Origin of the sequence: Salinigranum rubrum (assembly GCF_002906575.1) — an archaeon.
In the GTDB taxonomy this organism is placed as follows: domain Archaea; phylum Halobacteriota; class Halobacteria; order Halobacteriales; family Haloferacaceae; genus Salinigranum; species Salinigranum rubrum.
In genome coordinates this window covers 3288540-3403882 of the sequence record NZ_CP026309.1, presented here as the reverse complement: position 1 = coordinate 3403882, position 115343 = coordinate 3288540, and the positions used below count along the sequence as shown (strand labels likewise).

101 protein-coding genes, 1 tRNA gene and 5 pseudogenes (1 of these 107 only partly in view) are annotated in these 115343 nt (G+C 68.2%); 50 read left to right on the top strand and 57 right to left on the bottom strand.

All coding sequences use genetic code 11. The features are described from left to right. Positions 1-248 carry the 3' end of a helix-turn-helix domain-containing protein gene (locus tag C2R22_RS16600; protein WP_103426751.1) on the top strand. It extends 469 nt beyond the left edge of the window, so the window shows 248 of its 717 coding nt (coding positions 470-717); the start codon falls outside the window, past its left edge; it ends in the stop codon at positions 246-248. Between the two features lie 651 nt (positions 249-899). On the opposite strand, the gene C2R22_RS16595 is transcribed toward C2R22_RS16600, so the two are convergent. Then, a complete protein-coding gene (locus tag C2R22_RS16595) occupies positions 900-1703 on the bottom strand; it encodes a TrmB family transcriptional regulator (RefSeq protein WP_103426750.1) in 804 nt (267 codons plus the stop codon). Between the two features lie 97 nt (positions 1704-1800). Continuing rightward, entirely contained in the window at positions 1801-3423 is a 1623-nt protein-coding gene (locus C2R22_RS16590; RefSeq protein WP_103426749.1) for a DUF255 domain-containing protein, read from the bottom strand. A gap of 183 nt (positions 3424-3606) precedes the next feature. Here C2R22_RS16590 and C2R22_RS16585 point away from each other — a divergent pair, with 183 nt between their 5' ends. The 9 genes and pseudogenes from C2R22_RS16585 (at position 3607) to C2R22_RS16550 (ending at position 14391) form a co-directional block, all read left to right on the top strand. Next, complete coding sequence (locus C2R22_RS16585) at positions 3607-4467, top strand: SDR family NAD(P)-dependent oxidoreductase (protein ID WP_103426748.1); 861 nt, start codon at positions 3607-3609, stop codon at positions 4465-4467. Positions 4468-4527: 60 nt separating this feature from the next. Beyond that, a complete protein-coding gene (locus tag C2R22_RS16580; RefSeq protein ID WP_103426747.1) occupies positions 4528-5058 on the top strand; it encodes an FxsA family protein in 531 nt (176 codons plus the stop codon). A 63-nt stretch (positions 5059-5121) separates the two neighbouring features. Continuing rightward, a tRNA-Ile gene (locus C2R22_RS16575) sits at positions 5122-5195 on the top strand. A gap of 320 nt (positions 5196-5515) precedes the next feature. After that, positions 5516-7219, top strand: a complete 1704-nt coding sequence (locus C2R22_RS16570; RefSeq protein ID WP_103426746.1) for a PGF-CTERM-anchored ABC transporter substrate-binding protein — start codon at positions 5516-5518, stop codon at positions 7217-7219. Between the two features lie 112 nt (positions 7220-7331). Next, complete coding sequence (locus C2R22_RS16565; protein ID WP_162562544.1) at positions 7332-8312, top strand: hypothetical protein; 981 nt, start codon at positions 7332-7334, stop codon at positions 8310-8312. Positions 8313-8569: 257 nt separating this feature from the next. After that, positions 8570-8659, top strand: a pseudogene (locus C2R22_RS27535) (surface glycoprotein); the annotation flags it as partial. Between the two features lie 234 nt (positions 8660-8893). Next, positions 8894-11374 (top strand): PGF-CTERM sorting domain-containing protein, encoded by a 2481-nt coding sequence (locus C2R22_RS16560; protein WP_162562311.1) that lies wholly within the window; start codon positions 8894-8896, stop codon positions 11372-11374. 276 nt (positions 11375-11650) lie between these two features. After that, the gene (locus C2R22_RS16555) at positions 11651-12673 is read left to right on the top strand and encodes a hypothetical protein (protein ID WP_162562543.1); all 1023 of its coding nucleotides are present in this window, start codon (positions 11651-11653) and stop codon (positions 12671-12673) included. Further along, positions 12670-14391, top strand: a complete 1722-nt coding sequence (locus tag C2R22_RS16550) for a hypothetical protein (RefSeq protein ID WP_103426742.1) — start codon at positions 12670-12672, stop codon at positions 14389-14391. The genes C2R22_RS16555 and C2R22_RS16550 overlap by 4 nt, the downstream gene beginning before the upstream one ends. Positions 14392-14406: 15 nt before the next feature. On the opposite strand, the gene C2R22_RS16545 is transcribed toward C2R22_RS16550, so the two are convergent. Then, on the bottom strand, positions 14407-15645 hold the full coding sequence (locus C2R22_RS16545) for a DUF7096 domain-containing protein (RefSeq protein ID WP_103426741.1): 1239 nt from the start codon (positions 15643-15645) through the stop codon (positions 14407-14409). Between the two features lie 177 nt (positions 15646-15822). Between C2R22_RS16545 and C2R22_RS16540 the strand changes: the two genes are divergently transcribed. The 4 genes and pseudogenes from C2R22_RS16540 (at position 15823) to C2R22_RS16530 (ending at position 19896) form a co-directional block, all read left to right on the top strand. Beyond that, on the top strand, positions 15823-17394 hold the full coding sequence (locus C2R22_RS16540) for a DUF7827 domain-containing protein (RefSeq protein ID WP_103426740.1): 1572 nt from the start codon (positions 15823-15825) through the stop codon (positions 17392-17394). Between the two features lie 91 nt (positions 17395-17485). Further along, the gene (locus tag C2R22_RS27030; protein ID WP_281259244.1) at positions 17486-17614 is read left to right on the top strand and encodes a hypothetical protein; all 129 of its coding nucleotides are present in this window, start codon (positions 17486-17488) and stop codon (positions 17612-17614) included. Between the two features lie 165 nt (positions 17615-17779). Next, a pseudogene (locus C2R22_RS16535) lies at positions 17780-18105 on the top strand (translation initiation factor). Positions 18106-18231: 126 nt separating this feature from the next. Then, a complete protein-coding gene (locus tag C2R22_RS16530) occupies positions 18232-19896 on the top strand; it encodes a DUF3604 domain-containing protein (RefSeq protein WP_103426739.1) in 1665 nt (554 codons plus the stop codon). A gap of 41 nt (positions 19897-19937) precedes the next feature. Here C2R22_RS16530 and C2R22_RS16525 read toward each other — a convergent pair whose 3' ends face one another. Continuing rightward, entirely contained in the window at positions 19938-20954 is a 1017-nt protein-coding gene (locus C2R22_RS16525) for a sodium:calcium antiporter (protein WP_103426738.1), read from the bottom strand. Positions 20955-21151: 197 nt separating this feature from the next. After that, positions 21152-22468 carry a GNAT family N-acetyltransferase gene (locus tag C2R22_RS16520; protein ID WP_103426737.1) on the bottom strand — a complete coding sequence of 439 codons (1317 nt, stop codon included), beginning with the start codon at positions 22466-22468 and terminating at the stop codon, positions 21152-21154. An 83-nt stretch (positions 22469-22551) separates the two neighbouring features. Here C2R22_RS16520 and C2R22_RS16515 point away from each other — a divergent pair, with 83 nt between their 5' ends. The 5 genes from C2R22_RS16515 to carB all read left to right on the top strand — a co-directional run bounded on the left by C2R22_RS16515 (position 22552) and on the right by carB (position 27543). Next, the gene (locus C2R22_RS16515; RefSeq protein ID WP_103426736.1) at positions 22552-22791 is read left to right on the top strand and encodes a hypothetical protein; all 240 of its coding nucleotides are present in this window, start codon (positions 22552-22554) and stop codon (positions 22789-22791) included. Positions 22792-22842: 51 nt separating this feature from the next. Continuing rightward, positions 22843-23094 carry a hypothetical protein gene (locus C2R22_RS16510; RefSeq protein WP_103426735.1) on the top strand — a complete coding sequence of 84 codons (252 nt, stop codon included), beginning with the start codon at positions 22843-22845 and terminating at the stop codon, positions 23092-23094. A 120-nt stretch (positions 23095-23214) separates the two neighbouring features. Next, positions 23215-23748 carry a DUF5815 family protein gene (locus C2R22_RS16505; RefSeq protein ID WP_103426734.1) on the top strand — a complete coding sequence of 178 codons (534 nt, stop codon included), beginning with the start codon at positions 23215-23217 and terminating at the stop codon, positions 23746-23748. A gap of 63 nt (positions 23749-23811) precedes the next feature. After that, complete coding sequence (locus C2R22_RS16500; protein WP_103426733.1) at positions 23812-24057, top strand: hypothetical protein; 246 nt, start codon at positions 23812-23814, stop codon at positions 24055-24057. 252 nt (positions 24058-24309) lie between these two features. Continuing rightward, entirely contained in the window at positions 24310-27543 is a 3234-nt protein-coding gene (carB, locus tag C2R22_RS16495; RefSeq protein ID WP_103426732.1) for a carbamoyl-phosphate synthase large subunit, read from the top strand. Positions 27544-27760: 217 nt separating this feature from the next. On the opposite strand, the gene C2R22_RS16490 is transcribed toward carB, so the two are convergent. Continuing rightward, positions 27761-28588, bottom strand: coding sequence for an NAD(+)/NADH kinase (locus C2R22_RS16490; protein ID WP_103427717.1), 828 nt, complete (start codon positions 28586-28588; stop codon positions 27761-27763). A gap of 154 nt (positions 28589-28742) precedes the next feature. On the opposite strand from C2R22_RS16490, the gene C2R22_RS16485 reads away from it, so the two are divergent. Beyond that, positions 28743-29819 (top strand): KaiC domain-containing protein, encoded by a 1077-nt coding sequence (locus C2R22_RS16485; protein WP_245902796.1) that lies wholly within the window; start codon positions 28743-28745, stop codon positions 29817-29819. A gap of 12 nt (positions 29820-29831) precedes the next feature. Here the strand turns inward: C2R22_RS16485 and C2R22_RS16480 are convergent, their stop codons facing one another. Both C2R22_RS16480 and C2R22_RS16475 read right to left on the bottom strand, forming a co-directional pair. After that, on the bottom strand, positions 29832-30242 hold the full coding sequence (locus tag C2R22_RS16480) for a universal stress protein (protein ID WP_103426730.1): 411 nt from the start codon (positions 30240-30242) through the stop codon (positions 29832-29834). A gap of 577 nt (positions 30243-30819) precedes the next feature. Continuing rightward, positions 30820-32679, bottom strand: coding sequence for an ATP-binding protein (locus C2R22_RS16475; protein ID WP_103426729.1), 1860 nt, complete (start codon positions 32677-32679; stop codon positions 30820-30822). 87 nt (positions 32680-32766) lie between these two features. Here C2R22_RS16475 and C2R22_RS16470 point away from each other — a divergent pair, with 87 nt between their 5' ends. Beyond that, on the top strand, positions 32767-33099 hold the full coding sequence (locus C2R22_RS16470) for a DUF7113 family protein (protein ID WP_103426728.1): 333 nt from the start codon (positions 32767-32769) through the stop codon (positions 33097-33099). 30 nt (positions 33100-33129) lie between these two features. Here C2R22_RS16470 and C2R22_RS16465 read toward each other — a convergent pair whose 3' ends face one another. Beyond that, positions 33130-34371 (bottom strand): DNA double-strand break repair nuclease NurA, encoded by a 1242-nt coding sequence (locus tag C2R22_RS16465; RefSeq protein WP_103426727.1) that lies wholly within the window; start codon positions 34369-34371, stop codon positions 33130-33132. 66 nt (positions 34372-34437) lie between these two features. Continuing rightward, positions 34438-34887 (bottom strand): DUF488 family protein, N3 subclade, encoded by a 450-nt coding sequence (locus C2R22_RS16460; RefSeq protein WP_103426726.1) that lies wholly within the window; start codon positions 34885-34887, stop codon positions 34438-34440. A gap of 172 nt (positions 34888-35059) precedes the next feature. Here C2R22_RS16460 and C2R22_RS16455 point away from each other — a divergent pair. Next, positions 35060-35718: pseudogene (locus C2R22_RS16455) on the top strand (HAD family hydrolase). A 28-nt stretch (positions 35719-35746) separates the two neighbouring features. Here C2R22_RS16455 and C2R22_RS16450 read toward each other — a convergent pair. Together C2R22_RS16450 and C2R22_RS16445 are read right to left on the bottom strand one after the other, a co-directional pair. Continuing rightward, positions 35747-36166: a hypothetical protein gene (locus tag C2R22_RS16450; protein WP_103426725.1), complete on the bottom strand. Its 420-nt coding sequence runs from the start codon at positions 36164-36166 to the stop codon at positions 35747-35749. 1 nt (position 36167) lies between these two features. Then, the gene (locus C2R22_RS16445) at positions 36168-36617 is read right to left on the bottom strand and encodes a DUF2240 family protein (RefSeq protein ID WP_103426724.1); all 450 of its coding nucleotides are present in this window, start codon (positions 36615-36617) and stop codon (positions 36168-36170) included. A gap of 757 nt (positions 36618-37374) precedes the next feature. Between C2R22_RS16445 and C2R22_RS16440 the strand changes: the two genes are divergently transcribed. Next, entirely contained in the window at positions 37375-37755 is a 381-nt protein-coding gene (locus tag C2R22_RS16440; protein ID WP_103426723.1) for a 30S ribosomal protein S8e, read from the top strand. Positions 37756-37918: 163 nt separating this feature from the next. Here the strand turns inward: C2R22_RS16440 and C2R22_RS16435 are convergent, their stop codons facing one another. Next, the gene (locus C2R22_RS16435) at positions 37919-38920 is read right to left on the bottom strand and encodes a phosphate signaling complex PhoU family protein (protein WP_103426722.1); all 1002 of its coding nucleotides are present in this window, start codon (positions 38918-38920) and stop codon (positions 37919-37921) included. Positions 38921-39214: 294 nt separating this feature from the next. Here C2R22_RS16435 and C2R22_RS16430 point away from each other — a divergent pair, with 294 nt between their 5' ends. From C2R22_RS16430 to C2R22_RS16400, 8 genes are all read left to right on the top strand, one after another. Next, the gene (locus C2R22_RS16430; RefSeq protein WP_103427716.1) at positions 39215-40258 is read left to right on the top strand and encodes a PstS family phosphate ABC transporter substrate-binding protein; all 1044 of its coding nucleotides are present in this window, start codon (positions 39215-39217) and stop codon (positions 40256-40258) included. Positions 40259-40359: 101 nt separating this feature from the next. Beyond that, a complete protein-coding gene (pstC, locus tag C2R22_RS16425; RefSeq protein WP_103426721.1) occupies positions 40360-41319 on the top strand; it encodes a phosphate ABC transporter permease subunit PstC in 960 nt (319 codons plus the stop codon). 1 nt (position 41320) lies between these two features. Continuing rightward, positions 41321-42973, top strand: coding sequence for a phosphate ABC transporter permease PstA (gene pstA, locus C2R22_RS16420; protein ID WP_103426720.1), 1653 nt, complete (start codon positions 41321-41323; stop codon positions 42971-42973). Positions 42974-42982: 9 nt separating this feature from the next. Continuing rightward, entirely contained in the window at positions 42983-43861 is an 879-nt protein-coding gene (pstB, locus tag C2R22_RS16415) for a phosphate ABC transporter ATP-binding protein PstB (protein ID WP_103426719.1), read from the top strand. A 157-nt stretch (positions 43862-44018) separates the two neighbouring features. Then, positions 44019-44693: a phosphate signaling complex protein PhoU gene (gene phoU / locus C2R22_RS16410; RefSeq protein WP_103426718.1), complete on the top strand. Its 675-nt coding sequence runs from the start codon at positions 44019-44021 to the stop codon at positions 44691-44693. Between the two features lie 134 nt (positions 44694-44827). After that, on the top strand, positions 44828-45496 hold the full coding sequence (gene phoU, locus C2R22_RS16405) for a phosphate signaling complex protein PhoU (protein ID WP_103426717.1): 669 nt from the start codon (positions 44828-44830) through the stop codon (positions 45494-45496). Between the two features lie 77 nt (positions 45497-45573). Next, a complete protein-coding gene (locus C2R22_RS25245) occupies positions 45574-45726 on the top strand; it encodes a hypothetical protein (RefSeq protein WP_162562542.1) in 153 nt (50 codons plus the stop codon). Beyond that, positions 45723-46568 carry a halo transducer protein gene (locus C2R22_RS16400; RefSeq protein WP_103426716.1) on the top strand — a complete coding sequence of 282 codons (846 nt, stop codon included), beginning with the start codon at positions 45723-45725 and terminating at the stop codon, positions 46566-46568. The genes C2R22_RS25245 and C2R22_RS16400 overlap by 4 nt, the downstream gene beginning before the upstream one ends. Before the next feature lie 53 nt (positions 46569-46621). On the opposite strand, the gene C2R22_RS16395 is transcribed toward C2R22_RS16400, so the two are convergent. From C2R22_RS16395 to C2R22_RS16370, 6 genes are all read right to left on the bottom strand, one after another. Further along, positions 46622-47647, bottom strand: coding sequence for an AbrB/MazE/SpoVT family DNA-binding domain-containing protein (locus tag C2R22_RS16395; protein ID WP_103426715.1), 1026 nt, complete (start codon positions 47645-47647; stop codon positions 46622-46624). 76 nt (positions 47648-47723) lie between these two features. Then, positions 47724-48635 carry a phosphate ABC transporter ATP-binding protein PstB gene (gene pstB / locus C2R22_RS16390; RefSeq protein WP_103426714.1) on the bottom strand — a complete coding sequence of 304 codons (912 nt, stop codon included), beginning with the start codon at positions 48633-48635 and terminating at the stop codon, positions 47724-47726. Positions 48636-48637: 2 nt separating this feature from the next. Beyond that, complete coding sequence (gene pstA, locus C2R22_RS16385) at positions 48638-50260, bottom strand: phosphate ABC transporter permease PstA (RefSeq protein WP_103426713.1); 1623 nt, start codon at positions 50258-50260, stop codon at positions 48638-48640. Further along, positions 50260-51393, bottom strand: coding sequence for a phosphate ABC transporter permease subunit PstC (gene pstC, locus C2R22_RS16380; protein ID WP_103426712.1), 1134 nt, complete (start codon positions 51391-51393; stop codon positions 50260-50262). Before pstC (C2R22_RS16380) ends, pstA (C2R22_RS16385) begins: the two co-directional genes overlap by 1 nt. A 90-nt stretch (positions 51394-51483) precedes the next feature. Further along, positions 51484-52725 carry a PstS family phosphate ABC transporter substrate-binding protein gene (locus C2R22_RS16375; RefSeq protein WP_103426711.1) on the bottom strand — a complete coding sequence of 414 codons (1242 nt, stop codon included), beginning with the start codon at positions 52723-52725 and terminating at the stop codon, positions 51484-51486. Between the two features lie 303 nt (positions 52726-53028). Further along, positions 53029-55254 carry a CDC48 family AAA ATPase gene (locus tag C2R22_RS16370; protein ID WP_103426710.1) on the bottom strand — a complete coding sequence of 742 codons (2226 nt, stop codon included), beginning with the start codon at positions 55252-55254 and terminating at the stop codon, positions 53029-53031. Between the two features lie 250 nt (positions 55255-55504). Here C2R22_RS16370 and larC point away from each other — a divergent pair, with 250 nt between their 5' ends. After that, positions 55505-56827, top strand: a complete 1323-nt coding sequence (gene larC / locus C2R22_RS16365) for a nickel pincer cofactor biosynthesis protein LarC (RefSeq protein ID WP_103426709.1) — start codon at positions 55505-55507, stop codon at positions 56825-56827. Here the strand turns inward: larC and C2R22_RS16360 are convergent. Both C2R22_RS16360 and C2R22_RS16355 read right to left on the bottom strand, forming a co-directional pair. Then, entirely contained in the window at positions 56824-57570 is a 747-nt protein-coding gene (locus C2R22_RS16360) for a hypothetical protein (RefSeq protein ID WP_103426708.1), read from the bottom strand. The genes larC and C2R22_RS16360 overlap by 4 nt on opposite strands. A 118-nt stretch (positions 57571-57688) precedes the next feature. Beyond that, entirely contained in the window at positions 57689-58186 is a 498-nt protein-coding gene (locus C2R22_RS16355) for a universal stress protein (RefSeq protein ID WP_103426707.1), read from the bottom strand. 763 nt (positions 58187-58949) lie between these two features. Between C2R22_RS16355 and radB the strand changes: the two genes are divergently transcribed. Next, positions 58950-59630 (top strand): DNA repair and recombination protein RadB, encoded by a 681-nt coding sequence (gene radB / locus C2R22_RS16350; protein ID WP_103426706.1) that lies wholly within the window; start codon positions 58950-58952, stop codon positions 59628-59630. Positions 59631-59643: 13 nt separating this feature from the next. On the opposite strand, the gene C2R22_RS16345 is transcribed toward radB, so the two are convergent. The 7 genes from C2R22_RS16345 to C2R22_RS16315 all read right to left on the bottom strand — a co-directional run bounded on the left by C2R22_RS16345 (position 59644) and on the right by C2R22_RS16315 (position 68193). Next, on the bottom strand, positions 59644-61521 hold the full coding sequence (locus tag C2R22_RS16345; protein WP_103426705.1) for a DUF4013 domain-containing protein: 1878 nt from the start codon (positions 61519-61521) through the stop codon (positions 59644-59646). A 92-nt stretch (positions 61522-61613) separates the two neighbouring features. Continuing rightward, the gene (locus C2R22_RS16340) at positions 61614-62756 is read right to left on the bottom strand and encodes a CBS domain-containing protein (protein WP_103426704.1); all 1143 of its coding nucleotides are present in this window, start codon (positions 62754-62756) and stop codon (positions 61614-61616) included. A 566-nt stretch (positions 62757-63322) separates the two neighbouring features. Further along, complete coding sequence (locus C2R22_RS16335; protein WP_162562541.1) at positions 63323-63571, bottom strand: hypothetical protein; 249 nt, start codon at positions 63569-63571, stop codon at positions 63323-63325. Positions 63572-63698: 127 nt separating this feature from the next. Then, on the bottom strand, positions 63699-64340 hold the full coding sequence (locus C2R22_RS16330) for a helix-turn-helix domain-containing protein (RefSeq protein ID WP_103426702.1): 642 nt from the start codon (positions 64338-64340) through the stop codon (positions 63699-63701). Between the two features lie 130 nt (positions 64341-64470). Further along, positions 64471-66228 (bottom strand): dihydroxy-acid dehydratase, encoded by a 1758-nt coding sequence (gene ilvD, locus C2R22_RS16325; protein ID WP_103426701.1) that lies wholly within the window; start codon positions 66226-66228, stop codon positions 64471-64473. Between the two features lie 117 nt (positions 66229-66345). Beyond that, positions 66346-67416: a glycerophosphodiester phosphodiesterase gene (locus tag C2R22_RS26475; protein WP_245902795.1), complete on the bottom strand. Its 1071-nt coding sequence runs from the start codon at positions 67414-67416 to the stop codon at positions 66346-66348. A gap of 147 nt (positions 67417-67563) precedes the next feature. Next, on the bottom strand, positions 67564-68193 hold the full coding sequence (locus tag C2R22_RS16315; protein ID WP_103426700.1) for a MogA/MoaB family molybdenum cofactor biosynthesis protein: 630 nt from the start codon (positions 68191-68193) through the stop codon (positions 67564-67566). 124 nt (positions 68194-68317) lie between these two features. Here C2R22_RS16315 and C2R22_RS16310 point away from each other — a divergent pair, with 124 nt between their 5' ends. Further along, on the top strand, positions 68318-69358 hold the full coding sequence (locus tag C2R22_RS16310; RefSeq protein WP_103426699.1) for a zinc-binding dehydrogenase: 1041 nt from the start codon (positions 68318-68320) through the stop codon (positions 69356-69358). Next, positions 69348-69710: a hypothetical protein gene (locus tag C2R22_RS16305; RefSeq protein ID WP_103426698.1), complete on the top strand. Its 363-nt coding sequence runs from the start codon at positions 69348-69350 to the stop codon at positions 69708-69710. Before C2R22_RS16310 ends, C2R22_RS16305 begins: the two co-directional genes overlap by 11 nt. A 336-nt stretch (positions 69711-70046) precedes the next feature. Here C2R22_RS16305 and C2R22_RS16300 read toward each other — a convergent pair whose 3' ends face one another. Then, entirely contained in the window at positions 70047-70799 is a 753-nt protein-coding gene (locus C2R22_RS16300; protein ID WP_245902794.1) for a hypothetical protein, read from the bottom strand. Between the two features lie 201 nt (positions 70800-71000). On the opposite strand from C2R22_RS16300, the gene C2R22_RS16295 reads away from it, so the two are divergent. From C2R22_RS16295 to C2R22_RS16275, 5 genes and pseudogenes are all read left to right on the top strand, one after another. Continuing rightward, entirely contained in the window at positions 71001-72497 is a 1497-nt protein-coding gene (locus tag C2R22_RS16295) for a TrkH family potassium uptake protein (RefSeq protein WP_103426697.1), read from the top strand. A gap of 197 nt (positions 72498-72694) precedes the next feature. Beyond that, positions 72695-73042 (top strand): DUF5802 family protein, encoded by a 348-nt coding sequence (locus C2R22_RS16290; RefSeq protein WP_103426696.1) that lies wholly within the window; start codon positions 72695-72697, stop codon positions 73040-73042. Positions 73043-73132: 90 nt separating this feature from the next. Continuing rightward, positions 73133-74037 (top strand): annotated as a pseudogene (locus C2R22_RS16285) (Vms1/Ankzf1 family peptidyl-tRNA hydrolase). A 698-nt stretch (positions 74038-74735) separates the two neighbouring features. Beyond that, positions 74736-75794, top strand: a complete 1059-nt coding sequence (locus C2R22_RS16280) for a DUF1611 domain-containing protein (RefSeq protein WP_103426695.1) — start codon at positions 74736-74738, stop codon at positions 75792-75794. Next, entirely contained in the window at positions 75791-76825 is a 1035-nt protein-coding gene (locus C2R22_RS16275; RefSeq protein WP_103426694.1) for a dipeptide epimerase, read from the top strand. Before C2R22_RS16280 ends, C2R22_RS16275 begins: the two co-directional genes overlap by 4 nt. 22 nt (positions 76826-76847) lie before the next feature. Here C2R22_RS16275 and C2R22_RS16270 read toward each other — a convergent pair whose 3' ends face one another. From C2R22_RS16270 to C2R22_RS16255, 4 genes are all read right to left on the bottom strand, one after another. Beyond that, positions 76848-77891, bottom strand: a complete 1044-nt coding sequence (locus C2R22_RS16270; protein WP_103426693.1) for a hypothetical protein — start codon at positions 77889-77891, stop codon at positions 76848-76850. A gap of 78 nt (positions 77892-77969) precedes the next feature. After that, positions 77970-79013, bottom strand: coding sequence for a TIGR04024 family LLM class F420-dependent oxidoreductase (locus tag C2R22_RS16265; RefSeq protein ID WP_103426692.1), 1044 nt, complete (start codon positions 79011-79013; stop codon positions 77970-77972). Continuing rightward, the gene (locus C2R22_RS16260; protein WP_216824749.1) at positions 79010-80191 is read right to left on the bottom strand and encodes a hypothetical protein; all 1182 of its coding nucleotides are present in this window, start codon (positions 80189-80191) and stop codon (positions 79010-79012) included. The genes C2R22_RS16265 and C2R22_RS16260 overlap by 4 nt, the downstream gene beginning before the upstream one ends. 467 nt (positions 80192-80658) lie before the next feature. Beyond that, a complete protein-coding gene (locus C2R22_RS16255) occupies positions 80659-81510 on the bottom strand; it encodes a PspA/IM30 family protein (RefSeq protein WP_103426691.1) in 852 nt (283 codons plus the stop codon). A gap of 127 nt (positions 81511-81637) precedes the next feature. Between C2R22_RS16255 and C2R22_RS16250 the strand changes: the two genes are divergently transcribed. The 3 genes from C2R22_RS16250 to C2R22_RS16240 all read left to right on the top strand — a co-directional run bounded on the left by C2R22_RS16250 (position 81638) and on the right by C2R22_RS16240 (position 84000). Next, positions 81638-82225, top strand: a complete 588-nt coding sequence (locus tag C2R22_RS16250; protein ID WP_103426690.1) for a dienelactone hydrolase family protein — start codon at positions 81638-81640, stop codon at positions 82223-82225. Positions 82226-82299: 74 nt separating this feature from the next. Then, positions 82300-83313: a hypothetical protein gene (locus tag C2R22_RS16245; protein WP_103426689.1), complete on the top strand. Its 1014-nt coding sequence runs from the start codon at positions 82300-82302 to the stop codon at positions 83311-83313. Between the two features lie 147 nt (positions 83314-83460). After that, positions 83461-84000 carry a hypothetical protein gene (locus C2R22_RS16240; protein ID WP_103426688.1) on the top strand — a complete coding sequence of 180 codons (540 nt, stop codon included), beginning with the start codon at positions 83461-83463 and terminating at the stop codon, positions 83998-84000. Between the two features lie 28 nt (positions 84001-84028). Here C2R22_RS16240 and C2R22_RS16235 read toward each other — a convergent pair whose 3' ends face one another. The 12 genes from C2R22_RS16235 to pyrG all read right to left on the bottom strand — a co-directional run bounded on the left by C2R22_RS16235 (position 84029) and on the right by pyrG (position 93056). Beyond that, the gene (locus tag C2R22_RS16235; protein WP_103426687.1) at positions 84029-84460 is read right to left on the bottom strand and encodes a universal stress protein; all 432 of its coding nucleotides are present in this window, start codon (positions 84458-84460) and stop codon (positions 84029-84031) included. A gap of 88 nt (positions 84461-84548) precedes the next feature. Further along, positions 84549-84878 carry a transcription factor S gene (locus tag C2R22_RS16230; RefSeq protein WP_103426686.1) on the bottom strand — a complete coding sequence of 110 codons (330 nt, stop codon included), beginning with the start codon at positions 84876-84878 and terminating at the stop codon, positions 84549-84551. Between the two features lie 26 nt (positions 84879-84904). After that, entirely contained in the window at positions 84905-85528 is a 624-nt protein-coding gene (locus tag C2R22_RS16225) for a hypothetical protein (RefSeq protein WP_103426685.1), read from the bottom strand. Beyond that, positions 85521-86414 carry a CopG family transcriptional regulator gene (locus C2R22_RS16220; RefSeq protein ID WP_103426684.1) on the bottom strand — a complete coding sequence of 298 codons (894 nt, stop codon included), beginning with the start codon at positions 86412-86414 and terminating at the stop codon, positions 85521-85523. Before C2R22_RS16220 ends, C2R22_RS16225 begins: the two co-directional genes overlap by 8 nt. Positions 86415-86460: 46 nt before the next feature. Continuing rightward, the gene (locus C2R22_RS16215) at positions 86461-87297 is read right to left on the bottom strand and encodes an RAD55 family ATPase (RefSeq protein ID WP_103426683.1); all 837 of its coding nucleotides are present in this window, start codon (positions 87295-87297) and stop codon (positions 86461-86463) included. A 46-nt stretch (positions 87298-87343) separates the two neighbouring features. Further along, on the bottom strand, positions 87344-88327 hold the full coding sequence (locus C2R22_RS16210; RefSeq protein WP_103426682.1) for a beta-ribofuranosylaminobenzene 5'-phosphate synthase family protein: 984 nt from the start codon (positions 88325-88327) through the stop codon (positions 87344-87346). Positions 88328-88383: 56 nt separating this feature from the next. After that, the gene (locus tag C2R22_RS16205; RefSeq protein ID WP_103427713.1) at positions 88384-88713 is read right to left on the bottom strand and encodes a cupin domain-containing protein; all 330 of its coding nucleotides are present in this window, start codon (positions 88711-88713) and stop codon (positions 88384-88386) included. 274 nt (positions 88714-88987) lie between these two features. After that, positions 88988-89452: a hypothetical protein gene (locus C2R22_RS16200; protein ID WP_103426681.1), complete on the bottom strand. Its 465-nt coding sequence runs from the start codon at positions 89450-89452 to the stop codon at positions 88988-88990. Between the two features lie 184 nt (positions 89453-89636). After that, positions 89637-90086 carry a universal stress protein gene (locus C2R22_RS16195; RefSeq protein WP_103426680.1) on the bottom strand — a complete coding sequence of 150 codons (450 nt, stop codon included), beginning with the start codon at positions 90084-90086 and terminating at the stop codon, positions 89637-89639. A gap of 68 nt (positions 90087-90154) precedes the next feature. Continuing rightward, positions 90155-90484 carry a DUF7126 family protein gene (locus C2R22_RS16190; RefSeq protein ID WP_103426679.1) on the bottom strand — a complete coding sequence of 110 codons (330 nt, stop codon included), beginning with the start codon at positions 90482-90484 and terminating at the stop codon, positions 90155-90157. Further along, the gene (guaA, locus tag C2R22_RS16185) at positions 90481-91398 is read right to left on the bottom strand and encodes a glutamine-hydrolyzing GMP synthase (protein ID WP_103426678.1); all 918 of its coding nucleotides are present in this window, start codon (positions 91396-91398) and stop codon (positions 90481-90483) included. The genes C2R22_RS16190 and guaA overlap by 4 nt, the downstream gene beginning before the upstream one ends. Then, on the bottom strand, positions 91398-93056 hold the full coding sequence (pyrG, locus tag C2R22_RS16180; protein ID WP_103426677.1) for a glutamine hydrolyzing CTP synthase: 1659 nt from the start codon (positions 93054-93056) through the stop codon (positions 91398-91400). Before pyrG ends, guaA begins: the two co-directional genes overlap by 1 nt. Before the next feature lie 172 nt (positions 93057-93228). On the opposite strand from pyrG, the gene C2R22_RS16175 reads away from it, so the two are divergent. Then, entirely contained in the window at positions 93229-93996 is a 768-nt protein-coding gene (locus tag C2R22_RS16175; RefSeq protein ID WP_103427712.1) for a PHP domain-containing protein, read from the top strand. A 92-nt stretch (positions 93997-94088) separates the two neighbouring features. Next, positions 94089-94910 (top strand): aldo/keto reductase, encoded by an 822-nt coding sequence (locus C2R22_RS16170; RefSeq protein WP_103426676.1) that lies wholly within the window; start codon positions 94089-94091, stop codon positions 94908-94910. A 94-nt stretch (positions 94911-95004) separates the two neighbouring features. Here C2R22_RS16170 and C2R22_RS16165 read toward each other — a convergent pair whose 3' ends face one another. Next, a complete protein-coding gene (locus C2R22_RS16165) occupies positions 95005-95928 on the bottom strand; it encodes a DMT family transporter (protein WP_103427711.1) in 924 nt (307 codons plus the stop codon). 599 nt (positions 95929-96527) lie between these two features. Continuing rightward, complete coding sequence (ppc, locus tag C2R22_RS16160) at positions 96528-99218, bottom strand: phosphoenolpyruvate carboxylase (protein WP_103426675.1); 2691 nt, start codon at positions 99216-99218, stop codon at positions 96528-96530. Between the two features lie 235 nt (positions 99219-99453). Here ppc and C2R22_RS16155 point away from each other — a divergent pair, with 235 nt between their 5' ends. Beyond that, complete coding sequence (locus C2R22_RS16155; protein ID WP_103426674.1) at positions 99454-100305, top strand: cytochrome B; 852 nt, start codon at positions 99454-99456, stop codon at positions 100303-100305. Positions 100306-100323: 18 nt separating this feature from the next. Here the strand turns inward: C2R22_RS16155 and C2R22_RS16150 are convergent, their stop codons facing one another. The 5 genes and pseudogenes from C2R22_RS16150 to C2R22_RS16130 form a co-directional block, all read right to left on the bottom strand. After that, positions 100324-100608, bottom strand: coding sequence for a ubiquitin-like small modifier protein 1 (locus C2R22_RS16150; RefSeq protein WP_103426673.1), 285 nt, complete (start codon positions 100606-100608; stop codon positions 100324-100326). 53 nt (positions 100609-100661) lie between these two features. Next, entirely contained in the window at positions 100662-101339 is a 678-nt protein-coding gene (locus tag C2R22_RS16145; RefSeq protein ID WP_103426672.1) for a hypothetical protein, read from the bottom strand. 143 nt (positions 101340-101482) lie between these two features. Continuing rightward, positions 101483-102772, bottom strand: a complete 1290-nt coding sequence (locus C2R22_RS16140; protein WP_103426671.1) for a cation:proton antiporter regulatory subunit — start codon at positions 102770-102772, stop codon at positions 101483-101485. After that, a pseudogene (locus C2R22_RS16135) lies at positions 102769-103982 on the bottom strand (potassium channel family protein). Before C2R22_RS16135 ends, C2R22_RS16140 begins: the two are co-directional and overlap by 4 nt. A gap of 119 nt (positions 103983-104101) precedes the next feature. Then, on the bottom strand, positions 104102-105313 hold the full coding sequence (locus tag C2R22_RS16130; RefSeq protein ID WP_103426670.1) for a potassium channel family protein: 1212 nt from the start codon (positions 105311-105313) through the stop codon (positions 104102-104104). Between the two features lie 493 nt (positions 105314-105806). Between C2R22_RS16130 and C2R22_RS16120 the strand changes: the two genes are divergently transcribed. Both C2R22_RS16120 and C2R22_RS16115 read left to right on the top strand, forming a co-directional pair. Next, entirely contained in the window at positions 105807-107045 is a 1239-nt protein-coding gene (locus C2R22_RS16120; RefSeq protein WP_103426668.1) for an NAD-binding protein, read from the top strand. A 99-nt stretch (positions 107046-107144) separates the two neighbouring features. Further along, positions 107145-108485, top strand: a complete 1341-nt coding sequence (locus tag C2R22_RS16115; protein WP_103426667.1) for a TIGR00341 family protein — start codon at positions 107145-107147, stop codon at positions 108483-108485. A gap of 9 nt (positions 108486-108494) precedes the next feature. Here C2R22_RS16115 and C2R22_RS16110 read toward each other — a convergent pair whose 3' ends face one another. After that, positions 108495-109877 (bottom strand): HPP family protein, encoded by a 1383-nt coding sequence (locus tag C2R22_RS16110; protein WP_103426666.1) that lies wholly within the window; start codon positions 109875-109877, stop codon positions 108495-108497. A gap of 7 nt (positions 109878-109884) precedes the next feature. After that, positions 109885-110610, bottom strand: coding sequence for a nucleoside phosphorylase (locus C2R22_RS16105; protein WP_103426665.1), 726 nt, complete (start codon positions 110608-110610; stop codon positions 109885-109887). 168 nt (positions 110611-110778) lie between these two features. On the opposite strand from C2R22_RS16105, the gene C2R22_RS16100 reads away from it, so the two are divergent. Further along, positions 110779-110958, top strand: coding sequence for a hypothetical protein (locus C2R22_RS16100; RefSeq protein WP_103426664.1), 180 nt, complete (start codon positions 110779-110781; stop codon positions 110956-110958). Between the two features lie 9 nt (positions 110959-110967). On the opposite strand, the gene C2R22_RS16095 is transcribed toward C2R22_RS16100, so the two are convergent. Continuing rightward, entirely contained in the window at positions 110968-111915 is a 948-nt protein-coding gene (locus tag C2R22_RS16095; RefSeq protein WP_103426663.1) for a carbohydrate kinase family protein, read from the bottom strand. 315 nt (positions 111916-112230) lie between these two features. After that, positions 112231-113052, bottom strand: a complete 822-nt coding sequence (locus C2R22_RS16090) for a DUF63 family protein (RefSeq protein ID WP_103427710.1) — start codon at positions 113050-113052, stop codon at positions 112231-112233. A 96-nt stretch (positions 113053-113148) separates the two neighbouring features. On the opposite strand from C2R22_RS16090, the gene deoC reads away from it, so the two are divergent. Further along, on the top strand, positions 113149-113829 hold the full coding sequence (gene deoC / locus C2R22_RS16085) for a deoxyribose-phosphate aldolase (protein ID WP_103426662.1): 681 nt from the start codon (positions 113149-113151) through the stop codon (positions 113827-113829). A 100-nt stretch (positions 113830-113929) separates the two neighbouring features. Here deoC and C2R22_RS16080 read toward each other — a convergent pair whose 3' ends face one another. Next, a complete protein-coding gene (locus C2R22_RS16080; RefSeq protein WP_103426661.1) occupies positions 113930-115123 on the bottom strand; it encodes a PQQ-like beta-propeller repeat protein in 1194 nt (397 codons plus the stop codon). Positions 115124-115343: the final 220 nt, after the last annotated feature.

The following is a 115343-nucleotide window of genomic DNA, read 5'->3' as shown; positions in this document are numbered from 1 at the left end:
CGAACGTCGGCGCCGAGATCACCGTACTCGGGTTCGGGGAGGCGTCGTGGGGGACGGGACTGGGAGGACTGCCGCTCCACCGACTCACCCGACGGCAACACGAGGTGTTCCGACTCGCTCGTCAGAACGGGTACTACGCGGTCCCCCGACGGATCTCCGCGGAGGAGCTAGCAGCCGAACTCGGCATCACGGCGTCGACGCTACACGAACACCTCCACAAGGTGGAGGCGACGCTCCTCGGTGGCTGACGTCGAGACACGTCGATTCGTCGCTCCGCCGCTCCTTCGCTTTTGCCCGCTCTCCCGGGCGTTTCGCGGAGAGCGTCGGTGAGCAGAGCACGACTCGGTCACGAGTGAGGCTGCCGTGACGGGCCGCGGTAGCAAGTAGTTTAATCGATGGACTGAGCGGCGAGTGGGGATTTGTCGGTGCAGATGTGACGAGTGGGAATTCGTCGGTGCAGATGTGGTGAGATGCGAGACGACCGGTCGTACACGGGCGCGGTGAACCGCAGCCTCGGACCTCCCCACCCGGTCGCTCGCGCCCGGAGGCGCGAGCAGGCCCTCGCGCGCTCACTCACTCACATCCGTTCGCTCGCTCGTCGCGCGCCGACCGCCACGACGTGGGGCGGTGTCGCGTGACGGCTGTGGCTCCGCCCGCGACCAAAACGCGCGAGGTCTTCACAAGCCGGGCGGAACCGGCGGTTCCGCTGGGAGCCGGCGCACAGCGGCGACGAAGTCGCTCCGGTGGTGTGGCTCCCCCGCGCCCGTTGTCTCAAGTCTCGTCTATCAGCATCTCCTCCTCCCGTGCCCGTTTCGATACCTCGGCTACGTTCGGCGACCACTCCTGCTACCGTGCGAGGGTTTCATGGGGCTCTCACCGCGACGAGGGTTCCGCGCAGTTCACAGCGACAACGGCTCGGCGTCGACCCACTGTTCGTCGAACGTCCGCTTCAGGTTCGAGGCGAACTCCGGGTCCGTGAGCGCGATGAGCGCGAACGCCTGCGTCGGATCGAGCGGGTTTGGCACGTCGATACAGACCTCGACGTCGTCGATGAGGTGAAACGACCCCGAGATGGCGTCGTCGACCCGCGCCTCGAAGGCCTCGCTCGTCACCAGCCGGTCGTGGTAATCGTCCCAGACCGTCTCCGGGACGTAGTCCACGAGGTCCGGGGAGAGGAGCAACGACACCTCGACGCCGCGGGCGAGCGCCCGGTCGAGTCGGTCGACGACCTGCTGACTCACCCGTCCGATGTCGAACTGCGGCGAGGGCGTCCCGATGACCATGACGAGCCGCTGATCGGCGGCCGCCAGCCGCTCGACGAGGAGTTCCGCGCTGTCCTCGGGTCCGACCGCCGCGGTCCAGAACTGCTCGTCGGTCGGCCGGTGTGCGTCGAGTTCGGTCGACAGTTCGGAGACGATGGACTCGTACTGCCGCGCCTTCCGGTCCAGTTCGGCCTTCTTGTCGTCGAGGAGTCGTTCGAGCCCCGTCTCCGGCTCGACGCCGACGTACTTTTTCGGTCGGCTCGACGCCTGACTCCGGACGAGCCCGAGTTGTTCGAGGCCGTTGAGGACGTCGTACACCCGCCCCATCGGGACGTCGCTCGCCCGCGAGAGCTCTTTGGCCGTCGCCGGACCGAGACGAAGCAGGGCTCTGTACGACCGGGCCTCGTACTCGGACAGCCCGAGGTCGCGCAGCGTCGCCATGTTCGCACACGCGCTTCGTCGGATAAAAACGCGTCGACGGTTCATGACGCTTCGCTCGGAAATCACCGAGACATGGGCGAAAAACCCGTCTATCCGGTCACTGAAGCTCCGAAACCGCCGACATCAACTCGTCCGGCGTTGTCGCCGTCCGCCGTTCGTCGCCGACGCGAACGGTCGCGTGGCCGTCCGCACAGGGGACGACCACCTTCTCGTGGTCGGCGACCCGGAGCGCCGCCCGGTGGAGGTCACTCTCCGGTGGGGCCTCGACGACGAGGTCGGGCCGGCAGAGTCGCGCCGCGACCGACCCGTAGCCGGCGACCTGGATGCCGATGCGCTCTCGCGCCCCGGCGAACGCCGCGACGGTGTCGTGGGCCACCTCCCGGTACCGCTCTTCGCCCGTGAGCGCCGCGAGGTCCAGACAGACCGCCGCGAGTTCGACGTTGTCGTCGATGGGGCGGAGCGGGCGGTCGACGAGGCCGGCACCCCTCGCGGGGCCGTCGCGGAACGAACCTTCGTCGTGCAGGGTGTCGATGGCGTGGTCGACGACGGCCCGTGCGGTTTCGACGCCCTCCCCCAGCACCTGTTCGGCCCGGCAGAAGGCGGCCGCGACCCGCGCCTGGTCGGAGAGGAGGCCGCGCTCGCCCGTCTCGTCGCCGTCGCGGTAGCGTGTCACGATGCCGTCCTCGACGAGGGTCGTTCGGAGGTGGTCGAGGACCCGTTCGGCGGACGCGCGCACCGTCTCGTCGTCCGTGTACGCGGCGAGCGTGAGGAACGCCTCCGCCGCGAGGCCGTTCTCACCGGCGTAGACGGTCAGGTCGCGCCGTGGCGGAGCCGCGGTGGCTCGTTCCCCCGCGGGGAGGTCGTAGTAGTCCGATTCCTCGGCCGGACCGAGGCTGCCGCCGACGGCCTGGCCCGTCCAGAGGTCGTCGGTCAGGAAGTCGACGGTCGACCGCGCCGTCTCACGGTAGGAGTCGTCGCCGGTGTAGAGGTAGCCGTTCGCGTACGCGCGGACCAGCGCCGCGTTCGTCGCCAGTAGCTTCTCCCGCTCGACGTCGCTCCAGTCCCTCGACGTCGCGTAGCGGAAGAAGCCGCCGTCGACCTCGTCGAACAGGTTGCGCTCGAGGACGTCGAGCGTCGACAGCGCCTGGTGTCGCTCGCGCTTGAGCGCGAACTCGATTGTGTGGGGGAGGGGGAACTTCGCCTCCCGACCCCACCCGCCGAAGTCGTGGTCGTACTGGACCTCCAGTTGGCCGGCGAGGTGCTCCTCGATGGCCGTCGTCACCTCCCCCGCCGGCGTGGGGTCGCCGGCCAGCGCACGCGGGACGCTCCCGGCGTCCGCGCCCCGTTCGTCCCAGGTCTCGCGCATCCGGTCCAGCACCTGCTTCATCCCGTCCGGTCCGAGATACGTCGTTCCCGTGAGCACCCGTCCGTCGGGGGTGCAGAACACCGTCGACGGGAAGCCGCCCATGTTGTACCGCTCGCGCACGCGGGGATGCCGGTCGACGTCGACGCGAACCGGCACGTAGCTGTCCCTGATGACCGCGGCGACGCGCGGTTCCGCGTACGTCTCGCGGTCCATCTCGTGGCAGGCGCTGCACCACGTGGCGGTCAGCGAGAGGAGCACGGGGAGGTCGCGCTCGCGCGCCTCCGCGAAGCTCTCCTCACCCCACTCGCGCCAGTCGACGCCGACCCGTGGCGTCTCCGTGCCCTCGTCGTTCATGCTCGCGGCTGGGTGACGGAGCGGTAAAGCCCCTCGGGATTCGCCGTGGCTCGGGGTCGCTCGGTCACCCGCACTCGCGCCCGGGTCGCGCGACACCGCGTGCCACCGTCCCGTCGACCGCAACGACGACTGTACCGGGTGTGACCCACAACACTCTCACCCTCTGCGAGTGATTCACCCCTCATGCCCTCGCTCTCGAACACGACCGCGCTCGTCACCGGTGCCTCCCGCGGCGTCGGCCGCGGCATCGCCCTCGCGCTCGGCGACGCGGGCGCGACGGTGTACGTCACCGGTCGCAGCGTCGACGCCGACCGCACCGACGACCTGCCCGGGACCGTCGACGAGACAGCCGAGGCGATCACGGAACGCGGCGGCCGCGGTATCGCCGTCCAGTGCGACCACACCGACGACCAGCAGGTCGAAGCCCTGTTCGACCGCATCGACCGGGACCGCGACCGCGGGGAGGTTGGCGCGCTGGACCTGCTCGTCAACAACGTCTGGGGCGGCTACGAGGGCTACGGCGAGTCGTTCGACGACCCGTTCTGGGAGCAGTCGGTCGAGACGTGGGACCGCATGTTCGACGCCGGCGTCCGCGCGCACTTCACCGCCTCGCGGCTCGCCGTCCCCCGACTACTCGATGCGGTCGAGTCGAACGGTGGGCTCGTCGTCACTGTCTCCTCGGGCCACGGCGGTCGCTACCGGGGGAACGTCCCGTACGACGTCTCCAAGACCGCGACCGAACGACTCACGAGGGCGATGGCGTACGACCTCCGCGACGCCCCTGTCTCCACCGTCGCCGTCCAGCCGGGATTCACGCGGACCGAACGCGTCCTCGACGCTATCGGCGACGACCCCGAGGCGCTGGCCGAGACCGAGTCGCCGCTGTACACGGGACGGGCCGTGGTCGCACTCGCGGCCGACTCCAGGGTGGCGGAGAAATCCGGCGGCGTCTTCCGCGTCGGCGAACTCGCCCGCGAGTACGGCTTCACCGACGTCGACGGTTCTCAGCCCGCGCCGTTCGACCTCCCGGGCGACCCGCTTTGATCTCTCCGACGCCGAGCGCAGTGCAGAAAGGCTATGCGTCCCCACCAGCAAACTCGGGGCATGCCGCGTACGCGCTGGCTCATCGCGTCCCTCCTGCTCATTCCGCTGTCAGACGCGCTGTTGCTCGTGGTCGTCTCGGACTTCATCGGGTGGAAAGCCACCGTCGCGCTCGTCGTGTTGACGGGTCTCGTCGGGATGCTCTTGGTCCGCGCCGAGGGTCGACACACTCTCCGAACGCTCCAGCGGAAGGTCCAGACCGGCGACCTCCCGACGAACGAACTGATGGACGGCGCGCTGCTCATCGCGGCCGGCGCGTTCTTGCTCACGCCGGGGCTCGTCACCGACACCATCGGCTTCCTCCTCGCCGTGCCGGTGACGCGCTACCCCATCAGAGAGGTACTCAAACGGTTCGTCGTCAAGCCGTACCTCGACAAGCGGATGGAGGGATTCGTCTCCGGGAACGTCTGGACGGCCGGCTTCCCACAGGAGGAGTTCGGCGGGCCCGGTGGTCCGGGCGGGTCGTCCGGTTCGGGTCAATCTGGAGACTTCGTCGACGTCGACGGCGGCACCGTGAACGACGACAACCGGTGACAGCGCGGTGTTGAAAGGAAACCCTTAAACAAACCAGCGCGCAACGACAGAATGCGCTCACCTGGGCCAATAGCTCAGTCAGGTTGAGCGCTCGGCTGATAACCGGGAGGTCCGCGGTTCAAATCCGCGTTGGCCCACCTCCAAAACGGACGGTCTCTGGCCGTCCCGGATGGGTGGGGAACAACTCCCCAGCCACCTAATCTCGGTGCTTCTACGCTTCTGAGGCACCCCTCTGCGATGGTACGTCGAACAGAGTTTTCGACGGTGGTCCACGCCGTCCAGCGATCGGTTTAGCCGAAACTGCGGACTCGTTGGCGCCGTCTCCATCTCGCCGTCGTTCCCCTCGACCGTTGCGATGAGCGACCTCTCCCCGACCCATGCACGACGCGCGACTCCCGCGTCGTAAACTCCACTTGTATTAGGTAAATTCTTATTGTGTTCGTTCGTGGCCTCCCACATGTCCACGCGACTCTCTGTCTTCGCTATCGTGGTACTCGTCGTCTCGGTGGCCGCCCCCGTCGGCGTCGGGACGGTCGCCGCGGAGACCGGCGGTTGTACGTTCCCGGTTTCGGCGACCGACGACACCGGGACGACCGTCTCGCTCTCGGAGGCCCCCGACCGCATCGTCACGCTGAACCCGAGCGCCGCACAGACCGTCTACGAGATATCGGCGTCCGACGACCCCGCCTGGGACCGCGTCGTCGGTATCTCACAGTTCGGCACGTACCTCCCCGGGGCGTCGGGGAAGACGGTCGTCGGGAACGGCCGTTCCGACGCCACCGTCGAGCAGACCATCGCGCTCGACCCGGACCTCGTCCTCGCGCCGAACACGATCACCGACGCGACCGTCCAGCAACTCCGCAGCGCGGGGCTGACCGTCTACAAGTTCCGCGACGCGGCGTCGATCGACGGGACCGCTCCGTCGGGGAGCACGACCGTCGTCGAGAAGACGCGGCTGACCGGGCGGCTCGTCGGCGAGTGCAACGGCGCGACCGACACCGCGGACACGATGGAGCGCGAACTCGACATCGTCCGCGACGCCCTCCGCGACGAGGAGCGGCCGAAGGCGCTGTACTATTTCTTCGGCTACACCGCCGGATCTGACACGTTCATCGACGAGATTCTGACCATCGGCGGCGTCGAAAACGTCGCCGCCGGCGTCGACAGCGGCTTCTTCGTCATCAACTCGGAGACGGTCATCGCCGAGAACCCCGAGTGGATCGTGCTCAACGGCGACGAGTACAGCGAGGCGCGCGTCCCCGCGGGACCGAACGGCGCGTTCGCCGAGACGACGGCAGCCGAGGAGGGCAACGCCGTCGTCCTCGACGCGAACGAGATCTCACAGCCCGCGCCCCGCGTGATGAACGCCATCCTCGACGTCGTCAAGGCCGTCCATCCCGACGCTTACAACGAAGAGATCCGTGACCGACTCGACCGTTCCGAGGAACTCGGCGGCGCGAAGCAGGTCCGAAGTACGACGCTCTCCGACGGGAACGTCCGACTCGAAGCGCGGAACCTCGGTCGCGACCGGCAGGTGAGCTTCGCCGTTCCCGCCCGAGAGAACGCCACGGCGCGACTGCACCGGCTGAACGTCTCGCTCTCGGCGCTGAACCCCTCGTTCACCGTCGACCTCCGGTATCCCGACCCGGCGGAGGGCCCGCCCGGACTGAACGGGACGTACGCGTTCTCGCGGTTCTCGCTGGAGACGAACGGGCTTCCCGAGGAGGACGTCGACAGGCTCCGCTTCCGGTTCAGCGTGAACGGCTCGGCGCTGGCCGACCGGAGCGCGGCCGCCGAAGACGTCACGCTGTACCGACACAACGGCACCGCCTGGAGCGCCCTCGACACCCGCGTCGTGAACGAGACGAACGACACCGTCGTCTTCGAGGCGACGTCGCCCGGCGCGTCGACGTTCGTCGTCGGCGTCCCCGAGACCGACGCGGCGCAGGCCGTCACCGCGACACCGTCACCCGAGCAGACGACGGCCGTGTCGGTGTCCGAACCGACGACGACGCCGGAGCAGACCACGACGCCGACGACACCCTCGACGGCGACGTCGATGGCGACGACGGACACGAGCGCGCCCGGATTCGGTATCGTCGCTGCTGTCGTCGCCGTCGCACTGACGATATTCGTCCGGCGCACACGCACACGGGAATGATATGACTGTGTTGATGAGATTGCGATGGCGGGCCTAGCATCGGCCCGAGAGATGCCGACGCGACGCCGGTCCGTGGACGACTCGGCACCGACGGTTGGGGAACGGTTTTACCATGGGCGGTCGCCCATCCGAACGGATGCGTCGTCGCCGGTTCCTCATCGCGTCGTTCTCGGCACTCGCTGGCTGTACGGCGACGGGCTACCGTGCGACCGGCCCGCGCACCCCGCCGCTCGCACCCGAAACCGAGATTTCGCCGTCCGCTTCCGTCGATCCCGTCGAGGCACGCGCACAGGCGGTCATCCGCCCGCTCAACGAGGTGTACCGGCTCGTCCGCGGCCCCCTCGGGGGCTTCGACGTCGGGGACGTCGCCCCTGAAACACTCGACGACACCGAGGAGTCGCTGGCACGCGCTCGCGAGGCACTCGGTGCGTTCTCGGGGGAGGTCGCGAACCCGCCCACCCGGTATCAGTCGCTCCCGGCGCTCGTGACCGCCCACGAGCACTTGGTCGAGGGGTTGACCGGAGCGGTCGAGTGCTGGTCCGCCCTGTCGCGGCTCGACGAGAGCGTCGACTCCCCAGCGGCGCTGCTCGACACCGCCCGTTCGGCGCGGGAGGCGTTCGTCGCCGCGGGGACAGCGCTCCGCGAGGTGGCCGATGGGAACCCGACCGTCCCTGCTGCGGTGTTCCTCACCGTCGAGCGCATGCGCGCGTTCGCGTCGACGCTCGAAACGCAGTCGACGGTCGCCGAACGGCTGGTCGACGCGAGCGGGGAGGCTCTGGAGGGGTGGACGGACTGGCGAACCGCGATGGACGCGTTCGAGCGCGACGCGTTCGAGGCGGCCCGCACGACGTTCGACGACGCCCGGGTCCACTACCGCGCCGGCGTCGATGCGCTCGACGGCGTCGAGAACACCGAGAACGTCGACGGCTCGTTCGTCGACCTCGTCGAGACGTGGGCGTGTGTCGCTCGGGCGGGCGTCGACGCGACGGCAGTTGGATTCGACGCCGTCGACGCGGCCACGGCTGGCGATGTCGCGCGCGCCGAGCGCCTCCTCGAACGGGCCGAAACCACCCGGACGCGCTGCGAATCGTGACCGAACTCGCTCCTCGACCTGTTCGGAGGGCAAAACGATGTCTGGCACAAGAGCTATACCCGATGAGCGAAACCGAAAGACAGCGATACATCTGACACCCGATATCACGCCGCGACAATCACACAAAACTTATTACAGAACCGAACTGCCGTATTCCTTGTACCCCTACCCATGGTGGCAACACCGAGTATCGTCGCTCTCCCACACGGGAGTCGGTGAGAAAGTTGCTGTCGCCGATTGCAAATTCAAACCAAACCATGACAGACAACAATAACAAAGTCCGCGCTGTTGTACTCGCAGCGCTGATGGTCCTCTCCGTCTTCGCGGGGACCGTCGCGTTCGCGGGTACAGCAAGTGCTACTCTCGTTCCTGCTAACAGTAGCATCTCACCGGCTACTGTTGAAGGTGGAACGACGAATACACACACATTTACAGTAGAAGTCAACGCAGACACGAGTGACACCACTCCTGCGGTCGTCAACATCTCGATGCCCAGCGGCGTCGACCTCTCGTCTCCCGGTGTTACGGGTGCGAGTGTTGATAACGGTGCTTCTGCCACGTTCACCAACAGTGATGTTTCGGTGAACGACGCGCAGGATTACATCAACCTCACCATCAACGACAATGGTGGTGCTGGCTCCGAGGCAGTTCGTGTTAGCTTCGACGCTGACGTCGGCGCGCCCGACGCGACGGGAAGCTTCGCCGTAAGGGCCGATGTCGACAATAACAACGACGGCACTCTCGAGAGTGACGGCGTGCAGTTCGAGACGCTCACGCTCACTACCGAGCGTTCCATCTCCTCTGGTGGTACGGTCTACCTCGGTGAGGAAGACGTCGACCTGACGTCTTTCTCGGGCGTCTCCGCCGGTAGCTCGTCTACCTTCACGGGCGTCAGCGGCGACGCCGACGGTTCGACGGCATCCGTCAACGACGGTGCCTTCGCCGACATCACGGCCGCGAACAACTTCGAGACCGGCGGCTACAACGTCTCGGGTAACTCCGACGGCCGCGCCGACTTCTTCGTCGTCGAGCCGCAGGTCACTGACCTGACGATCTACTCCGGCGCCGGTACGGGTGGCGCGGACGTCACGGACGGTTCGATCGTCACCGACACGGACACCATCACCGTCGAGGCCGACTGGAACTTCGACGAGGCCGAGAACGTCTCGATCACCATCGAGGACGAGGACGGCCTCGAGGTCCAGTCGCAGCTCACCTCGAACACCGGTCTCCTCGAGATCGGTGAGTCCGGTGGCAACGTCGAACTCTCGGACGTCGATGATCTCGACACGGGCGAGTACACCGTCACGGTCGAGGGTGAGGACGACCTCGACAGCGCGTCGCGCAGCGCGACGTTCACCATCCGCGACGAATCGCAGAGCATCTCGCTGAGCGAATCGACCGCCACGCAGGGCGACAACGTCGTCGCCACGGTCACCGGCACGCCCGGAACGTACGGTCTCCTCCGCATCGAGCAGGGTGACACCGACGACCTCGAGGCTGGCAACGCGAACGCGAGCCAGGTCTTCGCCAACACCGGCGACGTCCAGGGCCGCTTCGGCACTGACGACCTCGCTGGCGACCAGGACGAGGACTACGTCGGCGTTGTCGTCGACATGGACGACGAGGGTGAAGCGCAGGTCCGTATCCTGACGTCCGACCTCGACACGACGACGCTCGACGTCGAGTTCGTCGAGATGGACAGCGCGGACACCAACACCGGCACGCTCCAGACAGCGTTCAACGCGAGCGCTGACGACTCCGCGGAGCTGACGGTCCAGGAGCGGTCGATCAACATCTCGTCCGCCCCGAGCGTCGTCCGCATCGGTGAGGAGTTCACCGTCGAGGGAACTGCTCCCGAGTCGGACACGGTCAAGGCGTACGCGCGCATCGACCAGAACTACGTCCCGCTCGTTGACGAGGACGGCGACTTCTCCGAGGACGACGTCGACTCGAACGGCGAGTTCTCGCTCGACATCGACTCGGGTAGCAACATCAGCCTGCCCGACTCGTACCGCATCGCGGTCGTCGCCGACCCCGTCGACGACGACGGCACGGACTACCTGGCCGCCGGTAACCAGGGCGACGAGATAGACACGGACACCTACAGCGAGTTCGACACGAAGGAGACCGTCACGATCCGCACCGTCGAGGGCGACCTCACGGCGCAGGTCTCCTCGAACACGATCGCCGCGAACGTCGGTGACGAGGTCACGCTGTCGGGCACCGCGCTCGGCCAGGGTGACTCGGTCCGCGTCTACCTGATCGGTCCGCGCGGGAACTTCCTCGACGCTGCCGGCAACTCCCAGGACGCTGAGGAGATCGACATCGACGAGGAAGAGTTCGAAGAGGACTACGACGCGTTCAGCAACCGCGGTCAGTACACGTTCATCGTCGTCGGCCAGGGCCGCGACGGTGACTACGCGTCTGACTACGGCTTCGGTGGCGACGCCCTGCAGTCGGACCTCACGCCGCAGCAGGCAGTCGCGATCGTCAACGACGAGTACACGGGTGCTGGCGTTGACGACCAGATCGTCGAGCTGACGATCTCCGCGGAGAACCCGCAGCTCTCGATCGACGACTTCACCACGAACGGGCAGGTTGCCCAGGGTGAGGTCACCGTCTCGGGTACCTCGAACCGCGAGGACGGCACGACCGTCTTCGTCGAGGTCCTCGGCCAGAACGAGAACGTGATCGCCTCGGACGAGGCTGAGGTCAACGGTTCGACCGGCGAATGGTCGACCACGATCGACATGTCGGACGTCGAGACGGGCACGTACACGCTGCGTGCTGACGACGACGAGGCTTCGGCCTCGCTCGAGTTCGAGCTCGTCGAGTCGGTGAGCACGCCGACCGAGGAGCCGACGCCGACCGAAGAGCCGACCGAGGAGCCGACTGACGAGCCGACCGCGACCGAGGAGCCCACGGCGACTGAGGAGCCGGCGACCGAGGAGCCGGCGACCGAGGAGCCGGCGACGGAAACGTCGACGCCCGGCTTCGGTGTCATCGTCGCGCTCATCGCGCTCATCGCCGCGGCACTGCTCGCAGTCCGCCGCGACTAACTAACCACGACTGACCGGCGAAACCGGTCACACGGTGCGGTTTCATTTCTTCGCGACGCCACCCACCGCGAGTGGCGACGCTCCGACTGAGGACGCTGGTGTCGTCGAACGGGCCGACGTCGCTGACTCCGAGCGACCGCCCGCCCGGTTCCGCACCACTTATACAACTGTAGTTGTCCTATAGCAACCAATGTTGTATCTCCGTTCAGGTCGCTCGACACGACGCATCGCCCGCCGTTCGCCGCTCGCCACGCAAACGTGGGCTCGGACACGACGATGACGGCGCGACGGGTAGCCACCACCGTGTTCGTCCTCCTCGTCGCGGCCGCTGTCGGGGGCTTCGGCGTCACACCGGCGAGCGGCGCGGCGACCGGCGTCACCGGGGCGGCGGTCACGCCGTCGACGGTGACGACCGGCGATACGACGACGGTGTCGGTTTCGCTGACCGTCGAGGGCGTGGACGCGAGCGACGGCACGACGGGCGGGTCGGTCACGCTATCGGTCCCCGACGCCGTCGACCTCACGGACGCACGGGCGACGAACGTCGCCGTCGGACCGAACGCTTCGGGCGACTCGGGCACGGTCGACGCCGACGCCGGGACGGTCACCGTCACCTGGGACGACGACGCGGGTACGGCCGATGAGCGCCTCTCCGTCGCCGTCGACGTCGAAGACGCTGTCGTCACTCGGACGGGTGACTCCTCTGTCACCGCCGCGGTCGACGCCGACGCCACCGGCGGTGCGGAGGTGACCACTACCGTCGGCACCGTTACCGCAGTCGCCTCGGGGAGCGACCGGAGCGTCACCGGGACGCCCGCGACGCTGTATCTCGGCGAACGCGGCGTCGACCTGACGGGACTCGACGGCGTGAACCCTGCCGGAGAGTCACAGCGGCTCTACGGCGTCAGCGGCGACGCTGAAGGCAGTCCCGCTCGGGTCGCCTACACGCTCGCGGCCGACGTGACCGCCGCGAACGGGTTCGTGACCGGCGGCTACGCCGCCACGGCGTCCGGCGACACGGTGGTGAGCGTCGTCCGTCCGCGGGTGACCGAGGTCACACTGTCCCCGGGTTCGACCCCGTCGAGCGTCGACGTGGCGAACGGCTCTGTCCCCCAGAGCGTCTCACAGCTGACCGTCACCGCCGAACGCAACTTCGCGGACGCGGAGAACGCCACCGTTACCGTCGAGGACGCGGACGGCTTGGACGTCACCGCCCAGGTCACCGACTCGCCGACCATCGCGACCGGCGAAAGCGTCACGCTCGACGTCTCGGACCTCGACGCGGGGGATACGACGTGACCGTCGAGGGTGCGGACGACCTCGACAACGCCTCCCGGACGGTCTCGGTTCGGATTCGTGACGCCGAGAAGGTCGTCTCGCTCTCGCGGACGCGCGTCACTCGTGGCGAGAGCAGCGTCGTCTCGGTCGCGGGCGCGCCGGGCGAGGTCAGGTACGTCCGCGTCGCCGCCGATGCATTGGGCGAGGGGGCGGCGGTCAACACCCCGACGGCGCGTGCGGTCTTCGACGACACGGCGGCGGTCCAGACCGTCGGAGCCGACGCGGACGCGGGCGTCGTGTACGCCGTCGTCTCCCTCGACGACGACGGCCTCGCGGACCTGCGGCTCCAGACGGAACGATTCGGGACGGGGTCGGTCGACGTCGAACTCGCCGCGTCCCTCGACGGCGCGGTCGAGGACGACGCCACCCTCGACGTCCGAGAGCGCACCGTGACCGTCAGCGGGGCTCGAACGACGGTCGTCGGCGAATCCGTCACCCTCTCGGGCACGGCCGTCGAGAGCGAGCAGGTCAAACTGTACGCGGCCGTCGGCGAGTCGTACGTCCCGCTGTACGCGGAGAGCGGCCTCGCCGAGACCGACGTCGGGGGCGACGGGACGTGGGAGGTCGACGTCGACACCGCACGCGTGGTCGACATCCCGGGGACGTACCGGATTGTCGCTGTCGCCGATCCGGCGGAACAACTCGGGTCGTCGGCCGACATCGACAGCGAGACGCTCCGGATGTTCGACGTCCGTGACTCGGCCTCGCTGACGACGGTCGAGGGCGCGCTCTCGCTCTCGGCGTCGCGGACGACCATCGCCGCCACCGGCGGGGACGAGTTCACCCTCTCCGGTTCGGCGGTCGGGCAGTCCGACGAACTCCGCCTCTACCACGTCGGACCGCGAGGCGACGCGGACCTGACGCTCGTCGACGAGCGCGACGGCGCGTTCGAGCAGGAGATAGACGGCGTCGACATTCGGGGAACGCACACGTATCTGCTCGTCGGGGCCGGTCGTGACGGGGAGTACGCCCACGCCGAGGCCGAGCGTCCCGCGGTCGGGACGTTGCTCTCCGGAGACGAGACGTCGGCGGCCGCCATCGCGAAGCTCCGCGACGCCTACACCGGGGCGGGGTCGGACGATACAGTCGCCGCCGTCGAGGTCGAAGCCGTCGACGAGACGCTCTCGATTTCGACGCCCGCGGCCCAGGTCGCAGCCGAGACGGTGTCGGTCGCCGGGCGGTCGACGAACGAGGACGGGACGACGGTGTTCGTCGAACTCCGCCGGGGGGAAGAGACCGTGAGCACCGCCGAGGCGTCGGTGACGAACGGGACCTGGAACGCGACGCTCGACCTCACCGGGGTCGAACCGGGGACGTACCGACTGTCGGCAGGGACGGCCACGACCCGCGCCTCACAGGAGGTGACCGTCCGTTCGCCGGCATCGGCGTCGGGGACGGCTACGTCGAACGGGGAGCAGTCGAGCGACGGTACGACGCCTTCCTCGAACGAGGCACAGTCGCGCGCGACTGCGACGACCACCGCGACTGACACGTCGTCGAGCGAACCGGCGGGGACCAGTCCGGGGTCCGCGGCGACCGACGACGGGTCGACGACGGCCACGCGGTTCCCCGGCCTCGGTGCCGTCCCCGTCGTGGGGGCGCTCGCGCTCGTCGTCCTCGGACTCGTCGGCCGGGGTCGGCGCACGGGCGCGAAAGGGACGGAGAACGAGACCGAGTGACCGCGCCGCCGACGGTTACGATTGCGGTTGTGGTTGCGGTTGCGAGACGGGCTGGGCCGTCACGGTGACGTTGCCCGCGTCGGTTTCGAGCGTCACCTCGTACTGGCTCGTGGGGCCGACCAGCCAGAGTCGGCCGCCGCTCGTCTGACCGACGCGCTCGTCGTCGACGTAGACGGTGCCGTCGACGGGCTGGTCGGTCGACGTCGCCCTCGCGGTGACCTGCACCGGACCGCCTCCGAAGCTCTGGTTCACCCGTAGGGTCGTCCCGTTCGCCTCGGCCGAGGTGGGCTGGCCGGTTGGCATGCGGCTCAGTGACTTGTACTGGACCTCGCTGAAGACGCTCTGGGTGCTGCCGTCGAGGTAGCTCGTCAGCCGACCGTGGGTGTGGTCGACGTTGATCCGGTAGAAGCCGTTCTCGAAGTTGGTGTACGTCCGAACCGAGGAGGTGTCGCTCGTCCACGCCCACGGGTACAGCGTCCCGATGCGGTCGATGACCTCGCTCTCCGAACTGAACCCGTCGGAAGCGGTCACGTCGATGTTCGCGGGGACGTTCGCCTCCCTGATGTAGGTGTTTCCGCGGATGGCCGCGAGTGCGACCCCCTCGTCGGCGACCGAGACGTGGATGCGTGTCGAGGCGGCTTCGCCGCGGAAGACCGCTCGCGCGTGTTCCCGGACGGGGCCGTGGAGCATCGCCAGTCTGACCTGTAGCGACTGCAGGCGGTCCTCGGTCGAGGAGAGGAACTGTACCTGTGAGACCTCGTCCTGGAGGAGCGAGACGAGCTGGTCGGCCTGTCGAGCCTCGGCGTCGACCGCGGCGAGCGTCCGGAGGAGCTCTTCGGCCGAACTCTCGCCGCGCTCGTACCGGGCGAGCGCCTGTCGTTCCGTCCGTTCGAGCGCCTCGACGTCCACGGCGAGTCGCTCGGTCTCCTGTCTGAGCACCTGGCGACGACGGTCGACCGTCGAGGCGTCCTGGAGTCGCTCGCGGACGATGCGTTCACGAAGCTGGATACCCACAGCTCCGCGGGTCGCCGTCACCGCCGGCGCGAGGTCCATCGACGACTGGGCGTACCCCGACGTGGTCTCGCCGGTGAGCAGGAGGACGCTCGTGGAGTTCTGTCCGGGGATGGGCTGGACCTGTGCCGCCGGACGCCTGTCCACCCCGTCGGCGTCAGCGGCACCGACCAGGGGTGTCGACATCGGGAGGGCGGCGACGACGACGAGGAGGGCACAGAGGGTGCTGAGGGACCGTCGCATATGTTCCCTACGACCCCGTTCGGGCGTAAATCTAGTGGTTATCACGCGATAGGATGCACGCCGACACTCGACGGCGCGAACGTGCCTCTCGGGGGCTCGTTTCGGGACGTCGCTCCCGAGAATCACGCGCGAAAATCCGCCCACAAAGGACTTAGCTCCCGCTCGACTGAACGTCACATGCACCCCTCCCGCGCGCTCGTGGCCGCCGTGTGCGCCACGGTTCTCGTGAGCGTCCTGTCCCTCGCGGCGGTCCCGCCCGTCTCGGCCGCGCCCGGAAGCGGGTTCGGCGCCGAGAGCTACGAACAGCAGGCGGGCGACGTCGTCGCTGTCGACCTCTCGGTCCCGAGCGGGTCGACGGTGTCGCTCGTCGTCGGTGGCCCCGGGTACCACGCCCGAGCGACGGTCGTCGACGTGAACGACGACGGGTTCGTCGTCGTCCGCGTGAACACGTTCGCCGCCGGGTGGCAGGCGACGGAACGCGTCGCGTACGACGCCGTCGGCGCCGACCGTGTCGCCCACGTCGTCCGCGAGTCTCCGAGGCGGTCCGCGCCGCTGGCGACGGGGCCGTACGCGCTCGCACTCCAGGGGCCCGTCGAGGACCGCGCGCGCCTCGACCTCACGGCGGCCACGTTCGACGCGGCAGTACCGTCCGTCGCTCCGCGCGACGCCCATCCGGCAGGACCGACAGACGTCGCGAGCCTCCCGTCGAACGGGACGGCCGCCGCCGGCGACTGGGCGGTCGTGACGTTCCACGCGAGCGGCATCGGCGGCGTCGCGCGCCTCGACGACGCGCCTGCAGCGAACCTCGTCTACGCGACGGAGAGCGCCCCGAACGCGGAGTCGACGCACGTCGTCCGCCACACCCTCGCGACGAACGACACCCCCGCGACCCTGACGGTCGACTACGACGCCGGCGACGGCGGCGTGCCGAGCGACCTCGCGGGCGTCTCCCGCGAGACGCTCGCAGTGGGCTACGACCGCGACGGGGACGGCGATATCGACGTCGACCTCGTGCCCGCAGTCTCACACGTGACCCTCCCCCGCGAGGGTCGGGTCACCGTCTCGTTCGCCGAGGCGCCGCCCGCGACCGCCGGCGACGTCCTCGTGGTTCGACTCCCCGTGACGAACCCGGACCGTAGCGGCGCGGACGCCGTCGCGGTCACCGTCGACGACCGACGCACCGTGGGGACGGTCGAGTACGGCCTCGTCGGGAGCGGCGCGCTCGGGAACGGTCTCGACCTCCGCCTCGCGCCGGTCGACGCGAACGGAAGCGTCGGTGACGCTCGCCCGGTCTCGCCGGCGGTCCACGAGGTGTTCGCCGACAGCGACCGGGACACGCTCTCGGTGGTGTTCGACACCACGCTGCTCGACCGCGGCACGTACGCGGCGACGCTGTCCCTGACGCCGGCGAACCCCCGGGTGAGCACGGCGCGCACGCTCACGACCACGTTCACCGTGGTCGAACGACGGGTCACGCTCGTCCGTCCGGCGTCGACGTTTGCCGTCGACGCGCCGACCGTCCCCGTCGAGGTGACCACGACGCTCGCGCCCGGTTCCGAACTCACCCTCCACGTCTCCTCGGAGTCGGCCCCGAACGTCCTGCAGGTGTACGTGTTGACGGTCGAAGCCGACCGGACCGCGTCCGTCGACGTCACGCTGACCGAGCGACTCGCGGGCTCGGAGGTCCGGTTCGTCGTCCGCGAGAACGGTCGCCCCGTCGCCGGGCCCCACGTCGGGCGCCCCGCGTAACTCTCCACCGCGCGACTGTCTCACTGTCCGTCAATTAACTCAATTCCGTATAACAGTAGTATTATATGGAGCGGAGACATACGGTGTGGTGATGCCCGAAATCACCGTCTCAGACAGTCTCTACAGACAACTCGTCGACGCGGCTGCCGGTGAAGACCTCGACAACACGATGTGGCGGATGGTACACAAGTACCAGCGCGGCAACAGCCCGGGCGAGTAGGGCTGTCCCCTCTGCGGTTCCCGCTCTTGATCGTACCCGCCGAGTGACGACGCCGTCCGTCGACACTGTCGACCCACCGCCGTCCTCGACTGGCGGGCCTCGGACGACCGCCTTGCTTCTCGGACGACCGTCTGCCTATTTAGCGTCCGCTGTCGTTCCCTCGCCGTGGCAAAGAAGGCAAAGAAAGCGAAGGACACCACGGACCTCGGGTCGATTTCGGGACTCCCCGCTGACCTCGGTATCGACGCCGACTTCGGCCGCGCCCAGCAGCGACTCGTCGTCACCCACGACACCCGCCGATACGGGAAGCCCGTCACCGTCGTCGACGGGTTCGACCTCGACGCCACCGAACTCAAGGCGACGGCGTCCGCGCTGAAGCGTCGACTCGCCGTCGGTGGGGCGTCGACGAGGGGCGCATCGAACTGCAGGGACGGCACGACGAGCGTCTCCGGGCGGCGCTCTCGGACCTCGGATTCGTCGTCGAGCCCTGACCGGGGCTGGTAGTCCGTCCGCCATCGACCGCACACTGCCGGGCGGTCGGAGCGGTACACAGTGACAGCGGTTTCTGTGATCTGTCGGGCGAGACGTTCATCCCGTCCGGTGTGCTACCCTCAGGCATGAGTCGCCTCGACACCGGGCCGCTCCACAAGGCGCTTGAGACGGCAGCCGTGTTCAGCGAGCGCCGTCCGTCGCTGCGCGAACTCTGGGACAGCCGGAGCGGTCGGTTCGACCGCCTCCACGCCGTCCTCCCGTCGACCGCCGTCGTCGGTAGAGAGGTGACGCTCACGCTCCAGGCGTGGGACGAGTACGAACGGCTCTTCCCCGGCGTCGACGGTCCCGTTCGACTCGACACGACCGACGATGCGGCCTCTGTTCCCGGGGCGGTGCGGTTCCCCGACGGCCACGACGGCGTCGCCCGGACGTCGGTCTCGTTCGGCACGCCCGGCGTGCAGTATCTCGTGTTCCACTACGAGGGGCAGCGGTTCGTCTCCAACCCGGTTCGGGTCCACGCCTCGCCCCCCGAAGAGCGGATCTACTGGGGCGACCTGCACCTGCACTCGCGGCTCTCCGACGGGACGGGAGACATCGAGACGGGGATGCGCTTCGGCCGCGACGTCATGGCGCTCGACGTCGTCGCCTACACCGACCACGACACGATGGGCTTTTTCATCCCGCCGCAGTTGCAGCGGCGGCGGATGCACCGCCGGTACTTCGACCGGATGAAGGCGACCACGGAGCGCTTCTACACGCCCGGTGAGTTCGTCACCCTCTTCGGGTACGAGTGGACGAAACAGCCGAACGTCGCCGGACACGTCAACGTCTACTTCGACGGCGTCGACGAGGCGGAACTGTTCGACTCGCTCGCGCGCGAGACGAACACGTACGAGGCGCTGTGGTCGCGGCTTCGGGAGTGGCGGGCCGAACACGCGGGTGACGTCGTCACCGTTCCGCACCACCCGGCGGAGGCGATGTACCCGTTCGACTTCTCCGCCGTCGACTACGACGACGAACTCGCGCCGCTCGTGGAGGTGTACTCACAGTGGGGCTCAAGCGAACGCCCGGGAGTCGAGGGGAACCGGTTCCCGCTGGCGATGGGGCAGGGCGAGGTCGGAAGGGCGGGTCACTACGCGCGGGACGCCCTCCGCCTCGGCTACCGCGTCGGGTTCGTCGCGTCGGCGGACTACCACGGCCCCCACCCGGGACACTCGCTCATCCACGCCGACCCGCACCTCCCCTCGCTCGACGAGTGGCTCGCCGACGGCGTCGGCTGGTCGCACATCTGGCGGGTCTGGAACGAACAGTCGTACCCCGGCGGGTTGCAGGCGTTCCGCGCGCCGGAACTCACCCGGGAGGCGATATTCGCAGCGTTGCGGTCGCGGCGAACCTACGGGACGACCCAGCCCCACCGTATCCTCGTCGACTTCTCTATCGACGGAGTCGCGTTCGGCGAACGCGACAGCACCGTCACCGTCGAGTCACGCGATTCCCCGCGCGAAGTCAGGGTCGCCGTCGCGGGCACGGCGCCCCTCCAGCGCGTTCGCGTCGTCAAGAACAACCGGCCCTGGCGGACCGTCGACGGGACCGCCGACCCCGACGCGCCGCTCGAAACGTTCACCGTCGAGGAGACGTGGACCGACACCGACCCCGTACGGGGAATGTGGTGGGATTCGGAGCGAGGAACCGACGCCGACGTCTACTACGTCCGCGTGACGCAGGCCGCCCGGCCGGACGACTACGCGGGGATGGCGTGGGCGGGGCCCATCTGGGTCGAGGTCGAGTGACGTCACTGATCGTCGTTCGGAGCGTTCGGCAGCCACGGTCGTCACGGCAGAAAACCCGTCACGCCGGTACTCTCGGCGACGAGCCACAGGATGAACACCAGGTACAAGAAGAGCAGGACGTACGACTCGCGGGTCGTCAACAGCATGTCGGTGCGGAGGATGGCGAAGAACGCGACCGAGGCGAAGACGAGGAAGGTCATCATCGGGACGACGGTTGCGAGGTCGACGGTGACCGTGCCCGCGACGAGCACCCCGGCCGGGAGCGCGACGAGGAGGGCGAAGACGTTCGAGCCGAAGACGTTCGCGAGGCTCACCGAGGCGTTGCCGACGCGCGCGGCCGCCACCGAGACGAACGTGTCCGGAATCGACGTCCCGGCGGCGACGACCGTCAGGCCCCAGAGGAACGCCGAGGTGTCGAACAGTTCGCCGAAGCCGACCGCCGCGCGGACGAGGAACTCCGCGCCGACGAGGATGGCGACGAGCGCTCCCGCGAGAATCGCCCACTGCCGCCGGACGTCGACTCTCTTTCGAACGGCCGTCCGGCGGTAGTCGACGCTGTCGTGGTACTGGATGAACACGTACAGCCCGTAGAGCGCCATCGGGAGGAGTGCGAGGAACCACGTCAACCGCCCGTCCAGGGACTCGGCGGTCGTCTCGACCGGGTAGTACAGCACCGCGAGCGTGAACGCGAGGAGCAGCACCGCCAGCGAGAGGAGGTAGAACTGCGCCTCCTTGTAGACGAGGTCACGGTTCGAGGCGAGGCGGCCCTCGCCGGCGAGCGCCGACACCGAGGGGATGACGAGGATGTTGTACACCGCCGAGCCGATGACGGCGCCGACGCCGATTTCGAACGCGTCGTACCTGAGGGTCGCGATGACCGTGCTCGACAGTTCGGGGAACGACGAACCGACCGCGGCGATGACCGCGCCCTGGACCACTGGCGGTAAACCGTAGTGGCCACCGAGTCGTTCGGAGGCGCTGACGAGGTAGTCGCCGCCCTTCCACGCGAGCGCGGTTCCGGCGACCGTGAACACGACGAGCAACAGCACGTCCAGCACGGTTCCCCGGAGGGAGGGGCGCGTCAAAAAGCCAGTCATCTCGGAGCTGTCAATCGATTACTCGTCGCCTCGGGTTCTTCGGCCGGTGTGATATCGCCGTCCGGGAACGAAACCCCCGTTTCTCGTCACGAGCGAGGAGACACGACCCGTCGCCGTCACACGGGACGTCCCCGACCCGCACCACCGCGCGTGAACCCTCAGAACCACTCCCGGAGGTACGGGGCCGGGGTCTCGACGGGCAACAGGGCGTCGAGCCGCGCGACCGACTCGGCGTCGCCGTCGACGCCGCCCAGCGTCGCGAGGTCGGTCGCGGACCGTGCCCCCACGACCAGCCGAGAGAGCGCGCCGACGTCGATGTCGACTGCCTGCTCGGCCTCTCCCCTCCCCGCCTCGACCGCACGGCACGTCGTCAGCCCTCCCTCCACTCCCACCGCGAACCGGCCGTCGTTCCACTCGTACCGCGGGTCGCGAACCGAGAGGACGACCCGGTCGTCCGACGCGGGGGTCGCGAGCCCCGACAGCGCCGCCTCCACATCGACAACGCGGACCATCGGGCCGGGTTTTACCTTCGTGGTCACGTCCTCGTCGGGGTCCGCGAGTCGGTCGAGGAGGCTCGCGTCGCTCGCGAGGAACCGGATCTGTGCGACCTGTGAGTCGTGGTTGCGGAGGAACGCGAGGAGGTGACGGTACGCCTCCTCGTCGGCCGCGCCCCAGTAGTCGACCGCGAGGGTCCGACCCTCTCCCTCGTCCTCCACCCGGTACGCGAGGTACGAGCGGAGGCCGCCGTTACCACCGTCGCCACCGTCGCCCCACCCGTAGACGAACCGTTCGGTCGTCCAGGTGCGGAAGACGCGGAGCCGCCACCAGTCCGGGGAGCGAGCGACCGCGAGCGGTTCCGGCGTGCTCCGCTCGTGGAGCGCCACGAGCGCGTCGACGTCGTCCGGGTCGTCCGCGGAGAGCCGACGGAACGTTCCTTCGGTTTCGGGCGTCGCCGCGGGCGCGTCGAGCGCGTCGGGCGGGAATTCGCAGATGAGATAGTCGTTCGTTCGGCCGTAGCCGAATCGAGCGTAAAAGGCGTGCGAGAAGGGCCAGAGGGCGGCCACCGCCACGTCGCGTCCGCGGAGTTCCTCGTGCATGTGGTCGAGGAGCGCCCCCACGTGGCCGCGGCGGCGGCGCTCGGGAGGCGAGGCGATGGCGGTGACGCCGCCGACCGGTCGGAACGCGCCGCGGACTCGCATCCGAAAGTCGACGAGCGCGCCGGCGACGACGAGGTTCGTCGGTGGGACGTCCGTCGCGTCGCGCGGGCGGCCGGCGTCGACTTTCGGATGCGGGTCGCCGTCGGACGTCTCTCCGGCCGTCTCGTACAGCCCTCTGGGTTCGACCTCGGCGGGCTGTTCGAACGGCTCGTCGTCCGGGTCGGGACCTCGTTCGGGGGCGAACGCGTATCGGAGGAGGCAGCGATAGACGGGGCGGTACTCGTCGTCGTCGAGGACGGTGCGGTACGCCAGCGACATACCCCAGAGAGGTCGCCGAACGACAAAACGGTCCCGCGTTCGCGAACCGAGAGCTTGAGGTTCGTCCGGTCCAACGTCCCGACATGGCAGACAGCGTCGACGACGCGAACGGGGCGGGCTTTTTCACCCGCGACAAGCTGCTCCTGCTCGCCATCGTCGTGGCCGGTATCGTCCTCCCGGGACTCGCCCGACGGTTCCTCGGGGAGGCGGGGTACGCCGGGGTGGGAACCATCGTGTTCGTTCTCGGCTACGCCGGGATGATCTTCCTCGTGTGGTACGGCTGGATTCGTCCGCTGGACCTCACCGGCCCCGTCGACCGCTGACCCTCCCGACAGAACGGAACTTTAATTGCCGATTCGTTCGGAATCTCGAACATGGTTCCGCTCCAGCTCGTAGACAGTTTCCTGCTCGAGTACAACGTCGGGCAGGCGCTGTTGCTCGTCTTCGTCCTCGGGGGTGTCGGGCTCCTCCCGTTGAAGTCACAGAAGCTCCTCTCGTTGCACGTCATCACGTTCGGCGTCGTCTTCCTCCTGACGCCGCAGGCGCTGGTCCCGACGCACTACCTGTTCCTCGGTATCGTGCTCGTGGTCGTCGGACCCCTGCTGTACGTCACCGCACGAGCCTGACCGCGGGTCGTCGGCGCCCCTTCCCCCACGCTCTCGCCGGAACCTCCCTCGCTCTCGTTTTCGTCGCTCGGTCGCTCCCGAGAGCGCGACGTTTAAACGACGACGCTCCCAATCGCGGGTATGAGCGAACCGCGCGTCCCCGGCGGCCGTGGGGCGGAACTCGACCTCCCCTGTGGGCGGACCCGTCGTGTTCGGAGCATCGACCTGGGCATGCGGGAGTTCGAGTGCCCGTGTGGCGAGTCACACGCGACGGTGATGGACGTCCACCCGCCCGAGCGTTTCCTCCCGGAGTTCCTCGTCGACGTGTTGAGAGAGGCTATCGAGACGACGAGCGACGAGATGCCCGAGTTCGGGACGCCGCACCTGATGGCGCTCGTCAAAGAGGAGTTCCCCGAAGCGGTCGTCTCCGCCGACGTCAGCGACGACGGGGAGGTCGGCGCCGGTATCGTCTGGGTGACAGACTTCCGCGCCCGACGGCTGCACGAGATCATCGTCGAACTCGTCGTCGAGTTGATGGAACACGCTGTCAGTCACGCGGAAGACGACTCGCTGCTCACGGAGTTCGAGACGCAAATGCTGGATTTCGACGTTAGCGAGTTCGTAGACCAGTACCGCGCCGAGCGCGACCTCTCGGAGGAGGACGCCTACGTCTGACGGTTGTCTGACTCCCGTCTCACTGAACGCTAAGTCGTCTCCGTGTATACGTATGACGTGAAGATGCACCCCCAGACGGACTTCGAACCGCTTCGGGGTGTGCTCTCCGAGGCCGACGAGCCGTTGACCGCGCGAGAGATCCTGTCGCTCCTCGACGAGCACGACCAGTTCGACAGCGCCCACCGAGTGGCAACTGTTCTCGGCCGCTGGGCCCAGCGGGGCGAGGTCGAAGTGCTCCGCGAGAGCCCGTACCGGTACCGTCTCTCTCACTCGTCTTCCGCGTCGTCGTCCTCGTCATCGTACTCCTAGCACGGCGAGCACACCACAGACTCACGTCCCGACCGCGACCGCGACCCGCCCGCACCGGCGGGTGAAGAGACCGCTCGCCGCTCGACCCCGTCTCGCCCGTTCGATTTCACAGCGCTCTACCGATCGGACCGGTTCGCTCCGGTCGTGCCGGTCTGGCACGCTTCACGCGCGGGTTTACGAATTTCGAAGTTCCCTTGCGCTTCTCGTAGAAATTCGTCGCGCTTATTACGATGAACTGACTTCGACCACGTAATGACCGACGAGTCAGGGACGGAGTCGGCTTCGGAGAACAGAACCATCCTCCTCATCGGGAGTGGGCCGATCCAGATCGGGCAGGCGGCGGAGTTCGACTACTCGGGCGCACAGGCCTGCCGCGCCCTTCAGGAGGAGGGCGCACGAGTCGTCCTCGTCAACTCCAACCCTGCGACCATCATGACCGACCCCGAGATGGCCGACCGGGTGTACATCGAACCCATCACGACCGAGGCCATCGCGGAGGTCATCCGGAAGGAACAGCCCGACGGCGTCATCGCGGGCCTCGGCGGCCAGACCGGACTCAACGTCACGGCCGAACTCGCCGAGGAGGGCATCCTCGACGAGTACGACGTCGAGGTCATGGGGACTCCCCTGGATACGATCTACGCGACGGAGGACCGCGACCTCTTCCGCAAGAGAATGGAGAAGATCGGCCAGCCGGTCCCCCGGTCGACGACCATCTCGCTCGACGAGGGCGAGTCGGTGACGGACTTCGACAGAGAAGCGATGGATGCGAAGGTCGAAGCCGCCGTCGAGAAGGTCGGCGGCCTCCCCGTCATCGCCCGCACCACCTACACCCTGGGCGGGTCGGGTTCGGGTGTCGTCGACGACTTCGAGGAACTCCGCGAGCGCGTCCGCAAGGGACTGCGGCTCTCGCGGAACTCGGAGGTGCTCATCACCGAGTCCATCTCCGGGTGGGTCGAACTGGAGTACGAGGTGATGCGCGACGCCGACAACTCCTGTATCATCATCTGCAACATGGAGAACATCGATCCGATGGGCATCCACACGGGCGAGTCCATCGTCGTCACCCCCTCGCAGGTGATTCCCGACGAGGGCCACCAGGAGATGCGCGACGCCGCGCTCGAAGTGATCAGGGAACTCGGCATTCAGGGCGGCTGTAACATCCAGTTCGCCTGGCGCGACGATGGCACCCCCGGCGGCGAGTACAGGGTCGTGGAGGTGAACCCCCGCGTCTCGCGCTCCTCGGCGCTGGCGTCGAAGGCCACGGGGTATCCCATCGCCCGCGTGACGGCGAAGGTCGCGCTGGGGAAGCGGCTCCACGAGATCGAGAACGAGATCACCGGCGAGACGACCGCCGCGTTCGAGCCGGCTATCGACTACGTCGTCACCAAAGTGCCGCGGTGGCCCAAGGACAAGTTCGGCGACGTCGACTTCACGCTCGGGACGGCGATGAAGTCGACGGGCGAGGCGATGGCCATCGGCCGGACGTTCGAGGAGTCGCTGTTGAAAGCGCTCCGCTCCTCGGAGTACGAACCCGCGGCGGACTGGGCTGACGTGAGCGACGAGGAACTCGAAGCCGAGTACCTCGAGAAGCCGACGCCCGACCGCGCGTACGCCATGTTCGAGGCGTTCGACCGGGGCTACTCCGTCGAGGAGGTCGCCGCGCTGACCGGGATCAAGACGTGGTACGTCGAACGGTACAAGCGCGTGACCGATTCGGTTGCCGCCGCACAGGACGGCGACTTCACCGCCGCCGCCATCGCCGGGCACACGAACGCCTCCATCGCCACCGCGACGGGGTCGGACGTCGACACCGTCGAGACGCAGGTGCCCGGCCGGACGTACAAGCAGGTCGACACCTGTGCGGGCGAGTTCGCCGCCCAGACGCCCTACTACTACTCCTCGCGGATGACGGAGTTCTTCAGCGGCCCGCTGAAGGGTGACGCCGCGGCGGGCGAACTCCGCGTCGACCGCGACGTCGAATCGGTGGTCGTGGTCGGCGGCGGCCCCATCCGTATCGGACAGGGCGTCGAGTTCGACTACTGTTCCGTCCACGCGATTCAGGCGCTCCGTGAGATGGGAATCGACGCCCACGTCGTCAACAACAACCCCGAGACGGTCTCGACGGACTACGACACCTCCGACGGCCTCTTCTTCGAGCCCATTACGGCCGAAGAGGTCGCGGACGTCATCGAGGCGACTGGCGCCGACGGCGTGATGGTCCAGTTCGGCGGGCAGACCTCGGTCAACATCGGACACGAAGTGGAGGCCGAAATCGACCGCCGCGGCCTCGACTGTTCGGTGATGGGGACCTCCGTCGACGCGATGGACCTCGCGGAGGACCGCGACCGGTTCAACCGGCTGATGGACACGCTGGGCATCGCCCAGCCCGAGGGGGGCTCTGCCACCTCCGAAGAGGAGGCGCTCGAACTCGCACGCGACATCGGCTATCCGGTCTTGGTCCGCCCGTCGTACGTGCTGGGCGGCCGTGCGATGCAGGTGGTCCACTCCGACGACGAACTGAAGGAGTACATCGAGGAGGCCGTCCGCGTCTCCCCCGACAAGCCCATCCTCGTCGACGAGTTCCTCGCCGACGCCATCGAACTCGACGTCGACGCCGTCTCCGACGGTTCCCGGGTACTGATTGGCGGGGTGATGGAACACGTCGAGAGCGCCGGCGTCCACTCCGGCGACTCCGCGTGTCTCATCCCGCCGCGCTCGCTCGACGAGGACGTGATGGGGCGCGTCCGCGCCGTCGCCGAGGACATCGCCGTCGCGCTCGAAACCGTGGGCCTGCTCAACGTCCAACTCGCCGTGAAGGACGGCGAGGTGTACGTGTTAGAGGCGAACCCCCGTTCGTCGCGGACGGTCCCGTTCGTCTCGAAGGCGACGGGCGTCCCCATCGCGAAACTCGCGGCGAAGGTGATGGCCGGCGAGACGCTCGACGACCTCGACGTGCAGGAGCAGATTCCCGAGCAGACCTCGGTGAAAGAGGTCGTCCTCCCGTTCGACCGGCTGGAGGGGAGCGACCCGCGCCTCGGCCCCGAGATGAAGTCGACGGGCGAGGTGATGGGGACGGCCTCGACGTTCGGCAAGGCCTACGAGAAGGCTCAGTCCGCGACGGGCAAGCCCATCCCGACCGAGGGGACGGCGGTGGTCGACCTCTCCGCCGAGGAGTTCCCCGACGCCGACACCGAGGAGGGGGAGGAACTCGTCGCGGGCTTCGCCGAGTTCTACGACCTCGTCGACTTCGACTCCGACGAGGCGTTCGCCGACGCGATCCGTGAGGGTAAGATCGACCTCATCGTCTCGCGGAACCGCGACCCGCTGGAGGTAGCCGTCGAGGAGAAGGTGACGTACTTCTCGACGCACGCCTCCGCGACGGCCGCGCTCGAAGCCCGCCGCCACCACGACGAGGACATCGATGTCGTCGCCGTGACCGACCGGCCCACACAGGTCGCCCGGTGGGGCGGCCAGAGCGAGTAGACGCGACCTCCTGTCCTCTCGCGTCCGTCTTCCAACGACCACAGATCGGGTCCGTGAGTCCTCTTCGGCGACTCTGCCGGATCTCCCGTACGAACCCTTATCTCCGCTCCGTGAGTACTGGTCCCTCCAGGCTCGGACGTCACGGGGAGGACGGTGACCTGTTCACCCCGACACACACGAACCCGTGACGACCCGGCCTGCTTCGTGTTTCGTCGATTCAGTCGAGCTTGCCGAGCGCCTCGAAGAAGTTCACCGCTGGCCCTGCTAGTCGGACGGGCTGGTCGGCCAGCCCTACGTGGACCTCCGTGCCGGGGTCGACTTCCCGCCTCGTTCGTCCGTCGCTCACGACGACGGCGTACTCGACGTCGGTGACGGTGACTGTCACGTCGTGGTCCGACGACAGGACGAGCGGCGGCATCCCCTCGCGGGCCGCCATCTGGTTGACGATGAGGCCATCGACCTCCGGGTGGACGAGCGGGCCGCGCTCGCTCAGGTTGTAGGCACTCGACCCGGTCGGCGTGGCGACGAGGACGCCGTCGCCCGCGCCGGCGTCGTACAGCACGCCGTCGACCCGGACCTCGACGTGCCCGCCGCCGCCTCGTCCGCGGCGTGGTCCTTGGACGACGATCTCGTTCATCGCCGGTTCGCCGACCCACGCTTCGGTGTGAGCGGCGACCCGTGGCACCTCCTGCACGCCGAGTTCGCCCCGACGGTACGCGTCGACCTCTCGCTGGACGGCGCGTTCGGCCTCGTCGGGCCCGACCGCGTTCAGAAATCCGACTTCGCCGAGGTTGACACCGAGCATCGGCGTCCCGTTCGCCCCGCGCGCCGCGAAGAGGAACGTCCCGTCGCCGCCGATACTCACGACGAGGTCGCACTCGTCGAAGGTGTCCACCGCCCTGCCCCCGTCCGAACGACCCAACGCCGCAGCCGTCGTCGCGTCGAAACGAACCCGGACGTCGCTCTCGTCGAGTCGCGTCCCTAACGTCCGTGCCAGTGCTACGGCGCGGTCGTTGTCCCGCTGGGCGACGATGCCGACTTCCATACCCCGCGTAACCCCCCCGGTGAGAAAAGCCCACCGTCACCACAGACTCGATACTGAGAAAGAGGCGGCAAGATATATCAACACCCACCCTGAACCTGGGGCCAATGGCGGCCCGAGCCGGCTCTGTCGAGTTCGACCCCGGGAGAGTCTCCCCGTGAGCAGTGACGACGATTGGTTCGAGCGCGCGTTCGACGACGAGGGGACGGACCCGGACGACGAAACCGATGTCGAGCGTGACGACGACCCCGTGCACGAGTCGGACGCGAACGATGAGTCGGTCTCTACCGACCGGTCGGACGCGAACGCGTCCGCTGAGACGGAGCCGTTCGTCGGCGGTGCAGGTGCCGACGCCGATTCCGACGACTCCCCGTTCTCACAGGACTTCTCCGAGGCGTTCAACAGCGCGCCGGACCCGAGAACGGATTCCGACGGGTCGTCCCTGAGCGGTACGACGCCGAACGGCAGTCCGTACGACGGTGCGGAGCTGAGTGGGTTCTCCGCGAGCGAATTCGACGAGGCGGAGCTCGACTCCCAGCTCGACCGGATCAAGTTCGGTATCGAGGGACTGGACGAGATGATTCTCGGAGGGATCCCGACGCGGTCGCTCATCGTCGCGATCGGGAGCGCCGGCACGGGGAAGACCACTATCGGGATGCAGTTCCTCAACACGGCCCTGGAGAACGACGAGCGCGCGGTGTACATCTCGTTGGAGGAGAGCCGACAACGCGTCCTCGACACCGCCGAGGAGAAGGGCTGGGACTTCCGCCGGTACGAGAAGGAGGGGTCACTGGCCGTCGTCGACCTCGACCCGGTCGAGATGGCGAACTCGCTGGCGAGCATCCGAAACGACCTCACGAGGCTCATCAGCGACTTCGACGCCGAACGGCTCGTCCTCGACTCGGTCTCACTCTTGGAGATGATGTACGACCATCCGGCCCGTCGTCGCAGCGAGGTGTTCCAGTTCACTCGCACGCTCAAGAGGGCCGGCGTGACGACGCTCGTCACGAGCGAGGCGAGCAACGCCGACCCCTTCGCCTCTCGATACGGCATCATCGAGTACCTCTCGGACGCCGTCTTGGTCCTCCAGTACGTCCGGTCGAACAACTTCCAGGAGACCCGACTGGCCATCGAGATACAGAAGATCCGCGACGCCAACCACTCACGACAGCCGAAGCCCTACGAGATAACGAGCGAGGGTATCAGCGTCCACCAGCAGGCGAACCTCTTCTGACTCCGTCGACCGTCACCGGACGATCGTGACGGGGACGGGCGACCGGCGGACGACGGCTTCCGCGACGCTTCCCAGCACGACGCGGGAGACTCCCGTCCGCCCGTGACTGCCCATGACGACGTGGTCGACGTCCTCCGCGACTTCGACGATGCTCGACGCCGGTCGGCCGGCGACGACGACCTGCTCCGCATCGATGCCGTGCTCGGCCGTGAGGTCGGCGAGATGCGCCTCCGCCTCGCTTCGCGCACGCTCGTACCACTCTTCGGCCCCCGAGGGGAGCGCGCTCCCGCTGTATCCGGATTCGACCGGATCGATGACACTCAGGAGGACGATGTCCGCGTCGGGCCACTCCTCGGTGACGAACCGTATCGCTTTCTCCGACTTCGGCGACCCGTCGACCGGGACGAGGATACGCTTCACCATACTGAAACGTACGCGGTCGAGCGACAAGAAGCCCGAGGCTGAGACTCTCACGAAGGCGTGGGGTTTGTCGTTCCCACCGGTCGTTCTCGTCCGCTCCCGCTACCTCTGTCGAGCGATGTGTGGCGAACAGGCGGTGCCGGCGACGCGACACAGGGCGGTGCACCACACTCCCGCGAGACGCCCTGCGGTGTCAGTCAGCGCATAGTGTGGGCGGGCCGCCTTCTCCTACAAGAAGTCGAGGTGTGTCCGGTGGGTTCGGTCGGTAGAGACGTGTCCGAGCGTCTGGGTTTTCTGATTGTTCTCGAAGGCATCGGTACCAGCACGGAAACCGTGCGGTTGCCAGGGCGTTGAAGCCACGAGTCTCCCCAGCCGACTGCGGTCCTCGCCGCTCGCTTCGCTCGTGACTGTGGTCCACCCCGCCCGTGTGCTGTTGCCTCTGCCCGACGACGAGTCCTCACGTACTCACTGATGCACACGTCGACTGTCCAGTTCCGTTTTGAGCGGACGGACGTCCCCTCGCGCTCTCCGCACCTCGCCTCACGTCGAAACCCGGCACCAGCGGCCACTGTCCTGCGATTCACTCCCCGTGCCGGGTCACACAGGTCGACAGCCCCGTCAGTTCCACCGGCTCGGAGTTGTCGGGCGAGTAGACGACCATCTGGCCCTTCTCCATGTAGGGGACCTTGTCCTCCAGCGTCGACGGAATGTTCACCGACTTGATGGCGTCCTCGTCGCCGAGGTTGAGCACGAGCTTCGTGTTCACCTGCTTGAACACCGGGTCGGCGATGTCCTGTGGGTCCTGCGTGATGAGGAACAGGCCCAGCCGCTCCTTTCGGCCCTGCTTTGCGGCCTCGGTGAACTTGTGGACGACCTTCCGCGCCTGCACCGAGTCGGCGTCCGCGAGGAAGTTGTGGGCTTCGTCCATCCCCAGCACGAGCGGGGTCCGTTTGATCCTGTCGTATGAGGGGTCGTTCGAGAGTTTCTCGTCGACGAGGAGGCTCGCGACGGCCAGCACCACCGTGACGGCAGCCCGCGAGTCGTTGATGTGGTAGGTCGGCACGACGGTGAGACCGCCCGGTCGGACGAACTCGTGGACCTGCTCGGTGATGGGGCGGGCGGCTTGGTCGAACACGTTACTGAACGTGGCCGACCGAACCCGGCGCTTCACCGCGTCGAACGTCGCCTCGTGGACGCGGCCGGTCTCGTGGAGTTCCTCCTTGAGGCCGGGGTCGTCGAGGTACGTCTTGAACTGCTCGTACGTTCCCTCGTCGCCCGCGCTTCTGAAGAACCGGTAGATGAGTTCCTCCAGCGCGTTGTACTGGTTGTCGTTGAGCGCCGCGCCGGCGACGAGCCAGGGCCGCGAGCGCGTCATCGAGAAGGGGACGGTGAACGTCGCCTGTTCGGCGCGGTGTCCCTCCCCCGGGTACGTCGACCCGCCGACTTCGGGGACGAACGCCACGGTGTCGCCGTAGCCGCCGTGAGCAACCCCCTCGCGGTCGAACCGCCGCGAGTCGTCGGTCGAGAGCGCGGGGTTGTCGTCGTGCATCTGCGCGTACTCGTCCTGGGGGTCGAACTGGACCACCGCGGGGGACACCTCCCGGCCGTCGTCCATCCGGTATCGGGTGTCGAGGAACTGCCGAAGGACGTTCTTCGAGGCGTGGGTCTTGCCCGACCCCGTTCCGCCCGCCACCAGCACGTGTCTGAAGACGAGCGGGTCGCCGTCGGCGTAGTCATTCTTCAGCCGGTAGTCGATGGTCGGTGGCGACGCCGCCGTCCGGACCTTCTCCCCACCGACCGAAAGGTGACCCAGGAAGACGCCCTCGCGGGGAATCTTCAGCCCGGCCTTGATCTGGGCGGCGTCGGTGGCTTCCTGGACGACGGACCCGGGTTTCGGCACCCGGTCGGTCATCCGGCGCTTCCACTCCTCGGCGTCGTGGTCGTAGAAGAGGACGGCCACGGGGTCGAGTTCGGAGACGAACTTGTAGTCGCGCTCCTCGAAGTCGTCGCGGCGCATCGCCCGCCGGGCGGCGATTTCGGTCGCGTCGTCCTCGTGGAACTCCTGGGCGTACTCGAGGGCGGTGATGCGACAGAACAGCAGTTCGCGGTCGGGGTAGGGAACCAGGAGGTACTTTCCGAGGCGGACCGACTCCCGATTGCCGACGGTGACGAACGCCTCCATCGTGGTGTCGTCGCCGTCCTCTGCGACTCGAAGCCCGCGGGAGACGGAGACGACGCCGAGTCCGCGGTCCTCCCCGACGGGGGTCACGTCGTACGCCTCGAACGTCGCCGTGTCGTCGCCGTTCTCGCGTTCGTTCGTCGGCTCGGCCGTTCGCGTCGTCGCCGTCGCCTCGTCGTCCCCGGTGTCGGGTTCGGTTGCCTCGTTCTCGGATGCGTCAGAAGAACCGCCGAAGTCAGTGAAATCACCGAGGTCGGACATGTCTCACGCAGGGAGAGCCGCGAATAAATCCCTTTCCCCCGATTTCGCGAGCGTGGTCCTTTACTCTCCGGAGCCCGTACCACTCGTATGTTACTGATTCAGGGTCTCGGCGGCGGCACCGGTCTCACGGGGACGCTGTACGAGCGTGGTGAGACGTCGCCGAGGTTCAGGGGAGCGCCGGACGAACAGGCGCCCTACGTCTGGGTCTGCGACGAGTTCTACGAGGTCGAAAGCGGTGGCTCGGTGACGACCATCGACGGCCGACAGATCCACGTCGCGTTCGAGTCGCCCATGCCCCGCGGGTTCGAGACGAAAGACCAGGCGGTCGCGGCGGCGAAAGAACACCTCAAGACGCAGTTCGCGCGCGTCGGCGTTCCCTCCGCGGAGGTCACGTTCGAGGTCGAACGCGCCGAACTCTGAGCCCGTTCGAGCGCTTACGCCCGTCTACACTCAGGCGAGCCCCCAGCGCTCCTCGTCGTACCGGCGGACGGCGTCCGAGTCGAGGTACTCCTCCAGTTTCCGGCGGAGCGCCGCCTTCTCGCCCTGGCTCACTCGCGCGAGTTCGTCCGCCTTCTGGACGGCCGGCGGCGGTCCGCGGGCGACGGCGACGTCGTGCAGCGCCTGCTGGGTGAGCCGTTCTCTCGTCTCCTCCCGACGGACGAACACGGCCGGAGCCTCGACCCGGTAGCAGACGTCGGTCCGGGGGTCGTAGACGGGGAGGAACGCCACCTCGTACTTCTCCGGGGAGAACTCGCGGTCGATGCCGAGCGCGTCACCGTCTCGCGACATCGTTCGGTCCGTCCCGCTCCGGGAGACGAACCAGTTCGTGAAGGTGAGACAGTCGGTTCGGCGCTCGCCGCGCTCGTCGTCCCACCGTTCTAGGAGTCGAGTGAAGAGCGCCGTGTCGTCGGTCCACGGCGCCTCGACGCCCTTCTTTCGGAGCGTCTGAACGATGCCCCGCGAGGCGGGGTTCTTGACGAACCCCACGAGGGGCACGTCGCGTTCGACGAACCGCTCGACGAGACGGACGTAGTTCTCGACGACGTCGCGGGGCGCGGCCTCGCTCACGAGGTCTCTGAGTTCCCGTTCGCCGTCCTGCCAGGTCAGCACCTCCATCGGGTAGAGCGGACCGTCGAGCACGAGCAGGTCGTCGACGGTGTCGGCCTGCAACAGCGCGTGTTCGCCCTCGGCGAGGTACAGCGAGAGCGCGTGGACGACCCCCTCGGCGTAGCGGTCGACGCGGGGGGCGTGCAGCACCTTTCGCCGGGAGTAGCCGTCGTCGTCGACGATCCAGTCCGTCTCGCAGTCGACGGTCGGGTCGTTCGCGTGGACCGTCACCACGAGCGTCCGCGCGCGGTGGAGGTCCAGGTCCGACGGGACGGACGCCATCGCCGCCTGCGCCACGTCGAGGACGAGTCCGTTCTTGAACGTGGTGGGGTTGATGGTGCCCGAATCCAGTCCGTGAACCGTCTCGAACGGTGGCTCCGCGAGGGCGACGTCCTCGATTTCGACCGACTGGAGACGCTGCTCCCCGACTGGTTCGACGACGACGCGCGACCCGTCCCGGAGCGGGTCGAGGAAGTCGTTCCAGACTCGGGTCGCGAGGTCCGCGTGGTCGGCGTCGTCAACGGCCTTGGCGATGGCGCTCGCCAACCGGGCGATGCCGTCGACGTGGACGCGGTCGAGAGTCATACTCGCCCTCGCGCACCCGACTACGAAAACCCTGTCCTCACTCACCCGTCTCCGCTCGACCGCCGCTCACCGCCTGACCGCCGCGCCGCCGTCGCTCCGGACGTCCTTCCCGAGCAGTTCGGCGAGTATCGCCCGGTGGCGTCGTTCGTCGGGCGTGTTCCCCGGACACACGAGCCAGACGGTCCCGCCCGTCGTGAGCCGTCGTCTGATGCGGTCGAGTTCGGCCCGGGCCGTCGGGTCCGATTCGAGGAACTCCCGATACTGTGCGGCGTACCCGACCGCCTCCCACGCCTCCTCCGGGTCCAGTCGACCGCGCGCCCGTTCGAGGTCGAATCGGAGTTGCCGAGGCGGGGCGAGCGACCGCGTGGCCGCCACGTCGGCGTCGCTCCGCGTTCGGACGAACGACTCCGAGGGTCCCGACCCGACTTCGACGACGACGTCGTCCGGCCCCGGGGTGACCTCACCGAGTCGCAGCGCCGCGCCGTACGTCTCTCGTACCGTGCCGCGGTGTGTCATGAGTCTGCAGCGCCGGCCCGTCGGAGTCGCGCCCGCTGGACGCTCTCACCGGGAACCGAGCACTGGCCTCCCAGAGGCACCCCCACCGAATAAACGACACGAACGATGACTACGTTCGACTTCGCTCCGGCGTCGACACGCTCATCTCCTCTCCTGCCGAACACCCGTCCGAATGCCACCCACGGCCGTCGCGTTCGACCTCGACGACACGCTGGCTGTTGCGACCAGAGACCGCCAGACCATCCTCTCCGAGGCCGCGCAGGCCGCCGGTGCGCCCCCGCTCTCCCGCGAGGCGTACCTCGCGGCCCACGCGGAGTGTCTCACCGAGGAGACGCGCGAACCCATCTTCGCGACGCTGCTCTCCGACCGGGAGACGGGGCTTCCCCCGCTGCGGTCGCCGCCGCGTACCGCGAACTCATCGCGGAGGCGCTCACGCCCGTCGATAGCGTCGAACGGTTGCTCGACGACCTCCGCGGAGAGTACCGCCTCGGACTGCTCACGAACGGACCCGTCGTCGCCCAGCACGACAAACTCCGGAAACTCGACTGGGTCGGCGCGTTCGACGCCGAACTCGTGACCGGATCGCTCGCGGCGGGCAAACCCGACGCCCGTGCGTTCGAGGCCTTGCTCTCCGAACTCGGGACCGCACCGGCCGAGACGGTGTACGTCGGCGACGACGTCCACGCCGACATCGAGGGCGCGGCCGGCGTCGGTATCACCCCGATCCAGGTCACCTTCGACGGGAGCGCCGACCCTCATCCCGACGCTGCGGCGACGGTCGACCGCGACGCGCTCGCGACTGTCCTCCCGGACCTCCTGCATCGGCTCTGATCGCTCGGCCGTCGCTCGCTACCGGTCGTTACCGCTCGTCACCGAGTGTGTCCACCACCGCCTCGAAGACGGCGACGGCTCGCTTGACCTCGGCGCCGTCCTCGACGAACACCAGCGTTCGCGGCGGGTGAGACGCCTTCGGGCGCACGCGGAGTCCCTCCTCCCCGGCGTGGTCGGCGGCGACGTCCGGCGCTCGCACGAACTCGACGCGGGCGCGGTCCGGGTGGACGAAGACGACGGCCAGGTCGCGGTCTTCGGTCCTCGTGTCCGTCCCTCCGTGTTCTCCCCGCAGCGTCACTCGATACGCGTGGGCCCCCTCCGGGGTGGGTGTCACCTCCCGGTCGGCGTCGGTGATGGCGACCCCCGCCAGGGAGTCGCCCAGTCCGTCGAGTTCCGAGGCGAGGAGTTCGGCGATCCGTTTTCCGTCGTGGAGGCGGTCGTCGACCATCCTACCCCTCCACGAGTCCGCGCCGAACCTCCTCGGCGAGCCCTCCGATGTCGATGTCGCGACGGCGGGCGTAGAGGACGGCGGCGGCCTCGATAGTGACGCCCAGGTCGCGCTGGAGGCGGTTGACGCCAGCGACGGCCTCCTGTTTCTCGACGCCGTCGGCGACGATGGCGCCCAGGAGTCGCTCGAACGTCGACTGCGACTGGAGGATGGACTCGTCGGGCGTGAACCCCTCGGGAACCTCGACCGAACCGGGTGAGAACTGCGCGACCAGGTCGCCGCCGTCGCGTTCGACCAGGCCCCGACCGGCGGCGATGTCAATGAGGCGCTTCGCCTGGTCCGGCGAGAACCACTCGCGGTCGAGCGACAGCGCGACGACGAACTCGCCCTCGCCGAGTCGGTCCGTCCCGTGCTGGCGGAACGGGACGGCGACGGTGACCTCCATGCTCATACGCTTCGGCGAGGGGCGAGCGGATTAACGGTTGTGTCTCTCCGGACGGCGGTCGGTTCGGGGGACGTGCTTGTCGGCGGTCGTGTGAGGTTCGTCGTCGGAGGGATCGAGTTCAGGAACGAGCACACAGGTCAGGAACGAGTACACAGGTCAGGAACGAGTACGCACGACACACGGGCGCGGTGGACCGCTGCCTCGTGCCTCCCCAACCGGGTCGCTCGCGGACGGGGCCCCGAGCAGTCCCACCGGAGCAACTCCGTTGTTCCGAGCCGTTCGTTCATTCGCTCCGCTCATTCACGAAGACCTCGCGCGCCACTCGTTCCCTTCGTTCACTCGTCTGCGGGCGACCCATGAGTCGCCCCCATGGCCAGCGGGACGCTCCGCGTCCCGCGCTGCTCCCGCGCGCCGACCGCAACAGGACGAGGCGGTGGCGCGTGACGTCACGCGGTTTCGCCGCGCGACTCACGCGCGAGGTCTTCACGAGCGTAGCGAGTGAAGGCTTGAAGCGACGGAGTCGCTTCGGTGGATGACTGAGTGAGCGAGCGACGGAATCGGTTGGGGAGGCTGTGGCCTCGCTGTGCCCGTGTACTGCGAGTTCTCCGCTCTCTCAGACACGTTCACGAACGCCCTTCTCTCCCCTCTACTCGCCCACTACGTACAGACCCACAGACGCCACCGACCTGACTCCTGTTCGCACGCCTCTCCATCGTAGCGAGCGAGTCGTACGATTCAAGTAGTCGCTAGCTCTTCTACCGGTATGAAGTACCAGGGACGCTCGATGACGAAGCGGACGGGCGGTCGGATCAAACCCTCCCGGAACAAGAAACGCTACCAGCTAGGCCGCGAACCCAGCGAGACGACGGTCGACGAGCCGCGGTTTCAGACCATCGACTCGCGCGGGAACGCGACGAAGACCCGGGCGCTCTCGACGAACGTCGCACAGGTCTCCGACGGCCCCGAGACGGTCCACGCGACGATCCTCGGCGTCGAGAACAACCCCGCGAACGTCAACTACAAGCGACGGAACATCATCACGAAGGGCGCGATCATCACCGTCGACGTCGACGGCGAAGAGAAGACCGCGCGCGTCACCTCACGTCCCGGACAGGACGGCCAGGTCAACGCGGTCTTCGAGTAATCCGGTCCGAGGCTGACGGTCGAGTTCTCTCACTGCTGGTCGGCGGCTGACCACTGATCGTCTCTCCTTCGAGCGCCGACGCTCGTCGGTGGTTCGTCTCGTGTCTCGGCCGGTCGTCGAAGCTACGGGAACACGGGGAGCGTGGGCGCGTTTCAGGTTCGGGTCACGGTGTCGGTGCCGCCTTCTGCAGCGCCGTCTCGGCGATGTTACCGCCGTAGTCCGCGGAGCGGGAGACGGAGTCGACGATGAGGCCGAGCACCTGCGCGCGGGCGGGGTCGAGTTCGCGGAGGTACTCGTCGATGGCCCGGGCGCGTTCGTCGATGTCCTGGACCGACTCGCGCGCCTCGTTCGCCAGACGCGTCGCCTCCGAACTGTCCTCCTCGAACAGGGCGTCCATCCCGCCGTTGACGACTTCGGCGGCGTCTTCGCGGAGTTCTTCGAGCGCCTCGACGATGTCCTCCGGCACCGCCTTCTCGAGGTTCAAGGTGAGGTGTGCGATCTTCGTCGCGTGGTCGGCGATGCGTTCGAGTTGGCGCGCCGCGGACTGGTAGTCGAAACACATCTCCCGCGGGAGGCCGAGTTCCTCGGCGGCCTTCGGCGTCCGGAGGGTGGCCCGGAAGATGCGCGAGACCACCATCCAGAGGCGGTCGACGTCGTCGTCGCGCTGGATGACGTCCCGCGCCATGTCCTCGTCGAGTTCGGCGAGCGCCAGCAGGGCGTCGTCCAGCATCGACAGCGCGATGAGCCGCATCCGCGTGACGGCGTTGTGAATAGAGAGTTCCGAGGAGTCGAGCAGGTCGCGGATGACGACTCTGTCTCTCGTCTCCTCCAGCACTTCGAGGCCGACGAGGCTCTGGGTGGCCTTCCGGATGGTGCGGCGCTGGTCGGTCGTGATCCGGTTGCTCTCGAGGGCGATGATGTCGAACCCGGAGACGTACATCGTCATCACCGCGCGCGTGAGTTCGTCGCCTTCGAGGTCGGTGACGTCGAGGGTCCCCTCCGTCCGTTCCTCCTCCGACCGCGGGGTGAGGAACAGCGAGTCGCCCTCCGGGTAGAACTCGACCTCGCTGCCCGCCGAGACGCCGTTTTCCGTCGCCCATCCCTTCGGAATCGAGACGGTGTACGTCGAGCCACCGGTGACCTGCACCTTGCGCGTTTCCACCATGCCAACTGGTGATAGGCACTCCACTATAAATTTGGCTATCGATATATATCAATTGGGCGTCGTCGATATTTCCGGACCGGTTCGGCCGAATACGGCGGGGATATCCCGAGTATCCTACGAGAACCGTTCCGAACTGCGTTCCTCATACACGGCGCTAGAACGCCGATTCGAGCCGAATCAGAGGGAGAGCGGTCTCTCTCTTCGGGTAGTGGTTCTGATTGAGTTTTTCACAAACGTAGGTATATATAGTTATATTAGTAGAGTATTTACTTATCAGCCTGCCACACCATGATGATGACACGGAAGGGTGATTTCCTCTCACGACGCGAATTCGTGGTCGGCGCTGGTGCGGCTGGTGCAGCGAGTCTCGCAGGATGTACCCGGCAGAACACCGACGGCTCGGGTGGTTCCGGCGATTCGGATGGCTCGTCCGGCGGTTCCAGCGGTTCCGACTCCAGCGGACAGCTCTCCGGTTCCATCGACATCGCGGGCTCGTCGACCGTGTTCCCGCTGGCGACCGCGTTCAGCGAGATATTCAAAGAAGACCACCCCGGCGTCGAGTTCAGTCTCCAGTCGACCGGCTCCGGCGGCGGGTTCCAGAACTTCTTCTGCGTCGGTGAGACGGATTTCAACAACGCCTCCCGCCCCATCTCCCCGGAGGAGGAAGACCTCTGCGCGGAGAACGGCGTCGAACCCGTCGAACTCCAGGTCGCGACCGACGCGCTGACCGTCGTCGTCAACAACGACAACGACTGGGCGGAGTCGCTCACGGTCGACCAGCTTCGTCAGATCTGGTCCGCGGAGAGCCCGCCGACGACCTGGTCGGACATCAACTCCGACTGGCCCGACGAGGAACTCGAACTGTTCGGGCCGACCGACGCGTCGGGGACCTACGACTACTTCATCGAGGCGGTCCTCGGCGAGGAGGGGCCGGGCCACCGCCAGGACTACTCGCCGACCGAGCAGGACCGGACCATCATCCGCGGCGTCGAGGGCTCGGAGTACGCCATGGGCTACCTCGGCTTCGCGTACTACAGCCAGAACTCCGACGCGGTGACGGCAGTCGCCATCGACAACGGCGACGGTCCCGTCGAGCCGTCGCTGGAGACGGCGAAGTCCGGCGAGTACGCCCCGCTGTCGCGTCCGCTCTTCACCTACCCCGCGAAGTCCTCGCTGACCGAAGAACAGGTCGCCGAGTTCGCACGCTTCTGGATGGAGAACACGACCAACGAGGAGGTCGTCGCCAACGATGTCGGCTACGTCCCGCTCGACAGCGACCAGCAGCAGGCACAGCTCGACACGCTCGAAACCGCTATCGAGGAAGCGCAGTCGAACTGAGCCCGGGCGTTCGGAGTCCGAGGGATGCATAACGTGACGACTCAGAGACGGAAACACGAAAGACGGGATTTTTCACCTGTGCATATAGGATATATAGATCAATGAGCACGGACGACATTACGAACGACCTCACACGAAACACGGAGAACGCGCCCCAGGAGCTCCTGACGCGCACGTTCTTCTTCCTGTGTGCGGCCCTGTCGATCGTCACGACGGTCAGTATCATCCTGCTGCTCGTGACGGAGGCGGCGAAGTTCTTCACCGTCACCGCGCCGCTCATGGGCGTCGAGGGACCGACCGCGTCGGTCGTCGACTTCCTCACCGGGACGACCTGGCAGATCAACAACCAGGAGTTCGGCGTCCTCGCGCTCGTCTCGGCGACGCTGATGATCACCATCGGGTCGGCCGTCGTCGCCCTCCCGCTGGGCGTCGCGACGGCCATCTACCTCAGCGAGTACGCCGACCCCCGCCACCGCGCCTTCCTGAAACCGGCGCTCGAAGTGCTGGCGGGCATCCCGACCGTCGTCTACGGCTTCTTCGCGCTCATCTACATCACGCCCGCCATCCAGACCGTTCTCCCGGAGACGGGGACGTTCAACCTCATCTCCGCCAGCCTGGTCGTCGGCATCATGATCATCCCGATGGTCGCCTCCATCAGCGAGGACGCGATGTCGGCCGTGCCCGACGAACTCCGGCAGGCGGGCTACGGGATGGGCGCGACGAAGTTCGACGTCTCGACGGGCATCGTGGTGCCCGCGGCGCTCTCGGGCATCTTCTCCTCGTTCATCCTCGCGCTCTCGCGGGCAATCGGCGAGACGATGGCCGTCACGGTCGCCGCCGGGTCGCGCGCGCAGTTCCTCAACCCGCTGAACCCCGCCGCCTACCAGGAAGGGGCGCTCCCGATGACCGCCGCGATGGTCCAACTCCTCCTCGGCGACATCACCGGCGGCGGCCTCGCGTACCGCAGCCTGTTCGCCATCGGTCTGACGCTGTTCGTCATCACGCTCGTCATGAACATCATCAGCGACTTCGTCGCACAGCGCTACCGGGAGGAGTACTGAGATGGCGACCGAGCGCGGGAACGTCATCGAGAGCTTCGGAACGGTGAACAAGACGGTCGGGACCGTCTTCCAGTACCTGCTCCTCGCGGCGACGATGTTCGGACTCGTCACGCTCGCGGTGCTCCTCGTGTTCGTCGCCAACGACGCCATCCAGCCGCTCACGGCCGACCCCGGCTGGCACCTGACGTTCTTCGTGACGCTCGTGGTTCCGACACTCGCCGTCGGCGGGTACCTCTACGTTCGCAACGGGGACGCGCTCGGCTTCGGGGCGACGGCGGTCGGACTCCTCGTCGTCAGCCTCATGTTCAGCGGCGGGGTGGGGATGGTGTTCGTCGACATCCTCTCGCCGGTGGTGTGGTTCGGGTTCCTCCTCGCACTCGCTATCCCGGTCGTCCTCGTCGTCGGTATCGAACGTACTGCCGGCCGCCTCCCGTTCACGGCCAAACTCGTCGTCACCACGCTCCTGTTCTACGTCCCGCTCTTCGGTCTGCCGGGGCCCGTCGGCGCGGCCGCCGGCGTCCCGACGCTCGTTCCGAGCGTCATCGACGTCTTCTCGTCGCTCCCCATCCTGCCCGTCGACTGGGTGTTGCTCTCGCTCTCGCTCGGCGGTATCGTCGCGAGCATCGTCGGATTCTACGCACGCGGGGTCGGGGGCACCCGGGCCGGTGTCGCCGCCGGCGTCGTCGCACTCGGGGCCGTCGTACTCAGTGCTGTCGCCGGTCCCTTCGTGGGCGTCAACCCCGTTCCGGCGACGGTGCTCACGAGCGTCGCCCTCGTTCCCACCGCAGGCTACCTCGTCGGTGGCGCCGTCACCCGGCCCGACGACCGGGTCGGGGTCCTCGTCCCCCTTGCGGTCGTGGGTGGCGCGCTCGTCGGCGCGTTCGTCGTCAGGGCCGCAGGCTTCGCAGGGCCGAACTCGTGGGTCGACTGGCAGTTCCTCACGAGCGCGCACAGCAGCACCGCGGTCGAGGCGGGGCTGTACCCCGCCATCGGCGGCTCCATCCTCCTCATGGTCACGGTCGCCGTCTTGGCGTTCCCGCTCGGTGTCGGGGCCGCAGTCTATCTCGAGGAGTACGCGCCGGACAACCGGTTCACGCGCTTCATCGACGTCAACATCTCGAACCTCGCGGGCGTTCCGTCCGTCGTGTACGGCCTCTTAGGGCTCGGCGTGTTCGTCACCTACCTCGGCCGGCCGACGGGGACGGTCGCCATCGGCGGCGCGACGCTGGGCCTGCTCATTTTGCCCATCGTCATCATCTCCTCCCGGGAGGCGATCCGGAGCGTGCCGACCGAGATGCGACAGGCCTCCTACGGGATGGGCGCGACGAAGTGGCAAACCGTGAGACGGGTGGTCCTCCCCCGCGCCTTCCCCGGCATCCTGACGGGGACGATTCTCGCACTGGGCCGCGCAATCGGTGAGACCGCACCGCTCATCATGATCGGCGCACCGAGCGTCATCTTCTCGCTCCCGACGGAGTTCTCCGCGAAGGCGAGCGCGATGCCGCTGCAGGTGTTCGCGTGGGCGACGCTCTTCGCCAGCGAGGACTTCTACACCAAGGCCGTGCCCGCGGGCGTCGTCGTGCTCGTGAGCGTGCTGCTCGCGATGAACTCCATCGCAATCGTGCTTCGAAACAAGTACCAGACTGACCAATAATTATCGACCATGAGCGATAAAGAGACACAGACGATGGCCGAATCGACAGGTGGCGAGACCGAAGACCCCTCCGCCGACGACATGCTCGTCCAGACGGACGTCAGCGAGAGCGTCGAGCAGGGGCGTCGCCCGCCGGCGGAGACCGTTATTCGCGCGGAGGACATCAGCGTCTACTACAACGACGTGCAGGCGCTCGACGGCATCTCGATGGAGATTCCCGAGAACCGCGTCACCGCGATGATCGGTCCCTCCGGCTGTGGGAAGTCGACGTTCCTCCGGTGTGTGAATCGGATGAACGACCTCGTCGACGCCGCCCGCGTCGAGGGGAACCTCTACCTCCGGGGGAAGAACGTCTACGACGACGACGTCGACCCAGTCGCGCTTCGACGGCGCGTGGGGATGGTGTTTCAGAAGCCGAATCCCTTCCCGAAGAGCATCTACGACAACGTCGCGTACGGATTAGAGATTCAGAACAAGGAGGGCGACTACGACGCCATCGTCGAGGAGTCGCTCAAGCGCGCGGCGCTGTGGGACGAGGTGAAGGACAAACTCGACGAGTCCGGACTCGACCTCTCGGGCGGCCAGCAGCAGCGGCTCTGCATCGCCCGCGCCATCGCGCCGGACCCGGAAGTGTTGCTGATGGACGAACCGGCCTCGGCGCTGGACCCCATCGCCACCTCGAAAATCGAAGACCTGATCGCCGACCTCGCCGAGGAGTACACGGTGGTCATCGTGACGCACAACATGCAACAGGCCGCACGCATCTCCGACAAGACGGCCGTCTTCCTCACCGGCGGGGAGTTGGTGGAGTTCGACGACACGCAGAAGATATTCGAGAACCCCGCGAGCCAGCGCGTCGAGGACTACATCACCGGCAAGTTCGGCTGAGTCGACGTCCCGTGGACGGACGTGGCCTCGTCGAGATGCTCCGTGACCTCGCGGACCCCGACCGGTGGCTGGGTCGCGTCGAACGGAGTTGACCCTCCCTGGCCTCGCTCCTGTCCCGAACCAAACAGTAATCCCCCGGTCGGACGAATCGGTGTGCATGCCCCGCGACGCGTATCAGGAGGACCTCCGGACCCTCCGCGAGGACGTCGTGACGTTCGGCGAGCGGGTCTCGGCACAACTCGACGACGCGCTGCGCGCCATCGAGACGGACGACGCTTCCCTCGCCACGACGGTCATCGAAGGGGACGACGCGATCAACGAGCGGTATCTCGAACTCGAAGGCGACTGCATCGACCTCATCGCGCTCCAGCAACCCGTCGCCAGCGACCTCCGGTTCGTCACCGCCTCGTTCAAGATCATCACCGAACTCGAACGCATCGGCGACCTCGCGACCAACCTCTCGGCGTACGTCCACTCCGTCGAGAGGCCGCACTTCCCCGAGGTGAACCTGTTGGACGTCGGTCGACTCGCCCGCGAGATGGTCGACGAGGCCCTCGACGCCTACGACGCAAAGGACCCCGACCGCGCGGCGGCCGTCGTCGAACGCGACGACGAACTCGACGGCCTCTGTGAACGGACCGCCGAGACGGTCATCCTCGACCTGGTCGAGACCACCGAGACGTTCGGCGACGACGAACTGACGAGTCTCCTCACCGAGGTGAACCTCATCTTACTCACGCTCCGGGACATCGAACGGGTCGGCGACCACGCCGTCAACATCGCCGCCCGGTCGTTCTACATGGCGACCAACCGGACGACGCTGCTGTACTGAACCGCCGAACCGCCGCGACGACGCCCGTGGTCGTGACACTCTCGATACTTCTCCGTCAGACAATATACATAGGACTCAATAGCAATATTGTATCATGGGAAAGTGATTTATAAACGGACCCACTGGAGTCGAGTATGGCCAGACAAGCGTATCAGTCCCGCCTCCAGGGACTCCGTGACGAGGTCCTCTACATGGGCGAACTCGTCGCCGAACAGCTTCGCTCGGGCTTCGACGCCCTCGAAGAGAAAGACGGCGAGTTGGCACAGGCCGTCATCGACGGGGACGAGGAGATAAACGAACTCTACCTCGAACTCGAACAGGAGTGCATCGACCTCATCGCGCTCCAGCAACCCGTCGCCGGCGACCTCCGCTTCATCGCGTCGTCGTTCAAGATCATCACCGACCTCGAACGCATCGGTGACCTCGCGACCAACCTCGGCGGCTACGCCCTTCAGGCCGAGCACGAGGCCTATCCGGAGGTCGACATCCGACGCATCGGCGACGAGACGCTCGAGATGCTGGAGCAGGCGATGTCGGCGTACGCAAACGAGGATGTCGACGGCTGTTACGCCATCTCCGAGCACGACGACGAGGTCGACGCGATGTGTCAGGCGGCGAGCCAGACCGTCGTGCGCTCGCTCCTCGAAGCGGACTCGCTCGACCAGGACGTCGACGAGACGTACCAGGACGTCTCGCGGCTCTTTCTCACCATTCGTGACCTCGAACGGGTCGGCGACCACGCCGTCAACATCGCCGCGCGGACGCTCTACATGGTCGAACAGAACGACGAACTGCTGTACTGACTCCGGTCCTCCCGGTTCCCGCTCGCGACGCCGTGACGGAAGCTATAACGGGTCACCACGGCAACTCTCAGCCGTACATGAGCCAGGAAGACGGTGAGCGCCCGTCAGCGGAACTCGACGGCCGCCCGCTCGACGAGGCTGTCGACGTCGTCGTCGCCCGCGAGGGGGGCGTGACCCTGCCGAGGTACGACGTGCGCTCTCGTACGTCACCGACGAGGACGGCGTCGTGACCGACGACGCGGTCGACGACGCGTTCGGCGAACTATCGAAGGTCGTCTCGACGCCGGAGACACGGACGGAACTCGCGCGTATCGCCTTCGAGGAGGCGACGGAGACGGCCGAACCGGTCGACCACATCGACGTCGTTCGGGCCCGACTCGACCGCTTCGAGGAACGGCTCGAACGCATCGAGGCGCACGTGCCCGAACTCGGCCGCGAACTCTCCGAACTCGTCGGCGACAGCGAGGCCGACCTGTACGACACCGCGGTCGGCATCCAGCGGCTCACCACCGCGGCGAACCGGGCGCAGGGGGCCGCCGACGAACTCCAGGTCGACCTCGAGGAGTTCGAACGTTGGGTCGCGAACCCCGAAGTCAGACACGACGAGTTCGCGGACGAACTCGACGCCCTCGACGGCTCGCTCGACGACCTCGCGGGTGCCGTCGACGCCGTCGCCGACGCGCGTGCGGCCGACGGCGACGACGCCGAGACCGACACGGACCCCGCCGTCGTGTGGGTTGACACGTCCCTCCGCCATCGGGCCGTCGGACTGCTGTTCGCGGACCTCCGAACCGAACTGGACGCCCTCCGGGAGTGGCCCGCGTCCGGAGACGACGGAACGGAGGCCGACCGCGTCACCGAACTCGACGGACGGCTCGACGACCTCGACGCGCGCTGGCGGGCGCTCGGCGACCGCCTGGAGGGGGTCGCACGTCCCGCGTGGCACGAGCGGTACGACGACGTCCTCGACGGGTTCGAAGACGCCGTCGACGACTTCGAGCCGCCGCTCGACTGGAGCGAGGTGCAGGCGACGCTCGACGCACACCGCGGGCGGGTCGACGGTCTCGCGTAGAGCGGTTCACGACGTTTTCGTCACGCTTCGGTACGTCAGGGGGCCTCGTGGTCTCACAGCCGCTCCCTGCGCATCGCGCCCTGGAGGGCGACGTCGCCGATGGCGCTCCCGTGGTCGAGCGTCCGCCGGAGCGCGTCGAGGCTCCGCGCGACGGCGACGACGTCGGCCGTGGGGCCGGCGGGCATCGCGCTCCGGTCGTCGGCCAGCGCCTCCTCGAACGCGGCCAGGCTGTCTCGCGTCTCCACGCAGGTGTCGAGTATCTCGTGGACCCGCTCGGAGTCCCGCCCTTCGAGGACCGCGTTCGAGGTGCCCTCGACGACGCCTCTGGCGGTGCTGGCGACGGTTTCCAGTTCGTCGACAACCGCTTCGGGGAGGGGGTCGGCCAGGTACCGTCCCACGCGGGCGATGGTGAGACCGTTGCGCGCGACCCGTTCGAGCCGTCTGGCCGTCTCGTAGTACTCGAACAGATCCGGGCGGCTCGCGCCGACCCGGTCGACCTCCTCCAGCGAGACGAGCGCGCGGCCGAAGTGCCGGACGACCATCCCACAGAGACGGTCGACCTCCGTCTCGCGCCCGCGGAGCTGTTCGTACGCGCCGGGGTCGGTGTCGAGGAAGGAGGTCGTCGCCCGCTCGTGGATGGAGAGGGCGACGTACTGCAACTGGACGACGGACTGCCGGACCGAGACGTCCGAGGCGTCGAGCAGGTTCCGGACGACCAGCCTCCCGTCGCGTTCGTCGACGAGTTCGGTCCCGACGAACTGTCGGACCAGCGACCGGACCGCCCGACACGTCTCGGCGTCGAACGGCTCCGCGGCGACGAGCGTCACGCGCTCGAAGCCGACGGCCTGTGCCGCCCTGAGCGCGCGTTCGACCTGCGTTCGGCTGCCGTCCACCTCGACGGTGATCTCCGAGAGCCCGTCGCCGTCCTTCTCACGACTCCGGACGACGATGGAGCCGTCGAGGTGGCTGTAGAGGTTGACGGGCGTCCCCGCTTCGAGCCCGCGAGCGATCGCCCACTCCTTCGGGATCGAAACCGTGTAGGTCCCGCCGCCGACCTCCTGGAGCTTCCGCGTCTCCATCGTCACCCTCCGGACGTGGCCTGACGACCGTGACGTGCCTCCACGCTCGGAACGTCGTCCGCTGTCGTCATCGGGCTCACCCGAACTTGCCGCTGATGTAGTCCTCGACGCGCTGGCTCTCGGGGTTCTCGAAGATCTTGTCCGTGTCGCCGTACTCGACGAGTTCCCCACCGGTGAGGAAGACGGCGGTCTGGTCGGAGATACGCGCCGCCTGCTGCATGTTGTGGGTCACGATGACGACGGTGTAGTCCTCCGAGAGCTTGTGGATGAGGTCCTCTATCTTCGAGGTGGCGATGGGGTCCAGCGCCGACGCCGGTTCGTCCATCAACAGCACTTCCGGGTCGGTCGCCAGCGCCCGCGCGATGCAGAGTCGCTGCTGCTGGCCGCCCGAGAGGCCGAGCGCGTTGTCGTCGAGGCGGTCTTTCACCTCGTCCCACAGCGCCGCGTCGCGGAGACACCGCTCGACGAGTTCGTCCTCCTTCTCCTCGTCGCTCCGGCCAAGCAGCTTCGCGACGAGCCCCTTCTCGATGTCGCCGTGCTTCCGTGGGCCGTACGAGATGTTGTCGCGGATGCTCTTGGGGAACGGGTTCGGCGACTGGAACACCATGCCCACGCGCTTGCGGAGTTCGACGAGGTTCACGCCGTCCTGGTAGATCTCCTCTCCTTCGAGCTTGACCGAGCCGTCGATCCGTGCGGCCTTGATGCGGTCGTTCATGCGGTTGAGACACCGCAGGAACGTCGACTTCCCACAGCCGGAGGGGCCGATGAGCGCCGTGACGCTGTTCTCGGGGATATCCATCGAGACGCCCTTGATCGCGTGGTCGTCGCCGTAGAAGACGTCGAGGCTCTCCGACGTCAGCTTCGATTTCCCGTCGAACCGGTAGTCGATCCACTCGGGTCGGGTCTCCTCTTCGGTCTCCCCGGCGGTCGTCTGAAGCGGTTGGTCCGAGCGTTTCTCTTCCGTCTGGGTGGTTTCTGTTTCGCTCATGATCACTCGTAGCGGAGTTTACTCCTGAAGTAGTATCGCGTCGCGATGCCGATGGCGTAGAACGACAGGACGACGATCAGAAGGACGAGCGCCGTCGCCCACCGGAACCCCTGTGGGTCGGTGACGTTGTCGCCCAGCCCCACGCCCGCCGTGATCAGCGCGAACAGCTGATAAGGGAGCGCGGAGGTGGCCTGTAGCAGTTCGGGGTTCGCGACGAACGGCGGCGTGGCGGTGAACTCGAAGCCACCGATGACGTCGACCGTCTGCGCGCCGGGGACGAACGTCCCGCCGGCCATCGTCAGCAGGATGGGGGCCGTCTCGCCGGCGATGCGTCCGACGCCGAGGATGACGCCCGTGACGACGCCCGGAAGCGCCGCCGGCAGGACGACGCTCCGGATGGTGTCCCACTTCGTCACCCCGAGCGCCACGCTCGCGTCGCGGTACTCGTCGGGCACCGCGATCATCGCCTCGCGGCTCGTGATGACGACCAGGGGAAGGAGCATGAACCCGAGGGTGAGCATCCCCGCCAGCAGCGACTTCTGGTTCCCGAACCGGGGCACGAGGAACGCGAAGCCGAACAGGCCGAAGACGATGCTCGGCGTGCTCCAGAGACCGTTGGTCGCCACCTCGACCGCCTGGGTGAACCGCCCGCGCTCGGCGTACTCGGTGAGGAACACCGCCGCACCGACGCCGAGCGGCACCGCGAACAACACCGCACCGATGACGAGCCAGATCGTCCCGACGATGGCGGGCAGGACGCCCTGGAAGTCGTTCAGCAGGGCGACGCCGTTCATCACGAACGGGACGTAGATCGGCCAGGTGAACGTGAACCCGAAGAGCGTCGTCTCGGGACCGACACCCGCGCCGAACTGGACGCCGGTCATCAGGCCGGGGACTCCCTGCACGACGACGAACGCCACCAGGATGAACAGGAAGGCGACGATGGAGAGGGCGTTCAGGTAGATGAGCGTGTACGCGCCCATGCGTCGGCCGCGCGCCCCGAAGCCGCCGTACGCCTTCGCGGCCGCCCAGCCGGCGAACAGGGTGCTGAACAGGGTCGCGACGGGGATGACGAACTCGGCGGTGAGCGAGGCGCTCTGCTCCCAGCCGAGGTCCCAGATCCAGGTCGGCCCGATGACGTCCGCGATGAACACCAGCCCCGTCAGGAGCGACAGCGACCCGATGGGAACCGTCGAGCCGATGTCCTCGCGGGTGAGCGCAGCGGCGGCGAACGCGACGCCACCGACCACGACCCCGCCTGCGACGCCGCCGACGGTACCCAGACCGAGTGTCTGCGACGCCGCCCCGCCGGCGACCGTGAACCACGCGACCCCGGCGACGGCGGCGGCGATCAGCCCGGCACCGGAGCTCGGCTGGGTTTCGACGTAGCCCAGCCGTGAGCCGACCCCGAACGTGATGACCGCGCCGCCGAGCAGGACCAAGAGTCCGCCGATGAGCGTCACCACCGGGATACCGGCGACCGGTTCGCTGATCGTCACTGTCTCGAACAGCGCGGCGAGCGAGAGCACGAACAGGATTGCCGAGAGGCCGACCGCTCCGGCGGCGACGGCGTCGGTGCCGGTCGTCTCGGCCTCGACCAGCTTGCTGCGTGTCGCGCCCGCCATCAGGCCTCACCTCCCAGCTTGCGCCGCATCCGCCACTCGATGTACTGCGCTCCGATCGAGATGAACAGCACGGTGACGAAGAGGATGACGCCGGCGATGAACAGCGCGTCGAGCTGGAGCCCGTCCGCCTCGCCGTAGTTGCGGGCGATGAGCGACGTGAGCGTCTCCTGGCCGTAGAAGACGTTCACCAGCGGCTCCGTGAGCCGAGGCACTCCCCGGAGCATCACCGTCGCGGCCATCGTCTCGCCGATGGCCCGGCCCACTCCCAGCAGCACCGCCGCCGACACGCCCGAGAACGCGGCGGGAAGCGTGATGGAGGTCATCGTCTGCCAGTCGGTCGTACCGACCGCGAGCGACCCGCTCTTCATCGACTCGGGCACCGACGAGAGCGCGTCCTCGGCGACCGAGACGACGGTGGGCAGCGCCATCAGGCCGACGACCACACCCACGAAGAGGTACGTTCCCTGGCCGGTGAGGTCGAACTGGTCGGAGGCCCACGGGCTGAGGACGGTGAAGCCGATGAACCCGTAGACGATAGAGGGGATGCCGGCGAGGATCTCGACGCCCGGCTTCACGAACTCCCGCACCACCGCGGGAGCGATCTCCGAGAGGAACAGCGCCGCCGCGACCCCGAGCGGCGCGGCGACCGCCGTCGCGATGATCGTCACCATCACCGTCCCGTGGATCATCGGGACCATCGAGTACCGCACCGGCGAGGAGACGGCGTCCCATCGCGTCTCGATGAACATCCGGAGCCCCGGGACGGTCACACCGAACACCGTGGCGGACTCGTACTGCACCACGGGGACGGACTCCAGGAAGATGAACACGATGATGAGCCCCAGGATGAGGAGGGTCGATACCGTGGTCGTCAGTGTCAGTATCAGCGCGGTCTCCTCTTGGTGACGGAGCCAGCCGTACCCCGACGCGGCGAGGAACACGATGAACGGGACGACCGTCAGCGACGAGACGAGCAGGAAGCCGACGAACGCCGCCAGTAGCGACGCCGCGATCACCGCGATGGTGACGAGCGCTCCCGGTGAGGTGTCGTCGACGAAGTCGCGTAACCGCTCGGCCCGACGCCGGACTCTCGCCTGTAACCCGGTCCGTTCTCCATCCGTAGCTGTTGACATTTTGTGTATCGTGACTGTGGTTTGTGTATGTGTTGTGATAAAAAATCGAAGCGAATCGGCTGGACGGTCCGGTCGAACGCTCCCGTCGTCTCAGGCCATCAGCGGCTCGAGCTGGCTCTTGAACTCCTCGAGGTCGCTCGTCGGCAGCGGGATGTAGTTGTTCTGCTCGACGAAGACGGTCTGTCCGAACTCCGTCAGGAACATGTTGATGAACGCCGCCTCGCGCCGGTCGCGGCCGCCCCCGTTGGGGTTCGACTCCTCGATGAGCGTGTACATGTGGAGGTCGCGGTTCAGCGGGTAGTCGCTGTCGAAGATGGTGTTCTCCGCGTCCGGGTCCGGCTCGTACAGCGTGCCCTCGAAGTCGATGCCGATGGGGATGACCGATTCGCCCGTGAACGCCAGCGCCATGTACGCGATGGCGCCCTCGTTCTGCTGGACCAGCTGGGCGACCTGCTGGTTCTGGCCCTGCCGGGTGTCGACCTCCATCGGCGCGTCGGCGTCGCCGAGCATGTTCAGCCTGAAGGAGGTGTCCGTCCCGGAGCCCTCGGCGCGGCCGATGACGAAGATCTCCTGGTCGTAGTCGACGCCCTCGAGTTCGCTCCAGTTCGAGACCTCGCCCTGGAAGATCTGCCGGACCTGCTCGCCGGTGAGCTGCGTGACGCCCGCTTCGGAGACGTCGGCGCTGACGACGACCGGCTGGCCGTCGCGGCCGACGACGTTGTCGACGACCGTCTCGTCACGCCGCTCCTCGCTCCAGTCGAGTTCGGCCGTGATGGGACCCGAGGAGTTGCCGATGTCGACGAGACCGTCGACGACGGCCTCACAGCCGGTCCCCGAGTGGCTCAGGCCGACCGTCGTCGGGAACGGCGGGCTCGAGCGCTGCTCGGTCGGCTCGAAGCCGAACTGGCTCGCGAAATAGTCGGCGATGAGCATGTCCGTCTCGATCTCCGACCAGCCGGGGACGGTGCTCTCCGAGTTCGAGCCCCAGTACTCGCCGTCAGAGGGCGGCGCGTTGGAGTTCCAGTACGAGCTCCCCTTGTTCGAGATGGGGTAGACCGTCGAGGACCCCTCGGCGGTGAGCAGCGAGGACGACGAGCCCGAGCTCGAACTCGACTCGGTCTCGCCCTCCATCGACTCGCCGCTCCCGCTCTCGGGGGCGTCCGTCGCCGTCGACGTGCTTCCGCCACCCTCGCCGCCGCTGTTGCCACCACTGCCGCTGTCGCCCGACTGCCCGCTGCAGCCGGCGAGGCCGGCGGCCCCGACAGCGCCCGTCGCCGCAATGAACTTCCGCCGCGATACCAGGTCGCTCAGACGATTGCGCTCGTCCGTCATCACCTGAGCCAAACCGAGATTTGATTAAAGCGGTTTATAATACCCGTCTCAAGTGCTCGGTTCGCGTCGGGAGTACTAAGTTCGAACAGAGAACGAAATACCGCTCCGTTGGGAAAACACCGATACGTTCGTTATGTATGGCAGGATACTCTCTATGTGGGTACTGTTCACACACTAGTCCCGGCGCCGTCGCCTCTCCGCCTCGTGTAGGTGTACCGAAGCCGAGTGCAGACAGTCGAAAAAAGAGTCCAGACAGGTCGAACGGAGACGGAGGAGATGCCGCGGTGTTCGCGCGAGGTGACGTTACTGGAAGCCGATGCGTCCGTCGCGGCGTTCGGTGAACGACTCGCGGCCGCCGCCCTTGAACTGGTCTTCCATCCGCTCGTAGTAGTCCATCAGGTCGTCGGTGATGGTCGGACGCACGGCTTCGAGCGCCTTCCGGAAGTGGCGCATCTCGATCTCGTCGGCGTCGGTGTCCTCTCGAAGCGCCTCGATGGCCGCCTCGCGCGCGATGGACTCCAGGTCGGAGCCGACGTACCCCTCCGTGATCTCCGAGATTTCGCGGAGGCTGACGTCGGGCGCGAGCGGGCTCGACTGCGTGTGGATCCTGAGGATCTCCTCGCGGCCCTCCTCGCTCGGCTCGCCCACGAGGACGAGTCGGTCGAACCGCCCCGACCGGATGAGCGCCGGGTCGATCATGTCCGGGCGATTGGTCGCGCCGATGACCATCACGTCGCCCATCTCCTCCAGCCCGTCCAACTCGGTGAGGAGCTGGTTCACCACCCGTTCGGAGACGTTGTTGCCCATCTCCTGGCCGCGAGAGGGCGCGAGCGAGTCGAGTTCGTCGAAGAAGATGACGGTCGGGGAGACCTGCCGGGCCTTCCGGAACGTCTGTCTGATGGCCTTCTCGGACTCGCCGACCCACTTCGAGAGCAACTGCGGCCCTCTGACGGAGATGAAGTTGGCGTTCGTCTCGTTCGCCACCGCCTTCGCGATGAGCGTCTTTCCTGTTCCCGGTGGCCCGTAGAGGAGGACGCCTTTCGGGGGCTCGATACCCATGCGCTCGAAGCGGTCGCGGTTCTTCAGCGGCCACTCGATGCTCTCGTTCACCTGCTGTTTCGCGCCTTCGAGGCCGCCGACGTCGTCCCACGATATCTTCGGGAGTTCGACGAGCACCTCCCGCATCGCCGACGGCTCGACCTCGCCGAGCGCGCCGTTGAAGTCCGCGCGCTTGACGATCATCCGGTCGATGAGCGAAGGCGGGATGTCCTCCTCGTCGAGGTCGATTTCGGGGAGGTACCGCCGAAGGGCTTTCATCGCCGCCTCCTTGGTGAGCGACTCGATGTCGGCGCCGACGAAACCGTGGGTCTCGTCGGCGAGCGTGTCGAGGCTCACGTCGTCGCTGAGCGGCATCCCCCGGGTGTGGATCTGGAGAATCTCCTTGCGACCCTCCTCGTCGGGGACGCCGATCTCGATCTCGCGGTCGAACCGACCCGGCCGTCTGAGCGCGGGGTCGACCGAGTCCACCCGGTTCGTCGCGGCGATGACGATGACCTGGCCTCTCGTTTCGAGGCCGTCCATCATGGTCAACAACTGGGCGACGACGCGGCGCTCGACCTCGCCCGTGACGTCCTCGCGTTTGGGCGCGATGGAGTCGAGTTCGTCGATGAAGATGATGGAGGGCGCCTCCTCGTTGGCGTCCTCGAATATCTCCCGCAACTGCTGTTCGCTTTCCCCGTAGTACTTCGAGATGATCTCGGGGCCGGCGATGGAGAAGAAACTCGCCGAGGTCTCGTTCGCCACCGCCTTGGCCAAGAGCGTCTTACCCGTCCCGGGCGGTCCGTGCAAGAGCACGCCCTGCGGCGGCTCGATGCCCAGTTTCTTGAAGATCTGGGGGTGCTTCATCGGGAGTTCGACCATCTCCCGCACGCGTTGGATCTCGCCCTGAAGTCCGCCGATGTCCTCGTACGTGATGCCGCCGCCGGTCTTCTCGAAGCCCGAGATGGGTTCCTCTCGGAGTTCGACGTCGGTGTCCTCGGTGACGAGACAGACGCCGTCGGGGTCGGTCTCGACGGCGATGAGCGGGATGGCCTGCCCGGGCGAGCGCATGAACGGGTGGTTCGTCGAACTCATCACCGGGACGATGTCGCGCTCGACGACGGGCCGTTTCAGTATCTGTCGCTTCACCATACCCGCGGCGTCGGAGCCGAACTGCACCGACGCCTCCTCGGGCGGGGCGAGGACGAGTTTGTTCGCCTTCTTCGCGTCCGCCTTCCGGATGGTCACGCGCTCGCCGATGCCGACGTCGGCGTTCTGCCGCGTGAAGCCGTCGATCCTGACCGTGTCGGTGTTCCAGTCCTGCCGGTCCGCGCGCCACACCTTCGCTGCCGTCGTCTCACCACCTTCGATCTCGATGATGTCACCAGGGGAGAGCTTGAGATGGAGCAACGTGTCCGGGTCGAGACGGGCGATTCCGCGTCCCGAGTCGTTCGGGTACGCCTTCGCCACTTCGAGTTGCACTTCGTTCATGATTGTTCCGCGAGGATTCCTCCGTAGATGTCGGTTTTTCGGCGACGCCGCTTCATAAGTGCTTTGTTAGGGGGGGTACCAGCCGTTTCCGCGGCCGTTCGCGTGTGTGTCACCGTATATCACGGTATGCGTGGACGGTATTAATCCCTACCGACACGGGCACGCGCTGTGCACCCGCGCTGTCGCCGCCGCTGTCGTTTGTACGTGCTACGACCGACAGTATTTGAGGGTCGCCCGTCTGCACTCACTCATGCGAACGCTCGCCTTCGACGGTCGGACCGGTGCCAGCGGCGACATGCTGCTCGCCGCCCTGGTCGCCGCCGGTGCCGACCCGGCCGTCCTCTCGCCCGTCGAGGACGCCCTCGACGTCGAGTTCCGGGTCTCGACGACGACGCGAAACGGTATCGCGGCGACGACCGTCGACGTCGTCGTGGGCGACTCCGCCGGTACCGACACGGCCGACGACCACACACACACGCACGGTCACGGCGATAACCACGCACACGACCACGACGATGACCACGCACACGGTCACGACTACGGACCCTCCCTCGTGGAGGGTACCGGTCCGCATCGAAGCTACGCCGAGGTCCTCGACGTGGTCGCCGGCATGGGCCTCGACGACGCCGTCACCAAGCGCGCGCGGGCGGTGGTGCGCCGCCTCGCCGAGGCCGAGGCGACCGTCCACGGGACGTCGGTCGAAGAGATACACTTCCACGAGGTCGGCGCCGACGACGCCATCGCCGACATCGTCGGCTGCTGTCTGCTCCTCGACGACCTCGACGTCGACCGCGTCGTGACGACGCCCGTCGCGAGCGGCGGCGGTTCCGTCGAGATGAGCCACGGGACCTATCCGATTCCTGCCCCCGCGGTCGTCGAACTCGCGGCCGACGCCGACTGGTCGCTGCGGGGCGGCCCCGTCGAGGACGAACTCCTCACGCCGACCGGGGCGGCGCTCCTCGCCGAGTTCGCCGAGGGCGTCGACGCGCTCCCCCCGCTTGACGTCGCGGCGTCGGGCTACGGCGCGGGCACGAAGTCGTTCGACGACCATCCGAACGTCCTCCGGGCCGTCGTCGGCGACGGTGCCGGCGGGCTGAAACGTGACGAGATTACCGTCCTCGAAACGAACCTCGACGACGCCACCCCGGAGGTCCTCGGCGGGTTGCAGGAGTCGCTTGCGGCCGCGGGCGCGAGAGACGTCTCCGTCCTCCCGGTGACGATGAAGAAGTCCCGCCCCGGCCACCTCGTGAAGGTCGTGGTGAAGCCCGAAGACGCCGAGCGGGTCGCGCGCCGACTCGCCGTCGAAACCGGCACCCTCGGCGTCCGCGAACACGGTGCCAGCCACCGCTGGATCGCCGAACGCGACTTCCAGACGGTGACGCTCGACGTCTCGGGCGAGCGGTACGAAGTCAGGGTCAAGGTCGCGTCGACCGTCGACGGCGAGGTGTACGACGTCAGCGCCGAGTACGACGACGCGGCCGCCGTCGCCCGCGACACCGACCTCCCCGTCCGGGAGGTCGTTCGGCGGGCCGAGTCCGTGGCGAGAGAACGGCTCGAAGCGGGTGACGACTAGCCGGTCTCGTCGCGGTGTTCGTCGAGCGCCTCGTCGACGTTCAACTCCCCGCTGGCGACCCGGCGGGCGAGTTCCTCGTCGATGGTCCGGTCGCCGCCCGAGCGTTGTCGCGACTCGTCCTTGATGCGCTGGAGTTCGCCGGGCGTGGGTTCGACCTCGCGTGAGTCGACGCGTTCGCCGTCGAGTCGGGCGATGTTCACCGCGGCGAGCACGTCGCCCATCCCCCGCGCGCCGGTTCCCAGGTAGGGCGTCGTCCCGGTCTCGTCGACGAGTTCGACGGGCACGTCGTCGAGGTCGTTGACGATGCGGCTCCCCTGGAGGCGCGCGCCGTCCCCCACCCGAACGAGCGGGTCGGCCTCGCCGTCGACCTCCCGGCGGATGACGCTTACGGCGTCCGCGAGCGGGACGTGAAAGGCGGCGACGACCATCCCGCCGGCGAGGACGGCGATGCCCGGGCGCGTCCCGGGGTCGACGCCGACGACCGTTCGTCCGCCGCCGCCCCGGAGCACGCCGAGCGCCTCCTCCACGGCGCGTCGGGCGTCGTCAGCGTCGCTCGCCACGACGCGTTCGACCCCCTCGGGCACGTCGACGGCGTCGACGTCGTCGTGGGAGACGATCACCACGCGCGTCCGGTCGGGGAGTTCCGACCCGGGTTCGACCGTGGTGAAGACGGTCCCCCGGTCGCGGAGTTCGGCGACGGCCTCGTGGTAGAGTTCGAAATCGGCGGTGGCGACGACGATCACGGCTCGCGGTTCGTCACACGCGGGGTAAAACGTACCGAGCGGGTCGCGCCGCTCACGAATCGGGTCGGCTGAAAAACGAGGCCGAACGTCGTCGTCGGTCGGAACCGGCCGGCGTCGGTTACTTCGTGTCTCCGCGGACGAACGTCACCGGGCACGGCGCCGAGAGCATGACCTCCTGGGCGACGCTCCCGAAGACGGCCTTCCCCGTGGGCGAGCGCTTGCGTCCGCCGACCAGCACGAGGTCGCTGTCGAGTTCGTCGGCGACCTTGACGACTTCCTCGCCGTAGTGGCCGACCGCGCCGCGGACCTCGTAGTCGACGCCCGCCTCGTCGAGTTTCGCGGCGAGGGCACGCACCGGCGAGTACCGGACGGCGACGTCGTCGGCGTCGACCTCGGACATCTCGCGGTCGAAGCCGAGCGCGTCGGCGCGCGACTCGAACTCGTCGCGGGTGAACACGTGCGTGATGACGACTGTCGCCCCGGCGGGGCCGGCGATGTCGATGGCCTCCTCGGCGAGTCGCGTCACGCGCTCTTCGTCCTCCGGGCCGAGGGCCACGAGGACGCTGTTCAGACCGGACTGTTTCTTCGTCGTCTTCGGTACTGGCTGTTGGCTCATATCTCACTATTCGAGGGCGTGTGCAATAAACCTTCCGGAGAATTTACTCAAACCTGAGTAAAAATTAGTAACGGTCGTTCATGTCGGTTTCGCCGCGGTGTGACGGTCGTCTGAGTGGGCATCGGAGGGGTGATTTCGGCTCGTCTCGGTCGTCCCCTCGTTTCATCTGCGATAGGCGTGCAGTACGGTGAGCGAACTGAGCAGTATCTGGTGACGAGTCGTCAGTGACGGTGTCCGGAAGAGCGTCGTTGGTGGCGGTGTCACGAAGAGCGGAGTGACCACACGACACACGGGCGCGGTGAAACCGCAGCCACACCCTCCCCAGCCGATTCCTTCGTGACCTCACTCTGTTCGGTCACTGGGTCATCCGCTGATGCGACTCCGTCGATTCAAGCCTTCACTCACTGCGTCCGTGAAGACCTCGCGCGTGAGTCACGCGGCGAGACCGCGTGACGGCACGCGCCACCGTACTACGTTAGTAGTCGGCGCGCGACGAACGAGCGAACGAAGTGAGCGAGTGAACGCGCGAGGGGGCGCTCGCGCCTCTGTGCGCGAGCGATCGGGTGGGGAGGTGTGAGGCTGCGGGTCACCGCGTCCGTGTACTGCGCGGTTACTGTCTCTCTCGATCACTCGCACTCTCAGACTCTCAAACTCTTGATCACTCGCACACTCAAACCCTCTCTATTTCTCCCCCTCGCTCGCCCCGACCGCGACACACGCCGGATGCGAGGGATTAAATCGGGGTGCGACGCTACCTCACGGTGTGAGCGACCCCCTTCCGACCGGCTGTCAGCCGCTCGATGACCTCCTCGGTGGCGGGCTCGAACGCGGGACCGTCACCCAGGTGTACGGCCCGCCAGCCGCCGGCAAGACCAACGTCGCGCTCTGTGCCGCCGTCCGCGCGGCGGTCGACGGCTTCGCCGTCTACGTCGACACCGAGGGGCTGTCGCCCGCGCGGTTCGAGCAGGTCGCCGCGGCGGTCGGCGACGTCGACGACGTCGCCTCCCGCGTGATCGTCTCGAACGCCCACGACTTCGAAGAACAGGAACAGGCGGTCCGCGACGTCGCGGAGTTCGCCGAGCGCGCGGACCTCGTGGTGCTGGACTCGGCGACGGGTTTCTACCGACTGGAGCGATACGACGGCGACGAGGGCGAGGCGCTCCGTCGGGTCGCCCGACAGGTCACCCACCTGCTCTCTTTGGCCCGTCGGCACGACCTCGCCGTCCTGGTGACGAACCAGGTGTTCACCGACCCCGACGCCGACCGGGTGCGCCCGCTGGGGGGGAACACGCTCGAACACTGGACGGGCGTCGTCCTCCGCCTCGACCGGTTCCGGGGAGGGAAACGGCGGGCCACCCTCGAAAAGCACGGGTCGAAGCCGGCGGGCGAGACGGCGACGTTCCAGATCACGGACGCGGGACTCGAAGCGGTCGAGGAGTTCTGACGGGAGGACAGAACTACGAAACGGGACCGTCGATTTCGCCCTCCTCGCCGACTCGTAAAATCGGCTCGGGGTCGCGCTCGACCGCGCCTCGCCCGACCAACCGGCAGGCGACGACGAGCACCACGAAGTGAACGGCGCCCGCACAGAGGAACGCCGCCCAGAAGCCGAGAGCGTCGACCGACGTCGGTAGCGCGAAGAGACTGACTCCGTCGAGTCCGGCGACTGGTTCGACGAGCGAGCGCCCGGCGAGACGCGGATGGCCCGGGAGGAGGGTCGCCCCGAGCACGAGCGCCCAGCCGACGAGCGACAGCCCCGTGGCTCCGATCCAGCGGGTCGCGTACGCCGGCCGCCGCAGCGTCGTGAGGAGTCGACGGGGCGCAAAGCCCGCCCGGAGCCTCCCCTCGCGGGCGACCGCGACCAACGCCGCGGGGACGACGTAGAGGCTCGCGAGCACGAGCGCGACTCCGAGTCCGAGCGGGACCTCGACGAGCACCGCCGCGACCGCCGGCGCACCGGCCGCGAGCGCGAGCAGGGCGAACACCGCCGCGAACGCGACGACCAGTTCGAGGTAAACCGCCGGGAACCCCCCTGGGAGACCGGCACCCGACACGAACGCCCAGACGGCGAGCGTCTCGAGCGGGCTTGCGGCGTCCAGCCGACCGAGGAGCGGCACCGACAGCAGCGAGAGGGGAACGACCGCGTAGACGAACCACACCCCGTACGCCCGGAGGCCGTCGGCGAGGAGCGCCCGAACGCCGCCGAACGACGGCACGGGCGAGTCCTCGTCGACGCGGAGGACGCGGAGCAGGTAGCCCGCCACGAGGACCGACGGGAGGACGAGGAAGCCGAACGCGACGAGCAGCCCTCCCGCGAGGACGGTCTTCAGCGGCAGGCCGACGACGGAGACGGGTCTCTCGGTCGTCGTCTCGGCGGCCGCCGGACCCTGTTCGCGCTCCTCGTTCGCCGCCTCAACGACCGACGACTCTCCTTCGCTCCCCTCGTCCGCGAGCGGTTCCGCGCCAGCGGTCGCCCGAATCGCCGCCCACGCGCTGCCGACGAGCACCCAGCCGGCGATTCTGAGCACGAAGTACGCGGGGAGGGCGACGAGGAGGTACAGCAGCCCGACCCACTCGACCCCCTCGACGCTCGGCAGGACGAGGAACAGCCTGAGGAGCGCCTCGGCCGCCAGGTAGAACCCGGCGAAGCCGAGCCATCCGACGGCGTACGTCCGCGTGCGGAGGTGTCGGACGGGCGAGAACGACTCGTCACCCAGCACGAGGTCGGCGACGCGCTGGAGCAGGTCGGCCGCCGAGGGCGACTGCGACCGGAGGCGTGCGAGCAGCCAGTCGACCTGCCGCTTCAGCCCGTCGTCGAAGAAGCCCGCTCGGAGTGTCCCCCTGGCGGCGAAGTTGGCCAGTGCCGCGGGCAGAACGTACAGAACGAGCGCGAACACGACGTACGGCTCCCACGACCGGTACCACTCGAAGAAGCCGGGTTGCTGGCTCCCCAGTTCCGCGGCGAGCGCGACGACGCCGGGTGCGAACAGCCAGCCGAGGAGCCACCCGGTCGCCTGCCCGGGCGCGAGGCTCCCGCCGTTGAGTCCGACGTCGACGGCCAGCGGGACGAGCATCCACGCGAGCCAGATGACGTACGCGTACACCCCGTCCCGGAGGAGCGCGCCCACCCGGTCGAACGTCGGTGCCCGCTCGTCGTCCTCGACCGCCCGCAACACCCGGACGACGTAGCCGAGCACGACCACCTGCGGAACGACGAGAAACGAGAAGAACGTGAGCAGTCCGCCGATGACGACGGTCGTGACGGCCTCGTCGCGGTCGTCGAAGAGATACCGTACTGCGCCGGTGATCGCTCCGGAGACGGATTCGCGACTCATCCGAACCGGTACGCTAGCTGACAAAGTAGCCGTTTCGGCGGGACCGACCCCCCGTTCGCGCGGCCGGGCGAGCAGGGTCGCCGAGCCGGGACCTACAGGTCGCCCAGTTTTCTGAGCAACTGACCGCGGTAGCGCTCGTCGGCGTTGACGCCCTTCATCTCCAGCACGTTCCGCTCGAGTTTGTCGAGCGCGACGTGGAAGCCGTGTTCGGCGCCGTAGCCCTCACCCGAACCGGCCACCTGTCCGTGGCTGGTTCGGAGCCGGATCTGACACTGGATGAGCGGCGTCCCGCGGAGCTTCTCCTTGTGCTCGTGGAACCGGACGTGCGCGTGGTGGACCTGCATCTGCTGGTACTTGTCGACCACCTCGGTGATCGAGTTCGTGATCTCCTCGCGGGAGATGGTGTCGAGCAGCGAGACGTTCGTGACCTGCACGTCCATCCGCTCCTCCTCGGTGAAGGTGAGCGCACGGAGCACGTCGGTCTTCGTCAGGACGCCGGCGACGACGCTGTCGTCGTCGGCCGGCGTGACGATGAGCCCGGCGATGTCGTTCTCGAGCATCTGCTCGACCGCGTCACGGACCGACGTCTTCGGCGTGGTGGTCATGACGGGGCTCGTCATCAGGTCGTACACCGGCAGGTCGAGCATCCGGTCGATGTCGCCGCGGCGGTCACCTTTCCCCTGCTTGTGGTCGTTGCGGACGGCGAAGTCGACGATGTCGTGGGTCGTGATGACGCCCGTGAGTCGCCCGCTCTCGTCCGTGACCGGCATGCGCGAGATGCCGTGCTCGCGGAGGAGGTTGATGGCCCGTCCGACACGGTCCTTCTCGCCGATTTCGACCACGCTCTCGGTGAATATCTGCTCGACGATCAGCGCGTCGAGGTTCTCGATGACCGCTTCGAGGATGGCGTCCTCGGTGATGACGCCGACGAGTTTCTCGCCCTCGTACACCGGGGCCAGCTTCACGTCGCCCTCGACGAGCATCCGCGCCACCTCTCGGACGTCCTCGTGTCGGTCGATCCTCGGCGCCGACCGCACTAGCGCCGCCGCCTTGGTGTTGTCCTCGACGTGCGACTTGACGAGCTGTTTTTCGCCGATGACTCCGACGTAGCTCCCGTCGTTGGTCACGATGAGGCCCTTCGGGTTCTCCCGGTCGAAGATAGACCGGATCTTCCCCAGGCGCTTGTTCGCGTCCACCTCGATGAAATCAGGAAGGGCGATGTCAGAGATATCCATAGTCCAATCGAACCCTACACCGCGGGCGCTCTTGAACCTTCGTTCCGTTCCCGTTCGTCTGAAGCGAGCCGACCCCCTTCAGGGCGCCGGTGCCGCACTCACATCCAGGTGTGACCGTCGGTACAGCGGTGCTCGAAGCTCATGTGGTTCGGCTCCAGCGTGCAGTAAAAGTGACAGTGCGGGCACGACCTGTCGCATTTCCAGGCGGACATTTCTGCGCCGGGATACGCTGTCCGGACGCTTAAACAGTATCTACGGTCGTCGTGAACGTCATACCCGTCGACTCGTTGGAGACGATCGGTCACGTCGTGTCTGTCGCTTCCGCCAGTCCTCGTCACCTCGTGCGACGTCCCCCTCCGGACCGTTCGGCCTGGCCGTCGTGGTCCGGTCAGGAGACTACCCGTCGGGGAGCGGCTCGAACTCGTCGTTTCCGCAGCGGCAGCTCCCGTCGGTCCCGATCGGCCGTAACGCGTCCCCACCGGCCTGAAGCGGGTACACACGACCGCAGTTGGCACAGGTTCCGAGTCGTGACGGCTCGCCACCGGACGAGGGCCGGTCTTCCGGCGTCATTGCGCTACCGCACCCTCCTCGACGGCCGGGTGGACGTGGTGCCGCTGTCGCCGACCCTCGCCTCGGGTCGAGGCTCCGCCCGGGCGGTCGACGACGTGCTCGACGAGGGCGTCGACGGACGCCGTCTCGTCCGTGGGTTCCCCGAAGTGCGCTAGGACGATTCGACGGGGGTCGCCCGCGAGGTCCATCGTCACTCGGTCGGTCGGTTCCGGGTTTGCACGTCCGGTGAAAGAGAGTGCGGGCATCGGGAACGTCTGCACGTCTCGCTCAGGGGAGTATGACGATATCCGTTGATACAACAACCCGTTTATCTGTTCTCTCCCGGATGAACCGCCGTAGACGCCGCCCGGTTCCGTCGTCGAGCACGGCATCTTAGCTCAGCAACGCCTCCCCGAGGACCGTTTTCGTCCCTCTCCGAATCCGATTCGAGAGCGCCTGCTCCGAGATGTCGAATTCGACGGCGAGAGCACTGAGTGACGTCTGGCTGGGAGTGTCGAAGTACCCCTTTCGGAGCGCGAGGAGGAGGGCTTCACGCTGTTCCCGCGAGAGGCCGAACTGACGGCCGACCTCGCTCTTCTCGGCGAGGGTGAAACTCCGTTCGATACGGATCGAGACGTCCTGCTCCCTGCAGTAGTCGTAAAACCGTGAGACCGAGCCCCGCTCCGGGAAGCGAAGCCGGAACGTCCAGTCGTCGTCGCGTCTGGCCTCCAGAATCGCACCGCCGGTGGTGTCGATTCCCTGCAGGAGGCTGTGGGGAGTGTCGTCCCACTCGATACGGTAGAGCGACCAGCCGTCGAGTCGGTCGAGGCGGTCGAGTGCGGCGACCGCTTCGTTCGCCACGACCTCCTGCTCGAACGCGCTCAGGTCCGTCCCGCGTACCCACAGGAACGGGACGGCCGCCTCTCCCGTGGGAATAATCCGTTCCAGTTCGATACGCACGTCGGGCGCGTCGGCGAGCGTCCGCCCGAGCAGGAACTCGTCGTCCGAGACGGAGAGTTCGACGATTTCGGTCACCGGTCCCTCACTACCGGGCGGACGACGCTCAAGACGCTGCCTGCGCGTGCCCTCCGTCCCGTTTGCCGGCCGACCGGGCCGTGAGACACTGCGCCCGTGTTCGCTTCGTGTTCGACCCGGATTTCCCGATTCAGTCCCGCTTCACGCCGGGGTTGGTGACCGCCCCGTTCGCCGCGGAGTCGAACGCCTGTCCGTACTTCGCAAGCACGCCGTTCGTGTAGTTCGGCGGCTTCGGCTCCCACGCCTCGCGTCTCCGCGCCAGTTCCTCGTCGCTCACGTCGACCGAGAGTTCGCGCTCGGGGATGTCGACCGTGACCTCGTCGCCGTCTTCGAGCAGGGCGATGGGTCCTCCCACAGAGGCCTCGGGGGCGACGTGTCCGATCATCGGCCCGCGCGTCGCGCCCGAGAAGCGCCCGTCGGTGATGAGCGCGACGTCCTCCTCGTGACCCTGACCGACGACGGCGGCGGTGACGCCGAGCATCTCGCGCATCCCCGGGCCGCCCTGTGGCCCCTCGTTGCGGATGACGATGACGTCGCCCGACTCGATATCGCCTTCCTGGACGTACTCCATGGCGTCCTCCTCGTTCTCGAACAGGCGGGCGGGGCCGACGTGGTGGAACGCGTCGTCGCCGGTCACTTTCAGGACCGCGCCGTCGGGCGCGAGGTTGCCTCGGAGTATCTTGATGGCACCCTCCTTCTGTTTGGGCTCCTCGACCGTGTAGAGGAAGTCCGTCTCGATGTCGTCGTCGTCCGGGAGGTCAAGCGTCGCGAGTTCCTCTTCTATCGTGCGCCCGGTGACGGTCATCGCGTCGCCGTGGAACAGTCCCGCTTCGAGGAGGCGGCGGATGACGACCGGGACGCCACCGACCTCGAAGAGGTCGTTCATGACGCGCTGACCGCCGGGTTGCAGATCGGCGATCTTGGGGGTTCGCTCGCTGATGGCGTCGAAGTCGTCGATTTCGAGGTCGATGCCCGCTTCCCGTGCCAGCGCGAGGAGGTGCAGGACGCCGTTCGTCGAGCCGCCGATGGCCGTCTGCAGCGCGATGGCGTTCTCGAACGACTTCCGGGAGATGATCTCCGAGGGACGGCGGTCGTTCTCGATGCAGTCGAGGACGAGTTCGCCCGCCTCGCGGGCGACGTCGTACCGCGACTCGTGTTCGGCGGGCGGCCCGGCGCTTCCGAGCGGCGCCAACCCGAGCGCTTCGGAGATCGACGCCATCGTGTTCGCGGTGAACATCCCGCCGCAAGAGCCCGCACCCGGGCAGGCGTGGCGTTCGAGGTCGTCGAGTTCCTCGGCGCTCATCTCGCCCTGCGCGTAGCCGCCGACGCCCTCGAACACCTGGACGATGGTGACGTCGCGGCCGTCGTGCTGGCCGGGCATGATCGACCCGCCGTAGAGGAACACGCTCGGGAGGTCGGTCCGGACGGCGGCCATCATCATGCCGGGGAGGTTCTTGTCACAGCCGGCGACGGTGACGAGGCCGTCCATCCGCTCGCCGAAGGCGACGAGTTCGACGGAGTCGGCGATCAACTCCCGAGAGATGAGCGAGGCCTTCATCCCCTCGGTCCCCATCGAGATGGCGTCCGAGATGGTGATGGTGCCGAACTCGATGGGCATCCCGCCGGCGCCGTCGGTCCCCTCGATGGCCGCGTCGGCGACGTCGTCGAGGTGGACGTTACACGGCGTGATGTCCGCGGCGGGGTTGGCGACGCCGACCATCGGCGAGGAGAGGTCCTCGTCGTCGAACCCCATCGCGCGGAACATCGCCCGGTGTGGCGCCCGTTCGGCGCCCTCCGTCACGTCGCGGCTCGGGAGGTCCCGCTCCTTCCGTCCGGAGAACTGCTCGGCGTCGTCCCGTGTCTGCTCGGGAGGCTCCTGCTGGCTCATGGTCGGGAGTTGCGCCCCGGACGCTTAAATGGCCGTCACTGCCGGCAACGCGCGATTCGCGCGAGAGCGAGACGAAGCACGAACAGACAGATCGGTCGAATCGCGGCTCGTGTGCAACTACAGCACGTTCGGGAAGTCGGAGATGAGGCCGTCGACGCCGGCCTGGACCAGTTGTTCGGCCTGATACCAGCTCTGGACGGTCCAGACGTTCAGGTCGATCCCCCTCTCGTCGGCCGCCGCGACGAGGTCGACGTCGGCGTATCCCCCCTCGGGGATGTTGTCGAAGCCGATGTCGTCGGAGAAGAAGGGCGCTCCCTGAACCATGTTGTACGGGACGTTCATCGCGTCGCAGTCGTACTCGTCCGTCACCTCGACGCCGGCCTCGATATCGTTCCAGAAGAGGTACGCGAGGGGGACGTCCGGGTAGTTCTCGGCGACCGCGGCGACGGCTCCTTCGGCGAACGACGAGACGAGTATCTCGTTGTCGTAGTCGGCGGCGATCGAGAGCGTCTCGTCGGCGAACTCGGTCCAGGACATGTTCCCTCTCTCTTTGAATTCGAGGTTGACGCCGACCTCGGAGGGGATGGCGTCCATCACGTCGGTGAGCAGCGGGACCGTCTCACCGCTTTCGAGCACCTCCGCGGACGTCACCGTCTCGCGGTCGGTCTCCCAGACGGTCCCCTCCGCGTCGGTCAGTCCCTGGGTTCCCCCGTCCCGACTGGAGAGTTGGCTGTCGTGGAAGACGACGATTTCGCCGGTCCCACAGGGCATGACGTCGATTTCGATCATGTCCGCCTTCCGCTGTGTCATCTCGGGGAGGTCGCCCCGCCGGACGTCACGGAACAGTTCGACCAGGTCCTCGTCGTAGTCGAGGACGACCTCGCCGTCGCCGACGGACTGGACGTTCGAGCGGAGCACGTCCGTCAGCCGCTGCCGTCGCTCGGGGGTCCAGCCGCGCGAGGCGTTCCGTACTGCCCCGACCGTGTTCTCCGGGTTGACGCCGGCGAACCCGCGGTGAGCGACGAGCGTCACCCCGCTCGATTCGCCGTCGTCGTCCGCCGCTTCGTCCTCTCCTTCCGCGGCCTGCTGCGCGGACGCGACACCGGACGTGACCGCCGTACCGACCGCAGCGGCGCTGGTTCCCTTGACGAACGTTCGCCGATTGAGCGTCGTGTCTCTGTCGGGCATCGGTGACTCCTCCGCTCCCCCACGGGAAAACTCCCGGAGGTACTGAAAACAAGCTGATATCCGGTGATGTCGAGTATCTCTTTATATAATCTTTCACTCGTTAGATACCGTCCCGACTGGTGACTGGACGTCGTCCAGCCCGTCGCCTCACTCGTCGTCTCGCCGTGCCAGTCCCGCGAGGTGACCGGACGCCTCGACGGCGATTTCGGCTCCCAGCCGCGCGGCGTTCTCGCTTCCCGGCAGACAGAACACGGGCGTCCCCTCGACGACGCCCGCCGTCGCTCGCGTCGCCACCACCATGACGCCGACTTCGTCGTACGACTCCCGCCGGAAGAGTTCGCCGAACCCCGGGAGCGCCTTGGAGAACAGTCGTTCCGCGGCCTCGACCGTCACGTCGTCCGGTGTCACTCCGGTCCCGCCGGTCGAGACGACGACGTCGACGTCGTCGCGTTTCGTAAGCCTCGACAGCGACGACTGGACCGTGTCGTACTCGTCGCCGACGAGGTCCCGGGTGGCGATGTCGTGAGCCGCGTCCTCGAACGCCGCAGCGATGGCGTCGCCCGCCGGGTCGTCGTCGAGCGAGCGCGACGAGGAGACGGTGAGGACGGCCACGCCCAGCGTCTCCACGTCGTGATGGTGGTGGTCGTGGTCGTGAGAGTGGCCGTCGTCGTGGTCGTGGCCGTCGTCGTGGTCGTGGTCGTGCGAACGATGGTCATCGTCGTCGTGGCCGCCGTCGAGTTCGTGTTCGTCGCGTCCGGTGAGCGGGTCGTCGTTCATGACCGTCCGTTCTCGGCCGCTCGACAAAACTCCCGTCCCTCGCTCGCTATCGACACCCGTCGAACAACCGGGCGTCGATACGCGTAACCATACTGTTTTATTACTGTGGTTTGAGCCTCCGACGATGAAGGCCGTTCAGTTCTCCGAGCACGGCGACCGTGACGTCATCGAGTACGGCGACTTTCCCGACCCCGAAATCGAACGCGACGAGGTCCTCGTCGACATCAAGGCGGGCGGGTTGAACTTCCTCGACGTCTGGACCCGCCGTGGGTTGCCCATCATCGACCTCGACTTCCCGCACATCCCCGGAAGCGACGGCGCGGGCGTCGTCCAGGACGTGGGCGACGAGGTCACCCGGTTCGAGGTCGGCGACCACGTCGCCGTCCAGCCCGGCAAGTACTGCGGGAAGTGTGAGTTCTGCCGCGACGGCGAGGAGTCGATGTGCGTCTCCTACCACCTCATCGGCGAGCACATCAGAGGCGTACACTCCGAACTGGCGGCGGTCCCTGAGGAGAACCTCGTCGCGGTCCCGGAACACGTCGACTGGGAGACGGCGGCGTCGGCCTCGCTGGTGTTCCAGACCGCGTGGCGGATGCTCATCTCGCGGGGGGAACTCGGGCCGAGCGAGTCCGTGCTGGTCCTCGGTGCCTCGGGCGGCGTGGGCCACGCGGCGGTCCAGATAGCCGACTACGTCGGTGCCGAGGTGTACGCGACGGCCTCGACGGACGAGAAGCTCTCCTACGCCGAAGACTGCGGCGCCGACCACGTCATCAACTACGAGGACGAGGACTTCGCGAACGAGATTCGAGAGATGACCGGCAAGCGCGGCGTCGACATGGTCGTCGACCACATCGGCGACGCCACCTATCCGGACTCGCTGAAGTCGCTCGCGAAGGGCGGCCGCATCGTCACCTGTGGCGCGACCACCGGTGGCAACCCCGGCGCCGGACTGAACCGCATCTTCTGGAATCAGCTGTCGGTGATCGGATCGACGATGGCCACGCCCGGCGAAATCGACGACGTCCTCCCGCTCGTGTGGGACGGGACGTTCGAGTCGCACGTCCGTGCGAGCCTCCCGATGAGCGAGGCCGCCCGCGCCCACGAGATGCTCGAAGAGCGTGAAGGCTTTGGCAGCGTGGTCGTAAAGCCGGATAGTGAGCTCTGAAACCGACGAGGGGTACGTCCACCGACCCGGCGCGGTCGACGACGGCGATTCCGAGGAGGACACGGACACGGACGCTGCCGCCGACCCCGACGTCGAGGCTGACTCCGACCCCGAAACGCGCGCTCCCCTCCCCGGTCCCGAGCCCACCGGCTTCGGCAACCGGGGTTGGGTGCTGGTCGCGACGGTCGTGCTGTGCTTTCTCGTCGTTCCCGGGGTCATCTACCTCCGACCCGCGCTTCCCGGCGAGGCCGGCCTGTCGTTCATCGTCGCGATGCTCGTTCTCCCGCTCCTTCCGGCGCTTCTTCTGGGTCTGACGGCGGTGTGGTCGATGGCGGCGAGTCGCCGTCGGTGAGTTATCGTCCGAACCGTTCGCGCTGTGTCGTTCGGAAACGTGGACGTGCGGAGCGTGGGCGTCGCTTACGTCCTCTCGTGTCCGTGACCGAGTTCGGAGTTACGTGGGTGGAGACCGCGCGGTCGCCAGGGCGGTGTGGGCTCGCCTGCCGAAGCGACTCCGTTGCTCCGTGCGCGAGCGACCGACTGGAGAGGCGTGAGGCGGACACCGCGCCCGCGTACCGTTCGGTCACCGCCTCGTTGCCTCTGGCCGACGCCCTCTCCGATACGGACGCCGGGTGCGTTTTCGCGTCCGCCACCCAAACGCCGGTCACACGCTTCGACCCTCCGCAACGCCCTACGACCGCTCCTCGACGACCGCGTTACACCGTAGACACAGCACCGTCTCGGCGACGTAGTTCACGTCGTGTGAGCCACAGTCGGGGCAGGTGAACCGGTCGACGCCGTACTCGGTCGACCCCCGCGGCGCGTACAGTTTTCTCGCTTCGACTCGCGCCGCCAGCAACTCGCGGACGCGACTGCGGACGAACCGCACCCGGCGCTGCAAGGCGTCACCTCCCGTTCCGTGGATGTCGTCCCAGCCCACGTCGTCGGGGCGAGAGAGGTGCGTGACGAGGTCGGTTCCGGCCTGCAGGAGCGGGCGCGTCGTCGCACCGGCCGGGTCGTCGACGTCGGCGGCGGCGTACCCCGCTGCGGCCCGGTCGTACGCCTCGGTCGCCCGCTCCGCCTCGCTCGCCAGGGTCCGACAGTGGCCGAGGAGTTCGTCGCACGCGGCCGCGTCGACGCCGTCTCGCACCCGTTTCTGGTCGACCGCGAGGAGCGCACCCTGCATCGCTCTGTTGCGCGCGGCCGCTTCGACCCCGGCGAGCCGGTAGCATAGCCCGGCGCGAACGAGGTGACAGACCGCCGTTCCCGCCGACGTTCGCTCCCCGTCGAACGCCTCGCGGCGGAACCCCTCGTGGCCGGCGAGCGTCCCGTACGCCGCGAGCGTGTACTGCTCGCCCGCGGTCTGCCAGTTCTCCGTCGCGGTCGCACGGATCGCCCGGTCGGCGTGGTTCGGCGTGTCGGTGTCGGGGGCGGCGTCGTCCATACGCGCCCGGAGGGGGCGGGAGAGATGGTGGTTACGGTCCTCTCCCCCCGACGCCCACACGGTTTTTACGACGGAGGCGCCAGTACCGGCAGACGATGACTACGCGCCACGCGGCAGGTCCGGAGGGGAAGCGGTGCGAGTGACGACGGCCGCCGCCGACGGGACGCCGACGACCGTCGACCCGAACAGCCGGTCGAGCCGATGAAAACCCGCATCGAGTGGCGCGTCAGTTGTCGACTGGTTGGTACTATCCTGAAGTGGCTGTGGGTGCCGCTCGCACTTCCGCTCGCGCTCGCACTCCTCGACGGCACCTCCCCGTTTCCCTTCCTCGTCCCGATGGTCGGGACGGTCCTTCTCGGCGGGGCGCTCGAACGGCTGACCGACTCGAGTTCGCTCGGAATCCGGGAGGGGTTCCTGATGGTCTCGTTGACCTGGCTGAGCGCCGCCCTCGTCGGGAGCGTCCCGTTCGTCCTCGCCGGCGAGGGCGCACTCGCCGAACCGGTGAACGCGCTGTTCGAGAGCATGAGCGGCATCACCACGACCGGCGCGACGGTCATGGTCGACTTCGACCGCCACTCGCGGGCGGTGCTCCTCTGGCGGGCGACGCTCCAGTGGCTCGGCGGCATCGGCATCCTCGTCGTCGCCACGGCCGTCCTCTCGCAACTCTCGGTGGGGGGTGCTCAGCTCATGGAAACCGAGACCCAGACCCAGGACATCAACAAGCTCACTCCCCGCATCTCCGAGACCGCCGCACTCCTCTGGAAGCTCTATCTCGGGTTGACCGCGCTCCAAGTCACCGTTCTCTACGGCCTCCACCTCGTGGGGCTGGCCCCCGAGATGACGCTGTACGACGCGGTCACGCACGCCTTCACCACCATCTCGACGAGCGGCTTCTCCCCGCGCGCGGAGAGCCTCGCCGCCTTCTCGCCCGCGGTCCAGTGGGCCGTCATCCCGTTCATGGCCGTCGGAGCGACGAGCTTCGTCCTCATCTACTTCGCGCTCCAGGGGAGGACGGAACGACTGCGCGAGAGCGAGGAGTTCCGCTTCTACCTCGGCGTGCTGGCGTTCTTCTCGGTCGCCATCGCCGCTATCCTCTTCGTCGACGGCGGCCCACACACGAACCCGGAGGCCATCGCCCGACACTCGCTCTTTCAGGTCGTCTCCATCGTGACCACCACCGGGTACGCGAGCACGGACTTCAACCTCTGGTCGTCGGCCGCCAAGCACCTGTTGTTCGTCTGTATGTTCATCGGCGGGATGGCCGGGAGCACCACCTGTTCGATCAAGGCGCTGCGCTGGCTCGTAGTGTTGAAAGCGTTCCGTCGGGACCTGTTCACCGTGGCGAACCCCTCCGTCGTCCGCCCCGTCCGGCTGAGCGGACAGGTCGTCTCGGAGGCGACCATCCGCGACATCTACGCGTACACGCTCGTCTCGCTCGTCTTCTTCATCTTCGCCACCATCTTCGTCGTCGTCGACGCCTCCCGTGTTCAACTCGCCGTCACCGAGTTCGAGGCGATGGGCGCGGCCGCCTCCACCTTCTTCAACGTCGGACCGGGCTTCGGCATCGCCGGCCCCTTCGCGAACTACGAGTCGTTCCCGTCGAGCACCAAACTCGTCATGACGTTCCTCATGTGGCTCGGTCGCATCGAGATCATCCCCGTGTTGGTCCTCCTCACCCCGTCGTACTGGCGGTCGTAACGTGCGTCCCGTTCCGTCCACTCCACTCGTCCCGCCCGCTCGTCTCGCTTCTTCACGCGCTGAATCCCCTCGTTCGTCTCGATTCTCCCGCGTCTGATTCTCGATCCGGATATTCGAGGCCGGTGGACGTGTGGTTCTATAAAAAAGGTCACGACAACGCTTTTGTCTGTTCGTAGTGTGGCAACGTATTGCACAGCATGTTCGAACAGTTCTCAAGCGGCTACTACCTCGGACGCCTGTACGTCGAACCCCACGGCGGCGACCACGCCGTCATCCACCGTGACGACCACGTACGGGTCAACGAACACCTCTACACCACGGGCGAGGGAATCGAACGCACGGACGCCCCGCTGGTGATGAAACTGGAAAACGGCGGCCACTTCCCCGTCCTCGGCGACGACAGCGTCCCGACCGGGACACTCGCCGTCCCCGACCCGCTCGCCCCGGGCGACCTCCCCGACAGACGGGAGGTCCTCCTCGCGAAGGCCGACCGGGCCGTCGAACTCCTCCGGTACTCGGGGTGGGCTCCGTCCGAGGGCCGCTGACCCGATTCACCCTCCCCACCCCGGCCCTGGCTCTCACTCACTGATACCGGGGTCGGACGGTATAAGTGCCCTCCCCGACCTTTCGACTCCATGCTCGACGAGTTGCTCGGTCGCGCCGAGTTGAAAGCGCGTATCGCCGACCTCGAAGCGGAGGTCGGCCACCTCGAAGCCAGATACGAGGCCGAATCCGAGCGCCGCGCCGAGGCGGTCCGAGCGCGACAGGAGGCCGAAGAGCGGGTCAACCGACTCGAAGACCGCATCGCCGACCTCGAAGGGCGACTGGCGGCGGCCGGAGAAGAAGAGGAGGTGTCGTTCCGCGGGCGGGACACGCTTTCCCGCGCCCGAATCCGGTCAGTGCTCGCCCGGCTTCGTTCCGTCGAGACCGACGCCGAAGGGGCGCTCACCGCCGCCGTCGAACCCGACGGCCTCCCCGAGACCGTCGAGACCGCTGTCGGCGACCGCGCGCCGCTGGTGCGCCGCGCCGCCCCGTGTCTCGTCTGTGTCGACGACGCCGGCCTCGTCGCCGTCACGCTCGACGCGCCGATGGCACCCGATCCGTTCGTGACGTGGAGCGACGGCTTCGAACTCGACGACGCGTGGTTCCTCCCTCAGCCAGGAGACGCGCTCGCGCTCGTCCGCTCGGACCTGTTCGTCGTCGGGACGTACAGCGTCGGCGACTGGGCCGAAGAGTGGTCCGTGGTCGAGGCGGTCGAGAGCGACGTCAAGAACGCCCACTCGAAGGGAGGGTTCTCACAGGGACGCTTCGAGCGCCGTCGGGACGCCCAGGTCGACGAACACGTCGAGAAGGCGCTCGACGCGCTCGATGGACTCTCCTCTCCCCCGAGCGACTGGTCGTCGTCGGCGAGAGGACGGTCCTCGGCGCGTTCGAGGAACGGGCCGACTTCCTGGCACGCGTCGACGCCAGCGGCGACCCCGAGGAGGCCTTCGCGGCCGCCGTCGACGACTTCTTCACGGCGCAGTTGTCGCTGCTGTGAGTCGCGTTCGGGTCGAGTGCTTCACTCGGGACTCCGTTCGATCAGGCGGACAGCCGGCACTCCCCTCCCGCACGGCGTCGTGCCGGGCACCCGCAGCAGCCGTGCGGTCGTCGTTACGTCACGCGTCGTGGTGGCCGCGTTTCGGTACTTGAACGTTCGTCCGGTTTGATGAGGACTGGTTCGTCTAGAGAACGTACGTACCGAAGGGTGGGAGACAATGCGCTGCCGACAGTCTCGCTGAGTCAGGGAGACTGCGGCGTTACTAGGGTGATGGACCGCAGCCTCACTCCTCCCCAGCCGGTGGCTCGCGCACGGAGGCGCGAGCCGACCCTCGCGCGCCGCTCGCTCGTTTCACTCACTCGCTCCCGCGCGCCGACCGCACCGCCACTAACGGGGCGGTGGTGCGTGACGTCACGCGATCTCGCCGCGTGACTCGCGCGCGAGGGGCGACCGACCGAGCAAAGCGAGCGAGGGAGTCGGCTGGGGGGTCTTCGCGAGTGAAACGAGCGAACGGCTCGAAGCAACGGAGTTGCTTCGGTGGGCGAGGCTTCACTGCGTCCGTGTACCGCTCGGCCGTCGTCCCGTCAGCGCCGTTCGTCATGACTCCCAGTGCGACTCGACCGCGTACGACACCCACACGTCGACCACCCGCGACAGCGATGAACCCAATTTAAGAACGGCCTCCTCGTGGGGCCGATATGAACGCCCAACCGAGCCGAGTCGCGGTCCTCGCGCACGACCTCTTCCCGGGTCGCGCGAAGACGGCGACCGGCGTCATCCGCTACGCCGACTACGACGTCGCCGCCGTCCTCGACCGAGCCAACCCCGGCACGCGAGTCAGTGACCACATCTCCATCCCCGACGACCGCGACGCCCCCGTCGTCGAGTCGATGGCCGACGCGCTCGAACTCGGCGACGTCGACGCGCTCGTGGTCGGCATCGCCCCCATCGGCGGCGGCTTCGACGAGTCGTGGCGCGACGACGTCGAGTACGCCCTCCGTGAGGGAATCGACGTCATCGCCGGCCTCCACTACTTCCTCGGAGAGGACGAGGACTTCTCCTCTCTCGCCGAGGAACACGGCGCGACTATCCACGACGTTCGGAAGCCCCATCCCGACCTCACCGTCGCCGAGGGGCGGGCGAGCGAAGTCGACGCCGACGTCGTCCTCACGGTCGGAACCGACTGCTCGGTCGGCAAGATGACCGTCTCGCTCGAACTGACGCGAGCGGCCCAGGAACGGGGGGTCGACGCCGCGTTCATCCCGACGGGACAGACGGGTATCATGATCGCCGGGTGGGGCAACCCCATCGACCGCGTCGTCTCTGACTTCACGGCAGGTGCGGTCGAGGAGATGATCCTGGAGAAGGGCGACGACCACGACGTGCTGTTCGTCGAGGGGCAGGGGAGCATCATCCACCCCGCGTACTCGGCGGTCACCTGCGGCATCCTCCACGGGTCGATGCCCGACGCGATGGTGCTGTGCCACGTCGCCGGACGCGACGCCATCCACGGCTACGAGGACACCGCCATCCCGAGCCCCGAGACGTACGTCGACCTCTACGAGGACCTCGCGGCTCCCGTCCACCCCGGCGAGGTGGTCGCCGGCGCGGTCAACACCTCCGCTATCGACGCCGACGAGGAGGCGCGTGCGACCCTCGACGAGTTCGGATCGAGCATCGGCGGCCCCGCGGCGGACCCCATCCGCTTCGACGCCGACGAGGTGCTGGACGCGCTCTTGGGCGATAGAGGACGATGATCACGGGCGAGTTCGAGCGGGTCTCGCTCCCGCTCGCGGACGACTTCACCATCTCCCGGGGGACCCAGGAGGAAGCGGAGAACGTCGTCGTTCGCCTCACCGACGAGGGCGGGATGACCGGCCACGGCGCGGCCGCCCCCTCGCCGCACTACGGCGAGACCGTCGACACCGTCGAGGCGGTCCTCCCCGCGCTCGTTGAGGAGGCCGAATCCGTGGGCGACCCCCACGCCATCGAGCGCATCGAGCACCGGATGGAAGCGCGCGTTCGACGGAACCCCGCCGCACGTGCGGCCGTCTCCATCGCCCTCCACGACCTCGCGGCCAAGCGCCTGGGCGTTCCGCTCTACCGGCTGTGGGGCCTCGACGCCGACGAGTGCCCGCTCACCTCCTTCACCATCGGTCTCGACTCGGTCGACCGGGTGCGCGAGAAGACCGAGGACGCCGTCGACGCGGGCTATCCGGTGTTGAAGCTCAAACTCGGCACGGAGCGGGACGAAGAGTTGCTTGAGGCCGTCCGCGAGGCCGCCCCCGACGCGACGCTCCGCGTCGACGCGAACGAGGCGTGGACGCCGCGGGAGGCCGTCGAGAAGTCCTCTCTTCTGGCCGAGCACGACGTCGAGTTCGTCGAACAACCGGTGACCGCCGAACACCCCGACGGCCTGCGGTACGTCTACGAGCGTTCGGCGGTACCGGTCGCCGTCGACGAGTCGGTCGAGACGCTCGCGGACGTCCCGCAGGTGGCCGACTGCTGCGACGTCGTGAACCTCAAGCTGATGAAGTGCGGCGGCCTCCGCGAGGCTCGGCGAATGATCCACGCCGCACGCGCCCACGGGCTGGAGGTGATGCTCGGCTGCATGGTCGAGACGAACGCCGCCATCGCGGCCGCCTGCCACCTCGCGCCGTTGCTCGACTACGCGGACCTCGACGGGGCGCTCCTCCTCGCAGCGGACGAGTACGACGGCCTCGACCTCTCCGGTGGCGAGATTCGTCTGCCCGACGACCGGAGCGGGACGGGCGCGGAACCGCGCTGACGCGACGGGTGGCCCCCTTCCGTCACTCCCACTCGAGCGTCTCGTCGCGGTTCGTCGGCCGGAGGATGAACGGGCCGATGGAGAGCGTCCGCTTCGCCACCGTCGCGATACGCAGGACGTAGGCAAAGAGCACCATGAACGGGACGAGCGAGACCACGGTGGCGGCGACGACGACCCAGATGAGGACGTCGACGCCGAGGAACGTTCCGGTGAGCGACGCGGGGTTGTCCAAGTAGAGGATGCCGCCGATACTCACCACGAGCGCGGGCACGGCGGAGAGGAGGATGCTCCGCGAGAGGTTGACCAGTTCCCACTGGAAGTACAGCGTCTTGATGTGCTCGCGTGCGGGCCCGAAGAAGCGCAGCGTCCGAATCAGATCGTCAATCGCGTCGAGCGACTCCGCTGAGAGCACCGACTCGTACTCCCCCTCGATCCGCTGCCCCTCGTATATCTTCCACGAGTAGTTGAAGTTCAGCGCCCCGCTCAGCACGTTGAACGTTCCGAACTGCTCGTCTTCGAGCGTGTCGGTGACCTCGTCGGCGTTCGTCGTGAGGCTGTCGGCGTACGCCGAGACGCGCTCGCGCGCCTCCTCGTCCGCACAATCCTCGACGAGTTCGCCGAGTCGACGCGCCCGGTTGCCGATGCTGTCGACGAGCGACCGGAGGAACGCCGACGGTTCCGGCGGGGTCGCGGGGACGTCGAGGGCGTCGGCCACGTCCCGGCGGAACTCGATGGTACCGCTCATCCGCTCGCGCTGGTCGCCCAGCGGACCCAGTTCCTGTGAGAGGACGAGTTGGTTGAGCGAGACGACGAGCGTCACGCCCGTGATGATGGCCGTCGTCAGCGCCTGGAACAGCGTCTCGATCGGGTCCTTGCTGTTCGCCGCCGCCCGGAGCGGTGCGGGGTCTATCGCGCCGAGCACGACGAGCGCGGCGAAGATCAACGCGAGGGGGAGTCCGGCGACGAGACGACGGTCGGCGTCGAGGAGCACCCAGAGCTTCAGCCGGTTCGTCCCGGCGCGCTCTCTGAGAGTGTCGCTTGGGGCGTCCTCTCCGTCGGAGGGCATGCACCACCGTTGTGTATGACGGGCCAAAGCTCCGCTGATTACGGTCGCTCCCGGTCGGTTCGACGCCGGGTCCGCGCTTCAGTCGCCCCCGCGCTCGGGTGCCAGTCCGGCGACGGTCGCCGCCACGTCGCCGTCGGTGGCCCCACGCGGGAACGCGATGGCGACCTCGTCGAGGCCGTCTATCCCCCGGAAGCGAGTCAGCGCCTCTCGCGCCTCCGCGGGCGTCCCCGACACCGCGAGGTCGTCGACGAACCCCTCGACGACGGCGAGTGCCTCCTCGCGGTCGCCGTTCTGCCACGCCTCGTGCGCGCGGGTCGCGGGATAGCCCTGGCGGTCGAGCGCGTCGCGGTAGAACGTGCCCATCCCGCCGACGTAGAACGCGACGTGCTGGGTGACGAGGCCGCACGCCCGCCCTTCGCCTCCCTCGTCGTCGTCTCCGCCGCTCACCGCACAGGGGAGGACGAGCGTCGTGTGGACCTCGTCGACCGAGCGGTCGCCGAGGGACGCGCCGCGTTCGAGGTCCGCGAGCCGCGTTCGGAGGCCGTCGGGCGAACACATGAGCGCGTGCCAGCCGTCGGCGAACCGCCCCGCGAGTTCGACCGCCTTCGGTCCCATCCCGCCGACGTCGACCGGCGGCGGCGTCTCGGGCGGCCCACAGCGCAGCCGAAAGCCGTCGAGTTCGAAGCAGTCGCCGCGGTAGCGCACGGTCTCGCCGGAGAACACCCGACGGAGTATCTCGACGTACTCGCGGGTCCGTCTGAGCGGCCGGTCGAAGTCGACGCCGTGCCAGCGCTCGACGACCGCCGGCCCGCTGGGGCCGACGCCGACCCGGAACCGACCCTCCGAGGCCTCCTGCAGGGTGACCGCGGTCTGTCCGACGAGCGTCGGCGACCGCGAGTAGACGTTGAACAGGCTCGACCCGAGACCGACTTCGTCCGTCCGTTCGGCCATCACGGCGAGCGCCGTCACCGCGTCTCGCCCCCACGTCTCGGGCATCCAGACGCGCTCGTACCCGCGCTCTTCTGCCCGGAGTGCGACGTCGACGAGGCCGTCGAGCGAGGGCTGGGCGGCGACCGGCAGGTGGACGCCGAGCGTCGCCCGGCCGTGGTCGCTCTCACTCATCGGCCTGCGCCGTCGACACCGGGCCACGGCCACTCGACGACCGGGTCGCCGCCCGCGTGCTCGTAGTACTCGTGTTGCATCCCGACGATGGCCTCCGGGAGCGACGAGCCCTCGTCGAGACGGGCGCGGACGGCGTCCTTCTTCCAGCGACTCGGCGTCCGTCCGGTCTCGTACCGGCGTTCGATAGGGTGGAGGAACTCGTCGGCCGTCGCGCCGTCGACGCCCGCGTCGGTGAGGCCGCGACGGGCGTACGCGAGCAGTTCCCGGTAGATGCGCGCTCGCTCCTCGGTTCGCTCGCCCGCGGCGTCGACCCAGGCGAGGTCGGCGTCGAGTCCCGCGTCGACCGCGCGGTAGAACGTCCGCTCGGCCACGTCCCACGGGAGCGAGGGGAGCGGGTGGTCGCTCGTGACGAGTCCGCGGAGCAAGCCGACGACGAGCGCGTCCAGCGCCATCGTCTCGTCGACGGTCGGCTGGGTCGGCAGCGGACGGTACTCCAGCCGGACCGAGGCCCGGAGGTCGTCGCCGTCGGCTCCCTGTGGGATCTGTCCGCCGAGGACCGCCCGCACCCACCGCCAGTACGTCCCGCGCTTGTGGGTCAGTTCCGGGAACGGGTCGGGGTACTCCTCTTCGGGGTCCGGCTCCGAGAGGAACGGCGCGTACGTCTCGTCGGCGACCAGTCGCGTGACCACTTCCTCTAAGGTTTCGAGGTCGGGCGGCACGCGGACCTTGCCGGCTCCCGGCGGGGCGGCGGCGTTCATCGACCCCTCGAACACCGCCACCCGGAGTTCGTGCGGCGTCTCGTCGACGACGCGATGCCCCTCGTCACCGGCGACGTCGTCGTAGAGGTCCGCGGGTAGGAACGGCGAGTTCGTCGCGAGCGCGAGAACGGGTCCGAGCGTCCGGATGGCGGTGTTGAAGTACGTCGGGAAGTCCTCGCCCGAGGGGATCTGGAGGTGCGGCTGCATCGACGTCGCGAGCGACTCCACCAGGATGGAGGGGAAGTCGTGGTCGACGCCGGGAACCGAGAGGGTCACGGCGCCGCCGGCCCGCCGAATCGTCTCGTTGTCCAGCGCGTGATAGCGCGCGTCGGTCCGCATGTTCCGTGCCACGCGGACGCCGTCGGTCTCCTCGACCGCTCCGAGATACGCCGCGCTCCCCTCCGCGGGGGAACGGTCCACATCGCGTCGAGGACGAGCGTACAGTCGTGGGCAGCGAGGCTCTCTCTGGCTCGCTCGTACCGCTCTCGAAGCGCCGCGCGCTGGTTTCGGAGGCCGCTCTCGGCGAAGCGGTCGGGGTCGGTGTGGAGTTCGACGTTGTGGACGCCGAGTTCCTTCCCGCACTCGCCCTCCGCGAAGACGGCGTCGGGAACCGCCGTCGGCCGTCCCTCCCCGTCGACCGCGTACGCCTCGAGTTCGAGACCGATGGCGTACCCGCCGGTGTCGAGACGGCCGTTCCGACAGTCACGCGCCAGCCGAAGCGCCTGCTCGGCGACGCGTCGGTCGAACTCGACGCGCGTCTCGGCGTCGAGCGACCGACTGATCGTGGCGACGAGGTCCGCTCGTTCGGTCGACTCCGCGGCGTCGCTTCCTCCGTGCGGTCCCTCCCGCTCCTCTCGCCCTGCGGGGTCTCCGGTCATCTCGTCGACTCAGGCGTCTTCCTCGTTCTTCAGCTCCTCCAACTCCGCCTCGACGGCTGGGTCGTCGTTCCCTCCCTGGCTCTCTGTCTCGGGTTCGCTCTCGGCCTCCACCTCGACGTCTGCGTCGGCGTCCGCGTCCGCCGACGAGGAGGGGGACGAGGACGACTTGCCGAGTTCCGCCTTCAGCGTCTCGAGTTCGGAATCGACCTCGCTGGAGGCGCGACCGGCCTCGAGTTCGCGGTCGATGGAGTCCTTGTCGGAGAGCGCGTCGTCGAACGCCCCCGTGTCTTCGAGTTCGTCCATCGCCGCCGCACGCGCTTCCATCTCGTCGGTCCGCTCTTCGGCCCGTTCGATGGCGCGGGAGACGTCCGCCATCTCGTCGCCGGCGCCCGTCATCGCTTCCGAGACCCGAGACGACGCTTCTGCGGCCTCGTACCGGGCTTTCATGGTCTCCTTCTTCGTGCGGAACTCCTCGATGCGCGACTGGAGTTTGTCCTTCTTCTCGACGAGGTTGTCCTGGGTCTCCTGGAGGTCGGCGATCTGTGTCTCTAGCTGCTCGATCTGCTCCATCTTCGACTGCTTCTTCTCCAGCGCCTGCCGTGCGAGGTCCTCTCGGTCCTGGCGGACGGCTTCCCGGGCCTGCTCGTTGTGCTTCTCGACGTTCTCTTCGAGTCGGCGCTTCTGTATCTCTAGGCGCTTCTTCTGGGTCGTCAGGTCCGCGATTCCCTGTTTGACCTGCTGGAGTTCGTCCCGCATCTTCTCGTAGGAGTAGTCCAGCGTCTCGGAGGGGTCCTCCGCTCGGTTGAGGATGGCGTTCAGCTTCGACCGGATGACGTACGACGCGCGTGAGAGGATTCCCATATGCCTTCTCTTGGGTACCCTCGGGTTAAAACCTCACGTGGCCTAGACGACGAGTCAGTCGCCCTCCGCCGTCTTCGCCCTCGGGACGGGGCGGAGTGACTTTCACCCGGCCGCCCGTCCGCCCCGTATGGACGTTCTCGTGAGCGGTGGTCGCGACGTCCGCGCGACGCTCGACGGCGACTCGGGCGACGCCTGCGTCGTCGCCTGCCCGCCCCATCCCCAGCACCGCGGCTCGCGGACCGACGAACGCCTCCGCGCGGTCTCTCGAAGGCTCGTCGACTCGGACGTCGACTGCCTCCGCATCGATTACGGCCCGTGGGCCGAGGGGAAGGGTGAGGTCCGAGACGCCGCCAACGCGGTTGCTCATGCCCGTGACGAACTCGGCTACGCTCGCGTCGGGCTGTTCGGCTACAGTTTCGGCGGGGCCGTCTCGCTCGTCGCGGCCACCGAGTGCGAGGCGGGGGCAGTGAGCGTCCTCGCGCCCGCCCGCCGGCTCTCGGACGAGTTGGACGCCGTTTCGGCGGTGAAGACGCTCTCTTCCCCCCTGCAGGTCGTCTACGGCGCTCGCGATACGACCGTCGAGTGGGAACCGGTCGTCGAGGCCGTTCGAGAACGGGGCGGCGAGGTGGTCGAACTCCCGGCCGACCACTTCTTCGTCGGGCAGGCGGGGAAGGTTGCCGACGAGGTCGGACCGTTCCTGGTCGAGGCACTCTAGTCCGCCACCGGACCACAGGTCCCGGCACTCGTCAGCCGACACGATGATACGTCGACACGTCACTACGTGCCCGTATGGTCCCCGGACGACGGTACGCGGCAGTCGTGACGCTCCTCGTCGCCGGCCTCCTCCTGAGCGCGAGCGTCGGCACGGCGACGTCGCTCCGAACCGAGTACGTCGCACGCGAGGTCGATCCGGCCGCCAGTCCGACGGCAGTTGCCGACGTCGACCCCGACGTGGTGAACCTCGACTCCCGCCTCGCCGACGACTCGGCAGCCGTCCGAGAGCCCGTCGACACCGCCGCCCGGACGGGGCGGTTCGAGGGGAGCGTTCCGCCCGAACTGCACATCCAGTTGGACGGGATGGACGCCCGGTACGCGGTGTACGACGGGCAGTACTACCGGCTCGACCTGAACGTCTCCGAGGAGACCACACGCGCGACGATCCGGCTCGACCCGACGGCGGGTGCGGCGGTCGCCGAGGCGGTGGCGACGCCCTACGCCTCGGCCTCGTCGGACGTCCAACGCGTCGTCCGCGAGGGGTCGATGCGGTCGGAGGCGTTCGTCGAACCGGGGCTCGTCGTCCGCGACGGGACGTACTACCTCGTGCGGACGCGGGCGGAGGGCGCGCTCGCCGGCCGGCTTCTCGCGGCGTTCGGCGGGTTCGTCCTCGCCCCGGTCGGCCGGGCGTACGTCGTCGCCGCGCTCGGCCTCCTCGCGGCGCTCCGCTCGCGCGACACGTCGAAGCCGCTCGACGAGCGGGTCGCCCTCGGCGTCGTCGTCGGCACGCTGCTCGTCTCGTGGACGTTCACCGCCCTCGTGGGGAGCGGTTCGCTCGCGATGCGGTTCACGCTCGTTCCGTTCGTCGGCGGGGTCGCCGCGCTCGGACTGTTCGCCGGTTCCTGTCTCCGAACCGGTGCGTGGGGACGTCTCGCCGCCACGTCGGTCCTCGCAGCCGTCGTCGGGGTCGGTACGCCGCTCGTCGCCGTGGGCGGGTTCGCCGGGGCCATCGCGGTTCCGTTGCTCGTCGTCGGCTGGCTCGGATCGCTCCCGCTCGCGACGTACGGCTACCGTTTCACTCCCGAGTGAGCGTCCTCGGGCACTCCGACCTGTGCTCACCGACGTTCTGGCTCGTCCGCCGCCGACTCGTCTCCCCGCCGACGTCTCGGGACGACGCGCTTCGACTCGTCCGATTCGGGCGAAACGGTTGTGTGTCTCTCCACGTACTACCAGCCTGTGCTCGCGTCTCCGTCCACGGCTCAGAGCGGTCCCGAACGCGGATACGAGACGACTCTCCCGCTCGTCTCGCGAGCGCTCACGCTGTTCGTCGCGGTCACGTCCGTCCCCGTACTCGTGCTCGTCGCCGCGCTCACGTTCATCGAGAACGACCCGTGGTGGGTCGTCGCGCTCGCGGCCGCTCTCCTCTTCGGCCCCCTCGTCCTCCTCGACCGCCTCAGGCTCGACATCGAACTCGCCGGCCGGGAGCTTCGATACCGGGTCCGACCGTGGCACCGCCGCGACCGCGTGGTCGCCGTCGACGAACTCGCCGGCGTGGAACGACTGTACCAGCGCCCCGACTCGCGACTCACGCTCCGCCGAGTCAACCTCGGCCGCGACTGGATCGACTGGAACGGCGACGAGGTCAGATACGTGCTCTCCGGCGAGAGCGGGGTCAGGCTCCAACGAGACACCGGTCGGGACCTGATTCTGTGGTTCGACGGGGCCGAGGAGTTGGCGCGGGCGCTCGACGGCGTGCGTGAGGACTCCTCCCGGTGACTCTCGCTGGTTGTCTGCCTTCGAGACGCTACGCTCGGGCGATCAGCACCGACGTCCCGACCGTGCGAGCGACGCGCTCGGTCGTGCTCCCGAGGAGGTGCTCGGCGACTCCCGACCGGCCGCTGGCACCCACGACCACGAGGTCGACCTCGTTGTCGGCGGCGTACTCGGCGATGGCGTCGTGGGGGTAGCCTTCGAGCACCTCGCGCTCGTACGGGACGCCCGCGCCGTCGGCCAACGCCTCCGCCGCGTCGAGCGCGTCGCTTGCCATCGTGTCGAGGGTCTCCGTCAGGTCGTCCGCGATGTCACCGACGCCCGAGGCGGCCATCTCCGCCCGGACGTCGACCACGTGCAGGAGGTGGACGCGCGCGTCGAACCGCGCCGCGACTGCGACGCCCTGCTCGACCGCGACTTCGCTCGCGTCGCTCCCGTCGGTCGGGATCAGAATCTCGTCGTACATGCCCCCGTGTTTTCGTTCGATTGACAAAAAACCGGGAGCGTCCTCGGGTCCCGGTCTGGAGGGCGGCACGTTCCTCGCGTCTACTGTGTTAGTTGTACTCGCGCCACCGATACCCACAGTCTTTACATTTGAAGAAGCGCGTCGGCGGTTCGTCCGCGGAGGCGGTCTGTTTGATGGTGTACCACGCCTCGCCGTGGCCGCATTTCTCGCACGTCACGTCCTTGGCGGTGGGTTTCCCCTCGAAGTTCGCTTCCTCGCTGGTCTCGATGACCTCCGAGTCGGTCTGTGACTCGGTCGAGGTGTACTGGGCGGCGAGGTCAGCGTCCTTCTCGGACGTTCCTCCGCAGTCGTCGCTCGTACAGACCATCTCGCCGCCCTGCGAGACCATCATCGAACCGCAGTCGTCGCAGAACTGCATGCCCTCGCCTTAGAACCGGGCACACATCAGTCGCTCGGAGTCTCCTCGGCGACACCGCCGTCAGCCTCGGCGAGGTCACCCTCGTCGCCCCCCTCCTCCCGCTCGAAGACCGCGCCGTCGGTGTCGACGAGGCCCGCCACGACGGGACAGTTGCGCACCCGGAACTGCTCCATGTCGACGACTTCGACGATGGCCGCGTCCTCGTAGGAGCACTCGGCCGCCGGCGGGGCGCTGAAGAAGTGACACGACTCGCAGTAGTCGTCCTTCGGGACGATGTGGTCGTCGCCGACCGTCGACTCCACGTCGGCCGCAGTCGCCTGCCCGACGTCGACGCCGGGCGTGGCGTCTCCGATGAGGTCGTCCGATTCGTCGAGGACGGACTCCCAGACCGCGTCGGTGTCGACGTCGGAGACGTCCATCTCCTCGAACAGTTCGTTACCCTCGCGGTCCGCGCCGGCGTCGGCGTCGCCCGCGTCGCCGAGGTCGGGGGTCCCCTCTTCGGCGTCGTCGAGTGCGCCGAACGTGTCGTCCTCGCGCTCCCGTCCGCTCTGGGACTGCTCGTCGCGCTTTTCGCGAACTCGCCGTGCGAGGTCGCCCAGCGGGTCCTCGTCCGCTCTCGGTTCCTGTGGGTCGCCCGCGCCCTCAGTCATTCCGTGACCCCTCCATGAGTTCCGCCGCGCCGTCCGCGTGTGCGTTCTCGCCGTCCCCGTTCTCACCCTCGTGCTGACGCCGCCCGTGGCCGTTGCCGCTGGCCTCCGCCGGATCGTCGCCGGCCATCAGCGCGGGCGGCCGGCCGGTCACGAGCGTCCCGGAGCCGAACAGCCGACCGGCGGGTTCGACGCCGACGAACCCGCTCTCACAGTGGGGACACGTCGGCTCGGTGAGGAGGCCGATGGCGACGGAGCCGCCGCACTCCTCGCACTTCGCTTTCGTCGTCCCGTGACGGTTCGCCACCCGCTTGAGGTCGGCCGCGGCGTCCAGTCGCGTGACCTGCCGTTCGGCCCGTGCGGTCCGTTTGCGTAGCGAGACGACGACCCCCGCGAGTCGCCCGACCTTGTCGTCGAGATCGTCCGTCTCGTCGGTGAGATACGACAGGACCTCCTCGTAGTTCTCGAAGCCGTGGTCGACCCGCGTCCCGAGGCTTTCGACCCGCTCTCGAAGCTCCTCGTGGTCGTGGTCGCTCGGGGCCTTCGCGTCGGCCTCGCGCTTCACCTGGATGACGCGCTCGCGGATGTCGGTGATCTTCTCGTCGAAGTCGTCCTCGACGGCGCCGACACGGTCGTCGAGGCCGTTCTCGACGTTCCCCACGCGGTCGTCCAGCGTGGACACCCGGTCGGCGAGTCGTTCGAGGTCCGATTCGATGTCGCCGACCGGTGGCGTCTCGCCGCCCGCCGACGCCGCGTGCTCCTCGACGAGGCGGTACAGGGTCACCGCTCGGGAGATGACGTCTGCGGGCTCGTCGTCCGACGCGGCGACCTGTTCGTCTACCCACCGTTGAAGCTCGTCGGGTAGCGTCTCTTCCGGTTCTCCGGCCATCTCTTCCTGTGGGTTCACGCCACTGCTTATAAACGTTGGCCGCCAATTATCGAATCTTGCGGACGTCGCTGATATCGAACCCGCCGTCGTGTATCTCGGTTTCGAACTGGACGATGTTCTCGTCTTCGAGTTGTGATAACACGCCGCGGAACTCCTGGACGACCATCGTCCGCGCGCGTTTCGAGCCGCCCGACTCCCACTCGAAGAGGAACGTCCCGCTCGTGGCGTCCTTCATCAGGCCGAGTTCGGCCGGGCTGAGCGTTTCGAGGTTCACCAGCAGTAAGATGAGCCCGCCCCACTGGTGGGCGGCCTTGTTCAGCCCTTTCAGGAGGAGCGCGACGTCGTTCCACGACAGTTCGTCCGCGTCGGCCGCGACCAGGTCGGTGACCGAGTCGACGACGACGAGGTTGCCCGCGGCGTGCTCGGAGAGGTAGGTCCCGAACGCTTCGAGGACGTCGCCGCACTGTTCGCCCGACCCGAGGTCACGGAGCGCGCTCGCCTCGCCCAGATACCACTCCCGGGGGACGGGACTCGGGTGGAAGTACTCCCTGGAGAAGTCGACGAACTCGATCCGTGCGGTCGCGCGCTCGACGAGTTCGTCGTCCATCGTGAAGTTCATCTGTCGGGCGAGGTACTCCTCTTCGGTCGTGAACGAGACGTAGTGCACCTCGGGCGGCGTCGTCGCCTCGCCCTGCAGCGAGCCGTAATACAGCTCGAAGAGGTCCGCGTCGACCGCGGCGATGGCGTTGATGACCGCACTGGTGTAGAGGAACTCTCGGCCCCCGGCACCCGACTCGCTCGCGAGGAGGACCACAGAGCCCGGCGGGGCGCCGCCGCCGATGAGCGAGTCGAGCCGAGAGACGCCGAACGGGACGCTGTTCATACCCCCCGTGTGAGCCGAGAGTACAAGAGCGTGTACCCGCCGAAACTCAATCGTGATTCTCGGCGGTCTCGACGACCGCGCCGCGGTTCCGCCCGCGGACGACCTGCACCCGCCCGTCGACGCCGGCTTCGGCCAGCGCCTCTTCGCCGGCCTCGCGCGCCCGGTCGGCGTTCGTCTCGTCGGTGATGCCGTAGACGGCCGGTCCCCACGAGGACTGCCCCGCGCCGAACACGCCCGTCGTCTCCGAGAGCGTCGCGACCAACTGGCCGACCGGCGGACGGTACGTCCCGCCCTGCTCGTCGGCGTACCACGCGCCGTTCAGTCGGCCGACCTCCTCGACCGCGGAACCGAACGTCTCGGCGTTGCCCGTCGCGATGGCCGGGAGCACCTGTCGCATCAGGACGCCCGCGATGCGGTTCGACAGCGTCGGGTCGGCCCGCTCGACGACGGCGCGCATGCTCGCGTCCTCGGCCTCGCCGTTCCGTCCGGGGTCGAGCGCCGGGAGGACGAGCAAGAAGCGCCAGTGTTCGGGTACCGTGTGCGCCGCCGCCACCGGCGGGACGGTCCAGTCGCCGTCGGCCGGCCGCGAGGTGGTGAAACGCGCCGTCGGGTGGCCCGCGTCGTGGACGAACCCCCCTCGCTCGAACGTCGCGACGCCGACGCCCGAGCGTCCCCCACGACCCAGTTCCGGCGCGAGGTCCCTGACCGAGGGTTCGACGCCGTGTGCCCGTCCGATAGCCGAGAGCGTCGCGAGCGCCAACTGGGTGCCGCTCCCGACGCCGACGTGGCCGGGGAGGCGACGCTCGACGCTCACCTTCGCGCCGGACACGTCGAGCAACGAGACCGCCCGCCGGGCGTAGTCGCGCGCGTCCGCGTCGTCACAGTGGACGCCCTCGGCGGGCGCCGCGGCGACGACGGTGCGTGGCTCGCGGAGTGCAACCCCGAGGCCGCCGTAGAGCCGTTCGTGCGACAGGCTCAGGTTGGTGAAGCCGAAGTGGAGTCGACCGCCGGTCGAGACCCGCACGTCCATACTTCCTCTTCGAGAGCGGGCGTAAGTTCGTTCGGATTTCGCTCTTCCACCGAACGCTACCCCGACCCCGGCAGCGGGCAGAGGCTGGCGGTGAACACGACGACGCTGTCGCCATCGTTGCGCGCGCCGTGGGAGACGCCGCGCTCGTGGAGCACGACGCCGGGCGCCGACACCCGTTCTTCCTCGTCGCCCTGGATGACGGTCACTTCCCCGTCGAGGACGTGAAAGACGTTCGTGCTGTCGCCGTGTTCGTGCGGTTCGAGCGTCGCGCCGGGGCCGAGCGCGAACGCCTTCACGAGCACGTCGTCGGTCACCACCAGTTCCGCGGTCTGGACCTCGCCCTCCCCGGGCGTGAGGTCGTCGAGGTCGAGTCTGTCGAGCGTCACGACTCCTCCCTCGGGGACGCGGAAAAAAGCGTACGGGTCCTCCCCGTCGACTCGGCGCTCTGTCCGGCCCGTTCGCCGTCCGTCGACGGGGGACGTCCGTCGGTCGCCCGAGCGTGGTGTCACTCCTCTCCCCAGATAGGTAGACCACGCTGGGCGGGCCGTACGGCGAACGGGTGGCCGGGAGGGCCGAGTCGTCGGCGCGGGTGTGGATGCGGCGCGGATGTAGATGGACGTTGGCGGCGCTGTGCCCCGCGTGTCGTGGCGGTCGACCGCGTCAGGCCGGGGTGGTCGTGGGTGTCGCAGTCGTCCTCGCTCCCACCTCGGCAGTCGCGTCGGCGTTCTCGCTGCTGTCGGCCGATTCGCCGTCTGCACCGAGAACGCCCGAGAGCGCCTCGCCGAGGCTCCCCGCCAGGTCGCCCGACAGGAACGAGTCGACGGTGTCGTGAATCTCGCTCACGTGGCCGGGCACCTGCGCGGGGAGGCGTTCGGGCGGACCGCGTTCGCCCCGGGCGTCGGATGCCGCACTGGTTGCGGCGGTCGCGTTCGCGCCCTGACCCGCGCCGGAGTCAGCGCGTTCACTCGCTCTCTCGGCGTCCGCTCCGACTTCAGCGTCGGTGCCCGCCTCCGCGGCCGCTTCGTTCGCGTGGCTGCTTGCCTGTCCAGCGGGTGTCGCGGCGACCACACCCGTCGATACGAGGAGTGCGGCCAGCGCGACGGCGACGGTTCGCTTCGCGTTCATCGCACCCGGTCCTGTGGGTCGGAGGGGTTTCAACCCGGCCGGAAGGAAACCCGAGTTGGGGCGCTCTCGGCGCCGATTAACGCGAATTAACGCCGATTAACTCGGGCAAAGCGTCGACTTCGTGCCCGTCGGATGGTGTCGTCGGGGTCCCCGGAGGCGACCCGCTCGCGCGCGTCCCTCCGACTCAGTCGGCGTGACGGACGATGTGGATGTCGTACGCGGCGTCCTCCGAGAGGGGGTTGCCGACGCTGGAGAGCGGACTGGTGACCCGGCCCGCGTTCTCGCTCCCGACGAACAGGATCTCTGCTTCTTCCTCGTGGGCGACCTGGCGGACCTTCCGGACGACGTCGAGCGTCGTCGTCGCCACGGGGTCGTCGTCGCCGTCGAGGGTTTCGTAGCGGAAGCGGGCGTTCGGCGCGATCCCGTGCGCCTTCTCTTCGAGGCGGGCGGCGATGGCCTCGACGGTCGAGGGCGTCTGTTCGGTGAGCCAGCCACGCTCCGTCGCGTAGTCGGTGTCGTCGGGGATGACGGTCAGCGCCACCACCTCGGTGTCCATGAACGCCGCGAACTCGCTCGCGCGCTTCAGCGCCGCACGCGAGAGGGGCGAGTCGTCGAACGGGACGAGAAGTGTCATCGGGTCGGTGTTCGACGACGCGCCGCAAGAAACTACCCGATGGCCGCGAACCCTGCCGGGTCCCTGCGTTACACCAGTTCGTCGGCGACGAGTTCCGGGCTGAACAGCGCGGGGTCGAGCGCAAGGTCGGCCTGCGCGCGGGCGAACTCCGGGAGCGAATCGGTGGCGTACGTCACCACGCGCACGTCGGGGTTCGCGTCCTTCGCCACCGAGATGGCCGTCGCGTCGTCCATATCTGTGAGGAGGAGCACGTCCGCGTCGGCGATATCCACCGCCGCGAGCGACCGCTGCGTCGCGACGCCGTCGACTCTGCGCACCTCGGCCCCGGCGGCTTCGAGCGCCGCCGCGACCCCTTCGTCGTCCGCACCCGCGATGACGACTGTCACTCCTGCGCTCATTCGTACTCGATGGTCGCCGGCGGTTTGTGTGTGACGTCGTAGACGACGCGGGCGACGTTGGGGAGCGTCCCCGTTATCCGCGACTGGATGCGCTGGAGCGTCTCCCACGGGAGTTCCTGCGCCCGCGCGGTCATCCCGTCGCGCGACTCGACCGAGCGCACGGAGACGACCCAGCCGTGGACGCGGTTGTCGCCTTTCACACCGGTGGCCTTGCCGATGACGGCGGCGAACGCCTGCCACGGTTCGTGGGCTTCGACCTCGTCCTCGACGATGTGACACGACTCGCGGGCGACTTCGAGTTTCTCGGCCGTGATCTCTCCGATGACCCGGACCGCCAACCCGGGACCCGGGAACGGCATTCGCTCGGAGATGATCTCCTCTAACCCCAGTTCGCGGGCCACGTCGCGCACCTCGTCCTTGTAGAGGTCGCGGACGGGTTCGACGATGCCCTCGAAGTCGACGACATCGGGGAGTCCGCCGACGTTGTGGTGGGATTTGATGTTGCCCTCGCTCTCGATGCGGTCGGGGTAGATGGTCCCCTGCACGAGGTAGTCGGCGTCGCTCTCTTTCGCCACCGTCTCGAACTCGCGGATGAACTGCTCGCCGATGACGTGGCGCTTCTCCTCGGGGTCCGTCACGCCCGAGAGGGCGTCGAGGAACCGCTCCTGAGCCTCGACGACCTCCAGGGACTCCATGAACGCGAACGTCTCCCGTATCTGGTCGGTCTCGCCCTTCCGCATCAGGCCGGTGTCGACGTACACCGGGGTGAGGTTCTCGCCGAGCGCCTCGTACGCCAGTGTCGCCGCCACGGAGGAGTCGACGCCGCCCGAGAGGGCGATGACGGCGTGGGCGTCTCCAACCTCGTCTCTGATCTCGGCGACCGCCTCCTCGATGAACGCCTCGGCGTCGACCATCAGGCGGTCACCTCCTCGCTCTCGGCCTTCGCGTCGCGTTCGTCGATGGCCGCGTCGAGAAAGCCCACGAACGCCGGCGACGCCCGGTCCGGCCGCGAGCGGAACTCGGGGTGGAACTGCGTCCCGAAGAAGAACGGGTGGTCGTCGCGTTCGAGGATCTCCATCCGCGGTCCCGCGGTCCCCGAGAAGACGAGCCCCTCGGACTCGAGCCGTCCGATGTACTCGGGGTTGACCTCGTACCGGTGGCGGTGCCGCTCGACGCAGGAGTCGCCGTACAGTTCTGCCGCGAGCGTGCCCGGTTCGATCTCCGTCTCGTGGGCGCCCAGCCGCATCGTCCCGCCCATGTCGTCGAGTTCCTTCTGTTCGGGGAGGATGTCGATGACCGGATGAGGGGTGCCGGGGTCGAGTTCCGCCGAGTTCGCGCCCGCCAACCCGAGGACGTTTCGCGCGTGTTCGACGACGGCCATCTGGAAGCCCAGACACAGTCCGAGGAACGGGACGCCGTTCTCGCGGGCGTGACGGACCGCCTCGACCTTCCCGTCGGTTCCGCGGACGCCGAACCCGCCGGGGACGATGACGCCGTCGGCCGCCCGGAGGCGTTCGCGGTGGTTCTCGCGCATCTTCTCGGCGTCGACCCAGTTGACGTCGACCTCGACGCCGAGTTCGATGCCGGCGTGTTTCAGCGACTCGTGAATGCTCATGTACGCGTCTTCGAGCCCGTACTTGCCGACGAGCGCAATCTCGACCGGTTCGTCCTCCGCTCTGGCTCGCGTGACGAGTTCGCGCCAGCGGTTGTCGCGCTCGGCGTGTGGGAGCGCCTCCCCGGCGAGCGCCAGTCGCTCCATGACGTACTCGTCGAGGCCCTCGTCCTCGACCATCAGCGGGACGTGGTAGATGTCGTCGACGTCGGGGTTCGAGAACACCGCCTCGGTCGGGATGTCGCAGAACAGCGCGATCTTCTCCTTCGTGTCGGCGTCGAGTCTCCGCTCGTTCCGGCCGACGATGACGTCCGGGTGCAGGCCGATGGAGCGGAGTTCCTTCACCGAGTGCTGGGTCGGCTTGGTCTTCTGCTCGCCGTTCTTCGAGTCGGGGACGAGCGTGACGTGCATGAACAGCAGGTCCTCGTCGCTCTCCTCGCTGGCGAACTGCCGGAGCGCTTCGAGGAACGGCATCCCCTCGATGTCGCCGACGGTCCCCCCGACCTCGACGATGCAGACGTCCGACCCCTCGGCGGCCTCGCGGATGCGGCGCTTGATGTCGTCGGTGATGTGGGGGATGATCTGGACCGTCTTCCCCAGGTAGTCGCCGGCGCGTTCGCGCTCGATGACGTGTTTGTACACTTTTCCGGTCGTGACGTTGTGATCCGAGGTCATGTCCACGCCCAAAAAGCGCTCGTAGTTACCCAGGTCGAGGTCGACCTCGCCGCCGTCTTTCAACACGTAGACCTCCCCGTGCTCGTAGGGGTTCATCGTCCCCGCGTCGACGTTGAGGTACGGGTCGACCTTCACGGCGGTGACGTCGAAACCGGCGTTGGCGAGCAGTCTCCCGGTGCTCGCGGCGGTTATCCCCTTTCCGAGCCCGGACATCACACCCCCCGTCACGAAAACGAACTTCCGACCCAGCGTCGGGTCGTACCCTGTTTCGGGTTCCTTCGGCATACCGACCATCCGCAACCACTCCTGAAAATCGTTTCGGAGGGGACCACGGGTGTCATCGGCTCACGAGCCGCATAATGTCTCGAACTGACACGACACGATGGACGAACGTCCAGTGCCTGCGGACGTCGCCGACAGGTTCTCCACCCTCCCGTCGCTACTTCCGGGCGTGCCAATCGCCGACTACCACGTCCACTCGAACTACTCCGACGGCCGGTTCCTCTGGTCGATGGCTCGCGCCGCCGAGGAAGCGGGGTTCGACGCCGTCGGCTTCGCCGACCACTGCACCGTCTCCGACCGCGAGGAGGCTCAGCACACCCGCGCGCGGATGGGGTACAACCTCGACCGGACGTACGAGCGCCGCCGGGAGGCGCTCGACGCCTTCCGCGAGCGGTTCGACCTCCCGCTCTACGACGCGATCGAGATGGACTACGACCCCCGCGACGAATCCGTAATCGAACGGTTCCTCGACGAGGCCGCCTTCGACTACACTATCGGGAGCGTCCACTACCTCGACGGCGTCAACGTCCACTTCGAGAGCTACTTCGGCCGCAAGTCCGAGGCGGAGCGCCGCGACTTCGCCGCGCGCTACGTCGACGAACTCGTCGCGCTCGCCGAGTCGGAACTGTTCGACGTCGCGGCCCACCCCGACCTGCTCGAACGCAACCCCGCCTTTCGGGGCCTGCTCTCCCGCGACGACTACGTCCGACTCGCGGCGGCGTTCCGCGACTCGTCGACGATACCCGAAATCAACGCCGGGCGCGTCCTCGACGACTACGGCGACGTTCACCCCACCGCCGAGTTTCTGGAGGTGCTCCTCGACCACGGCGTCGAGTTGACCCTCGGGACCGACTCGCACGCCCCCGAGGAGCTAGCGCCGCGGGCGCGAGAACTGGAGCGAGTGGCCGACGAGTACGGTATCGACCCGGTTCGCGTGGTGTGACCGACCTCCGTCCCGGTCGGCCCCCGCGCGGCCTCGCGGCTGGAAACCAGTGGGTTTGACTCCCTCGAAACCGTCCCCCGAGACGCCCACAGATGTCCCTCGAACTCCCCGATATCGGCCTCGGCACGTACCGGATGACAGACCGCGACGAGTGCGCCTCCGCCGTGGAGACCGCCCTCGACGTCGGCTACCGCCACGTCGACACCGCTCAGATGTACGACAACGAGTCGTTCGTCGGCGAAGGGCTGGCGAACGCCTTCGATGCGGGCGAGGTCGGCCGCGACGACGTGGTCGTCGCCACGAAACTCGACACCGACAACACCGGCTACGACGACGCCGTCTCGACCGCGCGCGAGAGCCGCGACCGTCTCGGTCTCGACGCCATCGACCTGCTGTACGTCCACTGGCCGACCGACGCGTACGACCCCGAGGAGACGCTCCCCGCCCTCGACGACCTCGTCGACGACGGCGTCGTTCGCGAGGTCGGTCTCTCGAACTTCCTGCCCTCCCAGTTGGAGGAGGCCATCGAGCGCCTCGACCGCGACCTGTTCGCCCACCAGGTCGAGATGCACCCGCTGCTCCAGCAGCGCGACCTGCACCAGTTGGCTAAGGAACACGACCACTACCTCGTCGCGTACTGCCCCATCGCCCGCAACCAGGTCGCGGACGTGCCCGTCCTCCAGGAGGTCGCCGAAGCCCACGACGCCACCGCGGCGCAGGTGTCGCTGGCGTGGCTCGCGTCGAAGGAGAACGTCGTCCCCATCCCGAAGGCGGCCTCGCCCGAGCACATCCGCGACAACCTCGCGGCGATGGACCTCGACCTGTCGAGCGAGGAGGTCGAGCGAATCGACGGCCTCGCCGGTCGAGAGGAGCGGATCGTCGACTTCCCGTCGGCGCCGTGGAACGCGGCCTGATCCACGACCGGTCTTATCCGGTCTTATCGGACGACCGGTCTTATCCGGTCTTATCGGACGACCGGTCTTATCCGGTCTTATCGGACGACCGGTCTCATCGGTCTGCCGTCCGGTCCCGGTCCAGCGCCTCCCGCACGTCCCGCCGGAGCGCCTCGTGTTCGAGCAACGCGAACCCACAGAGCACGACGAGGAAGCCCACGGCGGTCGTCACGGCGATGGACTCCCCGAGGACGAGCGCGCCGGAGACGGCGGCGACGATGGGAACCACGTAGGCGACGAGGTTCGCCCTCACCGGCCCGGCCTCCCGGATGAGCGCGAAGTACGCCGGGAACGCGAAGCCGGTCGAGACGGTTCCGAGCCAGACGACGGCGGCGACGGCGACGGGCGTCCAGGTCACGTCGAGCGGTTCGCCCAGCGCGAGGCTCACCGCGTGCGAACAGACGGCGCCGACGACCATCGCCCACGCGGTCAGCGCGAGCGACGAGACCGTCGGGCGGAGCCGTCTGAGGAGGACGCTCCCGAGGGCGACGGAGAGCGCCGCGACGACGACGAGCGCCTCGCCGACGCCCGAGCCATCGAGCACCCCACGAGACGGCTGGACGACGACGACCAGACCGGCGAACCCCACGACGAGCCCCAGAAGTCCGACGGGCGAGAGGCGCTCCCGGAGGACGACGACGGCGAACGGCGCCGTCGCCAGCGGGACGACGCCGTAGATGACGGCCGCGGCGGCGCTCGTCGTGAACTGCTGACCGACGAAGAGCAACACGCCGTTGAGCGTGACGAGGAAGACGCCGGCGACGCCGACGCCGAGGAGGTCCCCCCGAGTCCGCGGCAGCGACGCGCCGACACCCCGTCGCAGGAAGACCACGGCGAGGAGAAGCACCGCACCGAGGTCGAACCGGAGCGCGGCGAACAGGACGGGCGGGAGCGTCGCCACGCCGGCCTTGATGCCGACGAACGCCGTCCCGAACGCGAGCGCGGCGACGACGAACAGGAGGTGGGGACGGCGACGCATCGGGGTTCGAGAGGTCGACCCGGCGTCGGTTAGCCCTGTCGTTCTCGTCGTGTTCGTGTCGTTCCCGGCGCGGCCGTGTCGGTCCCCGCCGACTTCCTCGCGTGTGACCAGCCCCGGTCGCCGTCGGGTCGACACCGACCGAACAAAGATTCTCGTCACATAACCGTAATTATTACCTGTTTACCCCCGTGATAAAGACAGTCAGAGTGAATAATCAAAAATTATATGGGTAATATAATTCAACACGGTAGACATGGGGACTGCCATGGTGGCTTGCCCGTACTGTGGGCAAGGGATTGAGGCACCGACGACCGAAAACGGACGCATTGGTGGGGTTCGCCGTCGGTTGAAACAGGAGTACCGCCTCGCTCGGCACACCTGTCCCGAGTGCGGACACGATTACGACGTCCACAACCGCTGACGACGGGCGTCGCCTCGGCGTCTTCTCGTTTGTTCCCACCGAGCGGCCGCGCCGCGTCGCGTTCCTCACGAGTGTCAGATTCGAGAGTCGTCCTCGCCTCCGCTTCGGTGTTCGGACTCGGCGCGGTTCGGTCGACGAACGTCCGACGGGCGTGAACGGTTCGTCCCTGGAGTGGGAGTCAGCCCGTGTTCTTCATGCCGGCGGCGATGCCCTTCACGGTGAGTCGGAGAGTCTGTTCCTCCTCGGGCGTGCGGTGCGTCTGCGCCAGCAGGTGCGTCTGGAGGAAGTTCAGCGGGTCGACGTAGGGGTTCCGCCGCGAGAGGCTCTCTTCGAGCCACTCGCGCTGGAGGAGCGAGTCGCGTCCACAGATGGTGAGCGCGTGGTCGACGGCGCGGTCGTACTCGTCGGAGAGGCGCGGGAAGAACGACTCCCGAAGCTCCGAATCGGCGAGGTCGGCGTACTCCGCGGCGATCTCGACGTCCGTCCGCGCCAGCGAGAGGGTCGCACGGTCGAGCGTCGTCCGGAAGAACGGCCACTCGTCGTACATCTCCTTGAGCGTCTCGACGTCACCCTCTTCGAGGTACGCCTCGATGCCGGACGCCAGCGCGTACCAGCCGGGGAGGATACACCGTGACTGCGTCCACGAGAACACCCACGGGATGGCGCGGAGGTCTTCGACCGTCCGCTCTCCGGACCGCGACGCGGGGCGGGAGCCGAGGTTGAGATCCTCGATGACCGTGATGGGCGTGGCCTGCTCGAAGTAGGAGACGAACCCCTCCGATTCGAGCAGCGCGCGGTACTCCTCGCGCGCGGCGGCCGCCATCGTGTCCATCGCGTCGGCCCACTCCTCGGGCACCTCCTCCTCGGGTTGGCGGATGGCGTTGCGTCGCGCACGCACCTGCGCGTTAAGCATCTGTTCGAGGTTGCGCTCCGCGATTCGAGGGTTGGCGTACTTCTCGGCGATGGCCTCGCCCTGCTCGGTAAACTTGATCTGGCCGGTGACCGTCTCGTTCGGCAACGCGAGCATCGCGCGGTTCATCGGGCCGCCACCCCGCGAAATCGAACCGCCGCGGCCGTGGAACAGCCGCATCGTCACGCCGAAGTCCTCCGTGATCGAGGCCAACCGACGCTGGTTCTTGTAGAGGTCCCAGTTCGCGGCCAGGAAGCCGTTCTCCTTGTTCGAGTCCGAGTAGCCCAGCATTATCTCCTGGACGTCGTTTCTCGCGGCCAGGGCCTGTTCGTACGCCTCGTTCTCGAACAGCGTGCCCATGATGCGCCGCGCGCCGTTGAGCGCGCTCTCGGTCTCCAGCAGGGGGACGATGTCGAGCCCGCAGTGGTCGGGCAGGGAGACGACGCCGGCCTGGTCGGCGAGGAACAGCACTTCGAGGACGTGTGAGGGTTCCTCGGTCATCGAGATGCAGTACGTGTCGATGGCGCCGACGCCGTACTCGCGCTGCCAGTCGCCGAGCTTCGAAAAGCGTCGGAGGACGCGCTCGGCGGTGTCCGACACGTCGCCCGGTTCGTCGAGGTCGACGAGTCGTTCCTTCTGGAGGACGGCCTCGGTCAGCACCTCGACCCGTTCGTCCTCGTCCATCGCGTCGTAGTCGACGCCGACCTCCGCGAACGCCTCGCTCACGGCCTCGGTGTGGTTCTCCTGATGGTCGCGGAGGTCCAGACTGGCGAGGGTGAAGCCGAACGTGTCGACCTGCCGGCGGAGCGGCTCGACGTACGTCGCGGCGACCTGTTCGGCGCCGGTCGCACAGAGGCTCTCGTGGATGTCGTCGAGGTCTTCGAGGAGTTCGGCGGGGTCGGTGTAGCCGTCGGGGCGGACGTCGGAGATGCGTCGCAGCCGTTCGCGCATCAGCTTCAGCTTCTGCCGGTACGGCTCGTCGGGGTAGCGCGCCTCGACCTCCTCGCCGACGACCGGTAGCCGTTCCCGGTCGGCTTCGATGGACTCGCGGAGCGCGTCGCCGACGTCGACGCGTCGGCCGTCCTGGCTGAGCACGCCCGACAGGCGCTTCAGCGCGTCGAGATACTTCGCGATGACGACGTCGCGCTGGCGTTCGAGCGTGTCGGTCGTCACCTCCGGCGTGACGAACGGGTTGCCGTCCCTGTCGGAGCCGGCCCACGACCGGAACTCGAACAGTTTCGGGACGCTCACGTCGGGGTACTCCTCGTGGACGACGTCCTCGAACTCCTGGTACACCTCGCCGACGACGTCGAAGAGGATGTTCTCGAGGTACCACTGGACGTTCCGCGCCTCGTCCTGCGGTTCGGGCCGGCGGTCCCGCACCTGCGATGTCTGCCAGAGGCTCGTCACCTCGGCGTCGACCTCCTTCCAGCGCTGGTCGGCCTCCTTGTCGGTCATCCGCCGTTCGTCGAGGACTTCGAGGTCCTGCGCGATGGAACGGAGCTTCGCCTTCACCGTCTTCCGGCGCGCCTCCGTCGGGTGAGCGGTGAACGTCGGCTCGATGAGCACGTCGTCGAGAATCGCCTGGACGTCCTCGGTGTCGGCGTCGGCCTCCGAGAGCGCTTCGACCGTCTCTTCGAGACTGTCCTCGAGCGTCCGTGCCTGGGACGCCTCGCGGTTCGCGCGGACCCGTTCGCGCTCCTCTGCGAGGTTGATCAGCTCGAAGTAGGTGGTGAACGCGCGTGCGACGGCGCTCTCGCTGTCCGGGTCGAGTCGGTCGACGACGTCGTGGAGCGACTGTCGCGACTCCGTCTCCCCGGCCCGGTAGGCAATCGCCGAGGTTCGGAGGTCCTCGACCGTCTCGAACGCCGCCGTCGACGACTGGTCTTCGAGAACGTCACCGAGGAGCGCACCAAGCTCCCGGACGTCCTGCCTGACGTCTCTGGTGTGCAGTTCCATATCGGCCCGGTACGTAGTCCCCCGTGTAAAACCCACGAGTTTCGGTCGAAAAATTGCCTCGCTCGCGAGTAACACCTGTACGTACCGTATCGAGGTCTCTGTAGGGCTCGTGAGCGCGGCCGGGTCGGAAAGCGCTGCCCGGCTCGGCCGAGCGGTTCTCCCGGACGACGGTCGGGTCACGCCGCCTGGTCACGCACTTCGTCACCCTTTTTACCGGCGGCTCCAAGGTTCCGATATGAGCGATAGCGACGACAAGTACCCCACAGAGTCCGGCCGTCGCCGGTTCGTCAAAGGCGTCGTCGGCGGCGCCGCGCTCGCCGGTGTCGGTGCCGCCGGCTCGGCGACCGTCAACTCCGCGACGACCTCCCCCGGTGCGGGTGGCGGCCCGACGCAGGCGTACGCCATCGAGAACACGGCCGGCCCCGCCCCGCGCGGCATGCCGCTCATCCCCGTCGAGATCGACTCCGAGGGCTACCTCAAGGGCGTCTGGCCCGACGTGCAGACCGAGACGCAGAACGGTGTCGAAATCGAGGTCGCCGAGACCGACAACTTCCGCGGGAGCGGCGTTGCGTACTCCTCGGAGTGGTTCCAGTACTGCGGCGTCCAGTCGTACCCACAGCTCGCCCCGTCGGCCGAGGCTGACAACTTCTTCCGCTCGGACTCCGGCGCCTACACGTGGCAACAGGAGACGTACAGCGCCGGCGACAAGCTCCACGTCGACGACTTCTCCGACTACCGCGAGTGGGGCAACGGCATCGGGGACCCCGGCATCGGCAAGCCCGCCACCGGCACCTGGCGGTCGCAGGACTCCGAGGACACGATGCCCATCCAGGTCATCAAGAGCCCCGTCGTCGAGCAGAAGGCGCCCGAAGTCGGCGGCTTCTTCGAGGCGGCGACGCAGGAGGGGTTCCTCGCCTGGCTCAACAAGTGCACCCACTTCTGCTGTGTCCCCGGCTGGAAGCAGTCGGCCGACGCCGCGAAGTTCGGCAACGCGAACCACGTCTACTGCCAGTGTCACCAGTCCCTCTACGACCCCTTTACCGTCGTCCAGACGCTGTTCACCGCGCTGCCGCGCCCCGACGAATAACCTCTCTGTCTCTCCCGCTCAGCCCCCGCTCACGGGCGGGAACAACGCCAGTTCGTCCGCTTCTTCGAGTTCGGTTTCGAGCCCGTCGCCGGCCGTCTCGACGTTCTCCCCGTTTCGCAGGACGTTCACGTGGTCGTACACCGTCCCGTTCTCGTCGAACACACGCCCGTCGAGCCCCGGGTTCGCCGTGACCAGGGCCGACAGCGCGTCACCGACGGTCGCGTCCTCGTCGACTTCGACGGTCACGCGACTGCTGCCGGCGTACTCTTTCAGGTCGGCGAACAGCTTCCACTCGAGTTCCATACCCACTCTCGGGCCGCGGTGGAAAAAGAGGGTTGCGTCCCGGGCGACCGGACTCACCGGCGCTCGTCGAGCAGTCGCCACGGACGGAGGTCGACCACCGAGACGAGCGCGAGGAGGGCGAACGCGGCGGGCGCGGTCCGAAAGCGAGGATTGCCCGACAGGGGAGCACTGACGAGGAACGCGAGGCTCAGCGCGACGACGGCGTACCCGACCCGGCCGGCCGTCGCGCGCGGCGTCTCGGGCGTGAGCCAGGGGACGAGCGCGACGCCGACGAGGACGAGAGGTAGGCCGACGCCGACGGCGGCCGCGAGCGACCCCGTGAGGACCCCGACGGCTCCCCCCGCGTAGATGCCGACGCCGAGTGTGTGGTTGAGGAGGACGCCCCGCCTGAATATCGACCAGTACCCGCCGGCGAACGAGAGGCGGGCGCTCGTGATGGTCGGCCACGGCCGCCCCGCCGTGAGGAGGCCCTCCCGGAACGCGCCGACGACGAGCGGCGTCACGACGACGAGCACCAGCGCGGTCGATTTGACCGTCTCACCCGACCGTGGTGACCGAAACGCCAGCCACAGCACCGGCGCCGAGAGCAGGAACACCTGCGCGAGCCCCTGGTACCCGCTGGTCCAGAGCCAGCGGCCGACCCTCCCGATGCGTGAGTCCGTCGCGGGCTCTGTTCCCGTGGCGAGTCGCTGGTCGTCGTTCGTCTGGACCAGGTCCGAACGCGAAGACATCGCCTCCGGATTGCCACCGTCGACGTAAAGCGTTTTTTCGGACTCGTCTTGGAGAAATATCTTTCACTCGCGGGCTGTCCCCGTTCGTCCTCTCGCGGCGTCACTCGCCGTCCGACGGTTCGACGTTCCGGTTCGAGAGAGCGTCAGTCGGCGGGGGCTTCCATCGCCTCCGCCGCGGTGGGTGGCACTTCGACGACGACGCTGGTCCGCGCTTCGAGCCGTCGGAGCACCTCGGGTCGGGCGACCACGTAGAGCGTGTCCCCGGGTTCGATGAGCCGCGAGCGCGTCGGAATGGCCTGGACCGTCCCCGAGGCGGGACGGACCGCGGCGACGGTCACGTCGAGCGACCCGAGCGTCTCCCCCACGATTTCGGAGCCCTCGGGGACGGTGACCGCGGCCATCGTCTCGTCGGCGACGCGGAGCAGGGAGGCGAACTCCCGGTCCGCACGGGGTTCGGCCGGGAGCGAGACGAGCCGGTACGTCGTCGTCGCGTCGACCTTCCCGACGTCCGTGGCGTCGGCGGCGAGCGTGACGACGTCGCCGTTCGTCGCCCGGAGTTCCGCCGTGAAGAGCCGTTCGGGCGGTCGACGCGTCCCCTCCGCTGGCTCCGTCGGATCGACGCCGTCGGTGTCGTCGCTCTCCGGCGGTTCGGGGTCGACGCCGCCGGGTCGCCACACCTGAACCAGGTCGCCCGGGCTCGCGGCGTTCGCCGGGTCGGCGCGGAGCGAGAGGGCGACCGTTCCGTGTCCGAGCGTCGGCCCGAGTCCCGCCGCCCGGCTCCCGACCGCGAGATACTCGACGACCCCCCGCTCGGTGAGTTCGACGTCGACGTAGCCGACGCGGTAGTCGTCCTTCAGCCGGGTGATGAGCCTGTCGCGGAGTTCCTCGATGGTGAGCCGGTTCGGGAACAGCAGCGTCTTCGCGCCCATCTCCTCTTTCAGTTCGGCGGAGACGGGGTCGTAGCTCTCCATGTCCTCGATGTCGTCGGCCTCGGGGAGCGTCACCGCCGTGACCCGCCCGACGGTTCGGACGATGCGCGACACCTCCGCGTCCAGTTCCTTCGCGCCGGCGACGGCGAAGACGTCCGTCGCCACGCGGTCACCCACGCGCCGTCCGACCGGCGTCGCGAACGCCGCGAGCCCGATGGCGACGACGTTGAACACGACCGCGTCGAACTCGAAGATGGTCGCCCCCCGACCGACGACGAGCTGGCTGAACAGGCCGACGGTGTTGAGATACAGCGCGACGACCGACAGCCCGAGGACGGTCGACACGCCGAGGGGGACCGGTTCGCGGGTGTACCACCGGAAGACGAGCGCCGAGAGCCCCGAGACGGTTCCTGCGGCGAAGACGAACGCCAGGAGCCGCGCGACGTCCTCGACGAGCGTCGGGCTGTCGAGCGAGACGTTCTGGAGGAAGACGAGACCGCTCACGCGACCACCTCCGCGAAGGCGGTGAGCGCGTCCGGTCGGCCGACGACGAAGAGGTCGTCGCCGGCCCCGACCGACTGTGACCCGCGTGGCGTTACCCGCCACGTCCCCTCGTGGCGGAGGGCGAGGACGGCGACGTCGTAGTTGTCCCTGACGGCCGCCCCGCCGAGCGTGACGCCGTCGAGCGCTCCCCCTTCACGGACGGTGAGCTTCCGGAAGCGCTGTCCACCCCGCCGGAGCAGCGAGATGAGTTCGAACTCGCGGCGGACGCCGTGGGAGTTGACGACGAGGCGGTCGACCGACGACACGCCGAGGAGGGCGGTCGCATCCGGTCGGCTGACCGCGAGCGTGACGCGGCCGTCTCCGCCCGCCGTCGTCGGGGTGACCGGGGTCACCGGTGCCGACGCGGCCGCGTCGACCCCCCGTCGGTCGCTACCGTCTCCGCCCTCGTCTCGTTCGTCTTCGCGCTCAGGACGGTTCCGGAGACGGTTCGGTCGCCGGCGACGACGTCGACGTCGTCGCCGGCTGCCAGGCCGGTCGGCAGCAGCGCGTTCACGGACACCGCGCGCTTACCGGGTGGGACGCGCTTCGAGAGCGCGCCGCTCGGCGGGGCGGCGCTCACGGTCGCGCGGGCGTTCTCGTCCAGGCGCACCGACACGTCGGCGAGGTCGAACTCCGAGCGGAGGCGGTCGGCGAACCGGGTTTCGAGTTCGACGAGCGGGACGTCGACCGGGAACGTCCACTCGCCGTCGCGGATGCTCGTGCGGAGGTCCGCGGGGAGGGCGGGGTAGCCCTCCATGTCGCCGACGTCGCCGGAGACGGTGACGCGGACCTGACCGCGCCCGCCGACGAGTTCGACCACATCCGTGTTGAGGGTCCGTTCGGTGAGTTCCCGGAGGCTCAGCCGTCGCGGCACCGATGCACCGAGTTTGTCGCCCTCGCTGTGCGCGTACAGCGAGAGCATCAGGACGACGATGATCGCGACGACGAACCGTTCGCCGGAGCCGATGAGTGCCGGGTCCGACAGCGCCATGAGTCCGCCGTTCGCGCCCGCGATGGCCAGCGCCAGCACCATGACACCGAAGCCGGGAACGGTGACACCCGTGATGTATTTGAAGGCGAACCCGAGTATCCCCGACACCAGCGCGGGAATGATCCCCGTGAGGATGCCCAGGTAGAGTCCGAAGAGCACCTCGATAGGCAGCGAAGCCATAGTCGAACAACTCGCGCCGTCGGGATACCAGTTCCGACCCCCTCCACGGGGCTCTCGAACCGACGCGTCTCGGGCACCGAGCGGCCGGCGGCGAGCCCCGACCGCAGGCGTCGGGTGGCTCACGCAACCGCCTCCTCGAACGCGCCCAGCGCCTCGCGCGTCCCGACGACGACGAGGCTGTCGCCGGCGGCGACGGCCTGTCCGCCGCGCGGTGCGATCCGCCACGTCCCCTCGTGGCGGACGGCGAAGACGGCGACGCCGTAGCTGTCGCGGACGGCCGCCTCTCCGACCGTGACACCGTCGAGGAGACCGCCTTCACGCACCGTCAGCGTGCGGAACCGGCGGCCGCTGCGCCGGAGCAGCGAGATGAGTTCGAACTCGCGGCGGACGCCGTGGGAGTTGACGACGAGTCGTTCGGCCGACGACACGCCGAGAAGGGTCTCCGCGTCCGGTCGAGTGACCGCGAGCGTGACGCGGCCGTCTCCGCCCGGTGCGGTCGAAGCCGAGGCGGGTGCCGGCGCGTCCGTGTCGACCCCGCCGTCGGTCGTGGCCGACTCTCTCGCCGCCTTCGACCCGCCCGCGACGCTGAGAACGGTTCCGGAGACGGTTCGGTCGCCGGCGACGACGTCGACGTCGTCGCCGGCTGCCAGGCCGGTCGGCAGCAGCGCGTTCACGGACACCGCACGCTTGCCGGCGGGGATGCGTTTCGAGAGCGCACCGACGGGCGGTGCGGCGCTCACAGTCGCGCGGGCGTTCTCGTCCAGACGCACCGACACGTCGGCGAGGTCGAACTCCGAGCGGAGGCGGTCGGCGAACCGGGTTTCGAGTTCGACGAGCGGGACGTCGACCGGGAACGTCCACTCGCCGTCGCGGATGCTCGTGCGGAGGTCCGCGGGGAGGGCGGGGTAGCCCTCCATGTCGCCGACGTCGCCGGAGACGGTGACGCGGACCTGACCGCGCCCGCCGACGAGTTCGACCACGTCCGTGTTGAGCGTCCGCGCCGTGAGCTTCCGGAGGTTCAGCCGTCGCGGCACCGACGCGCCCAGTTTGTCGCCCTGGCTGTGCGCGTACAGCGAGAGCATCAGGACGACGATGATCGCGACGACGAACCGCCCGCCGGAGCCGATGATGGTCGGATCGTTCAGCGCCATGAGTCCGCCGTTCGCGCCCGCGATGGCGAGCGAGAGGACGACGACGCCGAGCCCGGGGATGGTCACGTTCGTGACGTATTTGAACAGGAAGCCGAGGACGCCCGACACCAGCGCCGGGATGATCCCCGTGAGGATTCCCAGATAGAGTCCGAAGAGAATCTCGACCGGGAGCGAAGCCATACCCCCGTTCACTCGTGCGGTCGGTATACAAGTTACGTCCCGCACCGTCGGTCCGTCCCCCGATCCGTCCCGTCGGTCGTGAGGAGACGGACTCTCCCGAGCGTCACCGAGTGGTTCCGAGCGCCGCCTACCATCCATCCGTCTCCGGTTCGGCCCGCGCGGGCCACTCGCTCCTGCTCCGACTCGCGAGTGCGATGACGTGGCGCGAGGCGACCGTCTTTCCGCACGTAACCGTCACCATCGGCGTCGACGGTCCGCTCGGCGATCTCGTCGTCTCGCCTCCGCGTACAGGATGGACGGGACCCGTGAGCCGACGTCTCTCACGCGCTCTCGAACCCCCAGTCCGTTCGTTTCGGGCATGTCGTCGTCGCTCAGGACGCGGCTGACCGGTGTCGCCTCACTCTGGAGTCGCTCCGGACCGCTGCCGACCGGGCCGGCATCGGCGTCGCGTCGACCGAGCTGTTTAATACAGCGAGTCGACCCAACCACGGGTATGGTCAGTCGCCAGTGGATCGGTGGACGGGCGTCGGTGGCGCTGACCTTCGCCGTCGCCATCGCGTCGGTCGTCACTGGCATCGCCAACATCGGCGCGCCGCCGCGCCCGATCGGTCCCATCGCGGCGCTCGTCCCCGAGTTCGTCCCGATCATCGCCGGCTTCACCGGAGCGCTCACGGGCTTTCTGCTCCTCGCCAGCGCGTTCGGCCTCCGGCGAGGGCTCCGCGCGGCGTGGTACGCGACGATGGTGCTGTTTCCCGTCACGGCCGCACAGGGTGCGCTCCAGTCGAACGAGCGCGCCGTCCCGCTCGTCGCGCTGTCGGTCGTCGCGTTCCTCGTGCTCGGGTTCAACCGCAAGCGGTTCCACCGCGACCTCGACCTCTCCGCCACGGAACTGGCCGCCCTCGCCGCCATCATCGGCGCACAGACGTACGGGACCGTCGGCGCCTACGCGCTCCGCGAGCAGTTCAACGGCCTCGACAACCTCGTCGACGCGTTTTACTTCGCGCTGGTCACCGGGTCGACGGTCGGCTACGGCGACATCACTCCCTCGACCCCCATCGCGCGCCTGTTCGGGATGTCCGTCCTGCTCGTGACGGTCTCCTCGTTCGCGGTGGCGCTCGGTGTCCTCCTCACGCCCGCCATCGAAGCACGCCTCTCGAAAGCACTCGGACGCATGACCGAAACACAACTCGACCTCCTCGAAAACCACGTCCTCGTGCTCGGCTACGGGGACCTCACCGAACCGATCCTCGAAGAACTCGCGTCGAAGGCGCCGTACGTCGTCATCACCCGGGACACAGAACGTGCCCGGATCCTCTCGGACCGCGACGTCGACGTCTTCACCGCCGACCCGAGCGACGCGGAATCGCTCCAGCGCGCCCGCGTCGACACCGCCCGCGCCGTCGTCGTCGCCACCAACAACGACGCCGAGGACGCGCTGGCCATCCTCACGGCACGACAACTGAATCCGGAGGTCAGAATCGTCGCGGCGGCCTCGAACAGGGAGAACGTCGACAAACTCAAGCGCGCCGGCGCGGACACCGTCATCAGCCCGACCACCCTGGGAGGACACCTGATGGCCGAGTCGGCGCTCGGCGGCGACTCCGAGCGGGTCGAACAAAAGGTCATGGAGGAGAAGCCGTCGAAAGAGCATCCGGTCGACGAAGAGGGGGACGGAGCGGAAGCCTCGGGTGGCGCTGACCCGGACGGCGGGTCCGAACCGGGCGACCGCTGACGGCTTCACCGTCGCGTCCGTCTCCCTTCCGCGACTCGCGCACCCGCCCCGAATCTCGGTACCGCCAGTGTAATGCGAGCGGTGTCTGTGGGTGGACACATGCGCCAGATCAAGGTGGTGGTCCCCGAGGAGGACCTGGACGGGGTTCTCGCGGTCCTCGACGACGAGTCCATCGACTACGTTGTCACGCAGAGCGCGACCGCCGAAGAGACCGTCCTTCTGGAGTTTCCGCTGCCGACGCAGGCCGTCGAGTACATCCTCGAAGAGCTTCGAGCGGCCGGCCTCGACGACAGTCAGTACACGATCATCACGGCCACCGAGACGGCGAAGACCGCACACTTCAACGAACTCGAGGACCGGTTCGTCGCTGGCCCCGAGGAGGACGACTCCGTCGCCCCCGAAGAGATCAGGGGAAAGGCCCTCGGGATGCACCGCAACAACCTCACCTACTACGGGCTGACGCTCCTGAGTACGATTGTCGCCACCGCGGGACTGCTCCTCGACTCGCCGGCCGTCGTCGTCGGCGCGATGGTGATCGCCCCGCAGGTGGGGTCGGCACTCATCTCGGGCGTGGGAATCGTCCTGGACGACCGCCGGATGCTCCTGGTCGGGTTCCGTTCGCAGGTGCTCGGGTTCGCGCTGGCCATCGGCGGTGCGGCGGCGTTCGGCTTCCTGTTGAAACGCGGCGGGTTCGTCTCCTCGTTGCTCTCCGTGGGAAACGTCAGTCAGGTCGCGAGTCGCGTCTCGCCGGGACTGTTGACACTGGCGGTCGCCATCTGCGCCGGCGCGGCGGGGGCACTCGCCCTCGCGACGGCGCTCCCGGTGTCGCTGGTCGGCGTGATGATCGCCGCCGCGCTCGTTCCGGCCGCGGCCGCCGTCGGCATCGGCATCGCGTGGGGCTCTCCGAACATCGCACTCGGTGCCGGGCTGTTACTCTTAGTGAACGCCGTCGCGGTCAACCTCTCGGCCTTCGCGGTGCTGTGGTATCTCGGCTACCGACCGCCCGACTGGGCCGAGGCCGACGGGCTGGCGGTTCTCTGGCAGAAGTGGGAGACCGTCGTGACCATCGTCGTTCTGGCGGGCCTGCTGGTCACGGCGTCGACGTTGCTGGCCGGTCCGATCGCGTTCGAACGGGCCGCCACGGAGTCCGTCGAGGGCGTTATCGAACGTCCCGAGTACGACGACGTCGAACTGGTCCGCGTCCGAGCGGATATCGGCGTCGGGCTGGGCCTGACCCCGTCCGAGGGCGAGTCGGTGATGGTCACCGTCAACCGTCCGGTCGACACCGCCTATCCACAGCTTCCCGAACGTATCGCCGCCGCGATCGCGACCGAGACCGGCCGGGACGTCGCGGTCGTCGTCGAGTTCAACGACCGGGGTCGCGCGCCCCCCGCGGCCGACCGTTCGATGACAGTCCGTCCTAACTCGCCCGCTATCTGACCGGCCGACTCACGGGTCCCCTCGGTCCACCACTGCGACGTCCGTCTCGACCTCCGCGATCCGCTCGAACGTGGGCGGCGAGACGAACCGAGACGCGGCGGAGCGGTCGCCGCTCGACCCGATGATGACGAGGTCGTACGCCCCGGCGTTCGCGGTGATGTACGACGTCACCTCGGACCGGGCGACGCGCGTTTCGACGGGGCGGTCGACGGTCTCGACGAGGTTCGCGAGTCGCGTCTCCGCCGGTCGGCGCTCCACCTCGGTTCCGATGCAGGTGCAGACGCTGAGCGTTCCCCTTTCGCCTACGAGTCGCTCGGCGAAGTCGATCATCGCGTGGGCGGTGTCGCCGGGACGCGCGACCAAAACGAGCACGCGCCGCCAGTCGCAGTCGTCGTCGACCGCGCGGAACGCGATGGCGTCGGACGGCCCGCCGAACACGCCGCGGACGAACTCGGTGAGCGCGCCGTCGTCCGCCTCGTACGGCGTCACGACGAGGTCACAGCCGGTGTCGCGGACGGCCCGGAGCGTCGCCGTCACGGGTTCGCCCTCCGTGACGACCACCTCGCAGGCGACGCCCGACTCCCTGACGCGTTCGGCGACCGATTCGAGGTGGTCGGTGACCGCCGTCGTCTCCCCGTTCTCGTCCTCGCCGCCGCCCTCGACGAAACCGAGGAGGACCACCCTCCCGGCGTCGTGAGCCGCGGCCAGGCGCGTCCCGAACGCGGCGGTCGTCTCCGCGGACCAGTCGGGGCCGCGCATCGGGACCAGCACCCGGTCGTCCGCGGAGACGGTGCTGTAGAGGTAGCGGGCGCGTTTCTCGTAGAACTGCTCGCGCCAGACGTAGAACACGCCGGCGACGAGCGTCCCGAAGACGGCGACGCTCAGCACGTACGACTGTGGGCTCGCGCGGTTGGTCACGAGGACGAGCAGCGCCGTCGAGAACGCCGCCGGTTCCTCGACGTTGAGCGCCCACGTCGTCCCGCCCGTGAGGAGGATAGAGAGCGTGGCCGCCGCGGGGAGGACGCCGAACGTGCCGGTGGGCGGGCCGGAGACGAGAAGGGAGAGTTCGAGCGCAATCCACCCCGCTAACGCCCCGATGGTGAGTCCGACGACGAACTTGACCGGGGAGGCGTACCTCCCCTCGGGGTCGGCAAAGAGCGTGTACGTCCCCGAGGCCAGGGGCGGAAACAGGAGGAACGACAGTTCGGTGAGGGCGTTGGAGATGATCGTCACGCCGCCGATCAGGAGCGGGACGAACAGCAGAATCGAGAGGTGGATGAGGTTGTTCGTGTTCTCGGCCCAGCGGCGGAACTCGACGAGTTCGCGGCGCTCGATGCGGCGGGCTCGCTGCCAGACGGCGGCGACGCGGGCGAGCAGCGTCTCGCGGTCCACGCTGGCCTCAGAGGTCGGCGACGGCGTCGAGGGTGATACCGATGGCCCGCTCGACGTTGTTCTTCGCCTTCTCGGGGAGTTCCTCGTCGGAGTCGGCGCCCTTCTGCGTCCCCTCGACGAGGTTGCCGTCGACGGTGCAGATGGCGCCGGCGCGGAGGCCTTTCCGCCGGGCGAGCGTGAACAGCGTCGCGGCTTCCATCTCCACCGAGAGGATGCCCGCCTCCTCCCACTCGCGGACGTACTCGTCGGTCTCGGCGTAGTAGGCGTCGTCGGAGACGATGGGGCCGACGTGGACCTCCTCGCCTCTCGATTCGGCGCTGTCGACCAGCGCGCGGAGGACCTCGAAGTCGGGTACCGCGGGGAACTCCGCCGGTTCGTACCGTTTGGAGGTGCCCTCGTTCTTCGCCGCTCCCGTGGCGACGATCATGTCGCCGATTTCGATGCCCTGTTGGAGCGCGCCCGTAGTGCCGACGCGGACGAACGTCTCGACGCCGACGCGTGAGAGTTCCTCGACGGCGATGGCCGCCGAGGGGCAGCCGATTCCCGTCGAACAGATGGTCACCGGACGCCCCTCGTAGGTGGCGTTGACGACCGTGTACTCCCGGTTGCTCGCGACGCGTTCGACGTCCTCGCAGCGGTCCGCGATGCGTTCGACCCGACCGGGGTCGCCCGGGACGAGCGCGAGGTCCGCGACGTCGCCCTCCTCGACGAGGAGGTGCGGTTGTTTGCCCATACTCGGCGTCCGGCGGCGGAGATGAAAAAACCGCGTGGATGCCACCCGCCGACCGGACGATGCGACCGGGTGGCGGACTCGGCTCGGCGGACGAAGCGACCGACGGACGACACGACTACCGGACGAAACGGCCGGACGATTCTTGTCACCCGCGTCCCGGGAGATGGTATGGACGCCGACACGGACGGACTCCCGGTCGACCGACTGTTCGGTGGTGCCCTCGCCGCGGGCGTCGTCGTCGCGCTCGGCGCGTACGTCGCCGGTGTGGACCTCACGTTCGCGGTCGGGACGGGGCTGTTCGTCGCGGTGCTCGCCGTCGCAGGCGGACTCGCCGTCCTCGGCAGGTGACTCTCCCCTTCACTCGCCGTGTTCGCCGACCGGTTCGCGCTCGACCTCGACCCCGCGGGCCCGCATCGTCTCGACGGCCCCCCACGAGAGCTCCGCGCGCGCGCCTCGCGTCTCGGCCGCGAGCGCACCGCAGGCGTTTCCGACCGTCAGCGCGTCCTCGACGCTCGCCTCGTCGAGGGTCGCGGCGAGATAGCCCGCGGCGAACGCGTCGCCCGCTCCCGTGGTGTCGACGACGTCGGCGGCGAACCCCGGGTGCGTGTACCGCCGGCTGTCGGTTCGCACCTCGGCCCCGTTCGGACCGCGTTTGATGACCACCGCGCGGGTCTCGCTCTCGATTCCGAGGCCCGCGCCCGCGTCGTCGCGGGCCGACTCCCGCCCGTCGGCGAGCGCGAGGGCGGCCTCCCGGCCGTTGAGGAAGAGCACGTCGACCCGGTCGAGCACCGCGCCGAAGTCGCGTTCGCCGACGAGTCGGCCGGGGTCGAGGCTCACCGAGAGCCCCAGGTCGCCGGCGAGGGCGGCGAGGCGCCGCGCCGTCGTCGGCGACTGGCCCGTGAGGTGGAGGTGGTCCGCGCCGTCGATGCTGTCGACCGACAGCGCGTCGGTGTCGAACGCCTCGTTCGCGCCGGGCGTCCCGAAGATCATCACCTCGCCGTGGTCGTCGACGGCGATGTACTTCACGGCCGTCGGGCGGTCCGGAACCACCTGTACGCCCGTCGTGTCGACGCCGGCGGCGGCGAGTTCGTGCCGCGCCTCCGTGCCGTGGGAGTCGCCGCCGACGCTCCCCAGGAGGGCGGCATCGAGCCGGAGCCCCGCGAGGCCGCAGGCGACGTTCGCCGCGCTGCCTCCCCCCGCGGCCTGCACCTCACGGACCTGCGCCTCGCCGTCGGGGGCGGGCAGGTCGTCGACGTGCAGCGTCACGTCCCAGTTGACGTGCCCCGCACAGATGACGCGCGGCATGGCTGTCTCTCTCGTACCAGTCAGCGGCGGGTGTTAAAACGTCTGTGTCACCCGAGCGGGGCGTTTACGTTCGAGCCGTCGGGGTGGCGAGGTTCGTCTCGGTGGTTCGTGTCCTCGGGTGGTCGGTGGGTACGACCGAACCGCGCGACACACGGGCGCGGTGAGACCGCATCCTCATCCTAGCGACCCCGCCGTCGGCGACTCGGACGCCCTCGCCTGTGCGAACACGAGTCGCGGGACTCGGAGACCAACGAAAGCCCTGTCGGAACCACACACCCGAAGTCGGTTGCCTGGTGGCTCTTCACCGGCGAACTATCACGCGATGGCGAACAGCAACAGGTTGTGCGCGCCCGGGCCCAGTCCGACGGCGGCGACGACGCCGAGCAGCAGCGACCCCTCGCGGGGGTCTTCCTCCATCAGGTCGGCGAAGAGCACGACGACGCCGCCAACCAGCGCGAGTTTTACGAGGACGAACAGCCAGCCGCTCCCCAGCAGGGGCTCGGTCGGCAGCCCCGCCGCGAACTCGATGATGTACCGCGAGAGCGGGGTACGCTCGCCGAAGCCGAGCACGTCGACGCCGACAGCCGTCGACACGCCGTCGACGGCGTGGGCCAAGAGGGCGAGGAGGCCGACCCGGCCGGTGTGTTCGACGCGCGGGACGAGACGGGTGAGAAGCGCCCACGCCGCCGCCCCGACAGCGAGACTCACCCCGAGCGCGACGGTGGACCACAGCGGCGAGAACGTCCCACGGGAGAGGCCGACGGCGATGCCCGTCGCACAGGTGGGTACGACCGCCGCGAGGCCGACGTAACCGAGTACCTGCGGTGTCGTCTCGGCGTCCACGGCGGCGTCGGCCGCGAGCCAGGTGAGGCCCGCGCCGACGGCGACGGTGGCGTAGACGGCGGGCGTCCCCCCGAGCGGCCGGAGCAGGGCGGGGAGGGCGTCGACGACGTACAGCGCGTGGGCGCACGACCCGGCCAGAATCCACGGCACGAACGCGACGACGTGCCGCCGGTCGACCGCGAGGTCACGACTGGTCGCGCCGACGGCGACGACGCCGAGGCCGACCGCAAGTGCGATCAGATACGGTAGTGGCGGGAGGGCGAACCCCTCCGGGAGGAACTGGAGAAGCGGCATCGCCATGCGAAAGCGACCGTGACCTCGGAGTAAACCACTTGCGTTCTTCCCTCCCTACCCCCGGCGTTTTTATGACCGGTTCGCCTCTCTCGGGCTATGAATCGGAGCGAGTTCGCCGCCCGCATCGACCACACCGTCCTCGGCCCGGAGACCCGACCGTCGGACGTCGAGCGCGTCGTCGACGAGGCCGAGGCACACGGCATGAACGCCTGCATCCCGCCGTGTTACGTCGCGGCGGCACGCGAGCAGGCACCCGACCTCACCCTCGCGACGGTTATCGGCTTCCCCCACGGCCAGAACGCCACCATCGCCAAGCGCGAGGAGGCGGCGACGGCCTGGCGCGACGGCGCCGACGAACTCGACGTCGTCGTCAACGTCGGTCGCCTCCACGCCGGCGAGGACGGCGAGGTGCGCGACGAGTTGGCAGAAGTCGTCGCCGCCGTCCCCATCCCGGTGAAGGTCATCATCGAGACGGCGCTTCTGGACAGAGAGGAGAAACACCGCGCCTGCAAACTCGCCCGCGACGCCGACGCCGCGTTCGTCAAGACCTCGACCGGGTTCGCCGACGGCGGAGCCACGGTGGAGGACGTCGAACTCATGGCCGAGTACCTGCCCGTCAAAGCGAGCGGCGGCGTCGGCAGTTACGAGGAGGCACGGGCGATGTTCGACGCGGGTGCCGAACGCATCGGCGCGTCCTCCGGCGTGGCCATCGTCGAGGGGTTCCCCGCGGACGAAAACGCGAACGAGAGCGAGAGCGAGAACGAAGACGAGGAGTAACCGAGCATCACGCCAGCGCGAGGAGTTCGTCGCCCCCCTCGCGGGCGACGGTCAGGAACGCCTCGGCCCGCGTCGAATCTCCTTCGCTCATCGTCCCGTTTTACGCCGGTTCGAGCACCAGCAGCGTCGTCGTCTGGTTCCCCTCGGCGTCGCCCAGCCGTGCAGTGACGTACACGCGGCCGTCGGCGACGCTCATGGGCCCGGCGTAGCCGCCAGTCGGGTGCGAGAAGCGGAGCGCTTCCTGGCGGATCGTTCCGTTCGAGAAGCCTCCGCCCGGCTTCAGCCCGTACAGGCGGTCACCGGTCGTGAAGACGGTGTCGCCGGCGACGACGGGCGTGTGGTCGCCGGTGGTACCGACGTCGAACGCCCACCGCTTCTCCCCGCTGTCGACGTCGAGCGCGTGGAGACTCCGGCCGCCGTCGGCGTAGACAGTACTGTCGGCGACGGCGATGCCGCCCTTGGCGAACCCGCCGACCTCGGTGGACCACGCGAGGTTCGCCCGGGCCGTGTCGACGGCGTGGACGAAGCCGTCGAACGTGCCGACGAACACCTGTCTCCCCGCGAGCGTCGGGGGCGTCTGACACTTCGCGGGCAGGTCGACCCGCCAGTAGCCGTCGCCGTACTCGTCGAGCGCGTACAGTTCGCCGCCCTCGGTGACCGCGTAGACGACGCCGCGCCTGACTGCCACGGACTGGCGGACCTGGCCGAAGAGGTCGTGTGACCACTCTTCGTCCCCGGTTTCGGCGTCAAGCCGACTCACGTGTCCCTCGCCGCCGACGTACACCGCCTCGCCGTCGTCGTCCAGCCGAGGCGTCACGTACGACCCGACGTCGACCGCCGTCGTCCACCGCTTCTCGCCGCTCGTGGCGTCGATGGCGTGGACGCGCTGGTGACCGTTCGCGACGTAGACCGTTTCATCCCTGACCGTGGGTGCCGCCCAGAAGTTCCCCTGTCCGTCCTCCGGGGCGACCTCCCAGTTCGTCTCGCCGCTGTCGAGATCGAGTGCCCGGAGGGTGTCGCCGACGAGGTAGAGCGTGCCGTCGGCGACGATTGGCTGGGCGCTCCCGAGTCGGTCGTCGACCCGCCGAGCCTCCGAGACACCGCGAATCGTGTTCGCCCCGGGGACGTAGTTCGTGTTCGCCCCGTCGTGGCCGGCGGTCGGCCAGTCGGTTCGGTCGCCGGCGGCGTCGGCCGCAGCGTCGTGTCCGTCGTCAGCGAGACAGCCGGCGGCGGCTCCCAGGGAGGCGGCCCCGCAGGCCGCGAGGAACCGCCGTCTCGTCTGCGTGGAGGGCATCGGTTCCGACTGTCCGTGCAACGGACAAGTGTCTTCTCCTCGCCGCTACCTGGCGTGAACCTCCCGCCCCCGAGTTTATGTCGGAGGCCGCGGCCACACCCGCTGTGACCTGACCTCGACCGCGACGCGGCCCGGAGCGCGTGTGCGCTCACTCGCCGTCAGCACACCGCGTCGTGCTCTGGTTCGCCCCCCCACGTGCTGACCGTTCGCCCCGCTCACC

Bases quoted from the DNA above. Each gene is read 5' to 3' on its own strand.
- C2R22_RS16195 (WP_103426680.1), bottom strand. From the start codon at position 90,086: ATGACACTTCTCGTCCCGTTCGACGACTCGCCCCTCTCGCGTGCGGCG.
- C2R22_RS16375 (WP_103426711.1), bottom strand. From the start codon at position 52,725: ATGACGGACGAGCGCAATCGTCTGAGCGACCTGGTATCGCGGCGGAAG.
- C2R22_RS16490 (WP_103427717.1), bottom strand. From the start codon at position 28,588: ATGGAAGTCGGCATCGTCGCCCAGCGGGACAACGACCGCGCCGTAGCA.
- C2R22_RS16310 (WP_103426699.1), top strand. From the start codon at position 68,318: ATGAAGGCCGTTCAGTTCTCCGAGCACGGCGACCGTGACGTCATCGAG.
- C2R22_RS16565 (WP_162562544.1), top strand. From the start codon at position 7,332: ATGGGCGGTCGCCCATCCGAACGGATGCGTCGTCGCCGGTTCCTCATC.
- ilvD (WP_103426701.1), bottom strand. From the start codon at position 66,228: ATGAGCCAGCAGGAGCCTCCCGAGCAGACACGGGACGACGCCGAGCAG.
- C2R22_RS16510 (WP_103426735.1), top strand. From the start codon at position 22,843: ATGGTTCCGCTCCAGCTCGTAGACAGTTTCCTGCTCGAGTACAACGTC.
- C2R22_RS16250 (WP_103426690.1), top strand. From the start codon at position 81,638: ATGGACGTTCTCGTGAGCGGTGGTCGCGACGTCCGCGCGACGCTCGAC.
- C2R22_RS16355 (WP_103426707.1), bottom strand. From the start codon at position 58,186: ATGAGCCAACAGCCAGTACCGAAGACGACGAAGAAACAGTCCGGTCTG.
- pyrG (WP_103426677.1), bottom strand. From the start codon at position 93,056: ATGCCGAAGGAACCCGAAACAGGGTACGACCCGACGCTGGGTCGGAAG.
- C2R22_RS16570 (WP_103426746.1), top strand. From the start codon at position 5,516: ATGTCCACGCGACTCTCTGTCTTCGCTATCGTGGTACTCGTCGTCTCG.
- C2R22_RS16230 (WP_103426686.1), bottom strand. From the start codon at position 84,878: ATGCAGTTCTGCGACGACTGCGGTTCGATGATGGTCTCGCAGGGCGGC.
- pstC (WP_103426712.1), bottom strand. From the start codon at position 51,393: ATGTCAACAGCTACGGATGGAGAACGGACCGGGTTACAGGCGAGAGTC.
- C2R22_RS16430 (WP_103427716.1), top strand. From the start codon at position 39,215: ATGACACGGAAGGGTGATTTCCTCTCACGACGCGAATTCGTGGTCGGC.
- C2R22_RS16120 (WP_103426668.1), top strand. From the start codon at position 105,807: ATGGTCAGTCGCCAGTGGATCGGTGGACGGGCGTCGGTGGCGCTGACC.
- C2R22_RS16225 (WP_103426685.1), bottom strand. From the start codon at position 85,528: ATGACTGAGGGCGCGGGCGACCCACAGGAACCGAGAGCGGACGAGGAC.
- C2R22_RS16170 (WP_103426676.1), top strand. From the start codon at position 94,089: ATGTCCCTCGAACTCCCCGATATCGGCCTCGGCACGTACCGGATGACA.
- pstB (WP_103426714.1), bottom strand. From the start codon at position 48,635: ATGAGCGAAACAGAAACCACCCAGACGGAAGAGAAACGCTCGGACCAA.
- C2R22_RS16215 (WP_103426683.1), bottom strand. From the start codon at position 87,297: ATGAACAGCGTCCCGTTCGGCGTCTCTCGGCTCGACTCGCTCATCGGC.
- C2R22_RS16145 (WP_103426672.1), bottom strand. From the start codon at position 101,339: ATGTCTTCGCGTTCGGACCTGGTCCAGACGAACGACGACCAGCGACTC.
- C2R22_RS16115 (WP_103426667.1), top strand. From the start codon at position 107,145: ATGCGCCAGATCAAGGTGGTGGTCCCCGAGGAGGACCTGGACGGGGTT.
- C2R22_RS16435 (WP_103426722.1), bottom strand. From the start codon at position 38,920: ATGGTGGAAACGCGCAAGGTGCAGGTCACCGGTGGCTCGACGTACACC.
- C2R22_RS16315 (WP_103426700.1), bottom strand. From the start codon at position 68,193: ATGAACGACGACCCGCTCACCGGACGCGACGAACACGAACTCGACGGC.
- C2R22_RS16520 (WP_103426737.1), bottom strand. From the start codon at position 22,468: ATGTCGCTGGCGTACCGCACCGTCCTCGACGACGACGAGTACCGCCCC.
- C2R22_RS16335 (WP_162562541.1), bottom strand. From the start codon at position 63,571: ATGCCCGCACTCTCTTTCACCGGACGTGCAAACCCGGAACCGACCGAC.
- C2R22_RS16465 (WP_103426727.1), bottom strand. From the start codon at position 34,371: ATGACTCTCGACCGCGTCCACGTCGACGGCATCGCCCGGTTGGCGAGC.
- C2R22_RS16440 (WP_103426723.1), top strand. From the start codon at position 37,375: ATGAAGTACCAGGGACGCTCGATGACGAAGCGGACGGGCGGTCGGATC.
- C2R22_RS16580 (WP_103426747.1), top strand. From the start codon at position 4,528: ATGCCGCGTACGCGCTGGCTCATCGCGTCCCTCCTGCTCATTCCGCTG.
- C2R22_RS16460 (WP_103426726.1), bottom strand. From the start codon at position 34,887: ATGACACACCGCGGCACGGTACGAGAGACGTACGGCGCGGCGCTGCGA.
- C2R22_RS16300 (WP_245902794.1), bottom strand. From the start codon at position 70,799: ATGGACGACGCCGCCCCCGACACCGACACGCCGAACCACGCCGACCGG.
- larC (WP_103426709.1), top strand. From the start codon at position 55,505: ATGCGAACGCTCGCCTTCGACGGTCGGACCGGTGCCAGCGGCGACATG.
- C2R22_RS16270 (WP_103426693.1), bottom strand. From the start codon at position 77,891: ATGCCCTCCGACGGAGAGGACGCCCCAAGCGACACTCTCAGAGAGCGC.
- C2R22_RS16515 (WP_103426736.1), top strand. From the start codon at position 22,552: ATGGCAGACAGCGTCGACGACGCGAACGGGGCGGGCTTTTTCACCCGC.
- C2R22_RS16450 (WP_103426725.1), bottom strand. From the start codon at position 36,166: ATGGTCGACGACCGCCTCCACGACGGAAAACGGATCGCCGAACTCCTC.
- C2R22_RS27030 (WP_281259244.1), top strand. From the start codon at position 17,486: ATGCCCGAAATCACCGTCTCAGACAGTCTCTACAGACAACTCGTCGAC.
- C2R22_RS16275 (WP_103426694.1), top strand. From the start codon at position 75,791: ATGATCACGGGCGAGTTCGAGCGGGTCTCGCTCCCGCTCGCGGACGAC.
- deoC (WP_103426662.1), top strand. From the start codon at position 113,149: ATGAATCGGAGCGAGTTCGCCGCCCGCATCGACCACACCGTCCTCGGC.
- pstC (WP_103426721.1), top strand. From the start codon at position 40,360: ATGAGCACGGACGACATTACGAACGACCTCACACGAAACACGGAGAAC.
- C2R22_RS16090 (WP_103427710.1), bottom strand. From the start codon at position 113,052: ATGCCGCTTCTCCAGTTCCTCCCGGAGGGGTTCGCCCTCCCGCCACTA.
- C2R22_RS16105 (WP_103426665.1), bottom strand. From the start codon at position 110,610: ATGGGCAAACAACCGCACCTCCTCGTCGAGGAGGGCGACGTCGCGGAC.
- ppc (WP_103426675.1), bottom strand. From the start codon at position 99,218: ATGGAACTGCACACCAGAGACGTCAGGCAGGACGTCCGGGAGCTTGGT.
- C2R22_RS16540 (WP_103426740.1), top strand. From the start codon at position 15,823: ATGCACCCCTCCCGCGCGCTCGTGGCCGCCGTGTGCGCCACGGTTCTC.
- C2R22_RS16340 (WP_103426704.1), bottom strand. From the start codon at position 62,756: ATGGATATCTCTGACATCGCCCTTCCTGATTTCATCGAGGTGGACGCG.
- C2R22_RS16235 (WP_103426687.1), bottom strand. From the start codon at position 84,460: ATGTACGACGAGATTCTGATCCCGACCGACGGGAGCGACGCGAGCGAA.
- C2R22_RS16220 (WP_103426684.1), bottom strand. From the start codon at position 86,414: ATGGCCGGAGAACCGGAAGAGACGCTACCCGACGAGCTTCAACGGTGG.
- C2R22_RS16370 (WP_103426710.1), bottom strand. From the start codon at position 55,254: ATGAACGAAGTGCAACTCGAAGTGGCGAAGGCGTACCCGAACGACTCG.
- C2R22_RS16500 (WP_103426733.1), top strand. From the start codon at position 23,812: ATGCACCCCCAGACGGACTTCGAACCGCTTCGGGGTGTGCTCTCCGAG.
- C2R22_RS16345 (WP_103426705.1), bottom strand. From the start codon at position 61,521: ATGAGTCGCGAATCCGTCTCCGGAGCGATCACCGGCGCAGTACGGTAT.
- C2R22_RS16505 (WP_103426734.1), top strand. From the start codon at position 23,215: ATGAGCGAACCGCGCGTCCCCGGCGGCCGTGGGGCGGAACTCGACCTC.
- C2R22_RS16095 (WP_103426663.1), bottom strand. From the start codon at position 111,915: ATGCCGCGCGTCATCTGTGCGGGGCACGTCAACTGGGACGTGACGCTG.
- pstA (WP_103426720.1), top strand. From the start codon at position 41,321: ATGGCGACCGAGCGCGGGAACGTCATCGAGAGCTTCGGAACGGTGAAC.
- C2R22_RS16295 (WP_103426697.1), top strand. From the start codon at position 71,001: ATGAAAACCCGCATCGAGTGGCGCGTCAGTTGTCGACTGGTTGGTACT.
- C2R22_RS16100 (WP_103426664.1), top strand. From the start codon at position 110,779: ATGGACGCCGACACGGACGGACTCCCGGTCGACCGACTGTTCGGTGGT.
- C2R22_RS16470 (WP_103426728.1), top strand. From the start codon at position 32,767: ATGTTACTGATTCAGGGTCTCGGCGGCGGCACCGGTCTCACGGGGACG.
- C2R22_RS16590 (WP_103426749.1), bottom strand. From the start codon at position 3,423: ATGAACGACGAGGGCACGGAGACGCCACGGGTCGGCGTCGACTGGCGC.
- C2R22_RS16200 (WP_103426681.1), bottom strand. From the start codon at position 89,452: ATGAACGCGAAGCGAACCGTCGCCGTCGCGCTGGCCGCACTCCTCGTA.
- C2R22_RS16150 (WP_103426673.1), bottom strand. From the start codon at position 100,608: ATGGAACTCGAGTGGAAGCTGTTCGCCGACCTGAAAGAGTACGCCGGC.
- C2R22_RS16595 (WP_103426750.1), bottom strand. From the start codon at position 1,703: ATGGCGACGCTGCGCGACCTCGGGCTGTCCGAGTACGAGGCCCGGTCG.
- C2R22_RS16155 (WP_103426674.1), top strand. From the start codon at position 99,454: ATGAGCGATAGCGACGACAAGTACCCCACAGAGTCCGGCCGTCGCCGG.
- C2R22_RS16530 (WP_103426739.1), top strand. From the start codon at position 18,232: ATGAGTCGCCTCGACACCGGGCCGCTCCACAAGGCGCTTGAGACGGCA.
- phoU (WP_103426718.1), top strand. From the start codon at position 44,019: ATGCCCCGCGACGCGTATCAGGAGGACCTCCGGACCCTCCGCGAGGAC.
- C2R22_RS16280 (WP_103426695.1), top strand. From the start codon at position 74,736: ATGAACGCCCAACCGAGCCGAGTCGCGGTCCTCGCGCACGACCTCTTC.
- pstB (WP_103426719.1), top strand. From the start codon at position 42,983: ATGAGCGATAAAGAGACACAGACGATGGCCGAATCGACAGGTGGCGAG.
- C2R22_RS16080 (WP_103426661.1), bottom strand. From the start codon at position 115,123: ATGCCCTCCACGCAGACGAGACGGCGGTTCCTCGCGGCCTGCGGGGCC.
- C2R22_RS16210 (WP_103426682.1), bottom strand. From the start codon at position 88,327: ATGGACGTGCGGGTCTCGACCGGCGGTCGACTCCACTTCGGCTTCACC.
- C2R22_RS16480 (WP_103426730.1), bottom strand. From the start codon at position 30,242: ATGGTGAAGCGTATCCTCGTCCCGGTCGACGGGTCGCCGAAGTCGGAG.
- C2R22_RS16165 (WP_103427711.1), bottom strand. From the start codon at position 95,928: ATGCGTCGCCGTCCCCACCTCCTGTTCGTCGTCGCCGCGCTCGCGTTC.
- C2R22_RS16265 (WP_103426692.1), bottom strand. From the start codon at position 79,013: ATGAGTGAGAGCGACCACGGCCGGGCGACGCTCGGCGTCCACCTGCCG.
- C2R22_RS16545 (WP_103426741.1), bottom strand. From the start codon at position 15,645: ATGCGACGGTCCCTCAGCACCCTCTGTGCCCTCCTCGTCGTCGTCGCC.
- C2R22_RS25245 (WP_162562542.1), top strand. From the start codon at position 45,574: ATGAGCCAGGAAGACGGTGAGCGCCCGTCAGCGGAACTCGACGGCCGC.
- C2R22_RS26475 (WP_245902795.1), bottom strand. From the start codon at position 67,416: ATGCCCGACAGAGACACGACGCTCAATCGGCGAACGTTCGTCAAGGGA.
- phoU (WP_103426717.1), top strand. From the start codon at position 44,828: ATGGCCAGACAAGCGTATCAGTCCCGCCTCCAGGGACTCCGTGACGAG.
- C2R22_RS16475 (WP_103426729.1), bottom strand. From the start codon at position 32,679: ATGTCCGACCTCGGTGATTTCACTGACTTCGGCGGTTCTTCTGACGCA.
- C2R22_RS16290 (WP_103426696.1), top strand. From the start codon at position 72,695: ATGTTCGAACAGTTCTCAAGCGGCTACTACCTCGGACGCCTGTACGTC.
- C2R22_RS16255 (WP_103426691.1), bottom strand. From the start codon at position 81,510: ATGGGAATCCTCTCACGCGCGTCGTACGTCATCCGGTCGAAGCTGAAC.
- C2R22_RS16395 (WP_103426715.1), bottom strand. From the start codon at position 47,647: ATGGAGACGCGGAAGCTCCAGGAGGTCGGCGGCGGGACCTACACGGTT.
- guaA (WP_103426678.1), bottom strand. From the start codon at position 91,398: ATGGTCGACGCCGAGGCGTTCATCGAGGAGGCGGTCGCCGAGATCAGA.
- pstA (WP_103426713.1), bottom strand. From the start codon at position 50,260: ATGGCGGGCGCGACACGCAGCAAGCTGGTCGAGGCCGAGACGACCGGC.
- C2R22_RS16555 (WP_162562543.1), top strand. From the start codon at position 11,651: ATGACGGCGCGACGGGTAGCCACCACCGTGTTCGTCCTCCTCGTCGCG.
- C2R22_RS16445 (WP_103426724.1), bottom strand. From the start codon at position 36,617: ATGAGCATGGAGGTCACCGTCGCCGTCCCGTTCCGCCAGCACGGGACG.
- C2R22_RS16190 (WP_103426679.1), bottom strand. From the start codon at position 90,484: ATGAGCGCAGGAGTGACAGTCGTCATCGCGGGTGCGGACGACGAAGGG.
- C2R22_RS16130 (WP_103426670.1), bottom strand. From the start codon at position 105,313: ATGGCTTCGCTCCCGGTCGAGATTCTCTTCGGACTCTATCTGGGAATC.
- C2R22_RS16245 (WP_103426689.1), top strand. From the start codon at position 82,300: ATGGTCCCCGGACGACGGTACGCGGCAGTCGTGACGCTCCTCGTCGCC.
- C2R22_RS16585 (WP_103426748.1), top strand. From the start codon at position 3,607: ATGCCCTCGCTCTCGAACACGACCGCGCTCGTCACCGGTGCCTCCCGC.
- carB (WP_103426732.1), top strand. From the start codon at position 24,310: ATGACCGACGAGTCAGGGACGGAGTCGGCTTCGGAGAACAGAACCATC.